This window comes from Wolbachia endosymbiont of Aedes albopictus (genome assembly GCF_024804185.1).
Classification (GTDB): Bacteria; Pseudomonadota; Alphaproteobacteria; order Rickettsiales; family Anaplasmataceae; genus Wolbachia; species Wolbachia pipientis_B.
This window is the reverse complement of record NZ_CP101657.1, coordinates 461,371-576,713: the sequence shown is the minus strand read 5'-3', so window position 1 is coordinate 576,713 and position 115,343 is coordinate 461,371. Positions and strand designations below refer to the sequence as shown.

General features: G+C 35.5%; 104 protein-coding genes, 3 tRNA genes and 18 pseudogenes (2 of these 125 only partly in view). 74 read left to right on the top strand and 51 right to left on the bottom strand.

Features of this window, described 5'->3' with window-relative positions; genetic code table 11:
• Positions 1-1,254: the 3' portion of a group II intron reverse transcriptase/maturase gene (ltrA, locus tag NHG98_RS02940; RefSeq protein ID WP_096617943.1), read on the top strand. The gene continues 90 nt to the left of window position 1, outside the view; the window shows 1,254 of its 1,344 coding nt (coding positions 91-1,344); its start codon lies beyond the left edge, outside the window; its stop codon occupies positions 1,252-1,254.
• Positions 1,255-1,392: 138 nt separating this feature from the next.
• Positions 1,393-1,699 (top strand): annotated as a pseudogene (locus tag NHG98_RS02935) (patatin-like phospholipase family protein); the annotation flags it as partial.
• Between the two features lie 58 nt (positions 1,700-1,757).
• Here the strand turns inward: NHG98_RS02935 and NHG98_RS06530 are convergent.
• Positions 1,758-2,088 (bottom strand): annotated as a pseudogene (locus NHG98_RS06530) (IS110 family transposase); the annotation flags it as partial.
• Between the two features lie 184 nt (positions 2,089-2,272).
• Between NHG98_RS06530 and NHG98_RS02925 the strand changes: the two are divergent.
• The 3 genes and pseudogenes from NHG98_RS02925 to NHG98_RS02915 form a co-directional block, all read left to right on the top strand.
• Positions 2,273-2,422: pseudogene (locus NHG98_RS02925) on the top strand (Rpn family recombination-promoting nuclease/putative transposase); the annotation flags it as partial.
• Positions 2,423-2,522: 100 nt separating this feature from the next.
• Positions 2,523-3,953 carry a cytoplasmic incompatibility factor CifA gene (locus NHG98_RS02920; RefSeq protein ID WP_096617583.1) on the top strand — a complete coding sequence of 477 codons (1,431 nt, stop codon included), beginning with the start codon at positions 2,523-2,525 and terminating at the stop codon, positions 3,951-3,953.
• Between the two features lie 54 nt (positions 3,954-4,007).
• Positions 4,008-7,547 (top strand): C48 family peptidase, encoded by a 3,540-nt coding sequence (locus NHG98_RS02915; RefSeq protein WP_310437606.1) that lies wholly within the window; start codon positions 4,008-4,010, stop codon positions 7,545-7,547.
• A 99-nt stretch (positions 7,548-7,646) separates the two neighbouring features.
• On the opposite strand, the gene NHG98_RS02910 is transcribed toward NHG98_RS02915, so the two are convergent.
• A complete protein-coding gene (locus tag NHG98_RS02910) occupies positions 7,647-8,042 on the bottom strand; it encodes a hypothetical protein (RefSeq protein WP_096676709.1) in 396 nt (131 codons plus the stop codon).
• Positions 8,043-8,481: 439 nt separating this feature from the next.
• On the opposite strand from NHG98_RS02910, the gene NHG98_RS02905 reads away from it, so the two are divergent.
• From NHG98_RS02905 to NHG98_RS02830, 16 genes and pseudogenes are all read left to right on the top strand, one after another.
• A complete protein-coding gene (locus NHG98_RS02905) occupies positions 8,482-9,264 on the top strand; it encodes an MlaE family ABC transporter permease (protein ID WP_096617357.1) in 783 nt (260 codons plus the stop codon).
• The gene (locus NHG98_RS02900; protein WP_096617359.1) at positions 9,257-9,961 is read left to right on the top strand and encodes an ABC transporter ATP-binding protein; all 705 of its coding nucleotides are present in this window, start codon (positions 9,257-9,259) and stop codon (positions 9,959-9,961) included. The genes NHG98_RS02905 and NHG98_RS02900 overlap by 8 nt, the downstream gene beginning before the upstream one ends.
• 266 nt (positions 9,962-10,227) lie before the next feature.
• Complete coding sequence (locus NHG98_RS02895) at positions 10,228-10,725, top strand: hypothetical protein (protein ID WP_096617361.1); 498 nt, start codon at positions 10,228-10,230, stop codon at positions 10,723-10,725.
• 73 nt (positions 10,726-10,798) lie between these two features.
• Positions 10,799-11,971 carry a 1-deoxy-D-xylulose-5-phosphate reductoisomerase gene (gene dxr / locus NHG98_RS02890; RefSeq protein ID WP_096617363.1) on the top strand — a complete coding sequence of 391 codons (1,173 nt, stop codon included), beginning with the start codon at positions 10,799-10,801 and terminating at the stop codon, positions 11,969-11,971.
• 92 nt (positions 11,972-12,063) lie between these two features.
• A pseudogene (locus NHG98_RS02885) lies at positions 12,064-12,426 on the top strand (IS4-like element ISWosp8 family transposase); the annotation flags it as partial.
• Positions 12,427-12,558: 132 nt separating this feature from the next.
• A pseudogene (gene tnpC, locus NHG98_RS02880) lies at positions 12,559-13,816 on the top strand (IS66 family transposase).
• A gap of 303 nt (positions 13,817-14,119) precedes the next feature.
• Positions 14,120-14,539, top strand: a complete 420-nt coding sequence (locus NHG98_RS02875) for a crossover junction endodeoxyribonuclease RuvC (RefSeq protein WP_410543656.1) — start codon at positions 14,120-14,122, stop codon at positions 14,537-14,539.
• A 147-nt stretch (positions 14,540-14,686) separates the two neighbouring features.
• Positions 14,687-15,263, top strand: a pseudogene (locus NHG98_RS02870) (ParB N-terminal domain-containing protein); the annotation flags it as partial.
• Positions 15,237-15,831, top strand: a pseudogene (locus NHG98_RS02865) (terminase gpA endonuclease subunit); the annotation flags it as partial. The pseudogenes NHG98_RS02870 and NHG98_RS02865, both read left to right, overlap by 27 nt.
• A gap of 31 nt (positions 15,832-15,862) precedes the next feature.
• Positions 15,863-16,048, top strand: a complete 186-nt coding sequence (locus NHG98_RS02860; protein WP_259245576.1) for a hypothetical protein — start codon at positions 15,863-15,865, stop codon at positions 16,046-16,048.
• 26 nt (positions 16,049-16,074) lie between these two features.
• Positions 16,075-17,103: pseudogene (locus tag NHG98_RS02855) on the top strand (PDDEXK nuclease domain-containing protein); the annotation flags it as partial.
• Positions 17,086-17,709, top strand: a complete 624-nt coding sequence (locus tag NHG98_RS02850) for a glycoside hydrolase family 25 protein (RefSeq protein ID WP_259245575.1) — start codon at positions 17,086-17,088, stop codon at positions 17,707-17,709. The pseudogene NHG98_RS02855 and the gene NHG98_RS02850, both read left to right, overlap by 18 nt.
• A gap of 78 nt (positions 17,710-17,787) precedes the next feature.
• Positions 17,788-18,608: pseudogene (locus NHG98_RS02845) on the top strand (phage portal protein).
• 25 nt (positions 18,609-18,633) lie between these two features.
• Positions 18,634-18,816 (top strand): 50S ribosomal protein L32, encoded by a 183-nt coding sequence (gene rpmF / locus NHG98_RS02840; RefSeq protein ID WP_096617771.1) that lies wholly within the window; start codon positions 18,634-18,636, stop codon positions 18,814-18,816.
• A gap of 10 nt (positions 18,817-18,826) precedes the next feature.
• Positions 18,827-19,864: a phosphate acyltransferase PlsX gene (gene plsX / locus NHG98_RS02835; protein ID WP_096617767.1), complete on the top strand. Its 1,038-nt coding sequence runs from the start codon at positions 18,827-18,829 to the stop codon at positions 19,862-19,864.
• Entirely contained in the window at positions 19,857-20,813 is a 957-nt protein-coding gene (locus NHG98_RS02830; protein WP_096617769.1) for a beta-ketoacyl-ACP synthase III, read from the top strand. Before plsX ends, NHG98_RS02830 begins: the two co-directional genes overlap by 8 nt.
• Before the next feature lie 88 nt (positions 20,814-20,901).
• On the opposite strand, the gene NHG98_RS02825 is transcribed toward NHG98_RS02830, so the two are convergent.
• The 3 genes and pseudogenes from NHG98_RS02825 to grxC all read right to left on the bottom strand — a co-directional run bounded on the left by NHG98_RS02825 (position 20,902) and on the right by grxC (position 22,954).
• Positions 20,902-21,063, bottom strand: a complete 162-nt coding sequence (locus NHG98_RS02825) for a hypothetical protein (RefSeq protein WP_259245553.1) — start codon at positions 21,061-21,063, stop codon at positions 20,902-20,904.
• 564 nt (positions 21,064-21,627) lie between these two features.
• Positions 21,628-22,500, bottom strand: a pseudogene (locus NHG98_RS02820) (hypothetical protein).
• Between the two features lie 115 nt (positions 22,501-22,615).
• Positions 22,616-22,954: a glutaredoxin 3 gene (grxC, locus tag NHG98_RS02815; protein WP_096617749.1), complete on the bottom strand. Its 339-nt coding sequence runs from the start codon at positions 22,952-22,954 to the stop codon at positions 22,616-22,618.
• 68 nt (positions 22,955-23,022) lie between these two features.
• On the opposite strand from grxC, the gene ribF reads away from it, so the two are divergent.
• Genes ribF through NHG98_RS02795 form a run of 4 tightly spaced genes read left to right on the top strand, consistent with a single transcriptional unit; the run spans position 23,023 to position 27,095 of the window.
• Positions 23,023-23,955: a riboflavin biosynthesis protein RibF gene (ribF, locus tag NHG98_RS02810; protein ID WP_096617751.1), complete on the top strand. Its 933-nt coding sequence runs from the start codon at positions 23,023-23,025 to the stop codon at positions 23,953-23,955.
• Positions 23,952-24,428, top strand: coding sequence for a signal peptidase II (gene lspA, locus NHG98_RS02805; RefSeq protein WP_096617753.1), 477 nt, complete (start codon positions 23,952-23,954; stop codon positions 24,426-24,428). The genes ribF and lspA overlap by 4 nt, the downstream gene beginning before the upstream one ends.
• Positions 24,429-24,457: 29 nt before the next feature.
• Positions 24,458-25,798, top strand: coding sequence for a M16 family metallopeptidase (locus tag NHG98_RS02800; RefSeq protein ID WP_096617755.1), 1,341 nt, complete (start codon positions 24,458-24,460; stop codon positions 25,796-25,798).
• Positions 25,785-27,095: a M16 family metallopeptidase gene (locus NHG98_RS02795; protein WP_096617757.1), complete on the top strand. Its 1,311-nt coding sequence runs from the start codon at positions 25,785-25,787 to the stop codon at positions 27,093-27,095. Before NHG98_RS02800 ends, NHG98_RS02795 begins: the two co-directional genes overlap by 14 nt.
• 2 nt (positions 27,096-27,097) lie before the next feature.
• Here the strand turns inward: NHG98_RS02795 and purN are convergent, their stop codons facing one another.
• Together purN and NHG98_RS02785 are read right to left on the bottom strand one after the other, a co-directional pair.
• Entirely contained in the window at positions 27,098-27,664 is a 567-nt protein-coding gene (gene purN / locus NHG98_RS02790) for a phosphoribosylglycinamide formyltransferase (protein ID WP_096617759.1), read from the bottom strand.
• Positions 27,665-28,077: 413 nt separating this feature from the next.
• Entirely contained in the window at positions 28,078-29,052 is a 975-nt protein-coding gene (locus NHG98_RS02785) for an IS110 family RNA-guided transposase (protein WP_096617761.1), read from the bottom strand.
• A 114-nt stretch (positions 29,053-29,166) separates the two neighbouring features.
• Here NHG98_RS02785 and NHG98_RS02780 point away from each other — a divergent pair.
• The 3 genes and pseudogenes from NHG98_RS02780 to NHG98_RS02770 form a co-directional block, all read left to right on the top strand.
• Positions 29,167-29,773: pseudogene (locus NHG98_RS02780) on the top strand (Rpn family recombination-promoting nuclease/putative transposase); the annotation flags it as partial.
• 100 nt (positions 29,774-29,873) lie between these two features.
• A complete protein-coding gene (locus tag NHG98_RS02775; protein ID WP_096617583.1) occupies positions 29,874-31,304 on the top strand; it encodes a cytoplasmic incompatibility factor CifA in 1,431 nt (476 codons plus the stop codon).
• 54 nt (positions 31,305-31,358) lie between these two features.
• On the top strand, positions 31,359-34,898 hold the full coding sequence (locus tag NHG98_RS02770; RefSeq protein ID WP_310437606.1) for a C48 family peptidase: 3,540 nt from the start codon (positions 31,359-31,361) through the stop codon (positions 34,896-34,898).
• A gap of 99 nt (positions 34,899-34,997) precedes the next feature.
• On the opposite strand, the gene NHG98_RS02765 is transcribed toward NHG98_RS02770, so the two are convergent.
• The 4 genes from NHG98_RS02765 to NHG98_RS02750 all read right to left on the bottom strand — a co-directional run bounded on the left by NHG98_RS02765 (position 34,998) and on the right by NHG98_RS02750 (position 38,591).
• Complete coding sequence (locus NHG98_RS02765; protein ID WP_259245550.1) at positions 34,998-35,393, bottom strand: hypothetical protein; 396 nt, start codon at positions 35,391-35,393, stop codon at positions 34,998-35,000.
• 699 nt (positions 35,394-36,092) lie between these two features.
• Positions 36,093-37,904, bottom strand: a complete 1,812-nt coding sequence (glmS, locus tag NHG98_RS02760; protein WP_096617666.1) for a glutamine--fructose-6-phosphate transaminase (isomerizing) — start codon at positions 37,902-37,904, stop codon at positions 36,093-36,095.
• A 32-nt stretch (positions 37,905-37,936) separates the two neighbouring features.
• A complete protein-coding gene (yajC, locus tag NHG98_RS02755; protein ID WP_096617668.1) occupies positions 37,937-38,383 on the bottom strand; it encodes a preprotein translocase subunit YajC in 447 nt (148 codons plus the stop codon).
• A gap of 131 nt (positions 38,384-38,514) precedes the next feature.
• Positions 38,515-38,591: transfer RNA gene (locus tag NHG98_RS02750), tRNA-Asp, on the bottom strand.
• A gap of 191 nt (positions 38,592-38,782) precedes the next feature.
• Between NHG98_RS02750 and rpsB the strand changes: the two genes are divergently transcribed.
• From rpsB to NHG98_RS02715, 7 genes are read left to right on the top strand one after another with little or no spacing between them, the layout of a single operon-like run.
• Complete coding sequence (gene rpsB, locus NHG98_RS02745) at positions 38,783-39,631, top strand: 30S ribosomal protein S2 (protein WP_096617670.1); 849 nt, start codon at positions 38,783-38,785, stop codon at positions 39,629-39,631.
• The gene (gene tsf / locus NHG98_RS02740; protein ID WP_096617672.1) at positions 39,612-40,472 is read left to right on the top strand and encodes a translation elongation factor Ts; all 861 of its coding nucleotides are present in this window, start codon (positions 39,612-39,614) and stop codon (positions 40,470-40,472) included. Before rpsB ends, tsf begins: the two co-directional genes overlap by 20 nt.
• 10 nt (positions 40,473-40,482) lie before the next feature.
• The gene (gene pyrH, locus NHG98_RS02735) at positions 40,483-41,217 is read left to right on the top strand and encodes a UMP kinase (RefSeq protein ID WP_096617674.1); all 735 of its coding nucleotides are present in this window, start codon (positions 40,483-40,485) and stop codon (positions 41,215-41,217) included.
• Between the two features lie 7 nt (positions 41,218-41,224).
• On the top strand, positions 41,225-41,782 hold the full coding sequence (gene frr, locus NHG98_RS02730; protein ID WP_096617676.1) for a ribosome recycling factor: 558 nt from the start codon (positions 41,225-41,227) through the stop codon (positions 41,780-41,782).
• A 6-nt stretch (positions 41,783-41,788) separates the two neighbouring features.
• Positions 41,789-42,358, top strand: coding sequence for a hypothetical protein (locus NHG98_RS02725; protein WP_259245548.1), 570 nt, complete (start codon positions 41,789-41,791; stop codon positions 42,356-42,358).
• Positions 42,359-42,374: 16 nt separating this feature from the next.
• Positions 42,375-43,070 carry a polyprenyl diphosphate synthase gene (uppS, locus tag NHG98_RS02720; RefSeq protein ID WP_096617678.1) on the top strand — a complete coding sequence of 232 codons (696 nt, stop codon included), beginning with the start codon at positions 42,375-42,377 and terminating at the stop codon, positions 43,068-43,070.
• Positions 43,060-43,686, top strand: coding sequence for a phosphatidate cytidylyltransferase (locus NHG98_RS02715; protein ID WP_096617680.1), 627 nt, complete (start codon positions 43,060-43,062; stop codon positions 43,684-43,686). The genes uppS and NHG98_RS02715 overlap by 11 nt, the downstream gene beginning before the upstream one ends.
• Positions 43,687-43,702: 16 nt before the next feature.
• On the opposite strand, the gene NHG98_RS02710 is transcribed toward NHG98_RS02715, so the two are convergent.
• Together NHG98_RS02710 and coaD are read right to left on the bottom strand one after the other, a co-directional pair.
• Positions 43,703-43,903 carry a zinc-finger domain-containing protein gene (locus NHG98_RS02710; protein ID WP_259245546.1) on the bottom strand — a complete coding sequence of 67 codons (201 nt, stop codon included), beginning with the start codon at positions 43,901-43,903 and terminating at the stop codon, positions 43,703-43,705.
• A gap of 59 nt (positions 43,904-43,962) precedes the next feature.
• On the bottom strand, positions 43,963-44,469 hold the full coding sequence (gene coaD, locus NHG98_RS02705; RefSeq protein ID WP_096617684.1) for a pantetheine-phosphate adenylyltransferase: 507 nt from the start codon (positions 44,467-44,469) through the stop codon (positions 43,963-43,965).
• 81 nt (positions 44,470-44,550) lie between these two features.
• Here coaD and NHG98_RS02700 point away from each other — a divergent pair.
• Positions 44,551-44,623 (top strand) — tRNA-Phe (locus NHG98_RS02700).
• Between the two features lie 89 nt (positions 44,624-44,712).
• Positions 44,713-45,759: a glutamine amidotransferase-related protein gene (locus NHG98_RS02695; protein ID WP_096617686.1), complete on the top strand. Its 1,047-nt coding sequence runs from the start codon at positions 44,713-44,715 to the stop codon at positions 45,757-45,759.
• 198 nt (positions 45,760-45,957) lie between these two features.
• Here the strand turns inward: NHG98_RS02695 and NHG98_RS02690 are convergent, their stop codons facing one another.
• From NHG98_RS02690 to NHG98_RS02675, 4 genes are all read right to left on the bottom strand, one after another.
• Positions 45,958-46,116: a hypothetical protein gene (locus tag NHG98_RS02690; RefSeq protein WP_259245544.1), complete on the bottom strand. Its 159-nt coding sequence runs from the start codon at positions 46,114-46,116 to the stop codon at positions 45,958-45,960.
• Positions 46,117-46,119: 3 nt separating this feature from the next.
• A complete protein-coding gene (gene ubiH, locus NHG98_RS02685) occupies positions 46,120-47,274 on the bottom strand; it encodes a 2-octaprenyl-6-methoxyphenyl hydroxylase (protein WP_096617613.1) in 1,155 nt (384 codons plus the stop codon).
• A 124-nt stretch (positions 47,275-47,398) separates the two neighbouring features.
• Positions 47,399-47,539, bottom strand: coding sequence for a hypothetical protein (locus NHG98_RS02680; RefSeq protein WP_259245543.1), 141 nt, complete (start codon positions 47,537-47,539; stop codon positions 47,399-47,401).
• A 111-nt stretch (positions 47,540-47,650) separates the two neighbouring features.
• The gene (locus tag NHG98_RS02675) at positions 47,651-48,655 is read right to left on the bottom strand and encodes an Mrp/NBP35 family ATP-binding protein (protein WP_096617611.1); all 1,005 of its coding nucleotides are present in this window, start codon (positions 48,653-48,655) and stop codon (positions 47,651-47,653) included.
• Between the two features lie 36 nt (positions 48,656-48,691).
• On the opposite strand from NHG98_RS02675, the gene NHG98_RS02670 reads away from it, so the two are divergent.
• A complete protein-coding gene (locus NHG98_RS02670) occupies positions 48,692-48,862 on the top strand; it encodes a hypothetical protein (RefSeq protein WP_259245542.1) in 171 nt (56 codons plus the stop codon).
• A 112-nt stretch (positions 48,863-48,974) separates the two neighbouring features.
• Here the strand turns inward: NHG98_RS02670 and NHG98_RS02665 are convergent, their stop codons facing one another.
• Entirely contained in the window at positions 48,975-49,100 is a 126-nt protein-coding gene (locus NHG98_RS02665; RefSeq protein WP_259245541.1) for a hypothetical protein, read from the bottom strand.
• 232 nt (positions 49,101-49,332) lie between these two features.
• Positions 49,333-50,253 (bottom strand): annotated as a pseudogene (locus tag NHG98_RS02660) (IS110 family RNA-guided transposase).
• Positions 50,254-50,704: 451 nt separating this feature from the next.
• On the opposite strand from NHG98_RS02660, the pseudogene terL reads away from it, so the two are divergent.
• A pseudogene (gene terL / locus NHG98_RS02655) lies at positions 50,705-51,157 on the top strand (phage terminase large subunit); the annotation flags it as partial.
• 76 nt (positions 51,158-51,233) lie between these two features.
• Here the strand turns inward: terL and trhO are convergent.
• A complete protein-coding gene (gene trhO, locus NHG98_RS02650; protein ID WP_096617947.1) occupies positions 51,234-52,061 on the bottom strand; it encodes an oxygen-dependent tRNA uridine(34) hydroxylase TrhO in 828 nt (275 codons plus the stop codon).
• Positions 52,062-52,190: 129 nt separating this feature from the next.
• Here trhO and NHG98_RS02645 point away from each other — a divergent pair, with 129 nt between their 5' ends.
• On the top strand, positions 52,191-53,789 hold the full coding sequence (locus NHG98_RS02645) for an ABC transporter permease (protein ID WP_096617949.1): 1,599 nt from the start codon (positions 52,191-52,193) through the stop codon (positions 53,787-53,789).
• Between the two features lie 10 nt (positions 53,790-53,799).
• Here the strand turns inward: NHG98_RS02645 and NHG98_RS02640 are convergent, their stop codons facing one another.
• Both NHG98_RS02640 and apaG read right to left on the bottom strand, forming a co-directional pair.
• The gene (locus tag NHG98_RS02640) at positions 53,800-54,693 is read right to left on the bottom strand and encodes an Rpn family recombination-promoting nuclease/putative transposase (RefSeq protein ID WP_259245539.1); all 894 of its coding nucleotides are present in this window, start codon (positions 54,691-54,693) and stop codon (positions 53,800-53,802) included.
• 253 nt (positions 54,694-54,946) lie between these two features.
• A complete protein-coding gene (apaG, locus tag NHG98_RS02635; protein ID WP_187297604.1) occupies positions 54,947-55,348 on the bottom strand; it encodes a Co2+/Mg2+ efflux protein ApaG in 402 nt (133 codons plus the stop codon).
• Positions 55,349-55,444: 96 nt separating this feature from the next.
• On the opposite strand from apaG, the gene NHG98_RS02630 reads away from it, so the two are divergent.
• Positions 55,445-56,512 carry a 5-(carboxyamino)imidazole ribonucleotide synthase gene (locus tag NHG98_RS02630; RefSeq protein WP_096616985.1) on the top strand — a complete coding sequence of 356 codons (1,068 nt, stop codon included), beginning with the start codon at positions 55,445-55,447 and terminating at the stop codon, positions 56,510-56,512.
• On the opposite strand, the gene NHG98_RS02625 is transcribed toward NHG98_RS02630, so the two are convergent.
• Positions 56,506-57,525, bottom strand: a complete 1,020-nt coding sequence (locus NHG98_RS02625; RefSeq protein ID WP_096616987.1) for an aspartate-semialdehyde dehydrogenase — start codon at positions 57,523-57,525, stop codon at positions 56,506-56,508. The two genes, NHG98_RS02630 and NHG98_RS02625, sit on opposite strands and share 7 nt — an antisense overlap.
• Before the next feature lie 140 nt (positions 57,526-57,665).
• Between NHG98_RS02625 and NHG98_RS02620 the strand changes: the two genes are divergently transcribed.
• Positions 57,666-58,118 carry a hypothetical protein gene (locus NHG98_RS02620; RefSeq protein ID WP_096616989.1) on the top strand — a complete coding sequence of 151 codons (453 nt, stop codon included), beginning with the start codon at positions 57,666-57,668 and terminating at the stop codon, positions 58,116-58,118.
• A gap of 40 nt (positions 58,119-58,158) precedes the next feature.
• Here the strand turns inward: NHG98_RS02620 and NHG98_RS02615 are convergent, their stop codons facing one another.
• Complete coding sequence (locus tag NHG98_RS02615; protein ID WP_096616991.1) at positions 58,159-59,433, bottom strand: APC family permease; 1,275 nt, start codon at positions 59,431-59,433, stop codon at positions 58,159-58,161.
• A gap of 85 nt (positions 59,434-59,518) precedes the next feature.
• The gene (locus tag NHG98_RS02610; RefSeq protein WP_096616993.1) at positions 59,519-60,796 is read right to left on the bottom strand and encodes an APC family permease; all 1,278 of its coding nucleotides are present in this window, start codon (positions 60,794-60,796) and stop codon (positions 59,519-59,521) included.
• Between the two features lie 131 nt (positions 60,797-60,927).
• On the opposite strand from NHG98_RS02610, the gene NHG98_RS02605 reads away from it, so the two are divergent.
• Positions 60,928-62,361 carry a hypothetical protein gene (locus NHG98_RS02605; RefSeq protein ID WP_096616995.1) on the top strand — a complete coding sequence of 478 codons (1,434 nt, stop codon included), beginning with the start codon at positions 60,928-60,930 and terminating at the stop codon, positions 62,359-62,361.
• A 460-nt stretch (positions 62,362-62,821) separates the two neighbouring features.
• Here NHG98_RS02605 and NHG98_RS02600 read toward each other — a convergent pair.
• The 4 genes and pseudogenes from NHG98_RS02600 to hemC all read right to left on the bottom strand — a co-directional run bounded on the left by NHG98_RS02600 (position 62,822) and on the right by hemC (position 66,657).
• Positions 62,822-63,742, bottom strand: a pseudogene (locus NHG98_RS02600) (IS110 family RNA-guided transposase).
• Between the two features lie 274 nt (positions 63,743-64,016).
• Positions 64,017-64,250: a hypothetical protein gene (locus tag NHG98_RS02595; RefSeq protein ID WP_259245537.1), complete on the bottom strand. Its 234-nt coding sequence runs from the start codon at positions 64,248-64,250 to the stop codon at positions 64,017-64,019.
• A 650-nt stretch (positions 64,251-64,900) separates the two neighbouring features.
• Entirely contained in the window at positions 64,901-65,788 is an 888-nt protein-coding gene (gene murB, locus NHG98_RS02590; protein WP_096641506.1) for a UDP-N-acetylmuramate dehydrogenase, read from the bottom strand.
• A complete protein-coding gene (gene hemC / locus NHG98_RS02585) occupies positions 65,779-66,657 on the bottom strand; it encodes a hydroxymethylbilane synthase (protein ID WP_096641505.1) in 879 nt (292 codons plus the stop codon). Before hemC ends, murB begins: the two co-directional genes overlap by 10 nt.
• A 73-nt stretch (positions 66,658-66,730) precedes the next feature.
• Here hemC and secD point away from each other — a divergent pair, with 73 nt between their 5' ends.
• Entirely contained in the window at positions 66,731-68,248 is a 1,518-nt protein-coding gene (gene secD / locus NHG98_RS02580; protein ID WP_096641504.1) for a protein translocase subunit SecD, read from the top strand.
• Here the strand turns inward: secD and NHG98_RS02575 are convergent.
• Complete coding sequence (locus NHG98_RS02575) at positions 68,245-69,030, bottom strand: enoyl-ACP reductase FabI (protein ID WP_096641503.1); 786 nt, start codon at positions 69,028-69,030, stop codon at positions 68,245-68,247. The genes secD and NHG98_RS02575 overlap by 4 nt on opposite strands.
• A gap of 273 nt (positions 69,031-69,303) precedes the next feature.
• Here NHG98_RS02575 and NHG98_RS02570 point away from each other — a divergent pair, with 273 nt between their 5' ends.
• A complete protein-coding gene (locus NHG98_RS02570) occupies positions 69,304-69,498 on the top strand; it encodes a hypothetical protein (protein ID WP_096641502.1) in 195 nt (64 codons plus the stop codon).
• The gene (locus NHG98_RS02565; protein ID WP_096641501.1) at positions 69,495-70,355 is read left to right on the top strand and encodes a hypothetical protein; all 861 of its coding nucleotides are present in this window, start codon (positions 69,495-69,497) and stop codon (positions 70,353-70,355) included. The genes NHG98_RS02570 and NHG98_RS02565 overlap by 4 nt, the downstream gene beginning before the upstream one ends.
• A gap of 46 nt (positions 70,356-70,401) precedes the next feature.
• Here the strand turns inward: NHG98_RS02565 and NHG98_RS06525 are convergent.
• From NHG98_RS06525 to mnmG, 4 genes and pseudogenes are all read right to left on the bottom strand, one after another.
• A pseudogene (locus tag NHG98_RS06525) lies at positions 70,402-71,256 on the bottom strand (IS3 family transposase).
• 135 nt (positions 71,257-71,391) lie between these two features.
• Positions 71,392-71,757 (bottom strand): hypothetical protein, encoded by a 366-nt coding sequence (locus NHG98_RS02550; RefSeq protein ID WP_096641498.1) that lies wholly within the window; start codon positions 71,755-71,757, stop codon positions 71,392-71,394.
• 121 nt (positions 71,758-71,878) lie between these two features.
• Positions 71,879-73,696, bottom strand: coding sequence for an aminopeptidase P family protein (locus tag NHG98_RS02545; RefSeq protein WP_096641497.1), 1,818 nt, complete (start codon positions 73,694-73,696; stop codon positions 71,879-71,881).
• A 124-nt stretch (positions 73,697-73,820) separates the two neighbouring features.
• Complete coding sequence (mnmG, locus tag NHG98_RS02540; protein ID WP_096641496.1) at positions 73,821-75,893, bottom strand: tRNA uridine-5-carboxymethylaminomethyl(34) synthesis enzyme MnmG; 2,073 nt, start codon at positions 75,891-75,893, stop codon at positions 73,821-73,823.
• A 1,002-nt stretch (positions 75,894-76,895) separates the two neighbouring features.
• Here mnmG and NHG98_RS02535 point away from each other — a divergent pair.
• Positions 76,896-77,066: a hypothetical protein gene (locus NHG98_RS02535; protein ID WP_259245534.1), complete on the top strand. Its 171-nt coding sequence runs from the start codon at positions 76,896-76,898 to the stop codon at positions 77,064-77,066.
• Positions 77,067-77,174: 108 nt separating this feature from the next.
• Here NHG98_RS02535 and tmk read toward each other — a convergent pair whose 3' ends face one another.
• Positions 77,175-77,765: a dTMP kinase gene (gene tmk, locus NHG98_RS02530; protein WP_096616935.1), complete on the bottom strand. Its 591-nt coding sequence runs from the start codon at positions 77,763-77,765 to the stop codon at positions 77,175-77,177.
• A gap of 102 nt (positions 77,766-77,867) precedes the next feature.
• On the opposite strand from tmk, the gene NHG98_RS02525 reads away from it, so the two are divergent.
• Together NHG98_RS02525 and NHG98_RS02520 are read left to right on the top strand one after the other, a co-directional pair.
• Positions 77,868-78,440 (top strand): thioredoxin family protein, encoded by a 573-nt coding sequence (locus tag NHG98_RS02525; protein WP_096616937.1) that lies wholly within the window; start codon positions 77,868-77,870, stop codon positions 78,438-78,440.
• Between the two features lie 5 nt (positions 78,441-78,445).
• Positions 78,446-80,164 carry a cation:proton antiporter domain-containing protein gene (locus NHG98_RS02520; protein WP_096616939.1) on the top strand — a complete coding sequence of 573 codons (1,719 nt, stop codon included), beginning with the start codon at positions 78,446-78,448 and terminating at the stop codon, positions 80,162-80,164.
• Positions 80,165-80,194: 30 nt separating this feature from the next.
• Here the strand turns inward: NHG98_RS02520 and NHG98_RS02515 are convergent, their stop codons facing one another.
• Genes NHG98_RS02515 through NHG98_RS02500 form a run of 4 tightly spaced genes read right to left on the bottom strand, consistent with a single transcriptional unit; the run spans position 80,195 to position 82,464 of the window.
• Complete coding sequence (locus NHG98_RS02515) at positions 80,195-80,812, bottom strand: SURF1 family protein (protein ID WP_096616941.1); 618 nt, start codon at positions 80,810-80,812, stop codon at positions 80,195-80,197.
• Position 80,813: 1 nt separating this feature from the next.
• Complete coding sequence (gene bfr / locus NHG98_RS02510) at positions 80,814-81,353, bottom strand: bacterioferritin (protein ID WP_259245533.1); 540 nt, start codon at positions 81,351-81,353, stop codon at positions 80,814-80,816.
• Positions 81,350-81,835, bottom strand: coding sequence for an RDD family protein (locus NHG98_RS02505; RefSeq protein ID WP_096616943.1), 486 nt, complete (start codon positions 81,833-81,835; stop codon positions 81,350-81,352). The genes bfr and NHG98_RS02505 overlap by 4 nt, the downstream gene beginning before the upstream one ends.
• Positions 81,835-82,464, bottom strand: coding sequence for an HAD family hydrolase (locus NHG98_RS02500; RefSeq protein WP_096616945.1), 630 nt, complete (start codon positions 82,462-82,464; stop codon positions 81,835-81,837). The genes NHG98_RS02505 and NHG98_RS02500 overlap by 1 nt, the downstream gene beginning before the upstream one ends.
• A 153-nt stretch (positions 82,465-82,617) precedes the next feature.
• On the opposite strand from NHG98_RS02500, the gene NHG98_RS02495 reads away from it, so the two are divergent.
• Complete coding sequence (locus tag NHG98_RS02495; protein WP_096616947.1) at positions 82,618-83,532, top strand: hypothetical protein; 915 nt, start codon at positions 82,618-82,620, stop codon at positions 83,530-83,532.
• 363 nt (positions 83,533-83,895) lie between these two features.
• Here the strand turns inward: NHG98_RS02495 and NHG98_RS02490 are convergent, their stop codons facing one another.
• From NHG98_RS02490 to NHG98_RS02470, 5 genes are all read right to left on the bottom strand, one after another.
• Positions 83,896-84,075 (bottom strand): hypothetical protein, encoded by a 180-nt coding sequence (locus tag NHG98_RS02490; RefSeq protein WP_259245532.1) that lies wholly within the window; start codon positions 84,073-84,075, stop codon positions 83,896-83,898.
• Between the two features lie 131 nt (positions 84,076-84,206).
• Positions 84,207-84,329, bottom strand: a complete 123-nt coding sequence (locus tag NHG98_RS02485; protein ID WP_259245531.1) for a hypothetical protein — start codon at positions 84,327-84,329, stop codon at positions 84,207-84,209.
• Between the two features lie 582 nt (positions 84,330-84,911).
• Positions 84,912-86,744, bottom strand: a complete 1,833-nt coding sequence (gene ftsH / locus NHG98_RS02480; RefSeq protein WP_259245530.1) for an ATP-dependent zinc metalloprotease FtsH — start codon at positions 86,742-86,744, stop codon at positions 84,912-84,914.
• Positions 86,745-86,756: 12 nt separating this feature from the next.
• Positions 86,757-88,049, bottom strand: coding sequence for a tRNA lysidine(34) synthetase TilS (gene tilS, locus NHG98_RS02475; protein WP_259245529.1), 1,293 nt, complete (start codon positions 88,047-88,049; stop codon positions 86,757-86,759).
• A 177-nt stretch (positions 88,050-88,226) separates the two neighbouring features.
• A complete protein-coding gene (locus tag NHG98_RS02470) occupies positions 88,227-88,706 on the bottom strand; it encodes an OmpA family protein (protein WP_182319815.1) in 480 nt (159 codons plus the stop codon).
• A 276-nt stretch (positions 88,707-88,982) separates the two neighbouring features.
• On the opposite strand from NHG98_RS02470, the gene NHG98_RS02465 reads away from it, so the two are divergent.
• From NHG98_RS02465 to NHG98_RS02420, 10 genes are all read left to right on the top strand, one after another.
• Positions 88,983-90,398, top strand: coding sequence for a gluzincin family metallopeptidase (locus NHG98_RS02465; protein ID WP_096616736.1), 1,416 nt, complete (start codon positions 88,983-88,985; stop codon positions 90,396-90,398).
• A gap of 20 nt (positions 90,399-90,418) precedes the next feature.
• Complete coding sequence (locus NHG98_RS02460; RefSeq protein ID WP_096616734.1) at positions 90,419-91,495, top strand: rod shape-determining protein; 1,077 nt, start codon at positions 90,419-90,421, stop codon at positions 91,493-91,495.
• Between the two features lie 251 nt (positions 91,496-91,746).
• Positions 91,747-92,859, top strand: coding sequence for a tRNA 2-thiouridine(34) synthase MnmA (mnmA, locus tag NHG98_RS02455; protein ID WP_096616732.1), 1,113 nt, complete (start codon positions 91,747-91,749; stop codon positions 92,857-92,859).
• Complete coding sequence (locus NHG98_RS02450; protein WP_259245526.1) at positions 92,850-94,235, top strand: WD1261 family protein; 1,386 nt, start codon at positions 92,850-92,852, stop codon at positions 94,233-94,235. Before mnmA ends, NHG98_RS02450 begins: the two co-directional genes overlap by 10 nt.
• A 60-nt stretch (positions 94,236-94,295) precedes the next feature.
• Positions 94,296-94,802, top strand: coding sequence for an inorganic diphosphatase (gene ppa / locus NHG98_RS02445; RefSeq protein ID WP_096616730.1), 507 nt, complete (start codon positions 94,296-94,298; stop codon positions 94,800-94,802).
• Positions 94,803-94,877: 75 nt separating this feature from the next.
• Positions 94,878-95,024, top strand: a complete 147-nt coding sequence (locus tag NHG98_RS02440) for a hypothetical protein (protein WP_259245524.1) — start codon at positions 94,878-94,880, stop codon at positions 95,022-95,024.
• Between the two features lie 349 nt (positions 95,025-95,373).
• Positions 95,374-95,464: transfer RNA gene (locus tag NHG98_RS02435), tRNA-Ser, on the top strand.
• A gap of 159 nt (positions 95,465-95,623) precedes the next feature.
• On the top strand, positions 95,624-96,769 hold the full coding sequence (locus NHG98_RS02430; RefSeq protein ID WP_096616744.1) for a SurA N-terminal domain-containing protein: 1,146 nt from the start codon (positions 95,624-95,626) through the stop codon (positions 96,767-96,769).
• A gap of 95 nt (positions 96,770-96,864) precedes the next feature.
• Positions 96,865-97,485: a ferredoxin reductase domain-containing protein gene (locus tag NHG98_RS02425; RefSeq protein WP_096616728.1), complete on the top strand. Its 621-nt coding sequence runs from the start codon at positions 96,865-96,867 to the stop codon at positions 97,483-97,485.
• Positions 97,469-98,020, top strand: coding sequence for a 5-formyltetrahydrofolate cyclo-ligase (locus NHG98_RS02420; RefSeq protein ID WP_096616726.1), 552 nt, complete (start codon positions 97,469-97,471; stop codon positions 98,018-98,020). Before NHG98_RS02425 ends, NHG98_RS02420 begins: the two co-directional genes overlap by 17 nt.
• Positions 98,021-98,073: 53 nt before the next feature.
• Here the strand turns inward: NHG98_RS02420 and NHG98_RS02415 are convergent, their stop codons facing one another.
• On the bottom strand, positions 98,074-99,078 hold the full coding sequence (locus NHG98_RS02415) for a hypothetical protein (protein ID WP_096616742.1): 1,005 nt from the start codon (positions 99,076-99,078) through the stop codon (positions 98,074-98,076).
• A gap of 149 nt (positions 99,079-99,227) precedes the next feature.
• Here NHG98_RS02415 and elbB point away from each other — a divergent pair, with 149 nt between their 5' ends.
• Together elbB and NHG98_RS02405 are read left to right on the top strand one after the other, a co-directional pair.
• Positions 99,228-99,935, top strand: coding sequence for an isoprenoid biosynthesis glyoxalase ElbB (elbB, locus tag NHG98_RS02410; protein WP_096616724.1), 708 nt, complete (start codon positions 99,228-99,230; stop codon positions 99,933-99,935).
• A gap of 162 nt (positions 99,936-100,097) precedes the next feature.
• Positions 100,098-100,406, top strand: a complete 309-nt coding sequence (locus NHG98_RS02405) for a hypothetical protein (protein ID WP_096616722.1) — start codon at positions 100,098-100,100, stop codon at positions 100,404-100,406.
• A gap of 2 nt (positions 100,407-100,408) precedes the next feature.
• On the opposite strand, the gene NHG98_RS02400 is transcribed toward NHG98_RS02405, so the two are convergent.
• A complete protein-coding gene (locus NHG98_RS02400) occupies positions 100,409-102,253 on the bottom strand; it encodes a peptidoglycan D,D-transpeptidase FtsI family protein (protein WP_096616740.1) in 1,845 nt (614 codons plus the stop codon).
• Between the two features lie 20 nt (positions 102,254-102,273).
• Between NHG98_RS02400 and ispH the strand changes: the two genes are divergently transcribed.
• Positions 102,274-103,203, top strand: coding sequence for a 4-hydroxy-3-methylbut-2-enyl diphosphate reductase (gene ispH, locus NHG98_RS02395; RefSeq protein ID WP_096616720.1), 930 nt, complete (start codon positions 102,274-102,276; stop codon positions 103,201-103,203).
• Between the two features lie 979 nt (positions 103,204-104,182).
• Here the strand turns inward: ispH and NHG98_RS02390 are convergent.
• Positions 104,183-105,160 (bottom strand): quinone oxidoreductase family protein, encoded by a 978-nt coding sequence (locus NHG98_RS02390; protein WP_096616718.1) that lies wholly within the window; start codon positions 105,158-105,160, stop codon positions 104,183-104,185.
• Between the two features lie 118 nt (positions 105,161-105,278).
• Here NHG98_RS02390 and NHG98_RS02385 point away from each other — a divergent pair, with 118 nt between their 5' ends.
• A complete protein-coding gene (locus NHG98_RS02385; protein WP_096616716.1) occupies positions 105,279-105,977 on the top strand; it encodes an ankyrin repeat domain-containing protein in 699 nt (232 codons plus the stop codon).
• Here NHG98_RS02385 and NHG98_RS02380 read toward each other — a convergent pair.
• Both NHG98_RS02380 and NHG98_RS02375 read right to left on the bottom strand, forming a co-directional pair.
• Positions 105,966-106,232 carry a hypothetical protein gene (locus NHG98_RS02380; protein WP_259245521.1) on the bottom strand — a complete coding sequence of 89 codons (267 nt, stop codon included), beginning with the start codon at positions 106,230-106,232 and terminating at the stop codon, positions 105,966-105,968. The genes NHG98_RS02385 and NHG98_RS02380 overlap by 12 nt on opposite strands.
• A gap of 248 nt (positions 106,233-106,480) precedes the next feature.
• Positions 106,481-106,818: pseudogene (locus NHG98_RS02375) on the bottom strand (transposase); the annotation flags it as partial.
• Between the two features lie 80 nt (positions 106,819-106,898).
• Here NHG98_RS02375 and NHG98_RS02370 point away from each other — a divergent pair.
• The 3 genes and pseudogenes from NHG98_RS02370 (at position 106,899) to NHG98_RS02360 (ending at position 108,431) form a co-directional block, all read left to right on the top strand.
• Positions 106,899-107,658, top strand: a pseudogene (locus NHG98_RS02370) (IS5 family transposase).
• Between the two features lie 48 nt (positions 107,659-107,706).
• Positions 107,707-107,829, top strand: a complete 123-nt coding sequence (locus tag NHG98_RS02365) for a hypothetical protein (RefSeq protein WP_259245520.1) — start codon at positions 107,707-107,709, stop codon at positions 107,827-107,829.
• A 185-nt stretch (positions 107,830-108,014) separates the two neighbouring features.
• Positions 108,015-108,431 carry a hypothetical protein gene (locus NHG98_RS02360; protein ID WP_096641530.1) on the top strand — a complete coding sequence of 139 codons (417 nt, stop codon included), beginning with the start codon at positions 108,015-108,017 and terminating at the stop codon, positions 108,429-108,431.
• On the opposite strand, the gene NHG98_RS02355 is transcribed toward NHG98_RS02360, so the two are convergent.
• Entirely contained in the window at positions 108,424-108,945 is a 522-nt protein-coding gene (locus NHG98_RS02355; RefSeq protein ID WP_096641531.1) for a Na+/H+ antiporter subunit E, read from the bottom strand. The two genes, NHG98_RS02360 and NHG98_RS02355, sit on opposite strands and share 8 nt — an antisense overlap.
• Before the next feature lie 111 nt (positions 108,946-109,056).
• Here NHG98_RS02355 and NHG98_RS02350 point away from each other — a divergent pair, with 111 nt between their 5' ends.
• From NHG98_RS02350 to NHG98_RS02325, 6 genes and pseudogenes are all read left to right on the top strand, one after another.
• Positions 109,057-109,686: an ankyrin repeat domain-containing protein gene (locus NHG98_RS02350; protein ID WP_096676752.1), complete on the top strand. Its 630-nt coding sequence runs from the start codon at positions 109,057-109,059 to the stop codon at positions 109,684-109,686.
• A gap of 92 nt (positions 109,687-109,778) precedes the next feature.
• Positions 109,779-110,228, top strand: coding sequence for an SsrA-binding protein SmpB (gene smpB / locus NHG98_RS02345; RefSeq protein WP_096641532.1), 450 nt, complete (start codon positions 109,779-109,781; stop codon positions 110,226-110,228).
• A 6-nt stretch (positions 110,229-110,234) separates the two neighbouring features.
• Positions 110,235-111,026 (top strand): prolipoprotein diacylglyceryl transferase, encoded by a 792-nt coding sequence (gene lgt, locus NHG98_RS02340; protein WP_096676754.1) that lies wholly within the window; start codon positions 110,235-110,237, stop codon positions 111,024-111,026.
• 406 nt (positions 111,027-111,432) lie between these two features.
• Complete coding sequence (locus tag NHG98_RS02335) at positions 111,433-111,561, top strand: hypothetical protein (protein ID WP_259245519.1); 129 nt, start codon at positions 111,433-111,435, stop codon at positions 111,559-111,561.
• Between the two features lie 12 nt (positions 111,562-111,573).
• Complete coding sequence (locus tag NHG98_RS02330) at positions 111,574-111,732, top strand: hypothetical protein (RefSeq protein ID WP_259245518.1); 159 nt, start codon at positions 111,574-111,576, stop codon at positions 111,730-111,732.
• Between the two features lie 231 nt (positions 111,733-111,963).
• Positions 111,964-112,884: pseudogene (locus NHG98_RS02325) on the top strand (IS110 family RNA-guided transposase).
• Between the two features lie 336 nt (positions 112,885-113,220).
• Here NHG98_RS02325 and NHG98_RS02320 read toward each other — a convergent pair.
• Positions 113,221-113,895, bottom strand: coding sequence for a septal ring lytic transglycosylase RlpA family protein (locus tag NHG98_RS02320; RefSeq protein WP_096616913.1), 675 nt, complete (start codon positions 113,893-113,895; stop codon positions 113,221-113,223).
• Positions 113,896-113,921: 26 nt separating this feature from the next.
• Between NHG98_RS02320 and murC the strand changes: the two genes are divergently transcribed.
• A protein-coding gene (gene murC, locus NHG98_RS02315) for a UDP-N-acetylmuramate--L-alanine ligase (RefSeq protein WP_096616915.1) crosses the window boundary here: on the top strand, positions 113,922-115,343 show its 5' portion. It continues 93 nt past the right edge of the window; the window shows 1,422 of its 1,515 coding nt (coding positions 1-1,422); it begins with the start codon at positions 113,922-113,924; its stop codon lies beyond the right edge, outside the window.

Here is a 115,343-nt window from a genome sequence, read left to right as displayed (position 1 = left end):
TATGTTCACGTATGTAAGATGGAGACGCTAGAAGAAGCATATAAGCTGACAAAGAAGAGTAATGGGGCACCAGGAATTGATAAGGTGACGTTCGAATCGATAGAAGCAGAAGGCTTAGAGAAGTATCTTCAACAAATCAGACGTGAACTAATAACCAAGACCTATAGCCCAAATAGGAACCGTAGAAAGGAAATACCAAAAGCTGGAGGAAAACTCAGAGCGTTGAACATACCCTGCATTCGGGATAGAATAGTGCAAAGCGCACTAAAGCTAATAATTGAACCAATATTCGAATCTGACTTTCAGGACGGATCATATGGATATAGACCTAAGAGAAAAGCGCATGAAGCAATAAGCAGGGTAGCGAAAGCAGCAATCAAAGGCAATACAAAAGTTATTGACGTAGACCTAAAGTCCTACTTTGATAATGTGCGACATCATATTCTTATGGAAAAGATTTCCAAAAGGGTAAACGATAAAGAAATCATGCACTTGATCAAGCTAATTCTCAAAGTGGGAGGGAAACGAGGAATAGCACAAGGATCACCACTTTCACCACTACTAAGCAATATATACCTCAATGAAGTGGATAAAATGCTAGAGAAGGCAAAAGAGGTGACTAAAGAAGGAAAATATCAACATATAGAATACGCTAGATGGGCAGACGATCTAATGATACTGATAGATGGACACCAGAAATGGGAATGGCTTGAAAAATCAGTGCACAAAAGGTTACAAGAAGAATTAGCAAAAATAGAAGTAGAAGTAAACGAAGAAAAGACAAAAGTGATTAATCTTAAAGAAAAAGGGACATTCAGCTTCCTAGGATTTGATTTTCAACAGAACATCACACAACAAGGAAAATGGAATGTGAGGATAACACCCAAGATGAAAGCACGAACAAACCTACTTCAAAAATTGAAGGAAGTATTCCGCTGTTATAAATCGCAACCAATAGGAAAAGTGATTCATATCATTAATCCGATATTGAGAGGGTGGACAAACTACTTTAGGATTGGAAACGCAAATCGAAGCTTTAGTTACGTCAAACATTGGGTAGAGAAGAAAATAAGACGCAATCTAATGAGAGCCAGAAAAGCAAAGAAAGGATTTGGCTGGAAGAGATGGAGTAGTGAATGGATATATAAAACTCTAGATCTTTATTCAGACTATAGAATAAGGTATTACATTCAGAAAGCCTTACCAGCACAATATGTTATAAATTTTGGTAAAGAAACTACTAGGAAAGCGTAGTGCGGGAAAATCGCATGCTGCGTTTGATGAGGCGGGAGCTGGAAACGTGAATATGGAAATTTGGATTGAGGCCCAGTATGAAAATAATGGATCAGCCACCAAACCCTAAAGTAGGCGCGCCAGTTCTCGACCCTACCATTTTTCCTTAAAAGTTGGAGAGAAAACAGGAATTTCATCAAGTTAAAAGATGCACTTAGAGCCACAACAGCAGCACCAACATACTTTGCACCTAAGTATTTAGAAGTTAAGCAAGAGAAAAGAGTGTTAGTAGATGGAGGAGTGTTTGCCAATAATCCAGCGGCTTGTGCGTATGCAAATAGCAAAAAACTTTTCCCTAATGAAGAAATAGTGCTGGTGTCAATTGGCACAGGTCGGCTTATCTAATCGAATAAAGTACAGAAAATTAGGAAAGATAGCATGGATAAAGCCCCTATTAAATGTGATTGTATCCTTACGTATCTGTCGTCCATTACATTACCTAGTTGATAATTCACTACATCAAGGCTTTTTGCATAGTCTCTAACCCATCTAGGTTGAATGACATATACTTTGAAACCATGGTTTAGTAAAGTATAAGCACATAATTTTTCGTACCCACCGGTTGCTTCAAGTCCAACTCTGGTAACATTATGTAAACGTAAAAAGTTGAGTACTTGATCAATAGCTTGTACGTTATCTTCAAACGTTTTATAATGACCAAGTGGATGAATGTGGATATCTAATTGACTTTAAAACTCAGATATAGCTCTTTCTACATTTTCTATACGCTGATGTTTGTTGTTGATTAAGTGTTTCTTTTGAAACATCAATACCAATGAAAACTGTTCTAGCCATTTTTGTACCTATAAATATAATCAAATAATAATGTAAATGCTGTACAGGATTGTGATTCGATCTTTTAGATCCCCCTACCGTTCGTACTCCATTTTTCAAAGCTAGGAGTGTGCCTACGATTTCTATCAATCAATCCAATTGACAGCTTGCTCATTATAGCCTTGCGGCTTTGATTTAATACACAATCCAAATCGGTCATGAAAAAGGCAGAGAAGCAGAGAAAATTGAGGTCGCAAGGAATCTACTTAAAGCAGGAGTTTCTATTGACATTATAACTCAAACTACTGGTCTTTCTGTTGATTATATTGAGAAAATTCAAGAAAAGAAGTTTTAGCCATAACGTTTTTTTATTAAACCCTTTATTCTAGATATTGCAATCCATTCTAATATCTGTACAATGCCTTTTTTATATAAATACTTAATAGGAGGGGTTAATGCCAACACAGAAAGAGCTTCGGGCTACGATGTCCAAAAAATTACAGGAAGCTGTTAAACATCCAGATCCAACAGTTGCTGCCGGGAGAAAGTCAGCTATCAAGAGATGGGTGGGAGTCCTTCAAGATAACTTTATGGAGCACATAAAATACTTTAAAGATGATAAGCTGAGGTTTTTGCATGAAGTGTTCCAAGATGAAGACTGCTGGTCAGGTATAAGATTAAATAATGCTGCTTTAGGTCAAAGGTTTACTGAAGAAAAAATAGGTGAAATAGATAATCCACTTTCAGAATATGATATAGCTTGTAGGTATTGCGTAGTAGATAAAATTCACCATCTCTTTCAAGAGCAGTTTGAATCTTACAAAGGTAGTTTTTCCTCGAATGCAGTTGATGGTTATGGTAACCCTGTAACTGACATATACATAAGAAACTCACTGTTGAACGGTATGAAAAGGGAAGATCCTGTATTAAGTTTCTGGATCGATAGAGAATCTGGGGGATTAAAGCAACCAAGTAACGCGTCAGAAGGTTTTGACAGTGCTGTAAAACTTGAATGGAGCGAAGGGGTAGAGTATTTTTATAATCATTTAAAAGAAGAAGATAAGGAAAAGAAACTTACAGAAGCTATTATTGCTCTTTCTCGTCCTCAATCTGTTGAGAAAGATGCTCCTATTTTAGATTTTTGTATAAATAAGATAGTCGATAAAGATACTCTTTTACAGAAATTGCTGCGGAAAGATAAGGGAGTATATTCCCTTCTTGCTGAATTAATAGAGTCATGTTTTTTTGATACGGTTCATGATTTGGTACAGTGCTGGTGTTATAAAGGCGTTTCAGCAGGAGGAGACTGTTCGGACAAGATATTCTCACAGCGAGACTATGAACTTTTTCTTTATTCACTTTCAAATGTGATGTTGAAAAATCCTGAGTTAAGTGTTCAAGCTAGATCCCTTATTATGGAGATTTGGAAATGTGAACGCTTTACTGAATACAGAGAGACCTCTGTTAATACTTCTAATTATACAGTTCCTATAAAGAGTGTACTTGGGGGATTAATCATTAATTGGAAACGAGAAGATGTTTGTAAGCCCGATAGGGAAATAGAGAAAGAAGAAATATTAGATATAATATCATTTGCTAAAAGTTGCTTTCCTGAAAAGTTTGACCTTTTTAAAGAAGTCATGATAGAAAACCTTAGAATATGTGGTAGGGAAGGAAAGAAGAAAGGTGTAGATTACGGCAAGTTTGCAGAAGAGTTATTTCTTCAGTTAGAGAAGGTAACTTTACCTTCTGTAGGTGATGGTCCTTGGAATAATTTGCGGTCTCAATCTAAGGTATCTTTGCCACTTGATGATGGCCCACAGTCTGAGTTTGAAGCTCCTAGTGTGAGTGGTATTTTTGGGTCTCATAAGAAAAGAAGAATCTAGTCTACTCATTAATGTAAGTGGTTTTTCTGGTCTTAGCAAATAGAGAGGTGCTTTGTGTCTTTAGTAAGAAGTTTAGTGGATGGAGATCTTGATGGTTTTAGACAAGAGTTTGAATCCTTTTTAGATCAATGTCCATCTTTCTTGCATTATGTGAATGCAGGTCGTTTTCTTCCTGTATTCTTTTTTAGTATGTTTGCTACTGCTCATGATGCAGGCATTTTGAATACAGATGAGAAAGTCTATTTTCGTTTTGATAATCATGGTATTGATACAGGTGGTAGAAATAGAAATACAGGAAACCTAAAAGTTGCTGTTTATCGTGACGGACAGCAAGTTGTCAGGTGTTACAGCATTTCTGATCGTCCTAATAGTGATGGGTTGAGGTTCAGTACAAGGGAGAGAGATTCTCTAGTACAAGAAATTATACGGCAAAATCCAAATTTAAGGGAAGAAGACCTAAATTTTGAGCAATACAAAGTATGCATGCATGGAAAGGGTAAGAGTCAGGGAGAGGCGATTGCAACAGTATTCGAGGTGATTCGTGAAAAAGATTCTCAAGGTAGAGATAGATTTGCTAAATATTCAGCGTCTGAGATTAGCCTTCTGAGGCATATAGAACGCAATAGGCTTAGGGGAATTAATGCGCCTGCGCCACGCAGTGTGTTGACAGTTAAGGAAATAGGAAGTATACGACTCAATCAAGATCAGAGAGTACAGCTTGGTCATTTGGTCAATTTTGTGCAAGTTGCACCAGGTCAGCAAGGGATTTTCAATTTTATGGAAGTGCTAGCAAGTAACCAAAGAATAAATGTAGAACGTGGAATAAATGAAGGAATTTTGCCATACATAACTCGAATCTATCGTAATTACCTAGGCAGCCTACAAAATGACATTCAAAATCGCAATCAAAAGTTTGAGAGTCACGGATTTTTCTTAGGTTTGTTAGCAAATTTTAGTCATCTCTACACAATAGATATTGACCTTGACTTGTCTCCTGGAAATTCATATGTTGCTTTTCTTGTACGTCATCAGGCAGAGAGAGAAAACATTCCTATCGTTATTAATGTTACTAGATGGAGGACATCGTCTGATATTGCATTAAACCGCGCTAGAGGTGATGCTAAAAGATTACATGCTTCTTCATTTATATCTATTCATACTGAATCAAGAAATGCTGTTTGTATTGGATTAAATTTTAATCTAAATATAGATCCTTTTAGTGTTGATACAGTAGAGTTTTTAGAGAATAGATTTCCTTTAGTACAAAGATTGTTTGAGTATATAGAAGATGAAGAGGTTGGAGAGAATATTAGAGATTTCTTACTTCAACATCTTCCTGGTGAAATACCAAGGAATGCAGAGAATTATAATAGAATATTTGATTGTATAACTGGTTTTGCTTTTGGGAGTAGTGCTTTTGATAATGGGTATATACCAATACAAAGGAATGGAAAAAGAAGTAGGTTGCAGGCAACAAAACACATATTCAGATATGATGATCCAGATTTAAGAAGATGTTTAACTATGGTCTTTCATGTTCAAGGTTTGCCTATAGTCATACTTGACGTTAGAGCTTACAATGTGCAACAACAAGGAGCAATCAATTTAGAAAATCTTAATATTAATGGAAATAATGTTCATGTATGGGAAGTTTCATGCATACTTAATGACCAATTTGAGCTAGATATTGATCAACCAAATGACCTTGGTTTATATCACGATTACCAAAATGCAAATAATTTTCTTGCTGGTGATCTTATACAAGTGCCTAATGCTGAAAATGTACATAATGCTTTGAATCAAGTTATGAATAATGGCTGGCAAAATAGAGATCAGCATAGAGTATTACTGATGGCTATTTCTAGAGTATTAATGCCAGAGAATATGAACGGTGATGCAATAATAGATGTAGATAGCAATGACAAGTTTAGGTCTATGTTACATGGTGTATTTTATGCTAGTGACGATCCTGATAAAGTGTTTGCTATTTATAAAGTTGGTCAAACATATAGTTTGAAAAGGGGTCAGGAAGAAGAAGGAGAAAGGGTAATACTCACAAGAATTACAGAACAGAGATTAGACCTTTTATTATTAAGACAACCTACAGCAGATACTCATCCGATTGTATATGTATTAGGATTTGCTGATAATGCAGAAGAAGTAGCACAAAAGGAGAATAACGCAAAAGATCGAATAAAAGAACTTATGAACAAGCAAAGGGGATATTTGCCTATTACTCCTGGAAATGAGGTGGTTTTATCTTCTGCTGTATTTAATGCAGGTGCAGGGAGAGTAGAAGGTCTGATATCTATTCCAGAAGGAATAGGAAGAGAAGAGTATGTACATAGACTTGATCGTGGTGGTCGTGACTCAAGACCAGGAATATTAGTGGGACCTGAAAGTGTTATTGATGAAAATCCGCCAGAAGAATTATTATCAGATATAACCAGGAAGAGATTAATAGATTATTTTCAAGGCAATCAAAAACAATCCTCGATTCCATTACTTGACCTAGGTAATAATCGATGGGTTGCGGTTCGTTATCTTGAAGGCAATAAAGAACGGATCATAAGGAGATTAAGGTTTGGTACAGATGAAACACTTACAGCACAAGAAATATTACACCAAATAAACGCTATCCTTCGTAGAAACAACGCTCGTGAAATAGAAGATGTGCATAATCTACTTGCACTAGACTTTGCAACAGAAAATCAAAATTTTCGTTATTGGCTACAAACTCATGACATGTTTTTCGCTGCACGACAATATACTTTCCATGATGATCGATCTAATCCAACTAATGATCGTCATGATTTTGCAATAACTTCAGTAGGAGTTGATGAAAATCAAAATGACCTAACAGGTAGGGGCTTATTAAGTAGTCACATAGATAACTTTAAACAAAAAGTAGATTCGGATGAAAAAGATAGATTAATTGCTATTATTAATGTAGGTAATCGTCATTGGGTTACATTAGTTATTGTCCACCAAAATGGAAATTATTATGGGTATTATGCTGATTCACTTGGTCCAGATAGTGGTATTGACAATAATATTCGAGGAGCTTTAAGAGAATGTGATATTAACGATGATAATGTCCATAATGTTTCTGTTCATCAGCAAACAGATGACCATAATTGTGGCATATGGGCATACGAAAACGCTAGGGATATTAACCAAGCTATTGATCAAGCTTTACAGGGAAATAATAACTTTGGAGAAAAAGGTGAAGGTATTATAGGTTATATACATGGTCTTCTTAGTGCAGGCATTGGAAATGACGCTAGACAATCTCAAAGAAATGAACAATACTTTAAAAATCGGAGAAGAAATATTTCACAATTATTCCAAAATGATCCTCTATCTTCTCCTAGGGGTAGATTGATTCAAGATCATCCAGGAATTCAACATGAAATTGATCCATTACTATTACAATTTTTAGAACTCCAATATCCACAGCGTGGAGGTGGGGGAGCATTACAATTAGGCGGAGAAAGAGTGATATCAATTGATTTTGGTCCACAATCTGCATTGGATGAAATTGATGGAGTGAATAGAGTTTATGATTGTAGCAATGGTAGAGGCAGTAGGTAGAGGTAATCGGTGGATGAAAGGAGTGTAACAAAAACCTTATGCGTCAAGTAGAGATTGTAAACAAATTTAAAGAAGTTAAGGTGGGTAACCTGTTTTTTTCTACTTGCAGCAATGTTTCAAAAAGTATATGTGTCGAGTTAGGTAAAGTTGAATGAGGTTCTTAAATGAGCAGCTATTAATTTGGTAGTATATAACATTAATAAATTTAAACGATGCAACCATTTCCAGCAACAAAAACCTATTAGCATGAAAACTGTTCGTCTTGGAGTCAGTTGGTCTACCAAGTGTCTCCTCTCTACCCTGATATTTGTAAGCTATTTTCGCTAAGAGAATCGTGCTTGCGTTATAGCTGGACTTTTTGAATATTCTACTTCTAAATTTTTCTGCAACACCTCTCCCTTCCTCTATTTCTCTTGCTAGCTTTTGAATATTCTTTCTATCTTTATTTGTTAACTCATATATATCACATACTAATGTCAGTTTTGGCGTTTTCATAGCCTCCTATTATAGATTTGTTGATTTAGTGGTAGCGCAGTTGCTCACCCCATAAATTTGGTGCTCTCTTTCGATTAAAGGTGTCTTGCTGCTTGAAATGTTTTCTTTGTAAAAATTTGGCTTATCTTTATGTCAGCTCATTCAAACAGCATCAACATGACTTATGCCTTTTTTTGGATGCAGAAATTTTCTAGGAATTGTCTTCTTGAACTCTATGGTATTTTGTTTAACATTGAAACAAGATTCCAGCGTCACGCGCTGGAATGGCATCATTTGCTATGCAAATTGCTTTTAGAAAGATAAACGTTCGTATAGTTGTGTGCGGTATAAGGTAAAGTTACGTTAGCTATTGAACTTAAAACATATCTCAGCTATACTTTGCGATAAAGTTAATAAAAATTTTAATAAAATCAGTAACTCTAGCTAAAACGAATACAAAGTGAGCTTTTTTGATATAAATAGTGTTAGAATAATCGGTAGGTACTTTATCAATTTTTTGTTAAGGCTTGGTAGTGCATTCATATTTTTTATTCAATCTCTATACCACTGCTTTGTGCCGCCATATTATTTTAGCAACGTAGCAAGACAAATTATAGAGATAGGCTTTTTCTCTCTGCCAATTGTTGGGCTCACTGGAGTTTTCATAGGAGCGGCAATAGTTTTACAAAGCAGCTTGAGTGACTCATTAATTAACCAAGAGCAAATAATACCCAAACTTGTTACGATCACTATCATTAAAGAGTTAGGACCAGTTTTGATCAGCTTAATAATGGTAGGAAAGGTTGGATCATCAATTGCGGCAGAAATTGGTACAATGCGCATCACCGAGCAAATAGATGCCCTTACAACTTTGAACATCAACCCTTTCAAATATTTAATTGCACCAAGGATTTTAGCGTCAATCATAGTATTTCCCATACTTACAGTATGTGCAGATTTAATAGGAATATTTGGAGGATGTATCACTGCAGTCTTCGAATTTAACCACAATTTTAATATATACATTAAATACACAGCTCAGTTCTTTAATATGCACGATTTTATTGTTGGGCTAATAAAAGCAATTGCTTTTGGCGCCATAATTTCTGTCTCAAGTTGCTATTACGGTTACCATTGCAAAGAAGGTGCACGAGGAGTAGGTGTTGCTACAACATCAACTGTTGTTTTATCGTCCATACTGATCATTTTAGCAAACTACATGATTACTTTGATACATGCGTAACCCCATAATATCAATATTGAACTTAAGCTTATCTTTTGATGATAGGACAGTACTAAAAGATCTAAGTTTCAATATATTAAAAGGGGAATCATTAGTCATACTTGGCGGCTCAGGAAGCGGCAAATCTGTACTAACAAAAACAATTATCGGCTTGCTTGCTCCAGACTCAGGGTCTGTTAAAATAAATAGTAAAAGCAAAAATAAATTTGGGGTTTTATTTCAAAATTCCGCTTTATTTGACTACGTTACAGTGTGGGAAAATATATCTTTTAATTATAAAAAGCGCTTTAATATCAGCAAAAAGGAGGCAAAACAGCTAGCAATCGAGAAGCTAAATGATGTTGGACTGGAGGAAAGCATAGCAGATATGTTTCCAATAGAGCTATCAGGTGGAATGAAAAAAAGAGTAGCACTTGCAAGGGCTATTGCACACAATCCAGAAATCATCATATTAGATGAGCCAACTTCAGGATTGGACCCGATTATGTCAGATATAGTAAACGAGATAATAGTAAAATTATCTAGAGATCTTAACCCTACAATTATCACGATTACACATGATATTCATAGCGCATTTAAAATAGCTGATAAAATAGCAGTGTTATATGAAGGGGAGATCATTTCCCATGGAACTGTTCAGGAAATACAAAATACTAATAACGAATATATAAAGAAATTCATTCGTTATATAAGGTAGCAGACATTGGAATTCGGATTTTTTCAAACTGGATCTTATAGCTGACCCAAGCAACACGTCATACCGCGATTCATTCGAGGTATCTCGGCATAGATTCCGCTAACTAGTAGCGGAATGACGAATTTGTCGTTTTTCAAATTGTCGTAAGTCAGTTTAGCTATATATAGGATGGCAGAAATTGTTTGTATTAGCTACATTCAAAAGCTCTATTGATATTTTGCAATATTTGTGATAAAATAATAGCTTAAGGTTGAGAGTAAAAATTTATGAGTGAAGCTCAAGGTCCAAATATTGCAGAATGGCAAGCGCAGCAGCAACACCAAGAAGCCGCTGGTGAGAAAAGTGGTTTTGGTCTTGGTCATAGTGACTCTGTTTCAACAGTCGTGGATGGAATGAAATGGTTGTTCAACTTTCATGAAGGGGCGATTGCTGCTTATAGTAACGTGTTTGAAGGTTTGGTAAGTGGTAGTAGTTTAGTAACACTGTTTGGAAAATCAGGTAATATGTTTGGCATAAAATTTCTTGAAGGCCTTGCAGAATATTTTTCAGGTGGAGGTGGGGAAGATATGCCATCAGAAGGAATGGATATGGCTCATGGTGATGATGGACATCACTCAGATGATTACCCTCATGCCAATAACGAAATAGCTCATAATGCTGATGGTTTGCAAGACATGCATGATGCAGGTGATCACCATGGTCAATCTTTTTCACCTGGTCCTTCACCGTCTGTTGGCAATGACCACGGACCTGAACTTGGTTAAACGCTTAAAAACTGCCGAATAGTATGCGAGAAGACCTAATAAGAAAAGTTGCTATTGTTGTGAGTTTGTCTTAGTGAAAAAGGTTTCAGTTTTAGGATCAACAGGAAGTGTTGGAAAAAAGACTGTAGATTTGCTCTCAAAGAGAAAAGAAGAATACCAAGTGGAAGCACTCAGTGCCCATTCAGATTTTGCTCTACTGGCACACCAAGCAAAACTGCTGAAAGCAAAATACGTTGCTATCTCCGATGAAAGGTTTTACAAAGATTTAAGAGAAAACCTACTTGGTACGGATATAAAAATAGCAATTGGCGCTGAAGGTCTATTAAATGTTGCTTCCCTACCCGTTGATCTCTCAGTTATTGCAATAGTTGGTATTGCAGGCCTTGTGCCAGTTATAGAAGTCATAGAAAGTGGCACTAAAGTCATTGCACTAGCGAACAAAGAAAGCATTGTTTGCGGTGGAAAGTTATTACTCAAAAAAGCTAAAGAAAAAAACGTACAAATAATCCCTATCGATTCTGAACACAACGCAATTTTTCAAGTTTTGCAAAATGACGACAAATGCGTAGAAAAGATCATACTTACTGCTTCTGGTGGACCATTCTTAAACTATAGTTCTGAGCAATTAAGAAATGTCATGGTAGATCAGGCGCTTAGTCACCCCACTTGGAATATGGGAAGGAAAATCTCAGTTGATAGTGCAACAATGATGAATAAGGCACTAGAGATAATAGAAGCACATAACTTGTTTAATATCAGTCCGAGTAAAATTGAAGCAGTAGTGCATCCTGAGTCAATAGTACATGGAATTGTAGTCTATCAGGATGGTTTCAACTTTGCTGTGCTTGCAGAAAATGACATGGCAATTCTTATTTCATATGCTTTGTCTTGGCCAGAAAGATCAGCTTTAAATCGTAAATTAGATTTAACAAAGCAAGGAAAATTGACCTTTCAAGAACCAGACCATAAGCGTTTTCCTGCGCTAAAGCTTAGCATGGCAGTGTTAAACTCTTCTGCTCCACAAACAAACAGTATTGTGCTCAATGCTGCAAATGAAATAGCTGTTAATGAATTTTTGAAGTCACGAATTGGCTTTTTAAAAATAGTAGAGATAGTGGAATCAACAATGGAAGGTTTTGATAGTTACACTGATATTAATTCACTATCTGATATAATAAATATTGATTGTGAAAGTCGTATTATTGCTAATAAAATCGTTGAAAATAAAGTTGTTGCATGTAGCTAGAGTAATGTAACCAGACTGTATTCTGTGATTTTAGCAAAACACGATCTTTCATTTGAGCTTTCTTCAATTTAAAATAAATACAGAAGCTAGCTATCTTCAAAAATTATGATTTGGAAGTAGATTTTATTTTTCGCTTGCAAAAAAGAAATTATAGCAAGCTATGGAAACGCTGGCGAATTAGATTTTGATTTCATATTGGAAAATGAAAAGCTAAAAAATAAAATGAAAGGACAGAAAGTAGGAGTTATAGTGCTGACATTAGCCAACGGAGAAACAGAGCTTTTTGATCGAGACTTTGGAAGATATCAGTAAAGCTTATGTATTAAGGTGGCACATAGAGGAAACGACTCAAAATAGGAGCAGAGTTAGAGAATTTTTCTGGAGAGGCCATATTACAAGAATTTTGGGCAAACTTGGTCATGTGCAATATATTATCGCTTCATATGTGTGATACATAAGGGACTTGGAACCCAGATTAAATGTATCCGTTCAGGGTTGTGGCAAGGATAAAAAATAATTGACATAATATATTAAAGTAGTAATAACACAAAATGTTGATAGTAATGTAAGGTTAGATGCTTCAATTGTTGATCGGTGTTGTCGAGTTATGTAAAAACTTAGAGCAGAAAGCTTGAAGAAAAAAATTAGAAATAGAGAATGCTGAACTAAGAGAGAGGTAAACTCAAGGAATTCATCTTTACCAAGTTCAAAAGAGCTGTACAAAATAAAAAAAGACACACCAGAAGATAAGTCAAAGTGCGGCAGGAAGATAGGTGGTCAAGTTGGACATAAAGGAAATTGCCGAGCTAAAATGGAAGCAGATGAGGTGGTGAAGGTAGAGTTACCAAATAGATGCGAGTGTGGTGAAAAGATCACAATATCAGAAAAACCATATGTCTATCAAAAAGTTAGAAATTAAGCCTTACGTAGTTGAGAGAACATGGTCGCTGTCGTAAATGCGGAAAAAGAAGGAGTAGCAAGTTACCAGAAGGCTGATACCTTTGGCCCTAGAGTTAAGTCAGTAATTACGGCATTGAGTGGGTTTTATAAAAACTCGAAGAGAGAAATAGCAAATATTATGAAGGATATTTTTAACTTGAATATAAGTATTGGCAGTATATCCAATAGTGAAGCAATGGTTGCATCGAAGTGTAAAGAAGCATATGAACGAGTAGAGAGAGCAAGCAAAGTTTTGCATATTGATGAAACTAGCCATTACACTAAGGGTAAACTTGGTTGGTGCTGGATGTTTGCCAACAATAAAGCAAAAGTTAGCAGATACAAGAGGAATGAAATTTTTAAAGAATAGTACATTTTGTGATTACAAAAACCTGGTAATTACTGACAGATATGCAGTTTACAACCACTTCAGTGATGAAAAACGACAAATTTGTTGGGCTCACTTATTGAGAAATTTCGAGAGGTTATCTCATAGTTGGAATAATGAGACTTGGCCATTGTTTAAAAGATGCAGCTAATGGATTGTTTGCATTAAAAAATGCTTTGCCAGAAAATGAAATTAGTATTTCAAAGTTAAGCCAAAGAATTACGAACAGTACTGCATGATAAAAATATCTTATATACTTGAAGCAAAAGGAGCTTCACGAACGGTAAAGGGTATTATAAAATCCGAGCCAATGATGTGGACATTTTTGGATGACCCATGGAATATCCCATTACCATGTTGAGCGACAGATACGGCATTATGTAGTCTATCGTAAGAATTCGTATTTTACACAGTCAGTACGAGGAAACATGTTTCTTGAACGGGTGATCTCATTGTACCTAACCTGGAGGCAAAAGAAGCTCAACCCTTTTCAAAATCTCCTATCTATTGTCTCTTAAGTCACACCCCTGAACGGATACGATTACGAAGCATTTCTAAATTATTTTTTACTTTAGACTTTTACTTGTTATAAAAAAACCCTCACTTTAGTTTATCACGTTTTTTATTCGTTGTAAAATATTTTTTCAAAAAAGTGAACAGTTTTTGTAATTTCGGTGAATATATATAATAGCAAGAAATTAACTTCTAATTAAGGTAGATAGCATAAGATTCTTGTCATTGGCCAACAAAAACCCATTTATAGCGTATTTTGAAGGAACCAAACGATATTTAGTGCTACTTGCAGTTTTAAATTATAGCAAATGCTAACACTCGACCTCGGCAAGCAAACAGGCTGGGCTATTCTCAAAGACGGAGTAATTCAAAGTGGGAGCAAAAACTTTCATGGTAGCCGTTTCAGCGGAGGTGGCATGTGCTTTTTAAGTTTTAGTAATTGGCTTAATTCCTTGAAAGACATTTCTGTGGTGTATTTTGAGGAAGTAAGACGACACCTTGGAACTGATGCAGCGCATTGTTATGGTGGTTTTTATGCCGTTTTAACTGCTTGGTGTGAGGAGCATCATATACCTTATCAAGGTGTGCCGGTGAAGACGATAAAACGTTTTATCACGGGTAAAGGTAATGCAAGCAAAAGTGAAGTTATTGAAGCTGTAATGGGCAAAGGTTTTTTCCCTCAAGACGATAATGAAGCTGATGCTTTGGCATTGATGTTTTGCGTTTAGTAAAGATTTTAATATGCTAGATAATATATAGGAAGTGGGTCCTTTCCCCTATTCAGGCGGACTTGGGCGAGAAATCCTGGGCCATCTCTAGCGTCAGACGTATTTTGATTGTTAACTTTTTAACAAGAATCTCCACCTAGTAATTATATGAATTTAGCAATTCACTACTATCCTATTGAAAATCTAGTTGAATATGAGCGTAACCCTCGCAAGAATGACGATGTAGTAAACAGAATGTGCGCTTCAATTCGGGAGTTTGGTTTTCGTATTCCGATAGTTGCAAAAAGCGATGGCACTGTGGTAGATGGTCATTTAAGGCTTAAAGCAGCAAGAAAACTGGGTATGGAAAGTATTCCAGTGGTGCTCAGTGATAATTTAAGTGAAACCCAAACCAAAGCTTTTCGGTTACTAGCCAATCAATCAGCTAACTGGGCAAAGTGGGACGATGAGCTTTTAAAAGTGGAAATTCAAGGGTTAGAAGATTTGGAGTTTGACCTTAAAATGACCGGATTTGAGCTAGCAACGCTTTCTCAACAACATTGATGGAAAAGAAGAAGTAGAAAGAGGAGAAAAAGAGGGGGTGGAATTGGTTGATAAAAAGTCAGTAGTGTCAAAACCAGGAGATCTGTGGATTTTAGGTGGTCATTGAATCTACTGTGGTGATAGTTGTCTGGTTGAATCATTTAAAGCGGTATTAGATGTATGGGAAAAACTTTCGGAGCTTTTGAGTCATCATTTTATCGGTGAAAATGGTCTTGAATACATAATAAGTATGATGGCGGTAGATGCTGGGTATGCAACACAAGAGGTATACAACTGGGTAAGAGGTCATCAAGGCTCTGATGGCAGTAAAAGGTGCAAACAAAGCGCTAGTGCCACTTAGCAGGCCAAGTAGAGTAGATGTAACGGTTAGCGGATAAAAGCTAAAGAGAGGAATGAAGCTGTGGCCAGTTGGGGTATCAATATTGAAGTCCGAGCTTTTCCAATTACTTAATGTTTTAACAGAAGGGGCGCCAGGATATTGTCATTTTCCGGAGTATCCACCTGAATATTTTAAGCAGCTAACTGCAGAGCAACTAATTACCAAAGTAGTAAAAGGATATACCAAACAAGAGTGGCAAAAGATAAGAGATCGAAATGAAGTACTAGATTGCCGAATTTACGCAAGAGCAGCGTCTATTGCGCTTGGAATTGATCGTTGGCCAGAGAGTAAATGGAGTAGTCTAAATGAAAAACCAGAAAGTAAAAAATCAAAGAAGATAGTGAAAAGTAAATGGATGAAAAATGTATAACGAAGAATATTTAATTCAAGTTGAATAAGCAATAAAGAAGCTGCAAAGTGGCGAAAGAGTAGTATCAATTGCATATGGTGACCATGTGGTGAGATATGCAGAGGTGCAAATAAATGACTTATTGAGTTTAAGACAACGAATTAAATCTGAATTGAAAATCGCAGGTGTGAAGCCTAAAAGAAAAATTGTTATTTCAACGAATAAAGGGATCATATAATGATAAAAATCGTTGAAAGGAACACTATGACAAAAATTATAGGAAAAGAATATACAGAATTTTTAGAGCAGTTGAAAGGTTATATTGCTACTAATCGTTATAAAGCAGCGCTTGCGGTTAATAGTAAACTTATTTTGCTTTATCATTATACTGGTACAGAAATCTTAAAACGGCAAAAAGAATATGGCTGGGGAGCGAAAGTTATTGAACAACTAAGTAAAGATTTGCGAGATGCTTTTCCTGATATGAAGGGGTTTAGCATTCAAAATCTAAAGTATATGAGAAGGTTTGCGGAAGAATATAGCGAAAACGAAATTCGTCAACAAGCTGTTGACCAATTACCTTGGGGTCACAATATCGTAATAATGTACGAAATTAAAAACAAAGAAGAAAGACTTTGGTATGCTAAAAAGTCGCGTGAACACGGCTGGTCTCGCAATATCTTGTCGATGCAAATTGAAACAAATTTGTATAAACGTGAAGGTAAAGCAATAACAAACTTTAGGAATAAGCTTACATCGCCTCAATCAGATTTAGCACAGCAAACGCTTAAAAATCCTTACGTATTTGATTTTTTGAGTCTTGGTAAAAAAGCGCATGAAAGGGAAGTAGAAAAAGCTCTTGTAGCTCACATAGAACGTTTTCTTTTAGAACTTGGTGAAGGGTTTGCATTTTTAGGAAGGCAGTACCATTTACAGGTTGAAGATAGAGATTTCTATTTGGATTTGCTCTTTTACCACGTTAAGCTTCGTTGCTATATTGTAATTGAACTAAAAGCAGGGAAATTCAAGCCAGAATACACTGGAAAGATGAATTTTTACCTTTCAGCAGTTGATGATTTATTAAGACAGCCAGGTGATAACCCATCAATTGGTCTTATCCTCTATCGCTCTAAAGTTGGTGTTGTAGCCGAGTACGCATTACGTGACATGAACAAGCCAATAGGGTTAGCAGAGTATCAAATTACTGAAAATCTACCAGAAGAGATAAAAACAGCGCTACCAACAATAGAAGAATTAGAAGCTGAATTATCGAGAGTGTCAGATAAAGAAGAATCAGTAAACGTGATAGTGGATTTATCGCACTGGGAAGAAAGTGTAGATTTCAAGTTAGCGAAAGAAGATGGGATACAGGGAGTCATTCATAAAGCAACCCAGGGGTTAAAATATATAGATCTAACATATGCAGAAAGAAGAAAAGCCTCTGAAGAAGAAGGTTTGATGTGGGGAGCATACCATTTTGGAGTAGGAGAAAACGGAAAAGACCAAGCTGAGCATTTTTTGAAAACAGTAGGAGATTATTCTCAAGTATTGCTTGCCCTTGATATTGAAGAAAACCGAAATGGAAAAAACATAACGCCAGAACAAGCGGAAGATTTTGTTGCTAAAGTTCATGAAGAAACAGGACGTTTTCCATTGATCTATGGAAGTGCTTATTTTCTCGAGGATTTTGCAACGCCAACTTTAACAAAATGTCCACTATGGCTAGCAAAATGGGGAGCAGAGCCAACACTACCAATAGGATGGAGGAACTGGATTCTATGGCAATATACTGACGGTCAAACAGGGCCAAAGCCGCATGAAGTAGAAGGGATAGGCGCATGCGATAGGAACAAATTCAACGGAACATTGGAAGAATTAAGGGATTTTTGGATATCATGATGTTACTCAAATCATTCAAACAATTATTTAGCAAACCAAAAGCCAAAAGTTCGGCATGGAGGTTCAGGAAGGAGATTATTGCACTTTCAACCAGAAGTAGGAAGTATAAATAGCTTACTCTCTCAGAGCCTTGAGCATTTACGTAGCCGCTCTTGTGATATGGTAAGAAAGAACTCCTATGCAGCAAACATCATCGATACGATAGTGAGTAATTGTGTTGGGACAGGAATAAAGCCGCAATCAAAAGCAAAGGATGGAGAGTTTCGGAAAAAAGTGCAAGAGTTATGGCTGAGATGGACAGATGAAGCAGACAGTAGCGGAGTGAGTGGTTTTTATGGATTACAAGCTTTGGTTTATAGGAGCATGATAGAAGGAGGAGAATGTTTTCCGAACAAGAAAACGAGAAGATGGTCTTTGTGTGCCGTTGCAACTGCAAGTGTTGGAATCAGAGCATTTAGATAATAAAAGCAATCAAACCCTTGCCAACGGTAATGTAATAAGAAACGGCATTGAATTTAACCGACTTGGGCAAAGAGAAGCGTACTACCTATTTAGAGAACATCCAGGAGAAGGCTCGTTTGGCGAATCAGTGAGAGTGCCAGCAAATGATGTTTTATAGGCTACTGAGACCCGGGCAGATTCGAGGAGTACCATGGTTGTCCAGTGTACTGTTAAAGCTCTATGAACTTGATCAATACGATGATGCAGAATTAGTCAGAAAAAAAACAGCAGCGATGTTTGCAGGATTTATTACCAGACTTGATCCTGAAGCAAATATTTTAGGAGAAGGAGAAAGCAATGAGCAAGTGGTAGCATTATCGGGTTTAGAACCTGGAACCATACACTTATTTTATTATCCCTGTTTACTTCTTGTAAAAAACATGTTACTAATGAATTGAATTTTGTAGTAGAATGGAGGAAGTTTTGGCAGTTCCAAAAAGAAAAAAGTCAAAGTCAAGGCGTAATATGCATCGTTCTCATCATGCTATTGAGCCTAAGAATGTTGTGGTATGTTCAGCAACTGGGGAATTCATGTTGCCTCACAATGTAGCAGTCGATGGCAGTTACAAAGGAAAACGAGTTTTCATTAAGCAACAGGCAGAATGACTATTATGGTATGTTACCCACGGTCAATAATCACATAGTTATTGCACTTGACGCTATGGGGGGCGATTTTGCGCCTCTTTCCGTAATTCAGGGTGCTGGTTTTTTTTTGGATAATCTTGTTGACCCAGGCATTAAAGTTCTTTTTCATATTTATGGAGATAAGGAAAAAGTATCTCCTTTGCTTTTGAAATATAAAAAAGTAAGTAACAATTCTGAGTTTACTCATTGTTCTGACAATGTCCTTGCAAATGATAAGCCATCTTTTGCGCTGAGACATCGTAAAGACTCAAGTATGAAAGCTGCAATTGTTGCAGTGAAAGAAGGTAAAGCTTTCGGAGTGGTATCTTCAGGCAACACCGGGGCGTTGATGGCAATTTCCAGATTTATTTTAGGAACATTACCAAATATTTATCGTCCTGCTATTGTCTCTATCTGTCCAACTAAGACAAAAAGCTTCGCTTTGCTTGACCTTGGTGCAAACGTCGATTGTAATGCCGATTCGTTATTCCAGTTTGCATTAATGGGAAGTATATTTGCAAAAGTAGCGCTAAAAATTGACAACCCTGAGGTTGCTTTGCTAAATATCGGTATAGAAGAAGTTAAAGGTAATGACTCAGTGCGCGGCGCTTTTGAGTTGCTTAAAAACGCTCCAGACATTAATTTCAAAGGGTATATAGAGGCAAGTGAATTTTTAGAGGGCAATATAGATGTGATTGTTGCTGATGGTTTTGTTGGCAATGTAATGCTCAAAACAGCTGAGGCAACCGCTAATACTTTTATCAATCTAATAAAGCAGGAAGTACTGAGCTCATGGGCAGCAAAAATGCTTGTTGGTATGTTGTTAAAATCCAAACTAAATAAAGCTTTAACACGTTTTAATCCCAAAATTAGAAGTGGAGCTATGTTTTTAGGGCTGAATGGTATTATCATTAAAAGTCATGGAAATTCTGATGCTATTTCTTTTGCTCATGCTATAAAATTTGCAGTAAATGCAATTAGTGAAAATTTAAATCAAAAGATAATTAACGGGGTAAGTCATATTGAATAAAAGTTTCATATTAAGCACTGGATCTTACCTACCAAGAAAAACGTTGAGTAACAACGAAATTGCATCGATAGTTGAGACAAGCGATGAATGGATAAGGCAGAGAACAGGAATAGTTCAAAGGCATATAGCAGATGAAGGAGAACTAACGTCAGATCTAGCTGTAAATGCAGCAAAAAGTGCTATAGAAAAAGCTAAAATTTCAGCAGATGAAATTGACTTGATTATAGTTGCAACAACAACGCCTGATAAAACTTTGCCTAGCTGTGCAACGATTGTACAAAGTAAGTTAAAATGTAAAAACGCATTTTCTTTTGATGTACAAGCAGTATGCTCTGGTTTTATATATGCAGTTACAGTTGCTGATTCGCTCATAAAATCTAACAATAGAATTAAATATGCGCTCGTTATTGGTGCTGAAATAATGTCTAGGATTGTTGACTGGGAAGATAGGTCAACTTGTGTACTCTTTGGTGATGGTGCTGGTGCAGTGATAATAAAATCGGAAATAGGTAGCAGCGGCATCATATCAACAAACTTACACTCTGATGGCAATGTGGACGTATTATGTACAAACGGAGGGGTATCCTCTACTGATGATTCTGGAAAAATATGCATGAATGGAAGAGAAGTGTTTAAACATGCAGTAGATAAATTAACAGCCTCAGTAGAGGAAACACTAAGATGCAATAATTTGAAAATCACTGATATTGACTGGCTAATTCCCCATCAAGCAAATATTCGTATTATTGAAGCAGTAGTAAAGAAGTTAGATTTCCCTATAGAGAAAGTGATTAATACCGTTGATAAGCATGCAAACACCTCAGCAGCGTCAATTCCACTGGCTTTAGACTATGCAATACAAGAATCAAAAATAAAATCAGGAAATCTGGTACTGCTGATTGCAATAGGTGCAGGTCTCACATGGGGTTCCGTGTTGCTGCGCTATTAGACTGCTTGCATTACCTCCTGTTACCCACAACTGTACGAACGTTGTAGTTTGGGCCACCAGTGGGCAGTGCCCAGACTGGGATGACACCCTACTTAACCGTCATACTGCCGCGGTATCTCTTAGCCGCTAACACATAGCGGAATGACGAAGATGCCACCGCATAACGCCGCGGCGCTAACAAGAGATCCCGCTGCGGGATGACGAATTGCTTAACCGTCATTCCGCCACAGACCGTCATACCGCGATTCATTCGCGGTATCTCCCAGCCGCTAACAAGTAGCGGGATGACAGCAATCCTACGTCATACCGTCACGGTATCTCTTAGCCGCTAACACGTAGCGGGATGACGGTTGTCGTTTAGCTATAAATGTTTAAGAAATTTACCAAACGAAAAAAAAGGCAAAAGAAACCCCGTGGTGCGAGTTTTGACTCTATATTACTGTAAGTGGCGCTGTAATAATGTGCTAACGCTTAAAATAAGCGCGATTTGGCTGAATGTAGAAAAAATAAAAAAGACATGCAGCCGCTATAATTTTATGTAATCCGCCAATAAATACTCTGAGTTTTTTACTGAATTTTGTCATTGAGCCTGCAGGTCAAAAACAAGTTTTGAGTCATAAATACCCTTATTGTTATAATAAGGGGGCTGGCGGAGTTTGTCAAGTAAGTTTTTTCATTTCTGCGGGCTACTTGAATAACGGCTACAATGTTTGTACAGCTATGTACATAGTGCTGGAACCCAAAAAAAGAACCAAGTAGCTTGGCTACTTGGATGACAGAAGGTATACAAGAAGTCTATTGGCTCTCGTATACCTTAATGAAATTTAACAAGTTTATCTATAGTTTTAGTGATGATTCTTGGAGTATCCGGAGAAACTGCTGAGCTCAGCTTATTTAACCGCTCTATAGCAAACTCGCTATTCTCATTTGTTATGAAATCACATAAAATATTTTCTATGTCCTTAGTAATACTTTCATGCTTTCTCAGAGGATGATTATGTGGATATCTACTGATGGTCTTGATACTGGAATACTCAACAAAAGCTTGATCTTTAAAGGCAAGTTGTCTCAATTTCTCTTTGAATTTTCCTTCTTCCTCTTTTTCTAAAAGGCGAGACTTTATCAGTGATTTTATAATCAAATTTATAGCTTGATGTATTTCAGAATGCACTATAACTTTAATGGTATTTTCTTCTACTATACAATCATAAGTATTTTTTTTGCTCTGTAACGACTCTATTAATGTCTTGCTACTTTGTGAATTCAATTCCAAATTCTCTTCACTCATAGGAGTTATTATGAAGGTGTTCTTACTCACTCTGATGTTAAATTGTGGAGAGCCTTCAGAAAAAGAAAATGCTACATTCTTAGATTCAAGTGCATGATTGTATGCAGCAAAAAGGGTGTGTGCTATAACACTGCTGGGCACCTTCATTCCATGTTTATTCAGGTGGTTCAATACATTTTCAACCTCATGATATGTAAAGTCTGTATCTTTTAGCAATTCAACAACTTCTTTGCCGTTGTGCTGTTTATACTCTATTCTTACTTCTTCTGTAAAAAGTGTTTTAGCTGCTATATGTTTATCAAGCACTGTAAAAATCTTGATGAAATTCTCTAAATCTTGTTTGTTAACTAATTAGATACTAATTAAGTTTCTGCTAATAATTGAAATATTTTTTGTCATTTTTTCCCACTAAAAAAACTCACTAGATGAATTGTATTTTTAATTCATTAAGAATTGTTTAAAGTGAGCATACTAGTTTTCATTTACGTATTACACGACAAAACAAGATAAAAAGTTACATAAAATCATCATGTAGTACAACGCCTTCTTCATATGTGTCATTGTTACTTGTGTAGGTTGTGACATCAATGTAACTGTCATTATTATTTAGCATATCATCCAACTTTCCTTCTTTTTCAAGATCCATCAATTTGTCACACCCCCCAATGTGCTTATCGTTAATAAAGATCTGTGGAACTGTTCTAACGTTATACTTTGATTTTATGTCTTTAAATAGATCTGAGTTTTTGAGCACATCGATTTCTTCATATTCCACACCTTTTCTATCTAGTAAATCCTTTGCCCTTATGCAGTATGGACAGCCCTTCTTTACATATATCACAACATTTTTCACAATTTATCTCCGTAGCTTACTAAAATATAGTTATTATATATAAGAAACATGTAAAAACATCAAATTGTATGAAAATTATTTATAATTGTGAGCAAGGGATAGAAAATAATATAGCACTAACCTTCGGAAATTTCGATGGCATTCATTTAGGACATGAATTTGCAATTTCCACTCTAAAGAAGGTAGCACAAGAAAGAGGATTACCCTCTGCAGTTTTAACTTTTGAGCCTCACCCATCAACTGTTTTATTTGGTAGAAACAATTTTAGGTTAATAGACCAAGAACAAAAAAAGGAACTAATCAGCAGCTATGGTATAGATTACTTGTATATTATTAATTTTAGTAGAGGTTTTTCCGAGGTTAGCTGCGATAACTTTATCAGTGAGATTTTAATAGATAAATATGGTGCTAAACACATAATTGTCGGAGAAAATTGCACTTTTGGTCATAAACGATTGGGTGATATATTAACTCTAGAGAAATATTCTGAAACATATGGATACTCTTTGACTAAATTAGAGCCATTAATAATTGACGGCAAAATTTGCTCTTCTTCTTCAATCAGAGAGTATGTACAAAGGGGCGAAATAGAAATTGTTAATAAATTACTTGGTAGACCTTATCAAGTTTCTGGTGTTGTGACAAAGGGTGCGTGTAGAGGTAGAGAAATAGGATTCCCAACCATAAATATTCCTATAGAAGATTGCATGATAAAACCAAAATTTGGTACATATTACGCTAAAGTGATGTTTTCTTATAATAAACCAAATTGGTTATATGGAGTAGTCAATATTGGTATGAGACCTACATTTAAGGATCTGAAAAAGCCTATAATAGAAATGCACATATTCGATTTTGATGAAGACGTATATAATCATAAAGTTAATATACAACTTTTAAAATTCATAAGGTCAGAAAAAAAATTCCATAGTATTGAGGAGTTAACAAAACAGATAAATTATGATATACTTAAAGTTTATAGGTTAAAGGCAAATTCATGAAAAAGTTATGCTTAATTGTTATATTAATTATAGTATTGATTGACCAAACGAGCAAATTGTACATAAACTCATTGATTGATGAGGGAGAATCAATTGAGATCGCTAGCTTTATAAAGCTAGTTGAAGTTTGGAATTCGGGCATTAGTTTTGGAATGTGTAGCGCTTTACCGCATGGCGGTTTCTTTTTTTCAGCATTTTCAATACTAATAATTGGTATACTTGCATACTTGATATACAAGTCTGATGATCAGTCAACTTACCTTGGGTTTTCTCTGATGATTGGTGGAGCAATCGGAAACGTAGTTGATAGGATTTATTGGGGAGCTGTATATGATTTCATATATTTTCATATTGATGATTGGTATTGGCCAGCTTTTAATTTAGCGGATTTATCTATAGTTTGTGGAATGTTCACATTGTTATATAAGTGGTATATATACGATATGTTTATTTCTAAACAAAATGAGGAATAAAATAATTGTTTTTATATTAGGTCGAAATAATGCTTCATAAGTTTTTTAGTTTTCTTATACTACCTGCACTCTTTTTTACTTACCCAATTTCTTTGAAGGCTTTGAGCATAGAGCACGACATAAAACATGCTAAACTCAGTAACGGACTAGATGTCTATGTTGTTCCTAATCATCGGATTCCAGCCGTTTTACATGCAGTAATATACAAAGTTGGGGGAATGGATGATCCGATTGGCAAAGCAGGATTGGCTCACTACTTTGAACATTTAATGTTTGAAACTACAGGGAAGTTCACAGATATAGAAGCCACTATGAGTAGCATTGGGGCCCAGTTTAATGCGTTTACTACTAAGGAATATACCTGTTACTACGAATTAGTCCTTAAAAATGACTTACCACTGGCAATGGAAGTTGAAGCAGACAGAATGGGCAATTTTAATGTTACTCAAGATAAAATAGAAAGAGAAAAAAATATTGTACTGGAAGAGAGGAAGATGAGATTTGATAATCATCCTCACGCTTTGTTATGGGAAGAAATGGATAGTGCATTTTACCGTACTGGCTATGGCAGGTCTGTTATTGGCTGGGAGAGCGATATCACAACTTACAATCAGGATGACATAACGAGGTTTCATGATAACTATTATCACCCCGGCAATGCAATATTACTGATTGTGGGTGATGTGGAACTTGATGAAGTAGTGAAATTAGCAGAAGAAAAATATGGCGAAATTAAAGCTAAGCCTGTAATGAGACATTACCCAAATCAGGATCCGGTGCATAATGCAGGTTTATCGGTGATTTTAGAGAGCACTGAAGTAAAAGAACCAGTTTTATATTTTCGTTATCGTGTTTCTTTATTTAAGCACACAAGTGAAACCTCCGCTGCTCATTTAGCGGTTGACATTTTAGGTGGCGGCAAATCCAGCAAACTGTATAAAGATTTGGTTTTAGATAAAGATGTGGCAGTATCAGTATCTGCTTATTACAATAGTTTAACTTTTAGTGATGGCTATATTGATATTCAGGTCATTCCAAAAAGCGGGGTTAATTTAGGCACTGTTGAAAGAGAATTAGAAAATGCTATCAATGACTTCATGCCTAAAGGAATAACGGATGAGGAGTTGCAAAGCTCGAAATATAGATACAAAGTAGCACAGTTTGATAATCTATCTGACTTAACTCATATAGCAATGTTTTATGTGCCACGCCTCGCACTTGGTATTCCACTTGATGAAATAGATATTTCATATAGCAAAATCAATAATGTCAATCTAGAGGATGTAAATAATAAAATCCGTACTATTTTTTCTGCTAATAAATTAGTCGGTCGTTTGCTACCAAAAGGAGGTAATAATGAAGATAAGTAAACTTGTATTTCTACTTTTTTTCTGTCTAAGCTTTAATTTACAAGCAAGTGGTAACTTAAATATAGAGGAGGTCACTACCCGTAAAGGATTTAAGTTTCTATTTGTTGAAAACTATGACTTACCAAAAGTTTCGATAAATATCTCATTCAAAGATGCAGGTTATGTGTATGAAAATTCGGAAAAACAGGGACTAGGTTGGTTTACTTCTCTTATAATTCAAGAAGGGGCAGGAAAAAATGATGCCAGAGATTTTGCGAAAAAGCTTGAAGATAAAGGGATTAGTTTAAATTTTATTCCTGATTTAGAAGCATTTAGGGTTTCATTAAATACTTTGTCTGAGAATTTAGAGGATGCAATTTCGTTACTAAGCGACGCTATAATACGTCCTAAAGTTGACTCTGAAGGGTTGAATAGAGTTTTCGAGAAAGCCAAAGTTGATTTTAATAATCTTGAAAAAAATCCTTTTTTTGTTGCTGGAGAAGAATTGAATACGTTATTGTTTAAAAAACACCCTTACTCAAAAAGTGTGTACGGTACTCTTGACACTATAATGAACATTACTAGAGATGATGTTTTAACATACATAAAGCGTAATTTTGCTAAAGATAACATAGTTATCAGTGTTGCTGGTTGTGCAAAAAAAGAAGAAATTATTACATTATTAGATAAATATTTATCTAAATTGCCGTCAAAAAGATCAAAAGTGAGAAAAATACCTGTAAAAAATGATTTTGGTCCTGCAGAAAATAAAAACATTTTTATGGATATACCACAAAGTGTGATACTTTTTGCTCAAAAAGGTATAGCTTATGAAGATCCAGACTACTATAGTGCTCAAGTTTTGGTTAATGCGCTTGGTGGTATGGGGCTGAATTCAGTGCTGGTGAAAGAGCTAAGGCAAAATCTTGGAATTACTTATGGTATTAGTGCCTCTATGGCTAGCTATACGCATGCAAATATTATAGCCGGAGGTTTAAGTACTGATAGCTCTACTGCCAGTCAATCCATATCTGCAATAAGAGATACATTGAGCAGGATAAAAAAGGAAGGAGTTGATGAACAATTATTTAAAGATACAAAAATTAGTATGGTAAATAATTTTGTCCTTTTCCTGTCCAATAACACAAATACAGCAATGCTGCTTGATGATATGCAAATAAATGATCGTGATGTTAACCGTATAAATAATTATGCGAATATCATTAATGACGTTAAATCAGAGAAAGTGAACGAACTGGCAAGTTCTTTACTGGAACCAGAAAATTTATTTTTTGTTGAAGTTGGAAAAAACACTTAAGGTCAATAATTAATATTTTCTGCTATTGATCTTACTGCTTCTACATAACACTTATGCTCCTCAGCTAGAATGCGTTCTGAAAGGCTTTGAATATCATCAGCTGGTAACACTGGCACAGCAACTTGAGCAATTATGGCTCCAGCATCAATTTCAGGAGTGACGTAATGTACAGTACAGCCTGCGATTTTTACTCCTGCTTTTAGAGCTTGCTCTTGAGCATTTAGGCCCTTAAAGGACGGAAGTAGAGAGGGATGAATATTTATCACCTTGTTATTCCATTTACTGAGAAAATTAGCTTGCAGGATTCTCATAAACCCTGCAAGGCAAATTAAATCAACCTTATGTTGAACAAATATTTCGTGAATTTTATCAGCATCAAGTGGTTTATCTCTAACAATAAACGCTGGCACTCCTGCTTGTTCTGCTATTTTTAGGCCAGCAGCTTTGCTATTATTTGTGATAGCGCACACAACTTCTGCAGGAAAATTACGATTTTGACATGCCTCTATCAAGGCCTGCATATTTGATCCCCTGCCTGAAATTAGTATCCCAAGTTTCACCTTTTTCATTTTGTGCAATTGATTTGGTGTAATAATTAATGTTAACAAAATAACTCAAAAAGTAAATCTATAGCTAAAGTGACTTAGGTTCTCTAATTGCACATAAGTCAACAATAATTTTCACACAAATCAAAACAGCATATCTTCTCCATAATCTTCGGTAATTCCACATAAGTTAAAAATAGCATGCTTTCCATGGTTCTCTCCGCGGTCTAACATGGCTAAAACTTTAATTTGCCAAGCCGCACTATACTTGTTAGGCGGAAGTGGACGGCAACATGTCTTTCACGAAGTCTATGCTTCAACCTAAATTCTTGCTTATCCCTTTCATCGGCATTACTATCTTTACTTTCAGTAGAATTATTGTTTTATACTCCTTTAGTGTTTATTGATAACAAAATTCTGTTTTGTTAACCAACATCCTATGCATAATTACAGATAATTTTCTTGCTATAGCAATAATTGCTTTCTTCATAACCTTCTTTTTTGCAACCCCAGCTTCTCAATTTAAATGTTCTTTTACATTTTATCAGTAAGACTTGTGCAGCTTCATACAACATATTCCTACATTCCACTGGACCCATTTTTGATATACTTCCGTGTCGATCAATCTCACCAGAAGCGTACTGTCTTGGGCTTAATCCAATATAAGCTCCAACTGTATAAGATGTTTCAAACCTATGTGGATCATCTATTGCAGCTTTGTATGTCATTGCTACTATAATACCAACTCCTGGAACAGTAGTTAATAATTTACAATCCTCATCTTTTTCGCCTTGTCCCGAAAGTATTTTGTCAAGCTTTCTTATTGATTCTTCCATTGTTTCCAAACTGCAAACTAATGCTTCTATTGAACTCCTACTGATTTCACCCAAATTATTTATTGCCTCTTGTATTCTTAAAGCAAAAGTTTCAAATTTTGATCCTTTACCGAGCTTTATTCCATGTATCTTCAACAACCCTCTTATTGTTCCAATAACCTGCTGTTTGCTACACATTAGCTGTCTTCTGCTTCCAAGCGCTATTTTAATTTGACAAGACTCATCTGATTTTACTAACACTTCTTTGTACAACCCAGCCCTCATCATTTGTGCTATACCCCTCGCATCGTTTTTATCATTCTTATTGATTCTTGCAGACAACGCTGCTGCCATATGCCTTGCATCTACACAAATTACTGGTAATCCAAAACTCCTTAACTCTTTGCACATTGATATTGACAACTGTCCACTTTCTATTCCTATGGATTCGTATTTTTTGCCTTGGCTAAGCAAATACTCTGCTATTGCCTTACTTTCGCTTATAACAACCTCTTCCTTAACAATTTTTCCTTTCTCATCAACGATACTGATGAAAGTTTCTTTGAGTGAGACATCTAATCCGCTATAATATTTCATGACCTACTGTAAAAGTTTAAATTATTTTTGAAGAACTTATTCTACTGAATTCGTTACTTCGTGATAAAATAATGGAGTATGTCTCTCCATCATTCAATCGCAATTACAGTATGTGCCCAATACTACGCTGCCAAAGCTTATTCAAGTCAAGCTGATGTAGGTGACCAGTATCATGATCTTAAAGGGGTTATCTTTATTGCTATTGCTGATTTTATCCTATTTCCTAATAAGCTGGCTTATAAGTCTGATCACGTTACTTTTGATAAGATGACCTTTGAACATGATCTCAAAGACTTTAGTTTCACTTTCATAGAGCTACCAAAGTTTAATAAGACAAAAGAAGATCAATTAGAAAATATTGTTGAAAAATGGATCTATTTTTTTAAGCACGCGGATGAAACGAGCGAAGAGGATCTAAAAAAAAATAATAGGTAGTGATGTAATTATTGGCAGGGCTTATGATGAGTTAAATCAATATAATTGGAGTAAAGAAGAACGTTTTGCATATGATCAAGCTAAGAAACGTACCGATGATTATTTATCTACCCTTGAAGAAAAACTTCATGAAGGCATCCAAATCGGTCATGAAAAAGGCAGAGAAGCAGAGAAAATTGAGGTCGCAAGGAATCTACTTAAAGCAGGAGTTTCTATTGACATTATAACTCAAACTACTGGTCTTTCTGTTGATTATATTGAGAAAATTCAAGAAAAGAAGTTTTAGCCATAACGTTTTTTTATTAAACCCTTTATTCTAGATATTGCAATCCATTCTAATATCTGTACAATGCCTTTTTTATATAAATACTTAATAGGAGGGGTTAATGCCAACACAGAAAGAGCTTCGGGCTACGATGTCCAAAAAATTACAGGAAGCTGTTAAACATCCAGATCCAACAGTTGCTGCCGGGAGAAAGTCAGCTATCAAGAGATGGGTGGGAGTCCTTCAAGATAACTTTATGGAGCACATAAAATACTTTAAAGATGATAAGCTGAGGTTTTTGCATGAAGTGTTCCAAGATGAAGACTGCTGGTCAGGTATAAGATTAAATAATGCTGCTTTAGGTCAAAGGTTTACTGAAGAAAAAATAGGTGAAATAGATAATCCACTTTCAGAATATGATATAGCTTGTAGGTATTGCGTAGTAGATAAAATTCACCATCTCTTTCAAGAGCAGTTTGAATCTTACAAAGGTAGTTTTTCCTCGAATGCAGTTGATGGTTATGGTAACCCTGTAACTGACATATACATAAGAAACTCACTGTTGAACGGTATGAAAAGGGAAGATCCTGTATTAAGTTTCTGGATCGATAGAGAATCTGGGGGATTAAAGCAACCAAGTAACGCGTCAGAAGGTTTTGACAGTGCTGTAAAACTTGAATGGAGCGAAGGGGTAGAGTATTTTTATAATCATTTAAAAGAAGAAGATAAGGAAAAGAAACTTACAGAAGCTATTATTGCTCTTTCTCGTCCTCAATCTGTTGAGAAAGATGCTCCTATTTTAGATTTTTGTATAAATAAGATAGTCGATAAAGATACTCTTTTACAGAAATTGCTGCGGAAAGATAAGGGAGTATATTCCCTTCTTGCTGAATTAATAGAGTCATGTTTTTTTGATACGGTTCATGATTTGGTACAGTGCTGGTGTTATAAAGGCGTTTCAGCAGGAGGAGACTGTTCGGACAAGATATTCTCACAGCGAGACTATGAACTTTTTCTTTATTCACTTTCAAATGTGATGTTGAAAAATCCTGAGTTAAGTGTTCAAGCTAGATCCCTTATTATGGAGATTTGGAAATGTGAACGCTTTACTGAATACAGAGAGACCTCTGTTAATACTTCTAATTATACAGTTCCTATAAAGAGTGTACTTGGGGGATTAATCATTAATTGGAAACGAGAAGATGTTTGTAAGCCCGATAGGGAAATAGAGAAAGAAGAAATATTAGATATAATATCATTTGCTAAAAGTTGCTTTCCTGAAAAGTTTGACCTTTTTAAAGAAGTCATGATAGAAAACCTTAGAATATGTGGTAGGGAAGGAAAGAAGAAAGGTGTAGATTACGGCAAGTTTGCAGAAGAGTTATTTCTTCAGTTAGAGAAGGTAACTTTACCTTCTGTAGGTGATGGTCCTTGGAATAATTTGCGGTCTCAATCTAAGGTATCTTTGCCACTTGATGATGGCCCACAGTCTGAGTTTGAAGCTCCTAGTGTGAGTGGTATTTTTGGGTCTCATAAGAAAAGAAGAATCTAGTCTACTCATTAATGTAAGTGGTTTTTCTGGTCTTAGCAAATAGAGAGGTGCTTTGTGTCTTTAGTAAGAAGTTTAGTGGATGGAGATCTTGATGGTTTTAGACAAGAGTTTGAATCCTTTTTAGATCAATGTCCATCTTTCTTGCATTATGTGAATGCAGGTCGTTTTCTTCCTGTATTCTTTTTTAGTATGTTTGCTACTGCTCATGATGCAGGCATTTTGAATACAGATGAGAAAGTCTATTTTCGTTTTGATAATCATGGTATTGATACAGGTGGTAGAAATAGAAATACAGGAAACCTAAAAGTTGCTGTTTATCGTGACGGACAGCAAGTTGTCAGGTGTTACAGCATTTCTGATCGTCCTAATAGTGATGGGTTGAGGTTCAGTACAAGGGAGAGAGATTCTCTAGTACAAGAAATTATACGGCAAAATCCAAATTTAAGGGAAGAAGACCTAAATTTTGAGCAATACAAAGTATGCATGCATGGAAAGGGTAAGAGTCAGGGAGAGGCGATTGCAACAGTATTCGAGGTGATTCGTGAAAAAGATTCTCAAGGTAGAGATAGATTTGCTAAATATTCAGCGTCTGAGATTAGCCTTCTGAGGCATATAGAACGCAATAGGCTTAGGGGAATTAATGCGCCTGCGCCACGCAGTGTGTTGACAGTTAAGGAAATAGGAAGTATACGACTCAATCAAGATCAGAGAGTACAGCTTGGTCATTTGGTCAATTTTGTGCAAGTTGCACCAGGTCAGCAAGGGATTTTCAATTTTATGGAAGTGCTAGCAAGTAACCAAAGAATAAATGTAGAACGTGGAATAAATGAAGGAATTTTGCCATACATAACTCGAATCTATCGTAATTACCTAGGCAGCCTACAAAATGACATTCAAAATCGCAATCAAAAGTTTGAGAGTCACGGATTTTTCTTAGGTTTGTTAGCAAATTTTAGTCATCTCTACACAATAGATATTGACCTTGACTTGTCTCCTGGAAATTCATATGTTGCTTTTCTTGTACGTCATCAGGCAGAGAGAGAAAACATTCCTATCGTTATTAATGTTACTAGATGGAGGACATCGTCTGATATTGCATTAAACCGCGCTAGAGGTGATGCTAAAAGATTACATGCTTCTTCATTTATATCTATTCATACTGAATCAAGAAATGCTGTTTGTATTGGATTAAATTTTAATCTAAATATAGATCCTTTTAGTGTTGATACAGTAGAGTTTTTAGAGAATAGATTTCCTTTAGTACAAAGATTGTTTGAGTATATAGAAGATGAAGAGGTTGGAGAGAATATTAGAGATTTCTTACTTCAACATCTTCCTGGTGAAATACCAAGGAATGCAGAGAATTATAATAGAATATTTGATTGTATAACTGGTTTTGCTTTTGGGAGTAGTGCTTTTGATAATGGGTATATACCAATACAAAGGAATGGAAAAAGAAGTAGGTTGCAGGCAACAAAACACATATTCAGATATGATGATCCAGATTTAAGAAGATGTTTAACTATGGTCTTTCATGTTCAAGGTTTGCCTATAGTCATACTTGACGTTAGAGCTTACAATGTGCAACAACAAGGAGCAATCAATTTAGAAAATCTTAATATTAATGGAAATAATGTTCATGTATGGGAAGTTTCATGCATACTTAATGACCAATTTGAGCTAGATATTGATCAACCAAATGACCTTGGTTTATATCACGATTACCAAAATGCAAATAATTTTCTTGCTGGTGATCTTATACAAGTGCCTAATGCTGAAAATGTACATAATGCTTTGAATCAAGTTATGAATAATGGCTGGCAAAATAGAGATCAGCATAGAGTATTACTGATGGCTATTTCTAGAGTATTAATGCCAGAGAATATGAACGGTGATGCAATAATAGATGTAGATAGCAATGACAAGTTTAGGTCTATGTTACATGGTGTATTTTATGCTAGTGACGATCCTGATAAAGTGTTTGCTATTTATAAAGTTGGTCAAACATATAGTTTGAAAAGGGGTCAGGAAGAAGAAGGAGAAAGGGTAATACTCACAAGAATTACAGAACAGAGATTAGACCTTTTATTATTAAGACAACCTACAGCAGATACTCATCCGATTGTATATGTATTAGGATTTGCTGATAATGCAGAAGAAGTAGCACAAAAGGAGAATAACGCAAAAGATCGAATAAAAGAACTTATGAACAAGCAAAGGGGATATTTGCCTATTACTCCTGGAAATGAGGTGGTTTTATCTTCTGCTGTATTTAATGCAGGTGCAGGGAGAGTAGAAGGTCTGATATCTATTCCAGAAGGAATAGGAAGAGAAGAGTATGTACATAGACTTGATCGTGGTGGTCGTGACTCAAGACCAGGAATATTAGTGGGACCTGAAAGTGTTATTGATGAAAATCCGCCAGAAGAATTATTATCAGATATAACCAGGAAGAGATTAATAGATTATTTTCAAGGCAATCAAAAACAATCCTCGATTCCATTACTTGACCTAGGTAATAATCGATGGGTTGCGGTTCGTTATCTTGAAGGCAATAAAGAACGGATCATAAGGAGATTAAGGTTTGGTACAGATGAAACACTTACAGCACAAGAAATATTACACCAAATAAACGCTATCCTTCGTAGAAACAACGCTCGTGAAATAGAAGATGTGCATAATCTACTTGCACTAGACTTTGCAACAGAAAATCAAAATTTTCGTTATTGGCTACAAACTCATGACATGTTTTTCGCTGCACGACAATATACTTTCCATGATGATCGATCTAATCCAACTAATGATCGTCATGATTTTGCAATAACTTCAGTAGGAGTTGATGAAAATCAAAATGACCTAACAGGTAGGGGCTTATTAAGTAGTCACATAGATAACTTTAAACAAAAAGTAGATTCGGATGAAAAAGATAGATTAATTGCTATTATTAATGTAGGTAATCGTCATTGGGTTACATTAGTTATTGTCCACCAAAATGGAAATTATTATGGGTATTATGCTGATTCACTTGGTCCAGATAGTGGTATTGACAATAATATTCGAGGAGCTTTAAGAGAATGTGATATTAACGATGATAATGTCCATAATGTTTCTGTTCATCAGCAAACAGATGACCATAATTGTGGCATATGGGCATACGAAAACGCTAGGGATATTAACCAAGCTATTGATCAAGCTTTACAGGGAAATAATAACTTTGGAGAAAAAGGTGAAGGTATTATAGGTTATATACATGGTCTTCTTAGTGCAGGCATTGGAAATGACGCTAGACAATCTCAAAGAAATGAACAATACTTTAAAAATCGGAGAAGAAATATTTCACAATTATTCCAAAATGATCCTCTATCTTCTCCTAGGGGTAGATTGATTCAAGATCATCCAGGAATTCAACATGAAATTGATCCATTACTATTACAATTTTTAGAACTCCAATATCCACAGCGTGGAGGTGGGGGAGCATTACAATTAGGCGGAGAAAGAGTGATATCAATTGATTTTGGTCCACAATCTGCATTGGATGAAATTGATGGAGTGAATAGAGTTTATGATTGTAGCAATGGTAGAGGCAGTAGGTAGAGGTAATCGGTGGATGAAAGGAGTGTAACAAAAACCTTATGCGTCAAGTAGAGATTGTAAACAAATTTAAAGAAGTTAAGGTGGGTAACCTGTTTTTTTCTACTTGCAGCAATGTTTCAAAAAGTATATGTGTCGAGTTAGGTAAAGTTGAATGAGGTTCTTAAATGAGCAGCTATTAATTTGGTAGTATATAACATTAATAAATTTAAACGATGCAACCATTTCCAGCAACAAAAACCTATTAGCATGAAAACTGTTCGTCTTGGAGTCAGTTGGTCTACCAAGTGTCTCCTCTCTACCCTGATATTTGTAAGCTATTTTCGCTAAGAGAATCGTGCTTGCGTTATAGCTGGACTTTTTGAATATTCTACTTCTAAATTTTTCTGCAACACCTCTCCCTTCCTCTATTTCTCTTGCTAGCTTTTGAATATTCTTTCTATCTTTATTTGTTAACTCATATATATCACATACTAATGTCAGTTTTGACATTTCCATAATGTTTTCCCCTATTAAGATTTATTGATTTAGTTGTAGTAGTTGAAATACCGCATCCATAACTTTGGTATCTTCTTTAGATCAGCTATGTGTTGCCGTCTAGAATATTTTTCTTGTATCCAGCTTATCTCTTACATTAGTTTATTCAAACAGCATTAGCATGACTTGCCTTTTTTTGGATGTAGAAATTTTCTAGGAATTGTCTTTTTGAATTCTATGGTATTTTGTTTAACATTCAAGCACGGGTCTCTTGCTGTTTAATCTGCACAGATGAAGATAACTGAATACCTTCACTATCATGATAAGAGAACTGGCGGAGTTTGTCAAGTAAGTTTTTTCGCCTATTCCCAATAAAAGTTCGTTATTGGTTATGCAGGAACTGTCGTAAAAGGAAGTTTTCTTGTGCATGTGAAACTTTTTTTTCCAACACAATGGATCTTCTGAAAAGTTTTCGAGTATATTGTATTTTTAATTTGTAAAATAAGATTTTTTCCTTTTTGCATGTTTCACCTAAAAAGGATACATTTTAGACTTCTTTGTTGAAATAAAACAGAAACAAAAGTGCTGTTTATTGCAGCTTTTGGGTAATTTAATGCGAAAAAATTTAGAGAGAAATTTTACACACAACCGCAGACATTTTTCCTTAAGTTGATGCCATTGAGTACCTTAATTAGAAGTCTAGCTTTAACTTTAAATGGACTACTCAACCGTGACAGACTTAGCTAAATTTCTTGGACAATCGGCATCTAATCCTTTTTTTGCTGCAGTAAAGTAAGCAAGGAATTGCATAGCAACACTGTAGATGATTGGAGAGATAAAATTATCAGTGTCTGGAAGTTGCATCACATCTGCGCAAACTCCCCTTAGGAATGGCGCTCCTTGCTTATCGCTGAAGGCAATTACTTTGCCTTTTCTTGCAATAACCTCTTGTATATTAGATAGCGTTTTAAAGAATAAACTATCATAAGGGATAATTGCTATAACAAGCACAGTAGAATCTATTAAAGCAATAGAACCATGCTTCGTTTCTCCTGCTGCAATACCAATGGTATTAATGTATGAAAGCTCTTTTATCTTTAATGCGCCTTCCATTGCAACTCCGTATGAACTTCCTCTGCCGATTAAAATAACGTTATTGTGTTCTAATATGCTGCCTGATATATGTTGTATTTTCATCACATTCAAAACTTGCTCAACATACTCGGGAATAGAATTGATAGCACTGCTTAGCTGCTTTATTTTCTCTCCACCCAGTATACCTTTTATTTTTCCAAGCTCCACGGCAAAGCATGCTAAAGTTGCAAGTTGCGCAGAAAAGGTTTTTGTTGAGGCAACACCAATTTCTGGCCCAGCAAGAGTATGTAACACAATATCTGAGATCTTTTCGATACTGCTGTTAAATGTGTTAGTTATACTAATGATTGTTTGCTTCTGTGATTTCGCATAACGCAGCGCTTCTATGGTATCTGCAGTTTCGCCAGATTGAGAAATGAATAACCCAATGCTGCCTTCTTCTAGCTTGACGTTGCTATACCTAAATTCTGATGAGATTTCTAGATATACTCGAACTTGAGCGACACTTTCCAGCCAATACTTTGCTATTAGCCCAGCAAAATAAGATGACCCACATCCAACTATAGTAATGTAACTCAGCTCAGAAAACAGTTTTTTGTTGACCTCTTTATATTGCTTGTAAAATTGATTTATTGTTTTGTTTAATGCACGCGGTTGCTCAAAAATCTCTTTTAACATGAAGCTAGGATACCCATTTTTGCTAATTAGAAAATCACTTGGACTACTATTTTCTATACTGCGTTTAACTTGTGTACCATTGTTGTATATACTAACTCCACTAGATTTTATCACTGCAATGTCACCATCTTCCAAATACGATATTCTTTCCACAAATGCACTTAAAGCATTAGAGTCAGATGCAGCAAACACTGTGTTACAGTTATAGCCTATTGCTAAAGGCAAATTTCTCTTCGCAACAAATAAGGCATCTGGATATTCTGCAAATAATAAGACCAAGGCAAATGAGCCATGTAAGTTGTTTAAACACTTAAATAGAGAATCAACTGGCGACAATCCTTCATCAAGATATAAGGTTAGCATATTTGGTATAATCTCTGTGTCAGTATCAGTATGGAATAACATTCCCCTTTCTTCTAGACCCTTTTTTAGCAGATTGTAATTCTCAATTATGCCGTTATGAGCAACAACAACATTATTTGTATGAATGGGATGAGCATTTTTAAGGCCTGGAACTCCATGTGTAGCCCAGCGAGTATGTGCTATACCAACTGTACTGTGAGACATCTTGCTTTCATCAACAACTTCATACAATCTTTTAACTTTACCTTCTGATTTTTTGACTTCTATCTCGCCTTCGTTATTTATGATTGCTATACCTGAGGAATCATATCCCCTATATTCCAATTTTTGCAACCCAGTTAGTAAAGTTGGTATTACTGAATCACCGCTACTTACTACACCAAATATTCCGCACACAAATGGATCACCAAATGAACTTTCTTTTAAAGTTATGCAGCATTTTTGCCTTTATCATCTTTTCCCTTTTTACTTTCCTCTGGTGGTTGATTTTTATTCTTTTTATCACTCTTTTCGATTTTGCCTTTTTCAATTGGTTTAGCTGCCACTTTTTGAGTTTCTTTGTTTAAAACTTCAGATATAGCGGACTTTAGGACTTTCACCTCAACTTTTGGTGCTATTTCTATTATAAATTGTGCATTTGCCTCATCAACTTTATTAACTTCACCTATTATCCCGCCAGAAGTAATGACTGTATCACCACGTTTTATTTGATCTATCATCTTTCTATGTTCTTTTAGTTTTTTTTGTTGTGGGCGAATAATGAGAAAATAAATTACTGCAGATATTAAAATCAATGGAATAAAACTAGCAAAAGATGCGCCGATACTTGATACATTGCTAGTTGCATCTGCTGCAAAAACTTCAGAAATGAGCATATTTAATCCTAATTGTTAATGATAAAAAAAATCTATTTATAATTACAATACCATGCTATGTCAAGTCTGGTGAAAACGTTTCTAAATACCGACAATAATATTGCGGATTTTAGATTATTCTAAAATCAGTATGGCGGGAGTGATGAGACTTGAACTCACGACCTCATGCGTGACAGGCATGCGCTCTAACCAACTGAGCTACACCCCCCTAATTTCTTTTTAGCGCTTTCGGGCTTCGACTTTAAAGCTAATAAACATGTTGCCCTTTGTCAATATTTTTTCTTTGCGCTTTGCTGTCTTTTCTATTACTATGTAAATAATTTAATTTCACACATGGCTTGTACAAGTAGTCCCATTAGGGTTATGCCATGGAAGATAAACTATTTGGAGGAATGATATATGACAAATTTGCCTGAAGTCACTGTGCGTGATTTAGCCGAATCTGGTGTACATTTTGGTCACAAAATTAGTCGCTGGAACGCAAAAATGGCTCCATACATATATGGAGTGCATCAAGAAAATCGTATACATATAATTGACTTGCGAAAAACATTACCATTGCTACAGGTGGCCATGAAGGCTTTATATGACGTTGCATCTCAAGGTGGTCGCATTCTATTTGTTGGTACAAAGTTTCAAGCTTTTGATATTATTGCAAGTGAAGCGATTCGTTGTGGTCAATATTACGTGAATCATCGATGGCTTGGTGGTATGCTTACTAACTGGGGCACTGTTTCTTCTTCGATAAAAACCTTGATGCAATATGAGAAAATATTAAATGACGAGGATAGCATTTTAACAAAGAAAGAATTGGGAAACATTGAAAAGAAAAAGCAAAAGCTTGATAAGGCGCTTGGTGGTATTAGAGAAATGGGAGCAATTCCTGATATCTTATTCATCATTGATACTAATAAAGAGCATATTGCGGTTAAGGAGGCTAAAAAGTTAGGAATTCCAATAGTTGCAATACTTGATACTAATTCTGATCCAGATGATATTACTTATCTAATACCTGGAAATGATGACTCAAGAAAATCAATAGAGCTCTATTGTAAATTAGCTACCGACTCTATATTAGCTGGAATAGAGTCTAGTCTAGCAAGATCTGGAGTTAAGATTGATAACATAAAAGGTGATGAGTTTATTCAAGAAAAAGAAGATGGTATTGTGCAAACTAAAAGGAAACGTAGTAAAGTTTACAAAGAAGAAGAAAGGGAGGTAGTAACAAATGAAGATGAATCCAGATAATATAAGGGAATTACGTGATAGGACAGGGCTTGGCTTAAGTGACTGTAAAAAAGCATTAGAAGAATGTGATGGTGACATCAAGAAAGCCGTTGATAAGTTGCGTACAATAGGTCTTGCTAAAGCTGACAAAAAATCTGATAGAGTAGCTTCAGATGGGCTCTTTGCTATGTGTTTGACTGAAAATTATGGTGTATTGGTTGAACTCAATTGCGAAACCGACTTTGTTGCAAGGAATAAGAAATTTATAGAGTTAGTTTCAAATTTAGCATCAATTGCTCATCAAGAACGCTGCACTAGCGTTGATGAGTTAAAAAATGCCAAGTATGAAAGCATTGGCACAGTGCAGGAAGCTATTATGAATGTTACATCAGTTCTTGGTGAAAAGTTAGAGTTGAGCAAGCTTTGTTACCTAGAGGCTAAGGATGGAGTTATTGCTGGTTATGTACACGGTGATGTACGTGGTTTAGGTAAAACTGGCGCTTTAGTTGTATTGCAATCACCCGGTAATAAGGCAAAGTTACAGGAAATTGGAAAACAAATAGCGATGCACATAGTTGCTATGAAGCCTGAAGCTTTGTCTATAGATGATTTAGATCAAATGAAGTTGAAAAATGAACGTTCTATAATTGAAGAGCAAGTAAGGAGCTTAAATAAACCTGAAGAAGTAGCAAAAAAAATAGTAGATGGACGAATGGCTAAGTACTATGAAGAAGTTGTTTTACTAGAACAAAAATTCATAAAAGATGATAAAATGAAGGTTTCTGATTTTATAAAATCAAGCGGGGTGAGTGCTATTAAATTATCTGATTACAAGTTACTTGTTTTGGGCAGTGCAAACTAAATGGTAAGAAATGTCTTCCTTAGTAGATAAAGTAAAATACTCTAGAGTGTTATTGAAGATCTCTGGTGAAGCTTTGATGGGGTCACAGTCTTTTGGCCATGATATGGGAACAATAAGCCAATTATGCAAAGATATAGCTGATGTTAACAGGCTTGGAGTTCAGGTATGTATTGTTGTTGGTGGTGGTAATATCTTTCGTGGCGCATCTGCATCTTTAAGTGGCTGTGAAAGAGCAAGCAGTGATTATATTGGAATGCTTGCAACTATAATCAATGCTTTAATTTTACAAAACTTTTTAGAAAAAAATTTAGTAGCTTCTAGGGTATTATCTGCAATACCCATGGCCACTGTATGTGAACCTTACATAAGAAGGAAAGCTATTCGTCATTTAGAAAAAGGTAGAGTGGTAATTTTTGCAGCAGGCACAGGCAACCCATTTTTTACTACAGATACAGCTGCAGCCTTACGTGCTGTTGAAATGAATTGTGATGTTATTCTAAAGGGTACACAAGTAAATGGTGTATACTCTGCTGATCCGAAAAAAAACGAGGATGCTGTAATGTATGATAGGCTTTCTTACACGGATTTATTGACTCGTGATTTAAAAGTTATGGATGCATCAGCAATTTCACTTGCTCGTGAGAATTCTATTCCAATTATAGTTTTTTCTTTGAAGGGAGAAAAAATAGTCAATATTATTAAGGGTCAAGGTACTTGTACTATAGTTTCAGATTGTAAACAGTAGGTAATTTATGTTAAATGAAATAAAAGCTAAAACAAAAGAAAGAATGCTAAAAACTATTCAGTCCTTTCATGATGATATTAAAGGCGTACGCACTGGTAGAGCTAGCGCATCGTTGCTTGATGGTATAGTTGTAAATATCTATGGTGGACATCAAAAGTTAAATCAGGTTGCAGGCGTTTCAGTTATAGATAACAAAACCCTATCAATTAAAGTTTGGGATATTAATGTTGTAGGTGAAGTGAAAAATGCTATATTAAATGCCAACTTGAATTTAAATCCTATTGTTGAGGGCAATACCATACGTATAGCTCTTCCGGACTTAACACAAGAAACCCGTGAAAAATTAGTAAAATTATTGCATCAGTTTTCTGAAAATGCGCGGATTGCCATCAGAAATATACGCAGAGATGTTATGGAAGAAATAGAGAAAATGAAAGGAAATAAGGAGATCTCAGAAGATGATTTTCATGGTGCTAAGAAGGAAATACAAAATATTACTGATGATAATATAAAAAAGATTGATGGTGAATTGTCCATCAAAGAAAAGGATATACTGCATCACTAAGGTAATATGAAAGAAACCTTCTGTAGTGAAAAAGAAAAAATTACATGCAAGGGTGCCATGGAGGTAGCAGGCACACAACCGTACGAACGTTGCAATATTGCACAGTATTGTACAGTAAATTATGTCATTCCAGTGCCCTCTTTTTTGTCATCCCAGTGCCTTTTTTCCCTGTCATCCCAGTGCGTGACACTGGGATCCATCTTATTTTCATCATGGACATTATATGCTCTAAGAATCTGTTATCCATTTCCCTCTTTCCTGTCATCCCAGTGCGTGACACTGGGATCTACCTTATTTTCATCATGGACATTATATGCCCCAAGAATCTGTTATCCATTTCCCTTTTTCCTGTCATCCCAGTGCGTGACACTGGGATCTACCTTATTTTCATCATGGACATTATATGCCCCAAGAATCTGTTGTTCATTGCATAATTTGCAAATATTTTTATACTTAGATCCCAGTGTCACGCACTGGGATGACAGGAAAAAGGGCTACTGGGATGACACCTTTCAAGTGTCCCAAATCACAATGTTTGTACAGTTATATGTCAAGTGCTGGAATGATATCGAGTAGTTTAGGTGAACTTTAAATGTTGAATCAAGAATCTTTACCGAAACATTTAGCAATTATTATGGATGGTAATGGTAGATGGGCGAACAATCAAGGAAAGGTAAAAATTGATGGTTATAAAAAGGGCAGTGAAGTTGCATATGATATTGCCAAGTATTGTACAGACCTAACCATACCCTACTTAACTTTGTATGCATTCTCTATGGAGAATTGGCTTAGACCCAAAAACGAAACTGACTGTCTATTTGATTTATTTTACTCTGTTTTAACTAATGAAGATAAAGTCAATTTCATTTGTAACTGTAACATTAAGTTGAATTTTATTGGCAATTTAAGTCTGTTATCCAGTAAAATATTGGATCAAATTAAAAAAGCAGAAGAAATGACACATAAGAACGATGGTTTATTACTCACCGTGGCAGTCAGTTACGGAGCAAAGCAAGAAATTACACAAGCTATAAGCAATATTATAAAAGAAAATATTGTTTATGTATCGGAAGAGGAATTTGAAAAATTTCTATATACTAAAGATCTGCCAAAATTGGATTTATTAATTCGCACTGGCGGCGAAAAAAGGTTAAGCAACTTTTTATTATGGCAAGCAGCTTATGCTGAATTATATTTTTGTGATACTTTATGGCCTGATTTTTCTTGTCAAGATTTGAGCAAAGCATTAGAAGATTATATAAAAAGAGAGAAAAAATATGGTAGATAATAATTTTATAATTAGAATGTTGTCCTCAATAGTAATATTATTCATATTTTCCTTTGCTACATATTTCAGTGATTTATCGTTTTACCTATTGATTTTTTCAATAGCAGTTTTATCTTCTTTTGAATGGTATAATCTAACCCAAGGAAACAAAATTTTATACGTTTTCGCATTATTATTGATTGCACTACCAAACGCCTCATTAATATATTTATATAACCTACCACAGGGAAAATACGCATTAGTATGGTTCGTCTTAACCATTTGGGGAATTGACATTACTGCCTACCTATTTGGTAAGAATTTTGGTAGAGCTAAAATTTGCCCAATTCTTAGCCCTGGAAAAACTTGGACAGGACTTCTTGGTGCGATTTTAGCTGGAGTAGTGTGCACAATTTTTGGATCAATATTTTTTGGTTTATTTTCAATTCTTTATTCTCCAATCATTGGCCTTGCAATCGCTATTCTAGCGCAACTTGGCGATTTTACTGAGTCGCTTGTTAAAAGAGCTTACGGTGTTAAAGATAGTGGAAGTATGATACCTGGCCATGGAGGAGTGCTCGATCGTATGGATAGTTTCATCTTTACTGCCCCTCTTATTGCTATTTACATAAGCTAAGTCTGCAGAAGTGCCATTAGAGTTCATCCCTAGTCAGCTCCCCAACCGCTTCTACAGTACAGTCATGGACAAACCTCTTTTCACAATAAGGGCAGGCTATTTCCTCTTCTTCTCCCATATCTAAATATATTAATGGATGGCCAGAACCCTCATCATTCTCATCACCATGACAACAAACTTTTCTATTATTCACCCTCACTTTTGACATGCTACTCATTTAGCTTATAACATTTTATATATTGAGTATACCCATTTATAAATAAAAAACAACAAGCACTATTCTTCATTTTTTATCCTATTCAAGTTAATCAATTCGTTTTGAACGCCTTTTGATACAAATTTGCTAACATCTTCTCCTAATCTTGCTATTTCCTTTACAAAACTTGATGAGATAAATTGAGTATCTTCAGAAGCAGGAAGAAATATGGTTTCGATTTCAGGAAGAAGTTTATAATTTACCCAACTCATTTGAAACTCGTAATCAAAATCCGATACTGCTCTTAATCCTCTAATAATAATAGAAGCATTCTGCTCTTTAGCAAACTTCACTAGCAACCCATTAAAAGATATAACATCTGCATCAATTCCTAGCCCTTTGATTTCACTTTCAGCCATGCTTGTGCGTAGCTTTGTGTCAAAGGCAATACGCTTATTAACGTTTTCCGCAACTCCTATTATTAATTTATCGACTAGTTTACACGCTCTTTTTATTATGTCAATATGCCCAAAAGTTATAGGGTCAAATGTGCCAGGGTAGATTCCTATTTTGTTATTAATGTTCATCCTTTATTTTTATATAAACTACTTTAAAAACTTTTAATAGACATAATAACATTTTTTATCTAAAAATGAAAGTATACAGTTGGCCTGATAGCTCAGTTGGTAGAGCAAAGGACTGAAAATCCTTGTGTCGCTGGTTCGATCCCTGCTCAGGCCACTTCTCTTTCTTACCAAACTTACCTTTTTATTGCAAAATGTTCTGTAATATGTTATGATATTGATATAAGTGTTGAGAGGTTAAACTATATGTATAAATGTTATAGTAAAATATTTAATATCATATTAATTATAGTTCTATTATTAAGCAATATTACTTATGCTAGCGTTAGTGAAAGACCAGCATCTCAACATGTAACCAGAAAAGAAGAACCAGCATTAACTATCTTGACGGCAGAAAATAGAGTAAATGATGACATAGTTGTTGGTTTGTTGAAAACGGAAGAAGAGACATACCCGCATGAGCTTGGGCTATCTCAAAATGTCTACGAGATGTTTAATAATTTTAGAGTTAAAATTGTACTAATTGATTATAATAAAATAATTAGCCTTAAAAAAATTCAGACAGAGTCACTTAATCTCGCAAAACAAGATGAAACATTGGCAAAGAAGTTAACATTAGACCGAATAAAAGTTGAAGTTGCACAATTCATTAAAGAGCACAAAATAAATAGAATATTCATTCCAGGAAATTACTATAATTTACACTCCGAACCTTTTCCTCCTACTCCTTGTTGCCAGCTTGTTACTGAAGCAATTGTAAAAATAATTGATGATAACCCTGCAATTCATTTACTTGGCATATGTGGTGGTTTGCAAGGCATAATGAATGCAAAGGGAATTGAAGTAGTGAGTGTGGCAAATCTTGTGAGTGATGAAGAAAAGCAAAGATCTCATTTAAAATCAGCACCTAACCCACAGAAAGAGGATGTACCTCTCCAGCAGATAAAGATCGTTCCAAACAGTCGTTTAGCGGAATTAGTAGCTAAATTCTTAATACCTAATGAAAATGGATGGTTTTCAACATATTTTCCAGATGCTCATTCGGGAGCAGTGAGTAATACGCCAGAAAATAGAAGAAAATTGGAGTTACTTGGATATAAAGTTGCAGCATTTTCCAGCGATGGGGTAATAGAGGCTATTGAAGATAAGCATGGTAATATCTACTTTCAAAGTCATCCAGAAGCCCTTGTTGTAAAATCAGATAAAAACCTCTATTTATCAAATCACAAGGAACGTCAAGTGTCTACACTAGTTGCTATAGCGATTATAAATGATTTTCTTTATCGTGCTTAATGCCTATAGCTTTAGGCTTACCGACGATTTGAAAAACGACAAATTCATCATGTATCCGTTCAGGATAGCGGCAAGACCATAGAGTAAATGTGAGCTTACAATAAATGGTGTCATCCCAGTGCTTGACACTGGGATCCAGTTTTCCATATAACCTCATCGAAAACGTTGTATTTTAACGTAAAACATCTATTTTTATGCTTACCAACTTAATAAAATTCCTGGATCCCAGTGTCTGGGCACTGCCGTCATAAAGGAACCAGTGTCAGCTACTTGGATGACAGGAGAATGACACCCTCCTAGTAGGCCCAAATTGCAATGTTCGTACAGTTGTGGATACTGCGGCGGTATGACTTGCATTAGCTATAAAATAGTAGTTCCCATAGCATGTCGAATGAAGCTTTTTTTGAGAAAATTTGAATTTTCAACTGCAATCAAGCCAAGATTTCTTAGTGCTTTAGCGCAGAATATTCTGTTGGAGAACATCCTATTTAATCCATCAGTTGCAAGCGCCATTGTAAAATTATCAAAGTATCTGTTACGTGAAATTTTCTTTAATAAATAACTACTGCCAACATCAATACCAGATGCTTTTGCAGCAACTGTGTGCTTTATAACACTTTCTACATCTCTAATTCCAAGATTAAGCCCTTGACCTGCAACTGGATGAATTGAATGTGCTGCATCTCCGATAAGCAAAACTCTACCCTTATATAACTTTTTTGCGAAAGCAAAACTTAAAGGATAAAATTTTCTTTTACCCTCTAATTTTATCTTTCCTAAATAAGAACCAAATCTTTTTTTGAGTTCCACAATAAATTCCTCTTCAGATAGGTTCATTAGCATTTTTGAAATTCCAGATTTTTCTGTCCAAACTATCGAAGAAGTATAGCCATCCTTCATCGGTAGAATTGCAAATGGACCGCCAGGAAAAAAACGCTCTACAGCTAAGTTTTGGTGATACAGTTCATGCTTTACATTAAATACTATGCTACTTTGTTTATAATCAAATTTCACTATCGGTATAGAAAATAACTCTGGTAGCTTAGAGTTCTTGCCTTCAGCGCAGATAAGTAGCGATGATATTAATTCCTGGTTATTATCAAGAATAACTTCCACATATCCTGAATCACAAGCAATTGTTTTATAGGAATGTGGAGAGTATATATTTAGTTTATTCAAAAAATTATTGTTGATTGCATTCCATATAGTGGCATTGTTAATAACATAACCCATTGGTTCTTCATCAACCATTTTATGATTGTAATGCACAGTAACCGCATCTAATATGCATATATCAAGTATTGGCTCAGCTTCGCTTTCTATAAACTGCCAAATCCCTAATTTTTCCAATATTTTTTTCGAGCCTTGAGAAATAGCAAACGCTCGATTGTCATCTACTACACGTGGTAGACTATTTTTTTCAATTACAGCTACAGACACAGAGTCACAACTGAGGCCAATGGCAGTAATAAGACCAAGTAACCCACCACCTGAAATGATTACATCATAATTCATTTTATTTATCTAAAATTATATTCTATCTATTTTAAAAATAGTTTAAACAAACTTTATATATAAATTAAATTTTTTAGATCCCAGTGTCAGCTACTTGGATGACATCTAAAGACACTCCACCTTGTCATTCCAGCACGTAACGAACAACTGTACGAACATTTTGCGAAGGCAGTGTGTTAAATGCTATGGCCGGTTTTGCCTCAAACACAAAGGCAGTACTTGACACTGGGATCCATTCTTCTTTTTTTCTGGATTCCAGCGTCACGCGCTGGAATGACAAAAGCTGCTAATTTTTCATGTAAGTAATGGTTATGCAAGCAGTCTATTTTGTAACTAACAAAAGAGGACTTTGATTCGCATGTTTCTCACGCTTATTCTATTGTTTAACTATACTTTGAGCAATGTCTTCATAAATCTTTGTCAAATCTTCACTTAGCATTAAAGGATTTCCACAATCAGAAGCATGGCATATTTGTGGATCTAAAGGAATCCTACCTAAGAGTTTGATTCCTAGCTCTTCAGACATTTTTTTTGCACCGTCTTTTCCAAATATATATATTTTTGAGTTATTTTGAGTAAAATAGCTCATGTTTTCCACAATGCCAATAATCGGTATACTGAGCTTTATAAACATATCGTAAATTTTGCGTGCATCAATCAAGGCAAGCTCCTGTGGAGTTGAAACCATTATCGCCCCGGTTAAGTTAAAATTTTCCATAAGACTTAAATGCACATCGCCAGTTCCAGGTGGTGTATCAACTATCAAATACTCTATATCGGACCATTTTGTTCCCATGAGCAGATTATAAAGTGCTTTTGTGATCATAGGGCCACGCCATATCGCTGCACGATCTTTATCAATAAAATAGCCGATTGAAATAGTATGCAGGCCATACTTTTCTATAGGCATTGCTTTCCCATCCCGTATTTCTGGCTTTAATTTTTCAGTGCTAAGGATTTTAGGAATTGAAGGCCCATATATATCTGCATCAACTAATGCAACTTTATGTTTCAACTTTGCTAATGAGAGAGCAAGATTTAGCGCAACTGTGGACTTGCCCACACCGCCTTTACCAGAGGCCACAATGATTATATTTTTCACTCCTTCGATATGTAATTTAGCTTTTTGTTGCCCAGTTTGTTTTTGACAAGTAGCAACCACGATCACTTTTGTCACCCCTGGTATAGCTTTAACAGCCTGCTCACAATTTCTTCTTAATTCTTCGTTTGCTTGCGTGTTACCAGCAACTTCAAGCGCAAAACCAATGTCCCCGCCTTCAATAATGATTGAGGATATTATGCCAAGAGCGATCACATCTTTACCGCTTTTTTGCTCTATGACTTTTTTTAAGTTCTCTCTTACAATTTCTTCGTTGATCATTAGACCTCTTACATAGCAGATCCCAGTGCGGAACATTTGTTTCAGAAACAGTATGTTAAATGTTATAGCAGGTTTTGCCTAGAACACAAGCCAAGTACTGTTTCACTTTATAACAGTGTCATCCGAGTAGCCCCTTTTTTGTCATCCCAGTGCCTATTTCTTTGTCATCCGAGTAGCCCTACGTCATACCGCCGCGGTATCTCTTAACATAGATCCCGCTGCGGGATGACGAATTGCTTAACCGTCATACCGCGATTCATTCGCGGTATCTCATCCGCTAACACATAGCGGAATGACGAATTACTTAACCGTCATGCCGTCACGGTATCTCATCCGCTAACAAGAGATCCCGCTGCGGGATGACGAATTGCTTAACCGTTATACCGCCATGAACCGTCATACCGCCGCGGTATCTCTTAGCCGCTAACAAGCAGCAGACCGTCATATCAACTATGTTTTTTTTAAATTTTTTGAATTTAGTTTTATTACAACTCTTGTTTATAATTTTGTATTTTTATTCAATTAGAAAATGCATTTTTGACAATAAACACCCTAATTTATCATAGAAAAATTTTATATCAAACAACAGTTACTGCTTAGATTTTATGGTTAACGAATATGTGCTTTAAGTGTGTGTGGACGCACATATTCGTTAACTTATTTTCTATGCAGATTTTTTAATTCACATTAACTGCTTCTTTAAGCCTGGCATTAGCAATAACCATAATTTTACGCATTAGAGCTTACCATCTTCTTCTTACCACTTTCAATGAGCTTGGAATAAAAGGCACCAAGTGCAGATTTGGACTTTGCAGCAGCCATTGCAGCCGTAAAAAGCTTAGTACGAACATTGCTTCTACCGCCTGTTATTCTTCGATAACCAATAGCTTTTCCACTTTCTTTTGGATGCGGTGCAACTCCAGCAAGACTTGCTACTTCTTTTCTGTTTAAGTAGCCAAGCTCCGGCATCAGACACACAAAATCTTGTGATAACTTTGGACCTATTCCTGGCACTGTTCTCAGAATTTTTTGGCGCTTCTGTAACTCTAGATTTTTATCAATGATTTTTTGTATGGCATTATTGAGCTTATTTATCTGACTGTTAAAAAAGTCAATGGTTTTTTGGCAACTTTTTTTTGTGTAGTCATTTTCAGGTGCTTCCAACCTACATTTCTCTTGGGCTCTCATTTGTGTAAGGTCATCACGACGTTGACAAAGTGCAATCAAAGTTGATTGTTCTTTAGAAGTAGGGAGAAAGAGTTCTATGGCGCATACTGAGCAAGAGCCATTGCATCTGATTTATCAGACTTTGCTAAAGTTCCGTGAGACAAGATAAAGCTTTTTACTTTACGGGTATTAGCTCGATGTACAGCGATATTCTTGTCAATAAGAAAATGCGATAAACCAAGCTCATATTTTCCTGTATTTTCTAAAGTTACTAAAGAATTAGGTAAGATACCTGAAAACTTTTTAAACAATTGTTGCCAACCAGAAGCATTATTATCAAATTCGACAACACTCTTCTGTGTGTGAACCGCAACAACATTTTTAAATTTTCCGATGTCAATACCAATAAAGTTTTGATAAGATGTAACCATATTAACAACCTCGATAGTTTATTGATTTAAGATTGTAAACGGGTGCATACATATGTCCCATGCAACTATTCAAACGTATCGAGGGATAGGGCTAGTGTACCTTGATATAGACGGTTGTTATAACACCAACGCCGCGCACACGCCCGTGATAGCTCTATTCCTATAGTGAGTAGAGTTATCTTCCCTCTTGTTTCTTTTATAACATATTTTTAACTTACAACCGCCGCGGCGCATAAGTGTTGAAAGTGCTATAAGTGGCATTATATAAAGTGGTTAACGGCATAAATTTCAATGGTAAATTAAAAAAGCGCCTTTTTGCCTGTGGTTAGAAGGTTTAAGCGAATTTTCGACGTGGTTTATCTGCTTTCCCAACAACGAAGGTTGATATCAAGAGGAGATTTACATACCATTAATTTAATCACCTTGTGTGATTGCACTTTCAACACTTATGGGCTTTAGCGTTTGTACCACCTGGGCAAAAGCGGATAATAAATTCTATTTACTTGATGTATATCGTGCAAAGCTTGAGTATCCAAAACTTAAAGAACAAGTTCTGTCACTAGCTGCAAGGTGGAAGCCACATGCAATTTTAATCGAAGCAAAAACGAGTGGTCAGCAATTGATTCAAGAGCTAAAGACAAATAGTGACCTACCTGTTGTCGAGATAGTACCACATAGCGGTAAACTTGCTCGATTCTACCAAATTGTTCCAATAATAGAGTCTGGTAAGGTTTTTCTGCCGCACCAAGCAGTATGGCTCAGCGATTTTGAGTATGAGGTTTTAATGTTTCCGGAAGCTCGCCACGACGACCAAGTGGATAGTACCGTGCAATATTTGCAGTGGGTGAGAAAGACTAACACCAACGCCTTCAGAATCAGGGGTTTTACCCCCGATTCTGTTTGAGGTAGTTATGGTGAAGTAAGGGAAACCAATCCCAGCATCACGCGCTGGGATTATAAAGGTCAAGTAAAGGGAATTCTTACTTACTATAGCTATAACACTGAAGTTTACAATCAGAACAAACCACTTGGCCACGTGGAACTGACTTCAGCTTATCAGTTGAAACTTGATTTGAGCAGAATATACATTTTATTGTGTTGCTTGGAGTAAGTGAGTTATCAACAGTAATTCTATCATCAAAAACAAAACACTCACCTTCCCAATTACCATTTTTATTATAAGTTTTTTCAAGGTAAGAAAGAATGCCACCTTTCAGGTGGTACACATCGTTAAATCCAAGATTTTTCATGTACGCTGTTGATTTTTCACATCTAATCCCACCAGTACAGTACATAGCTACTTTCAGGTTTTTACTCTCAGAGAAAGACTTTGCCCACTCAGGAAAATCGCGAAAACGCTGAGTATGTGGATTGATTGCATTTTTAAACTTGCCTAATTTCACTTCATACTCATTTCGTGTATCTATTACTAAAACGTCAGGTTGAGAAGTAAAATCATCCCAACGCTCTGGATCAACATATTTACCCTTAAGGGAAATATCAAGATTGCCTACACCAAGATTCACGATCTCTCTTTTTAATTTTACCTTCATCTTGCTAAAAGGTTGATATTCTGCTGCACTCTCTTTCCATGTAAGGTCCCTTAGCCTATAATCAGAACGTAGAAAATCGAATATTTTATCAATCGCGTTTCTTTCACCAGATACGGTTGCATTAATACCCTCTTCTGCAAGGAGTATAGTACCCTTTAATTCAATGTTATCGCATGCGGTTTTTATTTCGTCTTTCATGTCATAATAATTAGAGAGTTCCACAAAGTGATAGAAAGTTGCAATGACGAAGCTCATGATTATTCACTTATCAACTAAAAACATGATATACAAAATTATAAAGGTATTCAATATTACGGCTGTTAATTACTGGATATCTTCAGTTTTTACATATAACATTTTAATACCAAATATAGATCCAAATTAATGTTTTTGAGAGTATTTAAAAATATATTCTTATTTTTAGTAAGTATATTATTCGTCTGTCCTATACTATCGTTAATATCGATTCTATTTACAGAATCAGCAAATTCTGGATGGGTAATCAGTACACTTTTCCCTGAATATATACTGAGTACGCTAATTTTGATGATAGGAGTAGGGGGGATATCCTTCATATTTGGAGTGATTCCAGCATGGCTCACCACATTTTTTTCATTTCCTGGAAGTAAAATTTTTGAGATTGCTTTGTTCTTTCCGGTATCGATTCCTGGATATATAGTAGCGTTCGTCTATGTAAATACACTAGAATTTTCAGGTCCGGTGCAGAGCTCATTAAGAGACATTTTAGAGTGGAGCAAAGGTGACTATTGGTTTCCTGAAATAAAATCCCTAGGTGGTGGAATATTAGTAATGGGATTTAGTTTGTATCCATACGTTTATATGTTAGTCCGCTCAAGTTTAAAGAATGTTAGTAACTCAGTCACTATTGCATCAACACTTGGGTTCTCCTCATTGAAGAGCCTGTTTTCTGTCATCATACCTTCCATACGTCCATCAATTATAGCTGGGTTGTCCTTGGTACTAATGGAGGTAATTACGGATTTCGGCACACCACAGTTTCTTGCTATCGATACTTTTACGACAGGAATATATCGCACCTGGTTTTTACTGCATGATAAGTATTCAACTACTGTTTTAGCAGTTGTAGAATTGATTTTCGTTGCAACACTAATAGCTATCGAAAAGAAACTACAAAAAAAAGGAATATCTTACTCTTCAATCAACACTAATGCAGATTATCACAACAAACGGAGTGTAAGTGGTGCTGTACCGTTAATTTGCACTTATGTTATGTGTGCATTACCAATATTGATAGGTTTTATTTTGCCAATGATTCCACTCATGTATTGGAGCATAGAGAAGGGGTTTTTCATATATGAAGCAAGGTTCTATAATATAATAGCAAATAGTGTTGGCTTATCATTTATCACCGCATTAATCTCAATTAGCATTGCAATAATGATTGGATATACGGCGCGTAAAAATAAGGTGATCAATAATGTAGCACGTCTCATTTCTTTAGGCTACGCAATTCCAAATGCAATTATTGCAATTAGTATAATAATATTTTTAAGCAGAATATCTTCTTTCATTACTCAATATATTGTGGAAATTAGCTTAGTAGGAACTATTGGCGCATTAGTTTACTCATATTTATTTCGTTTTTTTGCTATATCTTTCGAGGCGGTAGAATCAGGGCTCAAAAAAACACCAAATGAAATTGAGTGGACTGCATATACCATGGGTCATGGGCCTATTTCCACATGTTTGAATGTTCATATCCCTCTCATCAAGAAAAGTATATTATCGGGATTTTTGCTCGTATTTATGGACACTATCAAGGAGCTCACAGCAACACTCATTATAAGACCATTTAATTTTGAAACTATATCAACTAGAATATATGAACTTGTAAGCGATGAGCGCTATAGAGAAGCTGCCCCATTTTCGTTGATAATAGTTATAGTAGGCTTAATCTCTACAATAACCTTATTTACACTTGATGATAAGGATAAAAAATAAACGTAACCGTTCACAGATTTCCACTTAATTCTTCAATCTCACTAATAGAAAGGCCTGTAAACTTGACAATAGTGTTGACATCAACATTATTAGCAAGCATTGCTTTTGCGACTTCAATTTTCCCTTCAATTTTTCCTTTCTCTATACCTTTTTGTATACCTTTCTCTTCAGCAAGATCAAGTCTGTATTCAAGAATAGCTTCTTCTTTGCGTAGATCCATTATCCTTTCTTCATAGGCTACTAAATCTTTTTCGTTCCAACGAAACTTGTCTAATTCATCATATGCTAGCTTTATTATTGGCGCTTTTTCTGCTATCTCTTTTAAGTCCTCTTCTGTTGTTTCTTCTGCGTATTTAAAAAAGAAACACCACCTTTCTACTATACTTTCTAACTGCTCTACTTTATTTTTTGCGAATTTAGGCAACTCAATAAAGACAAACTGAAAATCTTTTAAGTAATGGCCGTTAGTTTTTATATCACGTATATTGTGAGTAGAAATATAATCAACTTCTTCAGGAAGTAAGTTACAATTTGATATAGCAATAAAGAAGACTTTCTTTAAATCAATGTAGTTGCCAGATTTATCTAATTGTCTTGAATAGGCTTTAGCGGCATATAATTGAGCGCGTTTTTCGAAGCCCTTGTCTCTAGCGAGCTGCATTTCTGCTATATATCTATTTCCGTGAGAATCCTTGCAGAGAACATCAACAATACTTTGTTTATCAGAGGCAACTTCGGGATCCATAATAGTGCTAAGAAACTCAACTTCTTGTATTGCATTTATCTCAGTAAACCCTAAAATATCGTTCAAAAAGTGAATAAGGATATTCTTATTTTTTTCCGTTCCAAAGATTTTTTTGAAACACAAATCATTGCGAGGATCGAGAAATTTTGAAAGAGCCATGGCAAAAATGCTTAAAAATATTAATAATTATACACTATTATTAACAATTATTCAACCATATTTTTGAAGATAGCTATGCTGCCGTGGCGCTAACTAGTAGCGGTATGATGGTTTTTCAAATTGTCGTAAGTCAGTTTAGCTATAGGTAGCAATTTTCTGTATTTATTTTAAATTGAAGAAAGCTCAAATGAAAGATCGTGCTTTGCTAAAAATCACAGAATGCAGTCTGGTTACAAATAAACTATTTTGATAGTTAATGGGGTCTAGTTTTGACGTATGGACTATCCAAAGAAAAGGGTGGTATCATAACCTCAAAAATTTTTATGCTTTCTTCATTCAGAAATTCATACTTACCCTGCATTACTCCTGACGGTGCATTTAAGTATGTTCCACTTGTGTATTTAAATACCTCTCCAGATTTTATCACAGGTTGTTCTCCGATAACACCAACTCCGGCAATTTCATTTATTTTTCCCTTATAATCTATTATTTGCCAATGACGACTTAATAATTGAATAGTTGATTGGCTTTTGTTTTTTATCTTAACGTTATACATCCATACATAGCAATTTTCATAAGGAATGGATTGCTCTTCAATATAAATTGGTAAAACTGTAACTTCAACAAAGTTGGTAGTTAGTGTGTACTCTATCATTATAGAATATTCATGATAAAAAGATAGTATTTTAATTATATACTTTTTTCATAGATTTTTCAAGTATACTTTAATTAGGAAATATCAATTTATAGTATGAACGAACCAGATGCGCTTAGCAAAAAAGTAATAGGAATAATAGGTGGTGGACAATTAGGTAAAATGACTGCTATCGCTGCAACAAAACTTGGACAAAAAACACATGTTTTTGCCAGTGCTAAGGACGATCCGGCTTGCTCTGTTGCTGATGATTTCACAATAGCAGATTTCTCTGATAAGAAAGCGCTTGAATCTTTTGCACAGAGTGTGGATTTGGTCACTATTGAGTCTGAAAATATTCCATGTAGTGCAATTGATATCGATGTAAATTTTTATCCGGGTAAAAAAGCGTTACACATTGCGCAAAATAGGCTTAGAGAGAAAGATTTCATTAGAAGCTTGAGTATAAAAACTGCTGAATACAAAAGTATACAAAATTATAATGAGCTATTAGAAAATAGTAGAGCTTTTGGCTATCCAACAAGGCTGAAAATAACAGAAATGGGTTATGATGGAAAAGGGCAATATGTGCTTGAAAATGATTCTGAAGTGAAGCAATTTGCTTCCTTTGATTGGAATACAGAGTACATATTTGAAGCAAGTGTTGATTTACTGAAAGAGGTTTCAATAGTCGTTGCAAGAGATAAAAACGGTAAAGTAGCTTTTTTTCCTATAGCAGAAAATTACCACGTTGATGGAATACTTGATACTTCAACAGTGCCAGCTAAAATAGATAGCAAATTAACTCAAGAGGTACAACGAGCTGCAAAGAAAATAGCAAATGCGCTCGATGTAATAGGAATTCTGGCTATTGAATTTTTTGTTACTAAAGATAACGAGTTGTTAGTTAATGAACTAGCTCCAAGACCTCACAATTCTTGCCACTGGAGCTTGGATGCATGTAACGTTAGTCAATTTGAACAGCTGATTAGGATAATATGCGGGCTACCTATGCAGGAAGTAGTGTTACGCTTTCCTTGTATGACGAAAAATATAATAGGTAATGATATATATGATTCTCATAACTATTTGAGCAACGAAAAAGCTAGTTTAACCATATATGGGAAAAAAGAGGTTAGAGGTAAGCGTAAAATGGGACATGTCAATATAGATTTAAGTTATTGAGTCTCTCTTATTAGAATCTCAAGAATCTGCACTATATTTAATGCTGCGCCTTTGCGCAGATTATCAGCCACTATCCACATATTTAATCCGTATTTAACAGTATTGTCTCTTCTAATACGCGATACATATACAGCATTCTCCTGTACAACATCAATTTGAGTGATGTATTCACCGTCTTCACGCCTGTTGTACACTAAGACTCCACTATCTTCGGCTTCACTTAGCACTTCACGAGCTTGTTCTTCAGTGATATGTTGATCAAATTCTACATTTACTGCCATAGCGTGACCGATAAAGACGGGTACTCTTACACAAGTTGCAGTAACTTTTATATCTTCCTCTAAAATTTTTTTTGTCTCCTCTTGCATTTTCCATTCCTCTTCTGTAGAACCATTCTCCATGAATTTCCCTATATGGGGAATGCAATTAAACGCTATTTGTTTCGGAAATATCTCGGGCTTTTTAGTCTCATTCATGAAGGTTTTTTTTGTCTGGTCATAGAGCTCATCCATTGCTGCTTTGCCTGCGCCAGAAGTTGATTGATAAGTTGAAGCAACGATTCTCTTTATTTTTGCTTTCTGGTATAATAGATGTAGTACTAGCAACATCTGTATTGTAGTACAGTTTGGGTTGGATATTATGTTGTGGTTTTTATATTCCATAATTTTTTCTTTATTAATTTCTGGAATAATGAGCGGCACACCCTCTTTCATTCTAAAATGGGAACTGTTATCTATCACGATGCATCCAGCCTGTGTTGCAATTGGTACATACTTTTCAGAAACATGATATCCAGCACAGAAAATGGCTATATTAGTTCCAACGAAGTCATAATCCTCAAGGCATAAAACTGTTAACTCTTTGTCACCAAAACTCACCTTCTTCCCTTCTGATTTTTTCGATGCAAGTGCAATTACAGAATCTATTGCCTCATCTTGAAACTCAGCAAGCGTGCTTAATACCTCACGCCCTACTCTTCCGGTTGCTCCAATAACAGCAATTTTGTATCCCATATAGATGAACCTCTAACTTTAAAGTTCTATTATATTTTGACTGACAAAATTTACAATTGTTTTAATATTTTTACCTTGCAATTAATTGTAATTTAGCTATTATTATGCAATATTAGTAATATTACATAATAAAGTGAAAGATGAATAAAGAATACGATGAAACTAAGGTTAAACCTGCAATGTCTACACCTCAAGAGCCTGAAAGAACCAATGGATTAAAGGCTCAAAATGTTCTTTCGAAAAAAAGAAAGCCTGCAATAAATTTTGATGATAAAAAATATGGTGTAAAAAACCTTAAAATAGACCAACAGTTCCTAAATAAAAGACAAGAATCTTCAAAGTTAAGAGATTTCTTAAGATCAATACCAATAATAGGGAGATTTTTAGCAAGGATTTTCACATCTGAAAAAATAGAAATCATCAGTAACCCTATATATGACAACATAGAAGCATATGAAAAATCGCAAACAGGTCACTCCAGTAAGATAAAAGATGAGATTAGTGTAGATGATGCACATGCAAAAGAAGTAGATAGTAAACTTGAGAAGGGTAATGTTGAACAAGTGGACAACAAGCAAAGTCGTGATCCATAAATATCAATCATTTAAAAATTATCTCTAGCTATAACATTTGCTATACAGAAACTCTGCGATACCAAAATAAATAAAGAGGTACGCCACTTGCGGTGAATAAGCTTGCGATCAGCAAGGTATTCACGGAAGTTTCAAATATTACCCAGCAGCAAAAGGTTGTTGCTATACTGCCAATTAAAAATTTGTAATAGTTTTTCTCCTTTATAATAACCTTGAGAAAAGCAAGACTGCATGCAAGGTAGACAAACAAAAATGAAACTACAGAAAAGTCGATAATTGAGGTGATCTGTTTAGCAAAATTGTTGCTTGAAGTGAGAATTAGTAGAACTGAAGTGCCAACGGAGCTGATTGTTATGCCCCAGAAAGGAGAACCGTGCTTGTTTCTTTTAGCAAAGAACTGTGGCATCAGTTTATCTTCTGCAAGGCCAAAAACAACTTGCCCGCTGGATAAGACCCAAGCGTTTAAGGTACCAACACAAAAAATAAACGCAATTATAGAAATAATCAAGTGCCAATTGCCAGAGGCCATAATTTTTATCGCGTCAACATATGGTGCTCTTGAACTTGCTAAATCATTGCCATTTATTAATCCCATAATTGCAAGATTGTTGATAAAATACACAACAGCAACAGAAATTGTGCCAAGCACTATGGCTCTGGGTATAGTTTTGCCTGGATTGTTAACCGAACCAGCTGGTGCTGTTGCCAATTCAACTCCAATAAAACCCCATAGAGTAATAAGTGTAGAACGGGCGAGAATCTGCGATGTTGTAAGATTTGATATTTCTTCACTTATGATGAAGTTATTTCTATCAAAAAAAAACAATGCTGCTATAGGTATTACAAGCAATACAGAAATTTTTATAACCGTCAATAAGAACTCAACACGTCCAGCAGTAGCTACTCCTCTAAAATTTGTTAGTGTAATAATTGTGAGTAATAACATCTCTAAAAACAGATGTACGTTTTGAATATCCTCATAGAAAAATGGTGTAAGATAACCAACACCTACAACTATTACAGCTGTTGTGCTAACCCATGAAATCACCCAATATGTCCAACCAACAAAGAAAGCTGCAGCAGGGCCAAAAGCATGCTTTACATAAACGTGAGGACCACCCGTTTCTGGAAATTTTGCGCAGAGTAAGGCAAAAACCAAAGCAAGAGATATAGCACCAAGCCCTGATATCACCCAGCTTATAAGGCTATAAGCGCCATATGGAGCAAGGCTAATAGGAAGCATAAAAATTCCAGAGCCAATTTGACTACTAATCACTAAGGCAAAAATAGCCCAAAAACCTATTTTATTTGACACAATAATTTCTATCTAAATGGATTAATAATATGGCTTAAATTGGAAAACTTCAACGAATAAGTAACTTAACTCGTGTATACAAAAGTTAAATGAGCGTGGACCTGCGGTACCAAAATAAGTATGTAGGTATACTACCTAAAATAAACAAGCTTGAGGTCAATAATGTATTTATAGGAGTCTCGTATATTATCCAGCAGCAAAAAGATACAGCCACACTCCCAATTAAAAATTCGTAATAGTTTTTCTCTTGTATAATAACCTTGAGGAAAGCAAGACTACATGCTAAGTAGATAAATAAAAATGAAACTACAGAGACATCAATAATTGAAGTTACTTGCTTAGCAAAATTTTTGCTTGATGTTAGAATAAGTAAAACTAACACTCCCAGAGTACTGAGTATTATTCCACAAAAAGGAGCATCGTACTTGTTTCTTTTAGTAAAGAATTGTGGCATTAATTTATCTTTTGCAAGGCCTAAAGTCACTTGTCCATCAGCTAAAAACCAAGCATTTAGATTACTCACGGAAACGATAAAAGCAAGAATGGAAATAATAAAATGCCAATTACCTGGAAGCATAATTTTGACTGCGTCAACGTATGGTGCTTTTGAATTTGCTAGGTCATTACCATTTATTAACCCCATAATTGAAAGACTATTGATGAAATATATCACAGCAACACAGACTGTTCCAAGCACAATGGCTCTTGGTATAGTCTTGGCTGGATTATTGACTGATCCTGCAGGTGCTGTTGCTGATTCAAGGCCAATAAAACACCATAGAGTGAGTAGTGTAGAGCGAGCAAGGACTTGAGACATCGTGAGGGTTGATATTTCCTCGCTTACAATAAAATTGTTTCTATCAAAGAAAAATAGCCCTGCTACGGGTATTGCAAGAAGTGCAATAATTTTAACAATGGTTAGCAGAAGCTCAACACGGCCAGCAGTAGTTACTCCTCTTAAGTTTATTAGCATAATAACTAAAATTAATGTTATTTCTAAAAGCAAATGTATACTTTGTATATCATTATGAAAAAGTGGAGCTAAATAACCAATACTTGCAACTGTGACAGCTGTTGAGCTAACCCACGAACTTACCCAATATGTCCAACCAACAAAAAAAGCTGCAGCAGGGCCAAAAGCATGCTTTACATAAACGTGAGGACCACCCGTTTCTGGAAATTTTGCGCAGAGTAAGGCAAAAACCAAAGCAAGAGATATAGCACCAAGCCCTGATATCACCCAGCTTATAAGGCTATAAGCGCCATATGGAGCAAGGCTAATAGGAAGCATAAAAATTCCAGAGCCAATTTGACTACTAATCACTAAGGCAAAAATAGCCCAAAAACCTATTTTATTTGACACAATAATTTTTATCTAAATAGATTAAGAATATAATTGAAGCTCAGAAATTTCAATCGATCTTTATAAAAAATTGCATTTTTCTCAATTTATTTCTAAAATAGATTATGTTAACAGATTATTAAGAGGTGGTTATGAATTCAAGGTTAAAAATATTTTTGGCTGTTTGTGGTTCTATTTTACTCTTATGTAGTTTTATTTTATTCTTATCTTTTGCTTATTACTATTTAGGTCTTCTCGTCGACTATATCTTTGACCCGATTCTAGTTCGCCCTTGTAAGGACTTAGTTAGTAATTTTTATACCTATTTATCTACAAGCACCTCTAGCCCTGCACTAGCATTTTTAGCTACAGGTTTTATTGTTATTGCTGTGCTTATTTGCCTGGATAGAATGCTCCTTCCTTTGCGAGAAAAAATCATAAACAACTATAATTCCTTTAAAAACGACAATATTGATAGCAATAGCATGTTGTTTGAGGTTTATAAAGATCCAACAATAAAATTAAAGGACAAAATCTTATTCCTCAATATACACTTGATATATTACCTACAGCTTCCGTTTTTGTACGTTGCATCAAAGGTATCAGCTCTACGTAGGTTTCTTATATTTAATTTTGGTTTATTATTGTTAAATTATGCACTGCTAATTCCAGTAGCACTCCTCGAGTTAATAAAGTATCCATTGATAAAGCTCTTCTCACCTTTGGGTTTGAATGTAAAGCAGCTAAGCTTTTTGTTTAATGTAAGTGACGTGGGCACTAGTAGTCAGAGTGTTCACACGAGTAGTTTTGAACATAGTATTCTCCAATGCGCTCAAGAGTTAAAACAGAAATTTGGAGCTCAACCAAATGTACTCAATAAAGAGTTTGAAGACTACATAAATAATTCAGATCAGCTTACAACTGAGCAAAAAGAGCAATTAAAACTTTACCTTAACTTTAATGGTTCTAATGGAGCAGCTTATAGAGAATCAAAAACTAGCCTTACTCTCACGCAAGCTGCAAATTTAGTTTTGACTGCAGCTAAGGATCAAAAGTTAGATACAGATTTTCTAAAATGCATGTTACTAATGCGTTTACAAGAAGGAAATGGTGCATGTCATCTTGGAATGTTTAATCGTATTATTTATTCACTCAGTTGTCTTGAAGCTAAAAATAACTTTACAGTTGAGGTAAACGCTCAAGTGTATGAGAGAATGCCAAGCATTACAGAAAAATTCCTGAGAAGCTGTAACAATAAAAAAATTACAGTTTTAAAGGACAATTTTGATAATTTTTATTCTGATGGTGATATGGATCCTCAAATAAAAAGCAACATCAGTAAACTGATAGAAGAAGCAAAACAATCTGTCTTTAATGAATTATATGTGGATTATTACAATAGGTATGGGCAAGATGTTGGAAGAGGCCCTATAAAGCATAAATTAAAAGAGTTAATTACAAGCGATGATGTAAAAGAAGCAATAAACGCTGTTATAGATGGTATAGAAATTCCTGCAGAACCACCTACTTATCTTGAAGGAGTAAAAGCATTTTTTGGAGGTCATGCAAGGTCTTCTGCTGCTTAGTGGTGGGCTCATGTTATGGCAGAAAATTTTGACTTTAGCTAAAAACCATCTGGCTCCTATGGTTTTTTATAGTTTTGTTTTCCCTTTTCTGAATGGTTTGCAAGCTGCTGTAGCTAACTCAAGAAAGGTTTCCCTACGTCATACCGCCGCGGTATCTCAAAGCTAGATCCCGCTAACAAGTAGCGGGATGACGAATTGCTTAACCTTCATACCGCCACGAACCGTCATATCAACTATGTTTTTTTTAAATTTTTTGAATTTAGTTTTATTACAACTCTTGTTTATAATTTTGTATTTTTATTCAATTAGAAAATGCATTTTTGACAATAAACACCCTAATTTATCATAGAAAAATTTTATATCAAACAACAGTTACTGCTTAGATTTTATGGTTAACGAATATGTGCTTTAAGTGTGTGTGGACGCACATATTCGTTAACTTATTTTCTATGCAGATTTTTTAATTCACATTAACTGCTTCTTTAAGCCTGGCATTAGCAATAACCATAATTTTACGCATTAGAGCTTACCATCTTCTTCTTACCACTTTCAATGAGCTTGGAATAAAAGGCACCAAGTGCAGATTTGGACTTTGCAGCAGCCATTGCAGCCGTAAAAAGCTTAGTACGAACATTGCTTCTACCGCCTGTTATTCTTCGATAACCAATAGCTTTTCCACTTTCTTTTGGATGCGGTGCAACTCCAGCAAGACTTGCTACTTCTTTTCTGTTTAAGTAGCCAAGCTCCGGCATCAGACACACAAAATCTTGTGATAACTTTGGACCTATTCCTGGCACTGTTCTCAGAATTTTTTGGCGCTTCTGTAACTCTAGATTTTTATCAATGATTTTTTGTATGGCATTATTGAGCTTATTTATCTGACTGTTAAAAAAGTCAATGGTTTTTTGGCAACTTTTTTTTGTGTAGTCATTTTCAGGTGCTTCCAACCTACATTTCTCTTGGGCTCTCATTTGTGTAAGGTCATCACGACGTTGACAAAGTGCAATCAAAGTTGATTGTTCTTTAGAAGTAGGGAGAAAGAGTTCTATGGCGCATACTGAGCAAGAGCCATTGCATCTGATTTATCAGACTTTGCTAAAGTTCCGTGAGACAAGATAAAGCTTTTTACTTTACGGGTATTAGCTCGATGTACAGCGATATTCTTGTCAATAAGAAAATGCGATAAACCAAGCTCATATTTTCCTGTATTTTCTAAAGTTACTAAAGAATTAGGTAAGATACCTGAAAACTTTTTAAACAATTGTTGCCAACCAGAAGCATTATTATCAAATTCGACAACACTCTTCTGTGTGTGAACCGCAACAACATTTTTAAATTTTCCGATGTCAATACCAATAAAGTTTTGATAAGATGTAACCATATTAACAACCTCGATAGTTTATTGATTTAAGATTGTAAACGGGTGCATACATATGTCCCATGCAACTATTCAAACGTATCGAGGGATAGGGCTAGTGTACCTTGATATAGACGGTTGTTATAACACCAACGCCGCGCACACGCCCGTGATAGCTCTATTCCTATAGTGAGTAGAGTTATCTTCCCTCTTGTTTCTTTTATAACATATTTTTAACTTACAACCGCCGCGGTGCTAACAAGAGATCCCGCTAACAAGCAGCGGGATGACGAATTGCTTAACCTTCATACCGCCGCAGACCGTCATACCGCCGCGGCGCTAACAAGAGATCCCGCTGTGAGATGACGAATTGCTTAACCGTCATGCCACCACGAACCGTCATACCGCGATTCATTCGCGGTATCTCATCCGCTAACAAGAGATCCCGCTGCGGGATGACGAATTGCTTAACCGTCATGCCGCCACGAACCGTCATACCGCGATTCATTCGCGGTATCTCATCCGCTAACACGTAGCAGGATGACGGTTGTCGGTGAACCTAAGTTACTTTAGCTGTAAACATTAAGAAATTTACCAAACGAAAAAAAGGCAAAAGAAGCCCTGGTCATTGTCTATTTTCAGTATTTGGCGTTTTTTAAGTCTTAAACACTGCAATTTAGCTGCTTTTAAACGCAACTCACCTTAGTTTAAATGTTTAAGAAATTTACTAAGCAGAAAAAAAGGCAAAAGAAACCCCGCGTTAGCTAGTTGTCACTCTCTAATCCTGCAAATTGGCGTACTATACTGTCTTAAACGACTTATAAGCGCGTTTCAGCTTATATAGGTAAAAACCCAGAAATGTTGTGAAGACATAAGGTGCACATAGTGCAAAAAATTAAAAATAAGACGCCAATTACGTTGTTTTCTTGCTGTTTAATCTGCACAGATGAAGATAACTGAATACCTTCAATATTATGATAAGGGGGCTGGCGGAGTTTGTCAAGCAAGTTTTTTCGTTTCTATAAATCTGGATTTCAGCGTTATGCGCTGGAATAACAACGTAAGGTAAATTTTTCAACATCCCAAAATTACAGAATTTAGTCTGTTTAATTAAGTGTGAGAGGTTACGATCATGCTGAGTCATTAGGAAAGATTAGAATATACAGAAGCTATAAAAACTGTTTAATAGCCACCCAAAACCCTTATTTCCCACTCAAGTTCAACATTAAATTTATCCTTCACTGCATCTTTTACTCTGTTGCCAAGGTTTTCCAAGTCAGATGCAGTTGCATTATCGTAATTGAGCAAGAAGTTACAATGTTTCTTAGAGATTCTAGCTCCACCAATATTTAATCCTAGGCAGCCAGATTTATCAATTAACTCCCATGCTCGGTAGTTTTTTGGATTTTTGAATATGCACCCAGCAGTTTTTCCTCTTATTGGCTGGCTTTTATTTTTTTTCTCAACAATTTCCTTTAACCTTTGCAATATAAGCTCAGACTCTGAGTTTACTCCTTTAAACTCAGCTTCAACAAAAATCCAATTTCCTTTTAGGCTATGTCCACGGTAAAAATACCCCATTTCTTCGCTGGAGAACTTATATAGGTTTCCATCCTCTAGATTCACTGCTTTTATGGATTGTACAACGCTTCCGATGTCACTACCATACGCACCTGCATTCATTTCTATTCCACCACCAACTGTTCCTGGAATTCCAACTAGAAACTCGAGTCCACTAATTTGTTGCTCTCCTGCAAAGTAAGCAAGGTTCCTGAGCAGCACAGCTCCCCCAGCTACAATAGAGTTGTTACCCTTACTTTTAATATATGCAAACTCCTTACCTAATTTTACTGTTATTCCTCGAATGCCACTATCTCGTACTATTATGTTGGATGTTGCACCAATAACGCTAACTGGCAGTTCAGTATTTTTAATCAAGTATGTTAAATCTTCAATATCACATGGTTTAAATAACACATCAGCTCGTCCACCGACGTTTAACCACGTCGCTTTAGACATTAAGATGTCATAACGATAGATTCCACGTACTTTAGGTAAGCTTATAAGCATTTTGATTTCAACTCTAGTCCTGCATCCATACCCATTTTCTCCGCATCTTCTATAAATGAAGTGCGCTCAGTGAAGTATATATTTTTTCCACTTGCTAACATACAACAAAGATGTAGCATATTTCGGTTCACATATTCAGCCAAAGCTGCAAGTGGTGTAAAACATGAACCATTCACTGTCTTCATAAAACTGCGCTCTGATTTCACTCTTGTAAGAGACATATTATTATTAATTTTTTCTAAAAGATCGATAATTTTTACATCATTTCTTCTACATTGAATACAAATCGCTCCCTGTCCCACTGCACTTAACATAACTTTTGGTGGCAATACCTCTATAATTAAGTGATGCTTTTCTAATCTTATGAGTCCAGCTTCAGCTAAAATTATTCCATCAAAACTTTGATTTTGCAATCTGGTTGTTACATTTCCACGTAGCGATATTATATTTAGATCTGGTCTAACATTTAACAACTGAACTTTTCTTCTTATTGAAGAAGTGGCAATAGTAGCCTGCTGTGGCAAAGACTCAAGGCTATTGTGTTTATGAGAAATAAACGCATCGCATGGACTTAGCCTTTCTAAAACACAAGGAATTGTTAAACCCCCTGAGAAAAACGCAGGCACATCCTTTAGCGAATGAACTGCCATATCTATATTATTTTCGAGCAATTCAGCCTCAATTTCTTTAATGAATAATCCTTTACCTCCTATTTCAGCAAGATTTGCGTTTGCATACTTATCTCCAGAAGTTTTTATCTTAACAATTTCAATAGATAAGTTAGGAAAAGAGTCCAGCAACTTTTGTTTTGCTTCCAAAGCCTGGGCAACTGCAAGGCTGCTTCCTCTGGTACCTATTCTGATTAACATGTATCTAAATTTAACTTAAACAGTACATAAAATTAGTCTACAATCAATTATTATAATTTTAAACCTACAACTTATGTACAACAGACTTATAGTCAAATCTTTTTCAGTGTTATGCATTTGTTTACTTGCTTTATACATAACGCTGCCAAATTTCTTTGATAATAAGCTTTTTATTTCGAAAAAAAGAATAAACTTAGGCCTTGACCTGAAAGGAGGGGCATCTTTGCTTCTAAACATAGACTTAGATTTCTATTTTAAGGAAAAGCTAAGCATGCTAGCAGGTGAGATAAAAGAGACATTGCTAACAAAAAATATTGAATCTAACGTACAAAATAGCGAACAAGTAATTGTAACTTTAAATAATATTGATGATTATAAAAAAGCATCTGTGTTGATTAATGCGATAAATCCAAATTTAGAGCTAAATAGAAAAGATTCTTCAATTCTTATTTCGTATAAATCCCATTATAAAAATTCTTTGATTAGTGAAGTAGCTGCAGAATCAATAAACAATGTCCAGCGCCGTTTGGACAAGCTTGGCACAAAGGAAGTCAGCGTTCAAAAACAAGGACAGAATAAAATATTAGTGCAGGTGCCTGGAGTAGAAGACACCAAGCAGATAAAATCTCTACTTGGCAAAACTGCTAAACTAACTTTTCATTTGGCAAACACTAACATAGCCAAGGTGCAGGATATAGATCACGAAACTACTGTCATGCTCAAGGATTCTTTGGGTAATTCTTATCCAATATTCCGCAAAACTGAAATAGGTGGTGATTCGCTGGTTAACGTATCAGTTAGATTTGGTCACTTAGGTAAACCAACAGTGCATTTTAAATTTGACAGCATAGCGAGTAAAAGATTCGCGAAAATCACTAAAGAAAATATGGGAAAACCTTTTGCAATTGTTCTGGATAACACAGTCTTAACAGTACCTACAATACGTGAGCCAATTTTAAATGGAGAGGGAGAAATTAGCGGTAATTTCACTGAAAAACAAGCAAGCGAACTTGCAATACTTTTAAAATCTGGAGCACTGCCAGCACCACTTAAAATAATTGAAGAAAAAAACATTGGCCCAAGTCTTGGAGAAGAATCAATAAAGGCAGGGGAAATGGCAGCAACAATCTCTATTATAGCCGTGGCTTTATTTATAATTATCACTTACGGCAAATTAGGTATATTAGCTTCTGTTGCGCTTTTTTCTAATGTAATTCTTATATTATCAATTCTCACTCTGCTTGAAGCAACTCTAACTTTACCTGGAATTGCCGGTATCGCACTCACTGTCGGTATGGCGGTGGATGCAAATGTTTTAATATTTGAGCGAATTCGCGAGGAAATCAAATCTGGCAAGAGAGTGGAACGTGCTATTGAAGAAGGGTTTAAAAACGCTATAAAAACAATACTGGATTCAAATATCACTACATTAATTGCTGCAGGAATAATGTTCATTATTGGCAGCGGAGCAATTAGAGGCTTTTCTGTCACTTTATCAATAGGAATTTTATGTTCGATGTTTTCTGCAATCACAGTCACAAAACTCCTGATAGAGTTGTGTATGAACCCGAAGGAACTAGTGCTTTGTTAGTCAACCACCTTCATTCCTACAACGTTATATCCTGAATCGACGTGCAAAATTTCTCCAGTAGTGCCACTACTTAAGTCGCTTAATAAGTATAACGCTGCCTTGCCAACATCCTCTATTGTAACATTGCGTCTAAGCGGAGAATTATTTCTATTCCATTCTGATATGAAGTGAAAATCGCTTATTCCAGAAGATGCTAAAGTTCTGATTGGACCAGCGGAAATTGCATTTACTCTAATATTTTGTGGCCCGAGATCACATGCTATATATTTTACACTTGCTTCAAGTGCTGCTTTACATAAACCCATAACGTTATAATTTGGCATAACTTTTTCAGCGCCATAATAAGATAAAGTAAGCAAACTACCACCACCTGACATCATTTTTTCAGCTCTTTGTGCTAAAGCAGTGAAAGAATAGCACGATATATGCATTGCATTGAGGAAGTTATTCAGTGAAGTATTGACATATTTACCATCTAACTCATTTTTATCGGAGAATGCTATTGCATGCACCAAAAAGTCAAGAGTACCCCATTTTTTCTCTATTATTTCAAAAGCGTTATCTATGATTTTTTCATTTGAAACATCACAGTGTAATATTAGCTCCACATTTAATTCATCTGCTATTGGTGATAGTTTTTCTTTTATTATTTCATTCTGGTAGGTGATTGCAAGTTCTGCCCCGTGCTCTGAGAGAGCTTTTGCTATACCGCATGCTATCGATCTCTTATTTATTATTCCAGTTATTAATCCCTTTTTGCCTTGTAATAGATTTGTCGTCATAGAACTATCTGTTTTTTTATAATTTGGAGTATTAACTAGGCAAAGTCAAGATATCACTATGTTTTAAAACATTTTTTGCAGTAACTTGAAGTCTAATACCACTGTTAACAAAAGGGCAGTGATGAGAGTTTCTAGCAGCCGTCTATCTTAGACTGCTCCTTATTAAAAAAATAAAGCTTTATTGATTAAATAATATAATTAATATTTTCACTAATTTGACACATTATTAAAATAGTGTTAAGCTATGTGTATTAAATAATTATTGAGGTTCCAATGTTAAGTAATATTATAAAACAATCTGATGGCTGGGATACAAAGGCACTAGCTAAGATATTTAGTAACAAAAAATTTCTTAAGTTAGTTGATGGTGATAAAGAAAAGTACCTAGTGGGTCTTTCAGAACCTATTTCCTATCCGAATGTTTTAGTAACTCTTCCAAAAGAAATAATACCTAACGTGTTACTTTGAGTGCTTTAATTTTTACTTATGAAAAAGACCCTTCGACTTTACCAATTTTATTGAAATATTTTACTCATAAAAATTTACCAAAAGAAGCAAAGGATGCCTTAGATAAAATAAATCAAGAGTTGGAAGCACAGCACATAATGGATAAGAATATAGGTGAATCTTTTAAAATCAAGCGATATGAGAAAAAAATCAAAAGCCCTCTTGTAGAGATAATGGAAAAAGAACTAAGAGCTTATGCAGAGAACAACAAGACTGATATTGAGAAAACATATCAAAGTGTTAATAGTAAAGCCAAAAAGATTATGATTTCAGAAAAGGTGATGAACATGTCACCTTATCCCTTTGTTATTTCTGTTATTGTGTTCTTTATCGGCGCGATCGCATGTGCTCCTCCACCAAGATACGCTCGTAGGGCAGGTTATGTACATGACTCAACAGCTGAGACATACGTAATGGTAATTGTACTCTCACTCATCGCTATGTCATTTGTAATAGCAGGTATAGCTTACTTAGTAAATGAGCACTATAAGCAAAGTTTTTTAAAGGAAATGGAAAACTTTATAGAAGAACCAAGACATATGGATAAAGCAACTAATACTGAAAATGGAGAGGAGCCAAAACAAGTTGGAAAGCCAAAACAACAAGAGAAAGAGCAGGAGGTGGAAGAAAATTTAATAGATCTTTCTGACAACTATGAGATGAATTATAAAGTAGAACCTTCGGCACCACCATACGATGAACCTAAGCAGCCAGGATTGTACCCAGATCTTTCAAAGGAAGATTTACAACATTTACAACCAAGCAGTAATTTTTATTCTGTTCTACCTCCATTTAATACAGTAAGGGGTGTAATTTAGAGTGACCTTACCCAGAAAAAGTAGAGAGAAAGTTAAAACATTTTTGTCATGAGAATGATGCATCAAATTGTGCAGGAATGCAATAATTAATAGTAGAATGCCTACGTTGTTTGTTATAAAAGATTTCTATGTATTCAAATATGGCAGTTCTGGTTTGTTGAGCGAAAAGTATCAATAAGCAGCTCCCTTTTGAGTGAACTTTTCTGCAACAGAGTTATCGTAACAACAGCCCTTATGGCTCATGCTGGAAATGATGTTTTTTGTATTCAATAGAATTTGGTAATTTTGAGAGGTATACTGTGACCCTTGATCGCTATGTAACAGCAGCGGGTTTGCGCTTATTAACGGCCATACCAATTGTTTATTTATTGAACTGCTCATTAACTACCATGCGTGAATATAGATCCTGCCAAATATAGCCATCCTTCTTTGGTTTTTATGTAAGTAATCCCATATTTTATTTGGTTGATCGACAATAAAGTTTTGATCTAATATATTGAGAGCTACAACTCTACTGTCCATTTGTTGTTTCTTAATTTTAAATTTTCTTCTCAATATAGCCTGAATACCATTTTTCTGCATAATAATTTGCACTGTTTTCAAGTTGCAACTTTTACCCAAAGCCTTTAATTCAGCATGAATTTTAGGGATCTGCATTTGGATGCTTTTTTTGAATATCTGCTAGAAGCCCATCTCTTGCTAATTCCTTTTTTAGATCAAATCTTTCTTTGTCATAAGAAGCCTTTGTCTGGAAATGCATATGCTTATGACATTTTTCCATCATATTTTCTTACCCATTTACTTAACATACTGCCACCTATGCCTAGACCTTTTGCTATTTTTGTACTTCTGTTTGTTTAACCAGCTTAACAGCTTCTAATTTGAATTCTGCTGCTTCCATTTGCCATATTTTGAAAAAACGTTTTATTTTACTCTAAAAACGTCTTAACTTTCTCTCTACTTTTTCTGGGCAAGGTCACTAGACACTTATGCAGCTGTGCATAGAATGACAGAAGAGACTTGCGTTAGATATTGTTTATTTACTTTCGATCTTTTCTATCAATTTTTTAACTAAGCCTCTTAGCTTTTTACTGGATTCATCAAGCTCTTGAATCTGCGAGCTATGCTCTTTCATTAGTTCCTTATAGTTACCTCTTATGTAGTCAATCATTTCCTTCATCTGAGCAATCATCTTGTTAACATCCATACTACCCAAATCAGGTACCATGCCAGGCATAGCCCCTTCTAACATACCACCAGCCATAAGCTGCTGGGACATTTGCATAAATGGTTTTAAAGTCTGATTAAGCAATTCAGGATCCTTGGCTAATTTTTCTATTTGCTCTTTGCAAGTATCCATATACTGCTTCATAAATTCATCTTCTTGCCCTTTGTCTATCATAATTATAACCTACCTAAAAATACGTATCCTCTATTATATATCGTTTTTAAATTAAAAACAATACAAAATACCTATCACAATTGCATTAATACTTTTTAAACAATAAAAAATGCTCCTTTGCTTACAAATGGTCACATACCTTCTTTAACCATTCCTTATCTTTTACGCTATTTTCTAAGTTTTCATAGACAAATTGATGATAGCTATTTATCCATTCAATTTCATCTTTAGTAAGCATTTGCACATCTATTAGCCTTCTATCATATGGAATGAAGGTCAGTTGTTTGAAATGTAAAAAGCTATTTTCTTGTCTGTCGACATACATCAGATTTTCAATTCTTATTCCATACTCTCCCGGAATGTAATAACCAGGCTCGTTAGAAAGTATCATTCCTGGCGTGAGTTTCATTTTATTGCCCTTTGATATTGCTTGTGGTCCTTCGTGTACTGATAGGTAACTTCCTACTCCATGCCCTGTACCATGCATATAGTCCATTCCAAATTTCCATAAATGCGTACGTGCCAATATATCCAATTCTCCACCAGTAGTGCCAGAAGGAAAGATGACACTTGCTATAGCAATGTGAGCTTTCAACACTATTGTATAGTGGGTTATTTGCTCATTGGTCGGATTACCAACCACTACAGTTCTTGTCACATCAGTTGTGCCATTAAGGTATTGGCCACCAGAGTCAATCAAATATAGTCCACTTTTCTGAATTACCTTATTCGTCTTACTGCTTGCACGATAGTGAATTATTGCACCATTTTCATTAAATGCGGAAATTGTTGGAAAACTTGGTTGCTTAAACAAATCCTGCTCTTTTCTGTGTTCTAAAATCCTTTCTTCAGCTTTGAGCTCAGTGATTCCATTGCCAACATTATTTTCAAGCCAATATAGAAAATTTGTAACTGCCACTCCATCTTTAATGTGTGCATTTATAGCCCCAGCTATTTCAGTTTGGTTTTTTACTGCTTTATAAATTAGACAAGGATCTTCTCTTTCAGCTATCTGCTTGTTTTCTACTAGACCTTTTTCATTACTTCTTGTCATCCCAGTGCGTGACACTGGGATCCATACTTTTTTATTTCTGGATTCCAGTGTCACGCGCTGGGATGACACCGAAGCTGATTTTTCTCTCAAATAATGGTTATGCAAGGGATCTATTGCATTCATAATACTCATTGGAGTTGTGTTTGGATCTATAACTATTGAATTTAGCTTGTGCAGCGAATTTTCTATCTCACTAATATCAAAAATATTTATATGATTGCCTAAATTTGTTTCTATAGTTGAATGTTCTTTATCTTGAATAAACAAATCAACATTACCACTTTTATACAATATAGCACGGCCAAATATACATGGAGTATATTTGGCATTTTCATTTCTTAAATTTAATAGCCATGAAATTGAGTTTGGATCAGTTAAAAGCACTGCTTCAGCTTCTTTATCTATGCTTTTAGCGACTTTTTTACATTTATTCTTGCTACTTTCACCAGCATATTTAATAGAATGTAAAACCACTGCTTGTTTTCGATAGTCACTTTTTTTTCCAGCTAAACAGGGTATTAATTTACAGATATTCTCATACTTTCTTATATCTTCTATGGTAAAATATTGCAAATAGTAACCTAGTGAGGTGGTCAATGTTAAGTTTGCTTTTACCCATTCGCGTGGATCCTCTTCTTGTATATTATATACTTGAAAATTGCCACGATCGAGCTGATTGCGAGCTTGTGTGATATAGCGTCCATCAGTAAAAAATGGGCACTTGTTGTCTTTTGTAATGATAAGTAGCCCATTTGTTCCTGTGAAGCCACATAACTTGATTAACTCACCTGAATATTCATTTAAATATTCGTCTTTAGTATGCAACATAAATGCGTCAACATTTATTTCACGCATAAAAGAACGAAATTCTTCGATTTTTGACATGATATTACCTCTAGACTTGAAAAGTATTTGAAATTTTTAATGAACCTTTGTTTAGGAAAACTGTGGTAACACAGCTACTATAGGTTATGGTAATTAACAAAGCTACTTTTGTCAAGCAAAATTTTCAATTAGCGATTTTTCTATTTCTCAAATACACCAATATGCTAACTATCGCTGCAGGAGTGATGCCTTGTATTTGCTTTGCAATGCCAATCGTCGCTGGTTTTATCGTCTGCAACTTTTCTATTACTTCACTTGACAGGCCTTTAACTTGTGAATAGTTAAAATCAATTGGAATTTGAGTTTTAACTTCCTCTCGTAAAAACTTCATATCCGCTTCTTGTCTTATTAGGTAAGGTTTGTATTTTGCTTCAATTTCAACCGCTTCGCATATTTCATTCTTAGTTATACTACACATCGTGGTGTCATTCTGGCACTCCATTTTGTCATTCCAGCGCGTGACGCTGGAATTTACATTTTTTCTAGTGTCAGCTGCATCCGTTTTATTATCATTCCAGTGCTGGATCCCAGTGTCAGCTACTCGGATGACATGAGAGTGTCCTGAGATGACGGAAGGGGATCCAGTATCCGTTCTGCAGCGCGTGATGCTGCTTAACTCCTGCCATATTTCTTGTAATTTATTCCAGTCGATGTTTGGATAGCTGAGTAAATCTAGTGCCGTTTTTCTTATCCCATCATAAGATATTTTAATACCATAAGACCTAAGCTGCTCAGGAGTAATCGTCAGACTCCCTAACTTCTCTTCAAGCTGCTTAATGGATTTAAGTTTATTCTGTAAAACAGAGTATCTCTCATGCGAAACAAGGGAAATATCATAACCTTTTTTTGTTAATCTTCTATCCGCATTGTCTGACCTGATAGCTAGCCTATATTCTGCACGTGAGGTAAATAATCTATAAGGCTCGATCACCCCTTTGGTGACCAAATCATCTATCATTACGCCAATATACGAATCTGTGCGGTGAAGAACAAAACTCTCTTTTTTTTCAGATGCAGAGAGTGCTGCGTTAATTCCGGCGATAATTCCTTGCCCTGCTGCTTCTTCATATCCAGTGGTGCCATTAATTTGGCCAGCAAAATATAGACCTTTAATTTTCTTAGTTTCAAGAGTATGGCTTAGTTCTCGTGGATCAATATAGTCATACTCAACTGCATATCCAGACCTCAATATTTCTGCGTTTTCAAGTCCTTTGATACTCTTTATCATTTCATTTTGCACTTCAACAGGCAATGAATTTGAAATTCCGTTTGGGTATACAGTATCATCATCCAGCCCTTCTGGTTCTAAAAATATTTGGTGACTACTTTTTTCTGCAAATTTATTAACTTTAACTTCAATGGATGGACAGTATCTTGGTGCAACAATGTCATCCAAATACGAAGAAGCTGACCTATGAAGATTTTCTCTAATTATTTTATGCGTATTTTCATTAGTATGGGTAATAAAGCATGATACCTGAGGTTGGTTAATTTTTTCTGTGAGATAAGAAAACGGCACAGGTGGGTTATCACCCACTTGTTCTTGCAATATTGACCAGTTTATAGTATTACGATCAAGCCTTGGTGGAGTTCCGGTACGCAGTCTACCTAATCTAAAATCATACTTCTTCAACGTATTTGCAAGTTCTACTGCAGACTTATCTCCCATTCTTCCTGAAGGAGTTGTTTGCTCTCCTATATGAATCACACCCCGCAGAAAAGTCCCTGTAGTTAGAACGACTTTACTTGTTGGTATACGTTCACCTGAGCTTATTATTACATCTTTAATGCACGGTTTTCCATTGCCATTACTTTCTATAAGAAAATTGTCAACTGACTCTTCTTTTACCGTCAAATTGTTATAATTTAGAATAATTTCCTGTATTGCCTGCTTATATAATTTTCGGTCTGCCTGTGCACGTGGGCCCCATACTGCTGCACCTCTGCTGCTATTTAAAATGACTGAGTGTATGCTTGCTTGATCGATTGCTCTTCCCATTATTCCATCAAGAGCATCAACTTCCCTGACTACAACACCCTTTGCAACTCCTCCAATTGCTGGATTGCAGGACATTTCTCCTATAGTTGAAATTTTATGAGTTATAAGCAGCGTGTTTGCACCAAGGCGAGCTGCCGCAGCAGCAGCTTCGCACCCTGCATGACCGCCACCTACTACTACTACGTCATATTTATGCATGCTTTTTTGAGTAATTCTACTCTACTAATATTCCAATTATCAACGGTTAATGTCAAATTTTATAGTGATACCTCTCCTGTTACCCAGTGCTGTGACATAACCACACAAACATTATAACCGGGAGCCAAGTAGCAGGCACTGGTATCCAAGTTATAGAAACGGATTAAATGCAAAACTTGCTTGACAAACTCCGCAAGCCCCCTTATTGTAGTATTAAGGGTATTTGTGACTCAAAACTTGTTTTTGACCTGCAGGCTCAATGACAAAATTCAGTAAAAAACTCAGAGTATTTATTGGCGGATTACATAAAATTATAGCGGCTGCATGTCTTTTTTATTTTTTCTACATTCAGCCAAATCGCGCTTAAACTAAGCGTCAGCACATTATTACAGCGCCACTTACAGTAATATAGAGTCAAAACTCGCACCACGGGGCTTCTTTTGCCTTTTTTTTCGTTTGGTAAATTTCTTAACGTTTGTAGCTAAACGACAACCGTCATCCTGCTACTTGTTAGCGGCTAAGAGATACCGCGAATGAATCGCGGTATGACGGCTCGCGGTGGAATGACGGTTAAGCAATTCGTCATCCCGCTACTTGTTAGCGGATGAGATACCGCGAATGAATCGCGGTATGACGGTCTGCGGCAGTATGACGGTTCGCGGTGGTATAGTAATTCGTCATCCCGCTACTTGTTAGCGCCGCGGCGGTATAACGGTTCGTGGCGGAATGACGGTTAAGCAATTCGTCATCCCGCTACGTGTTAGCGGGATCTCTTGTTAGCGCCGCGGCGGTATGATGGTCTGCGGCGGAATGACGGTTAAGTAATTCGTCATCCCGCTACGTGTTAGCGGGATCTCTTGTTAGCGGATGAGGTACCGCGAATGAATCGCGGAATGACGGTTAAGCAATTCGTCATCCCGCAGCGGGATCTCTTGTTAGCGGATGAGATACCGCGAATGAATCGCGGTATGACGGTCTGTGGCGGAATGACGGTTAAGTAGGGTGTCATTCCAGCGCGTGACGCTGGAATCTAGTCTTTATTATGCAGCCACTTATTTAAAGTTAAGTTTCCTGGATCCAAGTAGTCAGGGCACTGGGATGACGCCTCTGGGCACTGCCGTCATAAAGGAACCAGTGTTAGCTACTTGGATGACAGGAGAAGGGGCTACTTAGATGACAGAAGAATGGAACAACAGGAACGGGGACCCTCTCCTGACGGACTTAAATCACAATTATCAGCTGTTACAAAAAACGCCAAAAATAATTGCCTTTTAATTTAGGTTATGCAAGAAGTTTAATAATTTCATTGTGTACTTGATTATCATTTTTTGTTTCAATTTCAGTGATGACATTGCACCTACCTGGCTCTTTTATGGCAATTTCTTTAAATCCTTTTCCAACTTCATTATAAAAATTAACATCCATTTCTTCATATTTATTCTTGTCTTTCGCTCTACTTAACCCAACTTTAACATCAATATCTAGAATAAATGTAATATCTGGATATCTAACTCCAGCCAACCTATGCAAATCTTCTATTAGTTTTAAATCAACTCCAAACCCATATCCTTGGTATGCAATGGTTGAATCAATAAACCGATCACAAATCACTATTTTCCCTTCTGCAAGAGCTAGTAATATTAATTTTTTCATATGTTCGTGCCTCATCGAGATAATTAGCAAGAGTTCAGAAATAGGATCAATATTATTTGTTAACAACACTCCTCTTATCTTTTCTGCAAAATCAGTGCCACCTGGTTCTCGAGTCGACACTACATTATTTTCGCCGTGAATTTGCTTAAAATGATTTGCAAGTAGCTTAGATTGTGTTGTTTTACCAGAGCCGTCTATTCCTTCGAAAGTTATGAACATAAGTTTTATAATACTAAAAAAGAATATGCAAACAGTATACATAGAAACCGTTTGACATTTAAGTAATAAGACCATAAATTATGTATGGTATAATAATAGTCTATGGTTGCTCTGAATACTCCTAAAGTCGATTTTAGTTTTACTGCAAAAGATTTTAATCTTTTGGGAGTAGACAATAAATACTACACATTAAGTGACTGTTGTGGAAAAAACGGTCTTATTGTAATGTTTATATGCAATCACTGTCCTTACGTTCAGTCAATTATTAGCAATCTGGTAAGCGATGTTGATCAATTGAAAAAAGATTATCAGGTAAACACCGTTGCAATAATGTCAAATGATGTAAATGAATATCCAGAAGATTCCTTTGAAAATATGATTAATTTTGCCAAGGAAAATAAGTTTACATTTCCATATTTAATTGATAGTACACAGAAAATAGCTAAAGAATACGGGGCTGTTTGCACTCCTGACTTTTTTGGCTTTAATTCCAATTTAAACCTTTGCTATCGTGGACGTTTTAATGACGCAAAAAAAGAAAAGGGCCAAAGCTATGAAGTAGGAAGTAGTGACTTATTTCAAGCTATGAAATTTGTTGCAGAAACTGGTAATTCTCCAATTGACCAAAAATCAAGTATTGGCTGCTCAATTAAATGGTCTAATTCTACAGGTTAAATATCATGCACAGTGGCTCTCAGCATTTGTTTGATATTATAATTTTACTTTCTGCTGCTGTGTTTATAGTCATAGCGTTCTGGAAAATGAATATTAGTCCAGTGCTCGGTTACTTCGTTGCAGGTGCAGTTATTGGTTCTCATGGATTTAATCTGATACACTCAGCTGAAGCAATGGATAATCTTGCAGAATTTGGTGTAGTTTTTCTATTATTCATTATAGGCCTTGAATTGACATTTGAACGCCTGATCGCTATGCGTATTCATGTATTTGGGTTCGGTTCTCTTCAAGTTATAGTTACCATGGTAGCAATATGGTGCATCGCTCTTGCTTTCGGAGTGAATACAAATATAGCAACAGTTATTAGTGGTGGGCTCGCGCTATCCTCAACAGCAATAGTGTTGCAGGTTCTGCAAGAAAAAGGTTCTCAAGCAAGTCAGGTTGGTAGGTTGTCAATAGCAGTACTATTAATGCAAGATTTTGCAGTGGTACCATTAATAGTATTGGTACCTTTGCTTGCTGGCAATTCTGAGCACAGCCTGATAAGCTCATTGGCAGGTTCATTGGTGCAAGCAGCTATTGCATTAGTGCTGATATTTATAACTGGTAGATTATTGCTTAGACCTTTATTTTCGGTTATTGCTAAAATGGAAAGTAATGAGGTCTTTATATCAACAACGCTTTTAATAGTATTAGGAGCAGCATTTATTACTGAGCAATTCCATTTATCGTTGGCATTAGGTGCATTTGTCGCTGGATTGTTAGTTGCAGAAACAGAATACAGACACTCAGTGGAACATGCGGTATTGCCATTTAAAGATTTGTTTCTTGGCTTATTTTTCATGACTGTTGGTATGTCCATCAATACCGAACTTTTACTCAATAAGTTACCACTAATTACTTTATTATCGATCATTCTTATCGTTTTAAAAACATCTATCATATATATATTGTGTAGATTTTTTGGGTTTAAGAGTACACCTGCTATACAAGCTGGGTTACTGCTTTCACAAGGCGGTGAATTTGCGTTTATTTTATTTCGCTTAGCAGATGAGCTAAATGTGCTACCAAGTGAAATCGCTCAAGTACTTATGATGGTAACTACAGTAACCATGGCTTTCACTCCTCTTTTATCGGGGCTTGGAGATTGGATAGCAAACTCATTTAGCACTGAGAAAACAATATTAGATGATGAAGCTGTTGAAACAGATACACAAGATCTTTATAACCATGTAATAGTTGCTGGATTTGGTAGAGTGGGATATATGATAACAAAAATGCTTACTGCAGAGCATTTAAGTTACGTTGTTGTAGATATTCAATCGAAAATAGTCAAAGAAGGAAAAAGTGATAGTTTTCCTATATATCTTGGAGATGTTACAAGATGTGAAATTTTAAAATCAGTAGGAATAGAAAGAGCACAAGCTCTCGTTATTTCAATAAAGAATGAAGTTACTATAAAAAAAGTTATTTCCTTAGTTGCTGCAAATTTTCCGCATGTAAATATTGTAATACGCTTACCAGATCTGAGTAATGTGGAGGTTTATAGAGATCTAGGAGCTAGTAAAATTATTCCTGAAACATCTGAGATAGGATTGCAGCTAGGTGGAGCTGCACTGAGCCTCAGTGGTATTAGCGAAAGTGGAGTTACGTCTTTAAAAAGTAGATTTAGAAAAGGTAATTATAGTATGTTAAAAGACCTTGGTAGTGATAAAGATGAATGACTACTTTTCTAATTTTATGTACAGAAAGCTTCAAGTTTTATTGAGGTTTTGCCTATAGTAAATTACGCACACAATCAACCAAGTTAAGGAAAGTGCAAACCAAGTGATTGCATATTCCAAATGCTTCATTGGCTGTATAGCTAATTTGCTGCCAAAATTGTTCGGCCACAATATACACTTCTCTAGCTTAATACCTAACTCATTGGAAATTTCTTCTGTACTTAGGGTAAACCATGTATTCGAAGCAGTATCGTTCTTGATAAACCAATTTTTGCTTTTATTGCTATCGCAATATAAAGTTCCATCTGCAACTACTTTTTCAATTTTTACTTTTTCCTCTTTTTTTTCTTTAACTATTCCTTTGTTCACTAACATATAATTTCCAGTAGTAAGCAGCATGGGAGACAACACATAATAGCCGTGTTGCCCTGCAAAAACATATAGTTCTATGCCACTTAGAATCCCACCAATCTTGACATGCCTATAGTTAAATTTTTCAAGGTCGTTATTGGGCAACAGATGAACAACAGGAAGATTCATATTTTTGATAATATTATTCTTCCAGTTCAATCTGAATACTTGCCATAATCCTAATAAAAAAAGGAGCAAACAAGGTACAATTAAAATAAATACTATCTTTTTTAACACTCTATATTTGTGTTCTTAAATAGTTTTCAACACCCATTAGTTCAATAAGATCGATCTGCTTCTCAATCCAATGGAAGTGCTCTTCTTCATTTTTTAACATCTCTTCTAATAACATTACACTAACAAAATCTTTTTCTTTCTCAGCGATAGAAGTCGTTTCTTTGATATCCTTAATACCTTTTCCCTCTAATTTCAAATTAGCTTCTAAGATTTTTTGTATTGTATCTTTTGTAAACTTTCCATCATACTTTGAGATTCCATTTGTATCTTGAAAATTTGGGACTCCTTTAAACAACAAAATTCTTTCTGCCAACTTGTTTGCATGTTCAAGTTCTTCGTTAAGCTCATTTTTTACCTTTTCTGCAAGTCTATTAATTCCATTGTTTTTGAGAACCGCAAAATGCAAAAGATACTGGCGTACAGAAGTCAGCTCATTGGTCAATAATTTGTTCAAATGTTTTACTATCTCTTCATTCATAATCTTCCCTGAGTTCAATTTATCAGCATAATTTACATGATAACGATAGTTATAGCAACTCATTTAATAGTTCCTTTGATAACAACCGTATTAAATAGCATGTCGTGGTATGTCTGTTTTTTCTTAGAGAAGCAAGCAACTAGATACCAATAGAGGGTGAGCAGCACTATAATTACTTTCAATGCACTCAAGACATTCACTAATACCTCCTGATCTTGCAAAAATTCAGTAAGGACAACTACTACACTGTTTAACAAAGGAAGAAAAAACTGGGAAGTGCTTCTGTCAAACGCTAAATTCAAGTCTATTTTAGAATAATCTAAATTGATAGTATATATATTCATTAACTGTTGACCTGGAGTTGCTTGGGCCTTTGAAGATATAAAATATGTGAAGTAACTACAATTTACACACATGTATGATAGATGTAAGATCAACGGAGAATCCTCTAATAGCAGTATAATTAATAAAGTTGGAATTAATAAAATTGCTACATCTATTAAATATGCGCAAAAGCGCCTTTGTATACTGGCAATCTCTGTCATTACCTATCTTCTAAATACTTTATTATAAAATCTGTAAGTTTATCAAAATGTTGAAAACATAACAAACCGCTTATTGATTGACCGTATATAATAGGTAAACAATTGGCATTTTGTGCACACAGAACATCTGTGATGCTATCACCAACGAAAAACACATTTTCTCTATTTATAGGTAACGTACTCTCCTCTAGTACAAATAGCAGTGGAGTTGCAGATGGTTTATCTTCCGCAGTATCGCATGAACCAACTACTCTTTCAAAGTAAGAATCTAGTTTAAAATAGGCAACTTCTTTACGTAAATTAGTATTTTTCTTATTACTTACTATTGCTAGATAAATATTGTGGCTTTTCAGTGTCTGCAACATTTTCTCTACTCCTTGATTCAGAGCAATGTTTTGCAATAGTGCATCATCTAAATATTGTTGATATATCTGATTTGCTTTTTTCCACTGATCGCCAAATAAATTGACCATATAGCTCTTTCTCGACTCATGGGAATTTCTATCGGCAGCTTTATTACTATACCCCATTGAGTTTATGGTATGCTTAATAGCATTAAAAATGTTATCTTGAGTGTCAACTAAGGTATTATCCCAATCGAATACTACTGCTAGTTGACTATCCTTCATCTCTTATATGGTTATACATTTTAACTTAAGTAAGTAAATAGCATTTTAATAAAAAAAATATAAATAGAACGCTCTACCACAAGTTATGTTAACTGTTTTTTATATAATTAGCTAATATACTCGTTATATGATATATTTTAATAGGTAGCAGGTATGGCGCAGACATCTAAAGAAAGTGTTGAAAAAAAGTTTAAAGATGTTTTTGAACGTTCTCCAGGTGCTTTTCCAGAAGGCACCTCATTAGAAGAGAAGGTTAATTATATTGCAAAAGGAACCAAGGCTCTAAAAGCTGTAAAAAGTAAGGAGCTTGAGAACAAAATGGAAAATATTGCAAAGTTAAACAAAGAACTTGAAAAACGACAAAGACAGAACGACGAAGAAATAGATAAACTTAGACGATCAACACAAGAGTTAAGGAAAGAGTTTGGTACAAGTAAAAGAAAGAAATCTAATAATAAAAAACTTGAGCAAGGTGAAAAGGATAGTGCACCTCAGCCACAAGAAAATCAAAAAGAAGAAGGGCTTTTTAGTCTCCTGAAACGCTTTGTTAAGAAAATATTAGAAAAACTTTTAGGTGAAGATGAAAAGAGCGTAGAGAATACTCATGACATGAGAGAAGCTGCTCAAAGAAATACACTAAATAACGAGGTGCAACAAAAAAGTATGGATCAGAGTTCTTTCATAAATATAAATGGAGAAGAGTTCAATTTAGAACCGGAAAAGGCTTTTAATTATCAGGATAAAGCTCTTAAAGTTAGTATTACATATAATAGTCCTGAGACAAAGCAAAATCTGCAGCAAGATACAACTTCTCTCAATATTGCTAATGCGATTAACTTAAATATCAATGGTAAGGAATATAATGTACAACCTGGTAAGTCTTTCAATTATAAAAATCCCGGCTTAGAGATCAGCGTAATAAACGGTCATCAACAAAGTAAGAACTTTGATAGAATTTTAAATCAGGACCAAAGTGTAAGCGAGGGTTTGAAGCAGGCAACAAAGCTTGAAAACCCAACGATAACACCTGTTAATACTCCTAAAGTAAATACAGGTCGTGAAAGGTGATCCGCTTTCAAGCTTCATTATACCGCCACGAACCGTCATTCCGCCGCGGTATCTCTTAGCCGCTAACAAGAGATCCCGCTAACAAGCAGCGGGATGACGAATTGCTTAACCTTCATTCCGCCACGAACCGTCATGCCACCGCGGCGCTAACAAGAGATCCCGCTGCGGGATGACGGTTGTCAGGCTAGCCTGTCATCCCAGTGCCCAGACACTGGTTTACTTTATGATGATGTCATGAAAGTAACTTTCCATCCAAAAGGGTGTCATCCCAGTGCGTGACACTGGGATCTCATTTCGTAACTTCATAGTATAAATTATTTCAAATTGTATCTATTTGCAAATATAGTAATTTTGCATAAAAAATTAGATCCCAGTGTCACGCACTGGGATGACAAGAAGAGGGCTACTCGGATGATAAATAAAGGAGCACTGGCATGACACCTGTAGCCCTACGTCATACCGCGATTCATTCGCGGTATCTCTAGATCCCGCTAACACGTAGCGGGATGACGAGGTTATCGTCATACCACCGCAGACCGTCATACCGCCGCGGCGCTAACAAGAGATCCCGCTAACAAGCAGCGGGATGACGAATTGCTTAACCTTCATTCCGCCACGAACCGTCATTCCGCCGCAGACCGTCATACCGCGATTCATTCGCGGTATCTCATCCGCTAACAAGAGATCCCACTAACACGTAGCGGGATGACGAATTGCTTAACCGTCATTCCGCCACGAACCGTCATTCCGCGATTCATTCGCGGTATCTCATCCGCTAACACGCAGCAGATCGTCATACCGCCGCGGTATCTCTTAACATAGATCCCGCTGCGGGATGACGGTTGTCGGTGAACCTAAGTTACTTTAGCCACAAACATTAAGCAAACGAAAAAAAAGGCAAAAGAAGCCCTGGTCATTGTCTATTTTCTGTATTGGCGTTTTTTAAATCTTAAACACTGCAATTTAGCTGCTTTTAAACGTAACTCACCTTAGTTTAAATGTTTAAGAAATTTACTAAGCAGAAAAAAAGGCAAAAGAAACCCCGCGTTAGCTAGTTGTCACTCTCTAATCCTGCAAATTGGCGTACTATACTGTCTTAAACGCTTTGTAAGCGCGTTTCAGCTTATATAGGTAAAAACCTAGAAATATTGTGAAGACATAAGGTGCTCATAGTGCAAAAAATTAAAAATAAGACGCCAATTACGTTGTTTTCTTGCTGTTTAATCTGCACAGATGAAGATAACTGAATACCTTCAGTTTCATAATAAGGGGGCTGGCGAGGCTTGTCAAGTAGTTTTTAGCCCCGTTTCTGTGAGCTACCTGATGACACCATTGCTGCAGCTAAAAACTTTCATTTTAACAGTTAAACAAGGCCAAATTTAATAGAGAGAGGATTTTTTTATTTTCTCATTCTTCTCATTTTTCTCTCTAACAATTTTTTTTCCGCTTAATATGTCCTTTATTTCATCTCCTGTTAAAGTTTCAAACTCCAGTAGATTCTCGGCAATGAGATCTAAGCCTTTCTTATGCTTGGTCAAAATGTCTTTCGCTTTTTCATAGCAAGAAGACACAACTTTCTTCACTTCTTCATCTATAAGTTTTAACGTATCTTCAGAAATTATCTCAGAACCATGCATAGTTTGTTCGCGATTGTGATAGATCGGACCTATTTTGTCGCTCATTCCCCATTTTGTTACCATGGAACGTGATAAATCTGATGCTAGTTTTATATCTGAAGATGCGCCGCTTGTGACTTTATCGTAGCCAAAAATTAGCTCTTCTGCCACACGTCCACCCATTGCAACAGTTATATCTGCTAGCATCTTTTCTCTTGTGAGGGACACTCTATCTGTTTCTGGTAGTCTCATAACTAAACCGAGTGCCCTACCGCGTGGAATAATTGTTGCTTTGTGTATAGGATCAGAAGCAGGCATATTAACAGCAATCACCGCATGGCCAGCTTCATGGTATGCAGTCAGTCTCTTTTCCTCTTCTGTCATAATGAGAGATCGCCTTTCCACACCCATCATCACTTTATCACGTGCATATTCGAAATCATCCATGGTAACAATCTTCTTGTTTCTTCTTGCAGCAATAAGCGCAGATTCGTTCACTAAATTTGCTAAATCAGCCCCTGAAAAACCAGGTGTTCCTCTTGCAACTGTTTTCACATTGACATCAGGGGCCATTGATATTTTCTTTATATGCGTATTTAATATTTTCTCGCGCCCATTTATATCGGGTAAAGAAATAGTAATCTGCCGGTCAAAACGACCAGGCCTAAGCAGTGCTGGATCTAAGACATCCGGACGGTTAGTCGCAGCAATTATTATTACGCCCTCATTAGACTCAAAGCCATCCATCTCAACTAATAACTGATTTAATGTTTGTTCTCTTTCGTCATTACCACCACCAAGACCAATGCCACGATGTCTACCCACCGCATCTATCTCATCTATAAAAATTATACAAGGAGCATTTTTCTTGCCTTGATCAAACATATCACGAACACGGCTCGCACCAACACCAACAAACATCTCAACAAAATCAGATCCAGAAATGCTAAAGAATGGCACATTAGCTTCTCCTGCAATTGCACGAGCAAGTAAAGTTTTACCAGTTCCAGGAGAGCCAATTAAAAGGCACCCTTTTGGTATTTTTCCACCTAATATTTGAAATTTTTGCCTTTGTTTAAGGAAATCAACGATTTCTACTAGCTCTTCTTTTGCTTCATCAATTCCGGCAACATCATCAAATGTTACTTTTTTCCCACTAGTCATGAGTCTAGCCCTTGACTTGCCAAAGCTTATAGTTCTGTTGCCCCCCGCTTGTGTTTGTTTAAGAAAGAATAGCAAAAAGCCAATAAAAATAAATGTTGGGACCCATGAGATAAGTAATCCACCAATTACGTTCATGGCAGAATCTCCAGTTAAAAAGGAGAATCTCACTTTTCTATCATGTAAATTTTTTATTAGGTCGCTATATATAACACCGCTTGAGTTGAAACTTGAACCATCCCTAAACTTGCCCTCAATGCTCTGGTTTTTTATGACAATATTTTCTACATCATTGTCTTCTAGTCTAGTTAAAAATTCCGAAAAAGGTATGGTTGTTTTACTTCTACCTACATTTCCGCTGAACTGAATATAAGCAACTGAAATAAGAACAATAATTACTAACCAGATCAATAAGCCTTCTAAAAATTTTTTCATTTTTATTTCTAACTAAACACTAATCAAGCTTATCAAATTTTGTTTTATTGTGCTATTAATAATGCATTGAACCTTATCGTCATTGGTATTTTTTCCGTTATAATTTACATCAGGATAAGCAAGCACCTTTCCATCTTTTTGTACTGTAGGCAAAGAGTAGAAAACTTCAGGGCAGCAGTTGTAATCCTTCAGAAATTCAGGAACTTTTTGTGTTTTTTTTAATGGAGCGATGATAACTGAACACTCTTGATTTCCGAGTATTGTGCAGCTAAATCTGTTATCCCATTGAGTAGGTTCATTTAAAGGTAGGTTTACAGTAATTTCTTGTATCCTTAACGATTCTCTAATTATTAAGATATTTTCTCCATATTTTCTTATTTTGCACCCAGAAAGTGTGCAGTTAACATTACTATCCTTTTGCAATATTTTATTAAATATTACGATAAGGCTGTTGTACCTTGGTTTATAATGTTTACTGGCAATTGCCATTATAGAGTAAAGAAGAATCCTCAAGGCTATTTCCTCTGGCAATTGATAAAATTCACTTAGTTTAATTTCAATATAACCAAGATCATGAACATTAACACAGTCATTAAATGCAAGGCGTGTGTAGTGCATCAACGCTTTTGCAGCTCTTTTCATATGAAGGGCTGTGAGGCATATTCGCTCTGTTAAAATCTCTTGATTGTTACTTACTTTAAGTAAGCTACGGTATAAAGTTCGCCTGTATTTTAAGTTATAGTTGCTTCTATCTTCGATCCATTTTAACCGGTGAAGCTTAGCGTACTTTTCTATTTCACTACGACTAAAATTTAACAATGGCCTAAATATATAAATACCATTTAAGAAAGATTTGTAATCCATTGATGATAATCCATCTACGCCACTACCTCGCTCCAATCTTAATAAGAACGTTTCTGCTTGATCATCTTTGTGATGAGCAACGAGCAAACATTTAACATTATTGTTTTTACACCACTCTGCTAGTAACTTATATCGTGCTTTTCGTGCCTGTAACTGAATATTACCTTTAATATTTTGCTTCTCCCAATTTAATATGAACGATTCCTTTGCTCCAAGCTCTTTTGCATAACTTATAACAAAATCAGCTTCTTTTTGAGACTCTGAACGTAACCCATGATTTACTGTTAATGCTATAGGAAGTGAAAGCTTGTTTTTTTTTGCCCAGTTAGTCATTAAGTGCAGTAAGACTATACTATCTACACCACCTGATACTGCAACTGCGATTTGGTTATGGAAAGCAAAGCTATTAGCTATATTTTGAAATAATAACTCTAATTCCATTATGTTTCTTGATGGCCAGATAGTCTCTATGTCATACAGCAACTTATTTGTGGTATATATAGATCCAACTAACAAGGAGCGAAATATGACAAGTTTGTCCTTTTTTGTCTACCCCAGTGCCCTTTCTTTATGTCATCCCAGTGCTTGACACTGGGATCCAGGTTTTAATGCAAGAAACTATTTCTTTATTCCAGAAAATGAAAATTCTACTCTACGATTTTTAGCATGCTCTTTTTCATATTTAGAATTTCTAGAATCATCTTTTACATTAACCAAAGGCTCAGTTTCACCTTTAGAAGCAGTTTTTATTCTGTTTTCTATGTAGGGTGTACAACTAACCATAAATTTTTTAGCTGCATCTGCCCTTCTAGCGCCTAGCGCAAGATTATATTCATGAGAACCACGGTTGTCAGTGTGACCAGTTAAAGTAACCTTCGCGTCAGGGTTATCTTGTAACACCTCCATTACGTCAAGTAATGCATCTGCACTTACTTCAGTAATATTAGATTCATCATAACCAAAGAAAACTCTTTTATCACCTATCTGCTTAACAACAGAATTTATTTTATTTGTTGTATTTGCTCCTTTTTTTGGGCAAGAACTTACACCAGTAAGTAATAAACAAAAACAGCACATTATAACCAGTCTACTCCACATTACTAAACCTCCATAAATTTTAAATAGTGCGTAACTTTAATTTGAGCACCTAATATCTCCCCATATTGTAACATAGTCAAGAGAAATAAAATACTAAATACTTTTTCTACAACCTTACAATTAATTTTCTTATAATATGCTGGACTCTGAGTAGAAAAATCCAATAAAGGAATAAAAAGTACAATTTTTTATTGTACTTTAAGCAAATATACTTTTAACTTTATTATTAATCTATTACGATATTAAACAGATGTTTTCTAAAACAATGAACAAATTATGAAATCTTATAAGTTTTTAGAGGAAGTATTATATAGAGTAAAGAATATCGAAAATACGCTAAAAGTACTAAACCAAAGCCAATTGAATATAGAGGACAAAGTTGAACAAATGAGTCTTCTAGAAGAAATCAGACATGAAATTATCTCTCATGACGCAATAAAGGAATCATTAGCAGATGCTCTTGGTAACAAAAAAAGTGCAAATATTCAGCAGCTAAAGTTAATAGAGAGAATACATAAAAGCAACAATGCTGTTCCTATTAATCTAGTAAAGTCTTTATCCAAAGCTAAGGTTGAATGCCAAAATTTATGGAAACTATCTCATTCTGAAACCAGTAACTTAGAAAAACTAAAAGAACGTTTTACTGATTTAATCAAACTCATTCGCGAAGTAGCTTCTATAAAATCGCAGCAATTAAAATGCTCAAAATACGACTCACTGCTTGCTGACTATGACTCTGATATCACAGAAAAGAATATAAGGGAAGTATTCCCCAAGGTAGGCAAATTTTTTAGCGAAAATGTGGATAAAATAATTGAAAAGCAGAAAAAGGATAAGGTTACTAATATACAAAGAGTTGCTACTCAGAAGCAGATTGAACTTGGCTCGTTATGTTTACAGCAAATGGGTATTGCACTAAATGAGATTCGTACTTCTTATTACTACTCTATAGATTATGACGAGTCTGATTTTTGTTATGGTTTATTTTCACTTTTACGGCATAGTGGTTATGCAATTTATCAAAAATGTTTAGCGCAAAATTCTATAAGTAGCCCAATTACGAGACATGTTATGTATGAAACTCAAGGGTTATTCATGGAAAGGATGATTGGAACATCCAGAGAATTTATTGAGTTCATTCAACCACACATAAAAGAGAAATTTGCTATAAAAAGCAAAACTAATAGTAGTGTTGAAAATTTGTACTTGGTTTTCAATGAAATAAACCTTTCCTCTTCTTTAAAGAACACAGATGAATTTAGTCTGTTAGCTCATATTATGTTGAGAACTAGGTTAGAACAGGATATAATAAATGGTACATTGGAAGTTAAGAATCTGCACGATGCGTGGCTGGAAGGTATGAAGCACTATAAAATTCCAGTAAAAGCTAAAAATGAGCTGGACACTTATTTTCAAGATGAATGTTGGGCAAGCGGTGTTATGGGCTACTTTCCTATAAAAATCATTGCTTTAATTGCTGCTGTGCAGATTTTCTCTTTCGTTAAAAAGAATCATTACGAATCATTAAGTGCTATAATAAAAGGAGATTTTAGTTTACTTATCAGTTGGTTATCTCAAAATATATACAGTGCAAAGTGTGGCTTGGAACTGCTAAAAAAAGTAACAGGCAAGGGTTTAGAAGTTGAGTGTGTTACTTACTACCTATCTGAAAAGTATAATTTGTCTCAATAAATGGTTTTCTTGAGTTATGTATGAATTTTGTTCGAAAATTAACTGGAAAGTTTTATAGCCTTTTTACTTTCAAAGGTTTGTTTGCTAGCGATATTGCCATAGACCTTGGTACTGCAAACACGTTAGTTTATCAGAAAAATCAGGGAATAGTGCTTGATGAGCCTTCAGTTGTAGCAAGAATAAAAGAAAAAGGAAGTTACGTTCCTTATGCTTTTGGTAAAAAAGCTAAAATGATGCTTGGAAAAACGCCTGGAGAAATAGAGGCGATAAGGCCCTTAAAAGATGGAGTCATTGCTGATTTTAAAAGTGCGGAAGAAATGCTAAAATATTTCATACGCAGTGCAAACACAAAATTCACTGTTAATAAACCTAATATTATCATATGCGTTCCATCTGGATCCACGCCAGTTGAAAGGCGTGCTATACAAGATGCAGCAGAAAGTGCTGGTGCAAATGAAGTATTTTTGATTGAAGAACCAATGGCTGCAGCAATCGGAGCTGGGCTCCCGGTTACTGAACCTGAGGGTTCTATGATCGTTGATATAGGAGGCGGTACAACTGAAGTTGCAATTATTTCTTTAGGTGGAATTGTTTATTCACGTTCTGCCAGAGTAGGTGGCGATATTATGGATGAAGCAATAAAATCGTATATTCGTGAAAATCATAAGTTATTAATCGGTGAAACAACCGCTGAGAAAATTAAGAAAAGCATAGGTTCAGCCAGTCTGCCAGGTGAAAATAACAAAGAGGGAATGATAATTAAAGGCAGGGATTTAGTGAGTGGCATGCCAAAAGAAATGCTTTTATCAGAGTATCAAGTTGCAGAGAGTTTAATAGAGCCTGTACATCAGATAATTTCTGCTATTAAGACTGCGCTGGAGAGCACTCCACCTGAACTTTCTTCTGATATAGTCGATAGAGGAATAATTTTATCCGGTGGTGGTGGATTATTGCGTAACTTAGGCAAAGTTATCAGTGAAACAACAAAATTACCGGTTCGTGTTGCAGATGAACCACTTTGTTGTGTTGCCTTGGGTAGTGGAAAAGTGCTTGAAAACATGGATTATTTTGGCCATGTTTTATTCAAGCAAGATTGATCACGATTTTGGTTGTTGAAATTTTTCAATTTTAAGGTTCTCAAGAAATATTTCTTATTGTGAAATCGTGCATAAGTTGCACTAACTCTTTCAATTTTCATATTGTTCTGTACAATATCTATAGCTAGAGTAATAGATTTACCTGCAATTTGATAAGCGTAAAACTTGTCATTCCGCTACTTGTTAGCGGAATCTATCCGCGGCGGTATGACGTAGGGCTGTGCTAGCTATATTAATAAACTCGGATAACCATGCTAAAAGAATTTGAAATTGAACCTCTGCTAAAAGATAAAGCTCCGCACCAGACTAAGGCTGTTGTTGCAATGTCCGGGGGAGTTGATAGCTCGGTTGCTGCAGCACTGCTACATAACCTTGGGTACCAGGTGATAGGTGTGACTCTTCAACTCTATGGCACTGACGGTAATGCTAACGCAAGAAAGGGTGCATGCTGCGCTGGACAGGATATTTATGACGCTAAGCGCGTGGCTGAAAGTGTTGGCTTTCCTCACTATATTTTAAACTACGAGGAAATATTCAAAAAGGAAGTAATAGAGGATTTTGCAAGTACCTATATGCGTGGGGAAACTCCCATACCATGCGTAAGATGCAACCAAACGGTAAAATTTCGTGATCTATTGCAAGTTACAAAAAATCTTGGTGCGGATGTGCTCGTAACAGGACATTACGTGAGAAGATTAGAAAAAAATGGTGAGGTAAAGTTGTGTAGAAGCATTGATAAAAGTAAAGATCAAAGCTATTTTCTATTTGCTACAACAAAGGAGCAGTTGAAGCTTTTGCGATTTCCACTCGGTGGGTTCTATAAAAGTGATATAAGAAAACTAGCAAAGTATTTTAGTTTGCAAATTTCTGAAAAACCAGACAGCCAAGACATATGTTTCGTTTCCGAAAGCTATAGCAAAACAATAGCTAAACTAGCTCCACGATCTGTACAGAAAGGCAAAATAGTGGACATTAAGGGAAGAGTGTTAGGTGAGCACAGTGGCATAGTAAATTTTACAGTGGGCCAAAGAAGAGGCCTCGGTATCGCACACAATGAACCTCTTTATGTGATAAAAATTAATACAGAAAATAATGAGGTTATAGTCGGGCCGATCAATGCTCTAATGCAAAAAAAGATATTGGTCAAAGAGTTAAATTGGTTAGAACAACCAAAAGAAGGCATGGAAGTAACTGTGAAGCTCAGGTCATCACATGCAGGAAGTTTAGCAACAATACATTCAACTGACGAAAAAAATAAAGCCTGTGTCATTTTAAACGACGATTACTTTGGCATTAGTCCAGGTCAAGCCTGTGTAGCGTATAAAGATGAGCAAGTAATTGGCGGTGGATGGATATGCTCTTAACTAAAGGCTTTAATGCAGAGTGTAAACGTACAATAATATTTATTGCTATTTTACCCCATATCACTTATACTATAAAGCAGGACGTTATAGGTTTTGCAATGGTAAAAGAAGTTGAAGAGCTGATAAAAATTGTTGGTAAGGATAATTTATTAGAGACGTTATTTATTTTTTTAGGTAGCTTTCAACATGTTGGTTTGTATTGCAACATGGATGGCAGAAATCATGTTGATTTACCTGCATTTATTAGAAAAGAAGAAGAACCATTAGATAAATATTTTAACTTAAAATTCAGCCTACAAGGGCTATTTTTAATTTATATTCAAGCTTATGAAGCTCTTGTAGAGAATACTCAGCTAAATACTCAAGAAGTAATTGATAAAATATATGCTGCAATTGAAAATAAAAGAATGTCTACTAGTCGTACGGTGCTGAAAGAACTGCTAGAGGAAGTTATAGATCGAGCAGAATTGACAGAAGATCAAAAAAAATTAAAGCTTCTTAACGTTTTGGCAAATCCAAAGAGAAACCCAGTATTTGAAACAGTAGAAGATTTTGAAAATAAGGTATTTACTGACATCAAAAAACTGTTAAATGAAAAATCTGATAAAGAGTTTTATTTTAATAAATTTGTTATCGATTGTTACTATTCTATTCATCAAGATATAAAAGTAGATAGAGATGTGGCTTTATTATTTTCTCTATTATATCCTTTGGGAGGTAGTTATAAGAAACCTTTGTCACCTGACAAAATAACAAAAAGAGAAGTACTAGAGTTAGATAGGAATTTGTTAATAAACGATTATATAGTGCTTTTATCCAGTATACTACATAAAGAAATTAATCTAACAAATGAAGACGGAATAATTAAGTATAAAATCTATCATGATAGTATAGATTCGAGGGAAGAGAACTTGAAGGATGTATACAGATTATATACTATAAATGCAAAAAATACCCTAAAGCAACTGCTAAAAAACCAAAACAGCGATGAATTTGAGCAATTAGTAACAAGCCCTGAGAATATATACTACTCAGTGTTGCCAGAAGAGAATGAATATGAGCCAAATTTCATTGTCAGCAAGAAAAATCATAAAAATACAGTCTGTAAACTTATTTTAGGTGTGTTTGTATTATCTGTTGGGTTATATGTTGCTGATTATTTCCTTATGGAGCAAAAATTATTTAATCCAATGAAAGGTGTCCTACCACAGGATAATTTTGTTAATCTAGTAATTGCTGCGGTGCTTACTATCGTAATAGTGTATGCTTTATTTCAGTTATTGAAATCACCACAGGAACCACCGCTTTCAACAGTCAATGAGATGATGAATGAAAATTTAAAACCGCTCATGCAAAACAAGCCTAGAACTACATAAATGTAGCAACTTAAAAGCATATATTGTATAATGCTTATTCTTAAGTTAAGAAGGTAATTTATGGATTCAAGTAAAATAACAGCGGGACCAAATGCGGTGAATGTGGTAATTGAAATAAGTGCAAATGCTGAGCCTGTAAAGTATGAATTTAATAAAGAGCTTGGGTTGTTACAAGTTGACAGATTTTTGTCTACCTCAATGACTTACCCTTGCAATTATGGGTTTATACCAAATACCTGCGCAGGTGATGGTGATCCTGTGGATGTTTTGGTGCTAACTCAATTTCCCTTAGCATCTAGTGTTTTAATATCGGTGCGTCCAATAGGCGCATTACTCACTAAAGATGAAAAAGGAGAAGATGAAAAGATATTAGCTGTGCCTATTTCCAGTGTTGATAGCTATTATGACAATATAAAGGACTATTCTGACTTATCTAAAAACCTATTAGATAAAATTGCTCATTTCTTTTCTCATTATAAAGATCTAGAAAAGGGAAAAGAGGTAGCAGTTGGAGAATGGGTTGGTATAGAAGAAGCAAAGAAAATCATTGAAAAAAGCAGAAGTTAGTTTTTATTGATTTATAGCTAAAGTGGCTTAGGTTTGCCTACAATTTGAAAAACAACAAATTCGTCATTCCGCTACTTGTTAGCGGCTGAGATACCGCGCACAACTGTACGAATATTCATTCTTGAAGGTAAACTGCACAGCAAATGGTGTCATTCCAGTCTGGAATCCAGCTTTTTCATCCAAGACGGCAGCGCCTCCTTCTTCTGTCATCCCAGTGCTTGACACTGGGATCTCATTTTACTTTATGATGATGTCATGAAAGTAGCTGACACTGGGATCCAGAAGACTTAATTTCAACCAAATAATAAAGGCTAGATCCCAGTGTCACGCACTGGGATGACAAAAAAGGAGCACTGGGATGACATCATAGGGGCGCTGGCCTCCTGCTAGACAACGTTCGTACAGCTATGGAATGAATCGCGGTATGATGTAGGGAGACCTTTCTTGGGTTAGCTATAGATTTTTGTACCACAGATCTAAAAATTACAGTTGTTCGGAAAAATGTTGCAATTAAAAGCATTAGACAGGCGGTAGAGGTCTTGGTATTATATAATCTTTAGGTTCTAAATTTGGAAGGGTGGCCGAGCGGCTGAAGGCGGCGGTTTGCTAAACCGTTATACGACCCAAAAGTCGTATCGAGGGTTCGAATCCCTCTCCTTCCGTATACTGTTTAGCACGGTCTGAATTCGCTATATTGGCATGTTTTAGCCTGTTTGCCTGATCTTATTGCAATGGTTTTTTTATTTCCGTCTTTAGCTATTGAAAAGTTGGCTAGCGTTGACTCAGTATTTATTATAGAATTGGTTGTTAACCTTACTTATATGCATAAAATACTAATTTTACTGTTGATAGTGTTGCCACTTAGGTTGCTTGCAACCGAGATTGAAATTGTTGCAGATGTAAATGGTGAGCCAATTTCAAATTTAGATATCGAAAAACGCATCAACTTTATAAATTCATTGTTTGGCACTCAAAGTGTTAATCAAAAAGAAGCAAAACCTCAAATTCTTAGGGAGCTAATAGACGAAATTATCATTATCAATGAAGCGCAGAGGCTGAGTATAAAATTGAGCAATGAGGAGTTAGATAATGCTATCATATTATTTTTAACCCAAAGTTTTAAGCTTAAGGCTAATGAAGTTGATCAATACATAAAAAAGCATAATATAGATCCTAGTATTTTAAGAAAACAAATAAAATGTCAGTTACTATGGAGCAAAATTATTGAAGTAAGAATTGTGCCATTTATTAATATAAGCGATAAAGAAGTAGATGATGTAAAAAGGCAAATAGAAAAGCCGGATTATCTTACCACGTTCCAAGAGTTTATAATTCCTGATCAAAAAGACAAGGACATTTATGGTATAGCTGAAGATCTAGTAAAAAAATTACGTAATAGTAATAACCCAGAATCTCCAATAAAGATGCGTAAAGCAACAGTTAATTTAAGTCAGCTCAAAGATAAACTTAAGAGCGTTTTAGAAAGACTAGAAACCGGCGATATAGCAGGTCCATTCAGTTTCAGTGAAGGTTACTCTATTATAAAAGTCATAGACAAGGTACAACTTAATTATGCACTGCTGGAAAGCACTTTAAAATTAAAACAGATTGTGGTTGAGGGTTCAGAAAGTTTATTCTCTAATTTTAAAGAGCAAAAGGTCAATTGTTTAAATTTTGACAAATTAGCAGATGATTTTAGGTTGCCAAATGCAAAAGAGTTTGAAATAAAAATGCGAGATTTAAATCCTGATTTACAGATTTTATTTAGTAAAACAAGTGTGAATGAAATATTAGAATTGAGAGAAAATGGCACTGCAAAGTTGATGATGTTGTGTGATATCAAGAGTAATGTAGCGGATATAGAAGCAATTAAACAGCAGACGTACCAACAAAAGATTATGATACAAAGCAACTTGTTATTAGATGATATGCGTAAAAATGTAGCTGTCAGTTATCGGTATAGTTGAAGTCAGAGAGTGTCCTTGTTTCTGTCTTTGTGTACGAAAATTACTTTGTTCTATAAAATTTCAAAAAATTTGAACAAATATAGTTAAAATAGCACATGAAGAATATAATGCTAATTGGTGGTGGAGTTGGAAATGCAGTATTATTTTCGATAGGGAAGGCGTGTCTTGAAAATAATAATAAGGTTTTGTACTTTGCTGGCTATAAGAAATTAAGTGATGTATTTAAACGAGCACTGATAGAGCGTGCATCAAATGCAGTAGTTTGGGCATGTGAAGAAGGATTGATAGAAACAAGCAGAGATCAAGATAAATCCTTTCATGGTAATATAGTTGATGCAATAGTCTCTTATCAACAAGGAAGATTAGGTATTAATTTAAACACTATAGATAAAATTATCACTATTGGTTCTGATAAAATGATGAAAGCTGTGAATGAAGCTAGAAAAACAATTTTAAAGCCATATCTGAGATCAGGCCACATAGCAATATCATCAGTTAATTCTCCTATGCAGTGTATGATGAAAGAAATCTGCGCTCAGTGTGTGCAGCAACATATAAATGCAAAAACAGGAGAAAAGAGTTTTGTTTATAGTTGCAGTAATCAAGACCAGGATATGGAATTTATTGACTTTGATTTTTTAAGTGAGCGCTTGAAGCAAAATAGTTTACAAGAAAAACTTACTGCAAAATGGATAGATCATGTTCAAAGATATTAAACAGCACAAAAAGGAAATAAGAGAGCAATATAGAGCTATAAGAAAAGATATTGATGAAAGTTATTCCAGTTATGCGGCAAGTTCCCTTATTAATCTCTTTAATCAGAACTTAAGTTACGTTAAAGGCAAAACAATTGCGGCTTACATTCCAATGGATGGGGAAATAAATGTTGTGCCTTTGATGTATAGCTTATTCGATTTAGGTTATAAAATAGCGGTTCCTGATAAAAATCAGTTACTAAAATTTGAGAAATGGAACAAAACAGATGAAGACGTAATTCCCGACACAATCATTACTCCTGTTGTTGCTTTTGATGATCATTTTAATAGATTAGGTTTTGGCGGTGGTTGGTATGATACAATGATAAAAAAATTACGGCCGCTTGGAAAAATATTTATAGGTGTAGCCTATGAGAAACAATATTGTAAAGATTTACCTGTAGAACAACATGATCAAAAATTGGATATTATAATCACTGAGATGTGTGTTAGATGTGGAGGTGGATTGCTCAAAAAAGTGGATAAAAGGGAGTAGCGTAACCCCACTTTCTGATAGTAATTTTTGCATCAAAATGCTCCTCAAATGCATCAACCCGGTCCTATGATTCCTTCTTCACTCACTCGTTCAGCATTTGAACTACCTAATTGAGAATCTGGCTTTATTTCCTGAGCTTTCTCATTAACTTTTTGTTCTACCTCTTTTATGTCACTACCAATTGCCATAATTGCAGGTTGAAATTCGCTCATAAAATCTACAAATTTCTCCATGTCTTCCTCATGAGTACTAGTACCCTTGCTCATAAGATTGTTCAAAAGACCAGCCTTATCTTCCCTTATTAACTGTCTTATTGCTGCTAGTTGCTCTTGATTCTGAAGCATTTTTATTATTTTTATTTCATTACTAAGCATTGTTCTTTCTCCTTCATCAGCTTCAAGATTCTTTTCCATTAAATTACTTATTAACTTTTCAAAATTATTTTCTCTTCTTTGAACCTCAGGTAATTTATCTATTAAATCCTTATATGAACTTTTCACTGCTTTTCCTACTTCAATCGCTCCTTCTTTTATTTTTTTCCCTGCCTTTCCTATACCTATTCCTACATAACGCGCTCCAATAGCTACAAGCGCTATTAATGTAGCAAGGACAATAAGCGGAGAAAATGCTACTCCCAATACTATTCCGGTAGAAGCTATTCCAATTTTTTTATTTGCAGATGCTGATTTAAAATAATTGACTAGATTGTCCAGTGGACCTTTATTATTATTTATAACATTACTTATTGCTTGCTGATTAACAGATTTTAACGCCTCTTCTATTATTTTTGAGTCAACATTTTCAAAAGTTAACCCTTTAAGTGCTTCTTCAATGAGTTTTATAAATAATTCTTTATTTACCTCCTTTTGCAAGCCTTGGTCATTAATTGCTAAACCTAAATCTTTGAGGTTCATCCCTTTAACTTGTTCTGATAGGGCTTCAAACAACTTCCCTTTTTCTTCCTGTGGGAACTGTGCAATGCTTTCTATTATATCTGAAATAGCTTTTCTTAGTTCTGGGTAGTCAGTGTCAAAAAACGTACTGTTTGTAGGTGCCATATTCAACTTCATCAACTATCAATATGCCTAATTATATATACTAATTATTAATTATATTATAATAAGTATGAGATAATTAATATAATAACCTCTTTCCAAATATAGAATTTGTATTAAAATATCTAGATTACATGAAATTAAGGTACTTTATGGGTGAAAAAAAATTAAAAGCTGCTGTGGTTTTATCAGGGTGTGGTCACCTTGACGGTGCAGAGGTAAGAGAAGCGGTTTTAAGTCTGCTTGTGCTTGATCAGCAGGATGTGGATGTTAAATGCTTTGCACCTGACATCAATATCACACAAGTTATGAATCATAAAACAAAGGAGGCAGTGAAAGAAAAAAGGAATGTACTTGTAGAAGCAGCAAGAATCGCAAGAGGCGAAATATATGACTTAAAAGGAGCCAAAGCTGAAAATTTTGACATGCTAGTTGTACCTGGTGGATACGGGGTTGCCAAAAATTTATCTGACTTAGCTGAAAATAAAGACATGGTGACAGTAATGCCTGAATTTGAAAGATTAGTTTCAGAATTTTTTGTTACAAAAAAGCCAATTGGAGCAATATGCATATCTCCAGCCATCATTGTTTCAATTTTAAGTAGCAAGATAGGTAAAGAAGAAAGTAAGGTTAAGGTAACTATAGGAGATGACAGAGAACAGTTGATAGAGAAGCTTGGTGGTGAACACATAAAGTGTGATACAGGGTTATCAATAGAAGACGAAGAACATAATGTATTTTCCTGTTCTGCTTATATGCGTAGCGACGAAAGTATATACTCTGTATATCAAGGGATAAAGCATATGATTGACAGCATGGTAAAAAAGATTAACAAAAAAACTAAACAGCCATTCCTCTAAGATGTAGTAATTTAGACTTCATTACACAATTAACTGTTGAATTTTACATTCCTAGCTGTATTATAGCTAAAGTGCTCTAGGTTTACAACTATAGCGGCGTGGCGTAGGACTGCACTAGCTATATATATTTAGCTCTTTTTTTATAAACGCAAGGTGTTTTATATGTCAGACCTTTTCTATATTGAAACTACGTGTTGTATGGACGGTCAGTGTGATGTCTATACAGGGGAAGTAAGTTTTAATGATGTCATGTTAGGCAAGTTCAGTCTAAATTCATGCAGCGGGAAAGAAGCTATGATAAATCTAGACGTTATTACATACGATATTAATATCGCTATTGATGGTCAAAATGGAAAGACAATAAAAAGAGACCTTAAAGGTCTTGAATTTGTAACTAAAGATGATGGTTCTTGGTATATTAATAAGGATTTTGGTAATGATAGATTTGAAGTTATAGTAAAGCAATCATAATTTTACATCTCAGGTGTAACATTTAGTATAGGTGCTATTCTATTTATAATGTTTTTTACTATAGGCGCAGCAATTATTCCCCCGGTGTGGTGTATCCCTTGAGGTTCATCAATAGCAATTAGCACTATATACCTTGGGTCAAGCATAGTTAGCACTCCTATAAATGACGCTATGTTTGCATCTTTGCTATATTTACCGTCTACAACTTTTTCCGCCGATCCAGTCTTTCCCCCTATTGAATATGCCTTTATTTTTGCTTTTCTGCCAGTGCCATCTGTTACTGCTGCGCGTAATAATTTTCTCATTTCCCTGGAGGTTTTTCTTGAGATAATTTGCTCTCCTATGCTTCTTTTATTCAATATCAAGGTTGCGTTATGAAATATTCCATTGTTGATTAATGCTGCTGCAGTTTGTGCAAGATGTATAGGAGTTACAGCTATACCATAACCATAAGATGCTGTTATTAAAGTGTTTTCACTCCATTTATCCGGGATTATCGGTGTGGACTTTTCTGGTATTTCTATTTTCAAAGGAGAAAATAGCTTCATAGCTTTAAAGTATTCTACTTGTTTTTCAATACCTAATTTGACTGCAATTTTTGCTGCACCAATGTTGGATGATTTTACAAATATATCTTGCACAGTAATTTTTGGAGTTTTAGATTTGTGAAAGTCCTGAATTTTATACTTTCCAATGGTGATTGGTGTTGATACGTCATATAAATCGCTAGTTTTTGTAACGTTTGCATCAAGGGCTGCGGCTATTGTAAAGTATTTTAATACCGACCCCATTTCATATACCCCAAGACTGGCGCGATTAAACTTTTGTACATCTTCTGCCTTATTCTGTAGGTTGGGGTTAAAATCAGGTAGACTGACCATTGAAATGACTTCACTATTTCTTACATTTAAAACAATTCCTACTCCGCCGAGTGCCTGATATCTGCTTACAGCTTTAGTTAGCTCTTCATGCACTATGCTTTGCACTCGTGTATCTAAGGATAGTTGAACATATTGATCAGCAGAGCGTGACCATCCCTGTCGGATGACAGAAGATTGTTCAGAAGCTTGGTCTGGTGTCATTCCAGTGCACTGACACTGGAATCCAGTTTTATGCGCAATTTCATCACAAACATTGTTTTTGACATATGTTTCTGGAATCCGTTGTTCATCACGTAATTTGTCAGTATTTTTATATCTGGATCCCAGTGTCACGCACTGGGATGACACCATCTGTTGTGTGGGGAATTGCTGTGCAGGAATTGCTTTCAAGTTGCAACATTCATACAACTGTATATCAGGTACTTGGATAACAGAATGTTGTTTGTTTTTACTTATATATGCCTCAACTCCTGCAATACCGTTGCCATCTATGTCAGTGTAACCAAGCACGTGTGAAAATAAATTACTGTGAGGATATATACGTTTTACATCGTTATAGAAGTTTATTCCTGGCACGCCGGCATTTTTTATTGCTAACAGTTCTTTTGGAGTTAAGTGCCGCTTTACCCAAGCAAATTTCTTTTTTGAAGTAAGTACTCTATATGAATTCTCGTATTCAAGATCATTCAAAATAGAACACAGTTGTGCTGCTATACTTTCCGGATTCTTTACTTTGGTTGCATCTGTATATAGTGATGTTGTGGGCACATTTGTTGCTATTACCACTCCATTTCTATCTAAAATATCAGGTTGTTTATGTACTGTATTATCTTTTCTAAAATTTTCTGAAGTAGTAGGTTGATCAAATGTTAAAGAGAATATGCGAAAAATAATTATTATATAAAACGTAAATAATGGTACTATAAAACACAGTGAGCGGAGCTTATTTTTAAGTAATGCTTGCATATTTACTTGATTTGACAAAAATGGAAATTATCTTAGCTGAGCCGCGAGGTTTTTGTGCCGGAGTAAAAAGAGCTGTGGACATATTAGCTATTACTTTAGAAAAATACAAAAACAAGTGCCAAGTTTATGTGCTACACGAAATTGTTCACAATAAATATATAGTAGAGGACTTTAAGAGACAAGGAGTGGTTTTTGTAAACAGTATCGAGGAAATTGAAGATAATGGAGGAATACTGATTTTTAGCGCGCACGGAGTGTCAAAAAATATAGAAGATGAGGCAAAAAGAAAGGGTATTCAAGTGATTGATGCAACATGTCCTTTAGTCAGCAAAGTGCATAAAGAGGCAAAAAGGTATGAAAACAGTGGTAAAGAATTAATTCTCATTGGGCATGAAAACCATCCAGAAGTTAAGGGAATTAGAGGAAGAGTAAATAATCCTATCATTTTAGTGCAAACTGTGCAGGATGTACGCAATTTAAAAGTTAAAGATCCAGATAATTTATCTTATGTTACACAAACCACATTAAGCATCGACGATACCCGTGAAATTATTGTTGCTCTGAAGCTCAGGTTTCCAAGCATAACAGGTCCAGATTTAAAGGACATATGCTATGCAACGCAAAACAGACAAAATGCTGTTAAAGAGCTAGCTGAAATTGTAGACATGGTGTTAGTTGTAGGAAGTAAAAATAGCTCAAATTCAAACCGCTTATTAGATCTGTGCACTGCCAGAGGAAAAAGAGCCTACTTAATTGATAATTACAGCTGTGTGAATAAAAGCTGGTTTCAGGGCATAGAAAAGATAGGAATCACTGCAGGTGCTTCTGCTCCTGACATATTGGTTGATGAATTAATGGACTACCTAAAAGTAAACCTGAGTGTAAAAATTTCAGTTATGCCAGGTGGTATTATTGAAAATGTTCAGTTTAAAATACCGAATTTGGTTTAAAACACAACTTATCTACTAAGCTTCTCTTGAAATTACTGTGAGCATACAAACCAGCATCTATAGCTAAGACGTCATACCGCGGTGACGCTAACAAGTAGCGGGATGACGGTTGTCGGTAAGCCTAAGTCAGTTTAGCTATATGCTTTTAATTCCCCCAAAAGGAGAATTAAATATGTGAAGTTCTAGTTGATATGATTTAATGAATGGTTAGTTTAAATTACTAGTTTATTTAAGAACATATCTTGAAAGGACTTAAGTGGTTAATTTAGCAAGCATAGTCATATTAAAGAGTTCTTGAAGTAAGGAGAGCACGCTCATACGTCTAAAATTCAAGCAAACAACGTTTGGGAATAACCAAAATCTGTGACATTAGCAGCTTTCTTGGCAATCGTATCCCGTTTTCAGTAAACAGTGATTTTGTAATTTTTCTATATATTACTGATCTAGAAAAATTTTTATTTTAATTAGCGTTAAACCATAGGCGCCTATTGGTTTTTAGCTAAAGTAAAGGTCAAGTATCTGGAATTCTGTACATAAAATCCCCTTGTGTAAAAAAGATTAGAAAAAAGTGCAGCGCACATACGACAGAGATTAAGCATATTTACATGCACTAAAGAAGATACACTACGCTTTTTGATTAAAAATTTGACTGAAAAGTCTGCAGACAAAGATAGATTTTGAGCTCTTAAAATATCTCTAACTGTAATTATAATCAGATTTAAAATATATGGAAGCAATTTTTTACGTTAGCTATTTAATATTTCAAATTAGGCCTCTTGCATAACTATATTAAAGGTTAGCACTGGCAACTACCCCTCATTATATATTTTATTGCATTAATAATTGTTATGTTTTTTGCCTCCCTATCACCCCTTGTGCAACATTTGGCTCTCATTCCTTGTCACTTATATCACTTGTTACCCCCTATTTTTTGCTTACCTCATCTTATTCTTTTCTTTTTTCCCTTTCAAGACAGGTTCTAAGAGATTTTGATAATATTTAACCCACTCGCTTTTCTATTTTCCATATCGCGATGAGCTTGGATTATTTCATCAAATTTATATTTTTTATTGATCCATACAGTTAAAAGTTTTTTTCTTATCATCTCGAAGATTTCCATTGTGGTAAGCACTAATGTGAATCTATCATGCTTATAATGGTATATTGAGGTTCCAGTTGCAAATAATGAACGTGAACTAAGTAAAGAAAAACTAATAGGAGCGTTACCTGATATCTGCCCATAGGAAACGTATATACCGAACCTGCCTAAAGATTCAAAAGAAAGCTTGCTTGTAGCGTAACCTATAGGGTCATACACTGCACCTACTCCTCTGTTTTGCGTAATCTCCATAACTTTAGAAACGAAGTCTTTATCATTGTAGTTTATTGCGTATGTGCAGCCACTTTGTAAAGCTATCTTCATTTTTTCATCAGAGCTTACAGAACCTATCACTACACCTTTTTTATCCTTTGCCCATTGGCATATTATTTGTCCTAAACCACCATTAGCCCCATGAACTAGCACAAAAGCACCGGGCCTAACTTTATAAGATTGATTAACTAAATAGTGAGCTGTCATACCTTTAAACAGCACTGCAGCAGCAACTTCATCAGATATGTCATCTGGAATTTTTATCAGATATTTCTGGTGTATAATGCGCTTTTCACAATATGCCCCTGGAGGAGCTGTGCAATATCCAACTCTGTCTCCAATTTTGAATCCATCACTGATTTTTTTACCAAGTTTTTCAATAACCCCAACTGCTTCCACTCCAAGCACTGATGGTAGATCTTTAATTTTGCGCATACCTTTTCTGTGCTCTAAATCATAACGATTTAAGCCGATAGTTGTGTGACGTACTAAGATTTCCTCGCCTTTTGGCTCACCTATATTCTTATCTACAAATTCTAATACTTCTGCTCCCCCAGTTTTTTTTATTTGTATAGCTCTAACCATGATGAATGTAAGATAAAAACTTTGATTATGTTATCTAACAATTAATATTTTGCAAAATGTTATTTAGAGTTTATATACTACATAAGTGTATATTAATATTTTTAAGGTATAAATTATAATGAATAGAGAAACTTGGCTTTATAGTGCTTTGTGTAATGTGTTGTATAAAGTGAATGAAGATCACGATTTAGATATTAGTAATGTAATAGAAAAAATAAAAGAAAGGCTAGAAAGTAGAATGCAAACTTCAAGCAAAGAAAACCATTATAAAGATTTACACACTTCTTGGGAAGAAAAAGGTTTTGATATTAATCACAAATTTGATTTGAAAGACTATGATGGCTTTCCAGTAGATAGTCTTTTTTCTATTGCTATTAATTACAAACCTTGCGCTTTACCAAATCTAGCACAAGTTTTAATAAAAGCAGGTGCTAACGTGCAAAACGAAAAAGGATATTTACATATCTGCGCTTTGATGCGTTCTCCAGACATGTTAAAGGCTCTCATAGAAGCGGGGATAAGTGATAGCCCACATGAACACTACAATGGAAATACTGCTTTAGAGTGTGTTACTGAATTATATGGTACAGATAAATCAACTAACTACGAAGATTGCTGTAAGATTCTAATTAAGCATACATTAGAAAAAAATCCCAACATAGAAATGCCAAATTCTGTAAAAAATAATAAGGAATTGGCTGAGTATTGGAATGCTTGTGAAGCAAAGAATGAAGGATGGGAATTGATAACACCAAGCACTGAGACACAAGTAGTCAGTGCACAAAAAGCAAATAAGAGCTCCTACTCAATTCAATAGATCTGTTGCATAACTATCATTTGAATAACAACGCACTCCTTCTATAGCTAACACGTCATACCGCCGCGGTATCCCATAGATCCCGCTAACAAGTAGCGGGATGACGAGGTTTACCTTATCGGATTGTTTCAACACGTCATACCGCCGCGGTATCCCATAGATCCCGCTAACGGGTAGCGGAATGACGAGCTTATCATCATACCACCGCGGCGCTAACAAGTGGCAACTGTTCTCCCTCGTCATACCGCGATTCATTCGCGGTATCTCTTAGCCGCTAACACATAGCGGAATGACGAAGTTATCGTCATGCCACCGCAGACCGTCATATCAACTATGTTTTTTTAAAAATTTTTTATTTGTGTAATTCTGTAACTTTGTTCAATTATGTGGGCAATAAAAACCCGTGTGTCATAGAAATAAAATTTTATATCAAACAGCTGTCACAACAATTTCTGCTTGGCTAATGAATATGTGCTTTAAGTCTGTGTGGACGCACATATTCATTAGCCAATTTCAGTTACCGTTGTAAGAGTATGCAAATTAATTGCTTCTTTAAGTCTTGCATTAGCAATTACTATAATTTTTCGCATTAGAGCTTACCATTTTCTTCTTACCACTTTCAACAAGCTTGGAATAAAAGGCACCAAGTACAGATTTGGACCTTGCAGCAGACATGGCAGCTATAAAAAGCTTTTTACGGACATTACTTCTACCACCTATAATCCTTCGGTAACCAACAGCTTTACCACTTTCCCTAGGATGAGGTGCAACTCCTTGCTACTTCTTTTCTGTTTAAGTAGCCAAGCTCCGGCATCAGAAACACAAAATCTTGTGATAACTTTGCCAGGAACTGTTTTAAGAACCTGTACATGATCTCAAGAAAGGAATAAACTAAGAGATAATGTATATAAATTAGGATATATGAGGAGTTTATACCCAAGTGACATAGGTCGAGAAAAATTTGAGATTATCGTAGCAGATCTGGAGTCTTGTAGAAAAAAAACAAAACCAAGAAAACTTGATTTGTATGATGTATTTTGCGCAGTGTTATACGTCCTAAAAAGTGGTTGTCAATGGAGGATGCTGCCGAAAGAGTTTCCAAAGTGGCGAAGTTGTTACGACTACTTTAAAAAATGGAGTGAAAAACCGAGCATAGGTGAAGAAAGTATTTTGGAATGTGTTTTAAAAAAAATTAGTTGCGAAGAAACAATGGTCGGAAAGAGAAAACCAGTTTCTGTATAATTGATGCTCAAAGCGTTAAAAACGCAGATACTGCTGAAAGAAAAGGCTATGATGCAGGTAAAAAAATTTCAGGCATAAAGCGCCATATTGCTGTAGATACACAAGGTTTACCGCATGCAATTTATGTAACGACTGCAGAAGCAACTAGTGCTGTGAAAATGGTTAAAAATGCTAAACTCTGAAGTTAAAAACATACTGGTTGATGCCGGTTACACAGGAGAAAGTTTTGCTACACAGATAAAAGCAACTATTGGTGCAACTGTTGAAGTAATAAAGCGAAGCGAATTACATACCTTTGCTGTATTGCCAAAAAGGTGGGTTGTCGAGAGATCTTTTGCTTGGTTGGAAAAATGTAGGCGATTGTGGAAAAATTGTGAGCGAAAATTCAATACCAGCTTGCAAATTTGCTTTCACTGCTTTGCTTCTGAAAAGATTATGAACAGGCTCTTAGGTTTACCAAAGATTTGAAAAACCGTCATTCCGCTACTTGTTAGCGGAATCTATGTTGAGATACCGCGGCGGTATGACGTGGGGAAACCTTTCTTGGGTTAGCTATATTTCAGAGTGCTCCTGTTATGAGCTGATGTCCAACTGTCATTTTACAGCTTAGCTTGCTTAGGTAATGCAGAAATAAGAGGTGCCCAATATAAACCAGCCTAAATCAACTTTAATGTTTGGATATCGTACTATTTTACATAACATGTCATTATGAATATATATTTTTATGATTGCGTTATCATTTATTTAACAAAGTATTAGTATAATCTATCTACTGGATTAAATGGAGAAAGTTGAATGAGTAAATTACCGAACAATGCAAAAATAGGTAAATCTCAGGTTACTCAGTGGGAGGTAATAAAAAATTGTGAATATGCTGATAATTGCTTATCAAAAATAGTAACTTTATACGTTATTAGAATAACTGAGCTATCAGATTTTTATACAAATGACGAACCTGAAATTAACACTGTTTTAGCAAGAATAAGCGTGACAAGTGAAAATGTATTTTTAAACAAGGCTACTACTATTGAAGTTATGGAAGGTATTTTTCCATATAAATTCAACAGCAAGAAGAGAAATAACATACTAAGGTTAGAAGATTTATATAATTATTTATGTTCTATTGTTAACAATGGCCTTCCAAAAGAGATGCTTGAAAGCCTTGTAAGGGAATATAAGGATGCTGTTAACTTATTTAAAGCAATTACTTAACTGAACGTAGTATTTTTAAGATTTTATTTTCTATTTCAGAAATGCCGCTTTCAAGATCTTTATCTATCAGATACATGGTAGAGAAATATGTTTTCTGCTTACTTTCAACATTGATAGTTAAAGTTCCAGGAGTGATTGTAACCGAATTGGCAAATAACGCAATGCTTTCATCATTATGCCCTTTGCATTTTCTTAGGATAATGATTGGCTCAAGCTTAGATTTGAGTCGTAGCACCTTTTTTGTTACATAAACACTTGATAAAATTACTTGGTACATTAACCATGGTATATAACTTACTAACTTATAAAACGACAGTCTACTCGTACCATTTAAAATCTGGCTAAGAGCTCTTTCAGCGTTTATCAACCTTCTAAAGATAAATAATGTGAATATAGAGGAAAACACTCCACAAAAAATAAAAAATGGCTCAAAGTAACCAGACAATACAGTCCATAGAGAAAATAAAATTAAAAATGATAGAGAAAAAAACTTGATTTTTTGCCTAAGGTTCATGGTTTGCAGTATAACTTAAATGATTTTTTAAGGAAAGATAATAATAAAAGGTTCTTGACTTTTATATCAAGGAGTATAATAACCAGGTTATTTTAATGAAGTGGAGAAGTTATGATATTTGACGATTTTATAAAAATGCTCGCAGAAATAAATGATCTTTCAGATTTAAACGAGAATAATATAATTGAAAGAATAAAAACCAAGTTAGAAGAAAATGATTTACGAAGGTGGGAGAATAGTGGATTTGACATAAATCATATATTCACTATACATAGTGACCCAGATCCTGTAAAAGCCACATTATTGCATTTTGCTGCTGAAGGTGGCTACGAAAATATAGTAGGAGCTCTAATTGCGCGCGGAGCAGATGTTAATGCACAGGACAATGATGGCTGGACTCCTTTACATTATGCTGCTGAAAGTGACCATGAAAATATAGTAAGAGCTCTAATTGTGCACGGAGCAGATGTTAACGCACGGGACAACGATAGATATACTCCCTTACATTGTGCTGCTGAATGGGGTTGTGAAGGTGTAGTACGAATTCTAGTTGCAAACGGAGCAGATGTTAATGCGCAGGACAATAATGGCTGGACTCCTTCAAATTATGCTGATAGAGAGGACCACGAAGATATAGTAAGATTTTTGTTAGAAAATGGAGCAAATTTTGAACCTAGAGCTGAAATGGAAGTAGAAAGCGCAGAACAGGTTGCACCTGCAGAAAGATTGAAACTTTTCTAACTACATGACCCCTAGCATTTATAGTAATAATTGTTTTGTTATTAATTAAGTCAAAAACTCTGTAATATATTGAAGCTTAAAGATCTTTAGATATGGAAGTTATTGCAGAAAATAGGAAAGCAAGGTTTGAATATTTCATCTTAGAAGAATTTGAAGCGGGTATGGTCTTATTAAGCAGTGAAGTTAAATCGCTAAGAGAAAGAAAGGTGAATATTTCCGACGCCTACGTTATCGAAAAGAATAGCGAAATATGGCTGCACAATATGCATATTGCAGAATATAAAGCTGCAAACCGAAAAAATCATAAACCAAAAAGGGAACGTAAACTACTTTTACATAAACAAGAGATAAACAAACTAATTGGTCAAATCAAAACCGCTGGGATAACTGTTGTGCCGCTTTCGATCTATTTTAATGATAAAGGATTTGCAAAAACTAAAATTGCCATTGTAAAAGGAAAAAAACTCTACGATAAGAGAGCAACCATAAAACAGAGAGAATGGGATCGTGAAAAAAGTAGATTGTCTAAGAATAATTTATAGCAAAATATGTCTTTAAATCCAGTAATTTTCAGCATCGGTCCTGTTTCTATATATTGGTATTCCTTAGCTTACGTTTTGGGTATAGTGTTTGCATATTGGTATTTACACAAGCTAGACGACCAAAAAATATTTACTAAGAATTTTTATGATTCGTTATTAACAGCCACTATTGTAGGCATTATCCTTGGAGGTAGACTTGGCTACGTATTGATATATGATCCAGTTCTTTATATAAGCAACCCTATTGAGATATTGAAGACCTGGGAAGGGGGAATGTCATTTCATGGTGGTACTATAGGAGTTTTGTTTGCAGTAATAATTTCGTGTAAAAGACGTAACATTCCTATATTTTATGCACTGGACCTAGTTTCTTGCGGAGTTCCCATAGGTTTATTTTTAGGTCGCATAGGAAATTTTATAAACGGAGAGTTATTTGGCAGAGTTACAACTATGCCATGGGGTATGGTATTTCCAGAAAGTGGTGATAATTTGCTGCGTCATCCAAGCCAGCTTTATGAGGCACTTTTTGAAGGCCTGCTACTTTTTGCAGTTGCAAATTCACTGTTTTTCTTGACTAGAATAAGACTGTATCACGGTGCGTTAACTGGTATTGCAGTTATGTGGTATGGAATAGCACGTTTTTTCGTTGAGTTTTTTCGCGAACCAGACTATCAAATTGGCTATTTGTGGCTTGATTTAACTATGGGGCAGTTGCTTTCTATACCTATGGTTTTGCTAGGAATGCTTGTATATCTAGGTGCATTAGATTTAAAATTTAATACGAAATCTGTTACATAGAGGAAAGGTGAGTTTAATAGGAAAATGTAGCCAGAAACCCTACATCCCAGCGTGTGATGCTAGGCCATAAAACTTACTTGACAAGCTTCGCCAGCCCCCTTATTATGAGAATAAGGGTATTTATGACTCAAAACTTGTTTTTGATCTGCGCAGGCTCAATGACAAAATTCAGTAAAAAACTCAGAGTATTTATTGGCGGATTACATAAAATTATAGCGGCTGCATGTCTTTTTTATTTTTTCTACATTCAGCCAAATCGCGCTTATTTTAAGCGTTAGCACATTATTACAGCGCCACTTACAGTAATATAGAGTCAAAACTCGCACCACGGGGCTTCTTTTGCCTTTTTTTTCGTTTGGTAAATTTCTTAATGTTTGTAGCTAAACGACAACCGTCATCCCGCTACTTGTTAGCGGCTAAGAGATACCGCGGCGGCATGACGGTTCGTGAAGGTATAACGGTTTGCGGCGGTATGACGGTTAAGCAATTCGTCATCCCGCAGCGGGATCTCTTGTTAGCGGATGAGATACCGTGAATAAATCACGGTATGACGGTCTGCGGCGGAACGACGGTTCGTGGCGGGATGAGGGTTAAGCAATTCGTCATCCTGCTACGTGTTAGCAGGATCTATGCTGGGAGATACCGCGGCGGTATGACGGTTAAGCAATTCGTCATCCCGCTGCTTGTTAGCGGGATCTCTTGTTAGCACCGCGGCGGTTGTAAGTTAAAAATATGTTATAAAAGAAACAAGAGGGAAGATAACTCTACTCACTATAGGAATAGAGCTATCACGGGCGTGTGCGCGGCGTTGGTGTTATAACAACCGTCTATATCAAGGTACACTAGCCCTATCCCTCGATACGTTTGAATAGTTGCATGGGACATATGTATGCACCCGTTTACAATCTTAAATCAATAAACTATCGAGGTTGTTAATATGGTTACATCTTATCAAAACTTTATTGGTATTGACATCGGAAAATTTAAAAATGTTGTTGCGGTTCACACACAGAAGAGTGTTGTCGAATTTGATAATAATGCTTCTGGTTGGCAACAATTGTTTAAAAAGTTTTCAGGTATCTTACCTAATTCTTTAGTAACTTTAGAAAATACAGGAAAATATGAGCTTGGTTTATCGCATTTTCTTATTGACAAGAATATCGCTGTACATCGAGCTAATACCCGTAAAGTAAAAAGCTTTATCTTGTCTCACGGAACTTTAGCAAAGTCTGATAAATCAGATGCAATGGCTCTTGCTCAGTATGCGCCATAGAACTCTTTCTCCCTACTTCTAAAGAACAATCAACTTTGATTGCACTTTGTCAACGTCGTGATGACCTTACACAAATGAGAGCCCAAGAGAAATGTAGGTTGGAAGCACCTGAAAATGACTACACAAAAAAAAGTTGCCAAAAAACCATTGACTTTTTTAACAGTCAGATAAATAAGCTCAATAATGCCATACAAAAAATCATTGATAAAAATCTAGAGTTACAGAAGCGCCAAAAAATTCTGAGAACAGTGCCAGGAATAGGTCCAAAGTTATCACAAGATTTTGTGTGTCTGATGCCGGAGCTTGGCTACTTAAACAGAAAAGAAGTAGCAAGTCTTGCTGGAGTTGCACCGCATCCAAAAGAAAGTGGAAAAGCTATTGGTTATCGAAGAATAACAGGCGGTAGAAGCAATGTTCGTACTAAGCTTTTTACGGCTGCAATGGCTGCTGCAAAGTCCAAATCTGCACTTGGTGCCTTTTATTCCAAGCTCATTGAAAGTGGTAAGAAGAAGATGGTAAGCTCTAATGCGTAAAATTATGGTTATTGCTAATGCCAGGCTTAAAGAAGCAGTTAATGTGAATTAAAAAATCTGCATAGAAAATAAGTTAACGAATATGTGCGTCCACACACACTTAAAGCACATATTCGTTAACCATAAAATCTAAGCAGTAACTGTTGTTTGATATAAAATTTTTCTATGATAAATTAGGGTGTTTATTGTCAAAAATGCATTTTCTAATTGAATAAAAATACAAAATTATAAACAAGAGTTGTAATAAAACTAAATTCAAAAAATTTAAAAAAAACATAGTTGATATAGCTATAAATTGTTGATATCTTTTTTATATTACATTTTTAACTTACAATAGTTAGCCAGCGTTTCTTACATTAACCAAATCTTTTGAATTCTGCACTCACCACTACCTATAACTCACTTTCACGCAATACTGATCGTTCTTAAAAAGTAATCTAACATTTTTTATTCCTTGATTGCGAAGCTTTGATGCAGTTGATTTAGCAGCCTGAGCACTTTTAAAAAATGCAACATACCCCTTACTTTCTGCACTGTCTTGTTTTGGGTGACGTTTCTGCATTTCTTTTTCATATTGCTTTCTGTAATGAGGAGTATTTTGTATCAATTGTTCTGACATCTTTCTTAGGTATTGGACTTTTACCTTTGCAAGCCCTACTTTATGCAATCCTAAGACTTGAGCTGCTTTTTCTGATAAGTCTATTATTCTGCCTTCAATAAAAGGCCCTCTATCATTAATCCTTACAACAAGCTTTCTTCCATTTTCTAAATTAGTGACAAGAGCAAAGCAGGGCAGGGGCAAAGTCTTATGCGCTGCAGAGATCAAGTGACGGTTAAACACTTCACCATTTGCTGTAAGCGTGCCATGATCTTCTATTCCATACCACGACGCTATCCCTATCTCTTCATAGTGTTTACAGTCTTTTGGATAATAAGTTATACCATTTATTGTGTAGCTGCAGCCAATTTTATAATGACCTGCAGTGCAATTAAACCTGTTGCTAAAACTGCAACTACTCATCAAAACAAATATTAGACATAGGAAGGCTAAGTTTTTTATCATTGTATTCGGTAAGAGGGTTCGATACTATGAGGATTTTAAATTATACTATAATAAATTTAGTAATGAGTAAACATCTACTGCTAAATATTAACAAAACTCAAAAAAGAATAATACATATAATTGGTATAGGTGGAATCGGAATGAGTGCCATTGCTGAAATTTTTCACAACTCGAATTACAAAGTTCAAGGCAGTGATGCACAATCAAACAACAATGTAGATAGATTACAAAGGCTGGGCATAGAGGTTTTTATTGGTCACAATGCTAATAATATAAGCCAAGCTCAAATAGTTGTACATTCTTCTGCGATAGAATCTGATAATGTGGAGTTAGTAACAGCGAGAAATAACAATAAAACCATTTTGCATAGATCAGACATACTTACTGAAATTATGAAAGATAAATATGTGATAGCAGTTTCAGGTTCAAGTGGAAAGACGACAACAACAGCTATGATTGCTTCTATTTTTAATCATTCTAATATTGATGCAACTGTAATTGTAGGGGGAATACTAAATTCGTATCAGAGTAATTCAAGACTTGGAAAGAGTGACATTTTTTTAATCGAAGCTGATGAGTCTGATGGAACCATGCTAAAAATTCCTGTGAATATTGCTGTTATAACGAGTATTAATGATGACCACATAGAATATTACGGTACATTTGATGATATTAAAAATGCGTTTTCTCAGTTTATAAACAGCGCAGATTCTGCAATTTTGCCTGATTCTATAGGTATTAATTATAATGCAAGTAATTCTGTGACGTTTGGGTTTGAGGGCGGTAACATTAGAGCTGGCAACATTAAACAGCATGCTAACAGCATAGAATTTGACGTGTTGAACAACTGTATTCCAGTGTCACGCACTGGAATGACAGAAAAACAGGTGTCATCCCATCACCCTCTGTCATCCCAGTGTGTGACACTGGGATCCAGCCCTTTAAAAAACATAGTACTATCAAACGCAATAGGGATGCATAAGGTCAGCAACGCCTTGGCTGCAATATCAGTTGCGATAAAGCTCGGGATTAGCAATGCAGAGATTAAAAAAGGCCTTTTGGAATTCCAAGGAGTAGCAAGAAGATTCTCTTTGATTGCCAATATTAAAGGCGTTAAGTTAATTGAGGATTATGCCCATCATCCAAATGAAATATATGCAACTTTAACGGCTGCACGTTCGATTACTAAAGGAAAAGTAATAGGAATTATTGAACCACTTCGTTTTGCTCGCATTCGTAATTTTTTTGATGAATTCATACGAATTTTCATGATGTTTGATTATGTCATCCTCACTCCTGTTCATCCCCCAGAAGACAAGCCTATTCCTGGTTGTGGGATTAATGATATACAAGAAGCTTTAATCAGTAATGGGTTTGATAGCGTAGAAATCATGAATGATTCTCTACTCATTTCACGTTTTATTAGTGATTCGACAAGTCCAGGTGAT

Bases quoted from the DNA above. Each gene is read 5' to 3' on its own strand.
- NHG98_RS02920 (WP_096617583.1), top strand. From the start codon at position 2,523: ATGCCAACACAGAAAGAGCTTCGGGCTACGATGTCCAAAAAATTACAG.
- NHG98_RS02910 (WP_096676709.1), bottom strand. From the start codon at position 8,042: ATGAAAACGCCAAAACTGACATTAGTATGTGATATATATGAGTTAACA.
- NHG98_RS02900 (WP_096617359.1), top strand. From the start codon at position 9,257: ATGCGTAACCCCATAATATCAATATTGAACTTAAGCTTATCTTTTGAT.
- NHG98_RS02895 (WP_096617361.1), top strand. From the start codon at position 10,228: ATGAGTGAAGCTCAAGGTCCAAATATTGCAGAATGGCAAGCGCAGCAG.
- NHG98_RS02875 (WP_410543656.1), top strand. From the start codon at position 14,120: ATGCTAACACTCGACCTCGGCAAGCAAACAGGCTGGGCTATTCTCAAA.
- plsX (WP_096617767.1), top strand. From the start codon at position 18,827: ATGTTACCCACGGTCAATAATCACATAGTTATTGCACTTGACGCTATG.
- NHG98_RS02825 (WP_259245553.1), bottom strand. From the start codon at position 21,063: ATGAATCGCGGTATGACGGTCTGTGGCGGAATGACGGTTAAGCAATTC.
- ribF (WP_096617751.1), top strand. From the start codon at position 23,023: ATGAAAATTATTTATAATTGTGAGCAAGGGATAGAAAATAATATAGCA.
- lspA (WP_096617753.1), top strand. From the start codon at position 23,952: ATGAAAAAGTTATGCTTAATTGTTATATTAATTATAGTATTGATTGAC.
- NHG98_RS02800 (WP_096617755.1), top strand. From the start codon at position 24,458: ATGCTTCATAAGTTTTTTAGTTTTCTTATACTACCTGCACTCTTTTTT.
- NHG98_RS02795 (WP_096617757.1), top strand. From the start codon at position 25,785: ATGAAGATAAGTAAACTTGTATTTCTACTTTTTTTCTGTCTAAGCTTT.
- purN (WP_096617759.1), bottom strand. From the start codon at position 27,664: ATGAAAAAGGTGAAACTTGGGATACTAATTTCAGGCAGGGGATCAAAT.
- NHG98_RS02785 (WP_096617761.1), bottom strand. From the start codon at position 29,052: ATGAAATATTATAGCGGATTAGATGTCTCACTCAAAGAAACTTTCATC.
- NHG98_RS02775 (WP_096617583.1), top strand. From the start codon at position 29,874: ATGCCAACACAGAAAGAGCTTCGGGCTACGATGTCCAAAAAATTACAG.
- NHG98_RS02765 (WP_259245550.1), bottom strand. From the start codon at position 35,393: ATGGAAATGTCAAAACTGACATTAGTATGTGATATATATGAGTTAACA.
- yajC (WP_096617668.1), bottom strand. From the start codon at position 38,383: ATGCTCATTTCTGAAGTTTTTGCAGCAGATGCAACTAGCAATGTATCA.
- rpsB (WP_096617670.1), top strand. From the start codon at position 38,783: ATGACAAATTTGCCTGAAGTCACTGTGCGTGATTTAGCCGAATCTGGT.
- tsf (WP_096617672.1), top strand. From the start codon at position 39,612: ATGAAGATGAATCCAGATAATATAAGGGAATTACGTGATAGGACAGGG.
- pyrH (WP_096617674.1), top strand. From the start codon at position 40,483: ATGTCTTCCTTAGTAGATAAAGTAAAATACTCTAGAGTGTTATTGAAG.
- frr (WP_096617676.1), top strand. From the start codon at position 41,225: ATGTTAAATGAAATAAAAGCTAAAACAAAAGAAAGAATGCTAAAAACT.
- NHG98_RS02725 (WP_259245548.1), top strand. From the start codon at position 41,789: ATGAAAGAAACCTTCTGTAGTGAAAAAGAAAAAATTACATGCAAGGGT.
- uppS (WP_096617678.1), top strand. From the start codon at position 42,375: ATGTTGAATCAAGAATCTTTACCGAAACATTTAGCAATTATTATGGAT.
- NHG98_RS02715 (WP_096617680.1), top strand. From the start codon at position 43,060: ATGGTAGATAATAATTTTATAATTAGAATGTTGTCCTCAATAGTAATA.
- NHG98_RS02710 (WP_259245546.1), bottom strand. From the start codon at position 43,903: ATGAGTAGCATGTCAAAAGTGAGGGTGAATAATAGAAAAGTTTGTTGT.
- coaD (WP_096617684.1), bottom strand. From the start codon at position 44,469: ATGAACATTAATAACAAAATAGGAATCTACCCTGGCACATTTGACCCT.
- NHG98_RS02695 (WP_096617686.1), top strand. From the start codon at position 44,713: ATGTATAAATGTTATAGTAAAATATTTAATATCATATTAATTATAGTT.
- NHG98_RS02690 (WP_259245544.1), bottom strand. From the start codon at position 46,116: ATGCAAGTCATACCGCCGCAGTATCCACAACTGTACGAACATTGCAAT.
- ubiH (WP_096617613.1), bottom strand. From the start codon at position 47,274: ATGAATTATGATGTAATCATTTCAGGTGGTGGGTTACTTGGTCTTATT.
- NHG98_RS02675 (WP_096617611.1), bottom strand. From the start codon at position 48,655: ATGATCAACGAAGAAATTGTAAGAGAGAACTTAAAAAAAGTCATAGAG.
- NHG98_RS02665 (WP_259245541.1), bottom strand. From the start codon at position 49,100: ATGACGGTCTGCTGCTTGTTAGCGGCTAAGAGATACCGCGGCGGTATG.
- trhO (WP_096617947.1), bottom strand. From the start codon at position 52,061: ATGAGCTTCGTCATTGCAACTTTCTATCACTTTGTGGAACTCTCTAAT.
- NHG98_RS02645 (WP_096617949.1), top strand. From the start codon at position 52,191: ATGTTTTTGAGAGTATTTAAAAATATATTCTTATTTTTAGTAAGTATA.
- NHG98_RS02640 (WP_259245539.1), bottom strand. From the start codon at position 54,693: ATGGCTCTTTCAAAATTTCTCGATCCTCGCAATGATTTGTGTTTCAAA.
- apaG (WP_187297604.1), bottom strand. From the start codon at position 55,348: ATGATAGAGTACACACTAACTACCAACTTTGTTGAAGTTACAGTTTTA.
- NHG98_RS02630 (WP_096616985.1), top strand. From the start codon at position 55,445: ATGAACGAACCAGATGCGCTTAGCAAAAAAGTAATAGGAATAATAGGT.
- NHG98_RS02625 (WP_096616987.1), bottom strand. From the start codon at position 57,525: ATGGGATACAAAATTGCTGTTATTGGAGCAACCGGAAGAGTAGGGCGT.
- NHG98_RS02620 (WP_096616989.1), top strand. From the start codon at position 57,666: ATGAATAAAGAATACGATGAAACTAAGGTTAAACCTGCAATGTCTACA.
- NHG98_RS02605 (WP_096616995.1), top strand. From the start codon at position 60,928: ATGAATTCAAGGTTAAAAATATTTTTGGCTGTTTGTGGTTCTATTTTA.
- murB (WP_096641506.1), bottom strand. From the start codon at position 65,788: ATGCTTATAAGCTTACCTAAAGTACGTGGAATCTATCGTTATGACATC.
- hemC (WP_096641505.1), bottom strand. From the start codon at position 66,657: ATGTTAATCAGAATAGGTACCAGAGGAAGCAGCCTTGCAGTTGCCCAG.
- secD (WP_096641504.1), top strand. From the start codon at position 66,731: ATGTACAACAGACTTATAGTCAAATCTTTTTCAGTGTTATGCATTTGT.
- NHG98_RS02575 (WP_096641503.1), bottom strand. From the start codon at position 69,030: ATGACGACAAATCTATTACAAGGCAAAAAGGGATTAATAACTGGAATA.
- NHG98_RS02570 (WP_096641502.1), top strand. From the start codon at position 69,304: ATGTTAAGTAATATTATAAAACAATCTGATGGCTGGGATACAAAGGCA.
- NHG98_RS02550 (WP_096641498.1), bottom strand. From the start codon at position 71,757: ATGATAGACAAAGGGCAAGAAGATGAATTTATGAAGCAGTATATGGAT.
- NHG98_RS02545 (WP_096641497.1), bottom strand. From the start codon at position 73,696: ATGTCAAAAATCGAAGAATTTCGTTCTTTTATGCGTGAAATAAATGTT.
- mnmG (WP_096641496.1), bottom strand. From the start codon at position 75,893: ATGCATAAATATGACGTAGTAGTAGTAGGTGGCGGTCATGCAGGGTGC.
- tmk (WP_096616935.1), bottom strand. From the start codon at position 77,765: ATGTTCATAACTTTCGAAGGAATAGACGGCTCTGGTAAAACAACACAA.
- NHG98_RS02525 (WP_096616937.1), top strand. From the start codon at position 77,868: ATGGTTGCTCTGAATACTCCTAAAGTCGATTTTAGTTTTACTGCAAAA.
- NHG98_RS02520 (WP_096616939.1), top strand. From the start codon at position 78,446: ATGCACAGTGGCTCTCAGCATTTGTTTGATATTATAATTTTACTTTCT.
- bfr (WP_259245533.1), bottom strand. From the start codon at position 81,353: ATGAGTTGCTATAACTATCGTTATCATGTAAATTATGCTGATAAATTG.
- NHG98_RS02505 (WP_096616943.1), bottom strand. From the start codon at position 81,835: ATGACAGAGATTGCCAGTATACAAAGGCGCTTTTGCGCATATTTAATA.
- NHG98_RS02500 (WP_096616945.1), bottom strand. From the start codon at position 82,464: ATGAAGGATAGTCAACTAGCAGTAGTATTCGATTGGGATAATACCTTA.
- NHG98_RS02495 (WP_096616947.1), top strand. From the start codon at position 82,618: ATGGCGCAGACATCTAAAGAAAGTGTTGAAAAAAAGTTTAAAGATGTT.
- NHG98_RS02490 (WP_259245532.1), bottom strand. From the start codon at position 84,075: ATGACGGTCTGCGGTGGTATGACGATAACCTCGTCATCCCGCTACGTG.
- NHG98_RS02485 (WP_259245531.1), bottom strand. From the start codon at position 84,329: ATGACGATCTGCTGCGTGTTAGCGGATGAGATACCGCGAATGAATCGC.
- ftsH (WP_259245530.1), bottom strand. From the start codon at position 86,744: ATGAAAAAATTTTTAGAAGGCTTATTGATCTGGTTAGTAATTATTGTT.
- tilS (WP_259245529.1), bottom strand. From the start codon at position 88,049: ATGGAATTAGAGTTATTATTTCAAAATATAGCTAATAGCTTTGCTTTC.
- NHG98_RS02470 (WP_182319815.1), bottom strand. From the start codon at position 88,706: ATGTGGAGTAGACTGGTTATAATGTGCTGTTTTTGTTTATTACTTACT.
- NHG98_RS02465 (WP_096616736.1), top strand. From the start codon at position 88,983: ATGAAATCTTATAAGTTTTTAGAGGAAGTATTATATAGAGTAAAGAAT.
- NHG98_RS02460 (WP_096616734.1), top strand. From the start codon at position 90,419: ATGAATTTTGTTCGAAAATTAACTGGAAAGTTTTATAGCCTTTTTACT.
- mnmA (WP_096616732.1), top strand. From the start codon at position 91,747: ATGCTAAAAGAATTTGAAATTGAACCTCTGCTAAAAGATAAAGCTCCG.
- NHG98_RS02450 (WP_259245526.1), top strand. From the start codon at position 92,850: ATGCTCTTAACTAAAGGCTTTAATGCAGAGTGTAAACGTACAATAATA.
- ppa (WP_096616730.1), top strand. From the start codon at position 94,296: ATGGATTCAAGTAAAATAACAGCGGGACCAAATGCGGTGAATGTGGTA.
- NHG98_RS02430 (WP_096616744.1), top strand. From the start codon at position 95,624: ATGCATAAAATACTAATTTTACTGTTGATAGTGTTGCCACTTAGGTTG.
- NHG98_RS02425 (WP_096616728.1), top strand. From the start codon at position 96,865: ATGAAGAATATAATGCTAATTGGTGGTGGAGTTGGAAATGCAGTATTA.
- NHG98_RS02420 (WP_096616726.1), top strand. From the start codon at position 97,469: ATGTTCAAAGATATTAAACAGCACAAAAAGGAAATAAGAGAGCAATAT.
- NHG98_RS02415 (WP_096616742.1), bottom strand. From the start codon at position 99,078: ATGGCACCTACAAACAGTACGTTTTTTGACACTGACTACCCAGAACTA.
- elbB (WP_096616724.1), top strand. From the start codon at position 99,228: ATGGGTGAAAAAAAATTAAAAGCTGCTGTGGTTTTATCAGGGTGTGGT.
- NHG98_RS02405 (WP_096616722.1), top strand. From the start codon at position 100,098: ATGTCAGACCTTTTCTATATTGAAACTACGTGTTGTATGGACGGTCAG.
- NHG98_RS02400 (WP_096616740.1), bottom strand. From the start codon at position 102,253: ATGCAAGCATTACTTAAAAATAAGCTCCGCTCACTGTGTTTTATAGTA.
- ispH (WP_096616720.1), top strand. From the start codon at position 102,274: ATGGAAATTATCTTAGCTGAGCCGCGAGGTTTTTGTGCCGGAGTAAAA.
- NHG98_RS02390 (WP_096616718.1), bottom strand. From the start codon at position 105,160: ATGGTTAGAGCTATACAAATAAAAAAAACTGGGGGAGCAGAAGTATTA.
- NHG98_RS02385 (WP_096616716.1), top strand. From the start codon at position 105,279: ATGAATAGAGAAACTTGGCTTTATAGTGCTTTGTGTAATGTGTTGTAT.
- NHG98_RS02380 (WP_259245521.1), bottom strand. From the start codon at position 106,232: ATGAATCGCGGTATGACGAGGGAGAACAGTTGCCACTTGTTAGCGCCG.
- NHG98_RS02360 (WP_096641530.1), top strand. From the start codon at position 108,015: ATGAGTAAATTACCGAACAATGCAAAAATAGGTAAATCTCAGGTTACT.
- NHG98_RS02355 (WP_096641531.1), bottom strand. From the start codon at position 108,945: ATGAACCTTAGGCAAAAAATCAAGTTTTTTTCTCTATCATTTTTAATT.
- NHG98_RS02350 (WP_096676752.1), top strand. From the start codon at position 109,057: ATGATATTTGACGATTTTATAAAAATGCTCGCAGAAATAAATGATCTT.
- smpB (WP_096641532.1), top strand. From the start codon at position 109,779: ATGGAAGTTATTGCAGAAAATAGGAAAGCAAGGTTTGAATATTTCATC.
- lgt (WP_096676754.1), top strand. From the start codon at position 110,235: ATGTCTTTAAATCCAGTAATTTTCAGCATCGGTCCTGTTTCTATATAT.
- NHG98_RS02330 (WP_259245518.1), top strand. From the start codon at position 111,574: ATGACGGTCTGCGGCGGAACGACGGTTCGTGGCGGGATGAGGGTTAAG.
- NHG98_RS02320 (WP_096616913.1), bottom strand. From the start codon at position 113,895: ATGATAAAAAACTTAGCCTTCCTATGTCTAATATTTGTTTTGATGAGT.